Below are 115,343 nucleotides of genomic sequence, written 5' to 3'. Positions count from 1 at the left end.
TAAATGGGTTCAATTCGGCCTTTACCGTTACCTTCATTTTCGATGAGTTCTCATCTACAGGCAGCACCTGTACCCATACGTTGAAGGGAACGGGACTCTGAACCGTTTCGAACTTTACGCACTTAGGCTCTTCGCGATCGCAGATACGCAGTTTCAGTTCGCCTACAGGAGCCACATTAAGGCTCACGGTGTCGGCATCAAAACTAAATCCCTGTACCTTATCCTCGGGCACACGGTCGCGTACCTTCTCCAGATTGGTCAGATCGCTGATATTGTTGTAAACAGCCTGCTGCGAGTAAGGAACCAGCTTCACGCTGCTCTCAAACTTACTTTCTCCTCCGAATATTCCCATGGTTTACATTAAAGATTAAACATTAAACATTAAAAGATTAAACATTAAGATTAATCCTGTTTCCAGGTATCAGGACTCTTACGCCACTCAGCCAGAACGGCCTTGTCCTCTTCCTTAATATAACCAGTCTTGGCAGCCTCTTCAATCACTGCCTCATAGTTGCTCAGTGTAATCAGCTTCACGCCAGCCTCGGCAAAAGCCTTCTCAGCTACAGGGAATCCATAGGTAAACGATGCTACCATACCAATCACCTCAACGCCATAGTCGCGCAGTGCCTGAACAGCCTTCAGACTGCTACCGCCAGTAGAAATCAAATCCTCTACTACAACCACCTTGGCACCTTTCTTAATCTCGCCTTCTACCTGGTTGCCCATACCATGATCTTTTGGCTTTGGACGAACATAGCTGTATGGCAAGCCCAGCTCCTCGGCTACGAGTGCACCCTGTGCAATGGCACCTGTGGCCACACCTGCAACAGCCTCAGCTTCAGGGAAGTTCTCCTGAATAGCATGACAGAGCTCCAGCTTTACAAACGAACGCAGACGTGGGAACGAGAGCGTCTTACGATTATCAGTATAAATAGGTGACTTCCAACCCGAAGCCCATGTAAACGGGTCGTTTGGCTGCAACTTGATGGCCTGAATATCCATCAGTTTCTGGGCAAATTGATTCTTGATTTCCATAACGTTATTCTGTATTTTGGGTGCAAAGATAGTGTAAATCAGGCGAATAACCAAATTATTACCTATCTTTTTGTATAGCCAAGTGCCAGAACACTTATCTTTATGCCACCATTCTGGGCTATTTGCTTAGCACAAGCGGTTACAGTAGCGCCTGTAGTCACCACATCGTCAATCACCAGCAGGTGTTTTACCCCTGCAGGAATCTGGTTCAGCGCAAACATCTGTTCCACATTCTCAGCACGGCTCCATCTGCTTTTCTTGGTCTGACTCTCCACAAAATCCACGCGCCGCACCACATCGGTCAAAACAGGCAAACCTGTAATCTCGCTGATACCTTGGGCAATGGCATCGCTCTGGTTATAACCACGCTGGCGCAAACGTTTCTTGGCCAATGGTACAGGTACTATACCATCGATTCCATCGAAGAATCCCGCGCCTTGCATCTCTTTAGCCAACATACGTCCAAGAATCACACCTACCTCGGGGTGATCCTTGTATTTAAGCTGGTAGATCATGTTGGCGGTATCAGAATGGGCTTCGTAGTAAAAATAGGCGGCAGCACGCTCGATAGGAATCAAATGCCAGAAGCTTTTCGCCATCTCATTATCATAGGGATTAAGCCAAAAACCGGTACGTGGCAGATGAAAGTGGCATTTCATGCAAAGTACCTCTTCGGTAGCCGACAGTCGGCGACCGCATATCACACAAGTGCGTGGCGAAATAAAATCCAGTAATCGTCGCCAGAAACTAATCCATTTCATCGTCAATATCCATCTCTTCGTCAACATCCAGGCATTGACGAATGATACCATAGTCGAAGCCACGACTCAAGGCGAAGCGAACCAGTTTCTGATTCAACTCATAATCGTTGGCGGCTTTAATGCTTTTGCGTTTCTGTTTCAACAGTGGCACCAGCACCTTCAGGTACTCCTCATCGTCGATTTCATCGAGCACCCGCTGCTGTATATCATCATCTATACGCTTCATCCAGAGTGCCTGCTGCACCTTGCGGCGGCCCCATTTGTTATAGCGCACCTTATCCTTTACAAAAGCACGGGCATAACGTTCATTATCAATATAGCGCTCTTTGGTAAGACGCTCTACCACACGGTTCTGCGCCTCAGGGTCCATTCCCCAACGCTTCATCTTATCACGCATCTCCTGCTCGCAGTGTTCGGCCTGTGCACAGGCAGCCGCTAACTGCAGGTAAGCCTCTTGTTCTGTTTTCTCCTTTGTCATGCTTTAGTTGCTTTTATAAATCTTGTTTTGCCGTATTGGTCGTCAATCTTCGCAATATCTACAAAGCCCAAAGCCTGCAGATTTTCTACGATGGAATCGGCATAAATGGGATTAATTTCGTAATATAATCGTCCACCCTGCTTTAAGGCCAACTTGGCATAATGCATGATATGACGATAGAACAGTAACGGATCATCGTCGGGCACAAACAGGGCTGTATCCGGTTCGTATTTCAGCACATTTTCCTCCATTTCATCGGCTTCCTTCCGACAGATATAAGGTGGATTACTAACGATTACATCCCACCTGTCGGCCCCTGTCTCTAAAGCCAAGGCATCACGTTTCTCAAACTTCACATCAGCCCCAAGCGCCTGGGCATTATGCCGAGCAATGGCCAATGCCTCGTCAGAGATATCCCAAGCTGTAACTTTAGAGTCGGGAATATCCAATGCCAATGTAATAGCAATACAGCCGCTACCGGTACCAACATCCAATACAGAGCAGCCCTTTAACTTCCCTTTATCTTCTGCTAACTGCCCTTTAAATTCCTCTCCGATTAAATGGCATAATTCGGCTGTTTCCGGACGAGGAATCAGCACACCAGGAGCCACATAGAACTGGCGATCACAGAAGTCGGCCACACCCAAAACATACTGCACAGGCTCGGCTTTTTCGAGTCTTTGCATGATTTTTTCGAGTTCTGCTTGGTCGTTTGCCGATAATTGTGTAACTTTGCCACAATAAATATCGGCCGTTGACAGACCGAAACGTACATCAAGCACCCAACGGACAAGGGCTTTCGCCTCGCCGGCATCGTAAATCTTGCAGAGTCTTTGGCAAAGTTCTTCGTAATTCATGGTGCAAAAGTACAAAAAAGTAGTGAATAGTGAATAGTGAATAGTAAAAATAGTATGATAGACGACAAAAAATTCATGCAACGCTGCATTCAGCTGGCAAAAAACGGACAGCTGAACGCTAAGCCCAACCCCATGGTGGGCGCAGTTATTGTACATAACGGCCGTATTATTGGCGAGGGTTACCACGTGCGCTGTGGTCTGGCTCATGCCGAGGTAAACGCTTTTGCCTCTGTACGAGCAGAAGACGAGGCCTTATTGCCCGAATCAACCATCTACGTATCGCTTGAGCCCTGCTCACATTATGGTAAGACGCCCCCTTGCGCCGACTTGATTATCGAGAAAGGTGTGCGCCGTGTGGTTGTAGGATGTATCGATGAATTCGCCGAAGTTCAAGGTCGAGGCATCCAGAAACTACGCGATGCAGGCATCGAAGTAGAGGTAGGTGTACTCGAGGATGAATGCAAGGCATTGAACCGTCGTTTTTTCACATTCCATCGCGAAAAACGTCCTTATATCATCTTGAAATGGGCACAGACCGCCAATGGTTTCATCGACGATCATCACCAGCCCGTACAAATCTCAAGCGACTTTACCAAGATGCTTTCGCACAAACTGCGTGCTGAGGAGGATGCTATTCTAGTGGGGCGCGTTACCGATGAGCGCGAACATCCGCAGCTGAATGTACGCGAATGGTACGGACCTGATCCCAAACGTATGGTGATAGACCGTGCTCACCCGCTGAACCTCGAGAGCTTGCATGCTCAGAATATCCAGTCGATTATTGTCGAAGGCGGTACCGAAACGTTACAATCCTTTATCGTGCAAGGTCTTTGGGACGAGCTACGTGTTGAAACCAACACATCGCTGACCGTTAGCGATGGTACGCGTGCACCACAGCTGCCTGCTAGCGCCCAAGTGGTAAGCAGTCACATCTACGGTAAAAATGTGATTGTGGTTTATCAGCGAAAATACAGATAGTTATTTCCTACCAAAATCGGCAGGTACCTCACCCCACTTCTGTGTTTCCCATTTTATGATGGGATTACGGTACTGGTGGGTACGCAACCAGTTCTCGGCTCTTGCAATAATTTGGAAGAGCTGTTCGGTTTGTGGGGTGCGTTCAAGTGTAGTTTTACATTTGCCTTTCGACACCCATAGAATGGCATTATAACTATCCGAATATATGGTTTTATCGTGCCATCCCTTTTGCCAACAAAGTGCCAAGGCATGCACAATAGCCAAGAATTCACCGATATTATTTGTGCCTTTTACAGGACCAAAATGAAAAACCCTTGCGCCTGTAGTCAGATCAATACCCTGATACTCCATCGGTCCAGGGTTTCCGCTACAAGCAGCATCTACTGCAAAAGCGTCTGCCCTTACAGCCTCCCCCAACCCCCTCCAAGTAGAGGGGGCTTTAGGTGAATTCTGTACCTTTTTCTTATCCGATGGTATAATTTCCATAAGTGCTTTCTTAATGTTCCTAAGTACCTCTTGCGTATTTGCGACTACCTCCTCGTTCGTAAAACGAATAACAGTAAAACCGCTTTTCTGCAAATCCTCTGTCCTACTCTTATCCTTTACTATCTGCTTGTCTTCAAGGTGATACTGACCGTCTATTTCTATTACTAACTTCTTATGCAAGCAAACAAAATCTACAATATAATCCTTGATGATATGCTGCCTTCTAAACTTATGCCCATCAATACTTCTTGATTTTAGGATCTCCCACACGATACTTTCAGCCTCTGTAGGATGACTCATGTTGTAATCTGCATAAGCCCTTAGCAAGTCGTAATTGGCATTATCAGCCGTTTCATAAATATAGGTCATCTCACAATATGATTAAGCCCCCTCCCTTTGGAGGGGGATGGGGGAGGCTTTTTACATACGCTCAGGAACTTCGATGCCCAGCAGGCTCATACCGTTCTTGATAATCTTGGCCACATTCTTAGCCAGCATCAAGCGTACGGCCTTCTTCTGCTCATCGGGTTCGTTCAGAATGCTGTAATCGTGATAGAACTGATTGAACACCTTGGTGAGCTCGTAGCAGTAGTTAGCGATACCACTTGGTGAGTAATCCTTACCAGCCTGCTCTACAGCAGCACCAAACTCGTTCATCTTCTGAACCAGCTCTACCTCCTTCTCAGCCAGATCAACCTGAGCATTAGCAGGCTTCAAGCCCTCAGCCTCGGCCTTACGCAGGATCGAACGGATACGAGCGTAGGTGTACTGGATGAAAGGACCGGTATTTCCGTTGAAATCGATACTTTCCTCGGGGTTGAACAGCATGTTCTTACGAGCATCAACCTTCAGGATAAAGTACTTCAGGGCACCCATACCTACCACACGAGCAATCTCACGGCGCTCCTCTTCGGTCATATCGTCGAACTTACCCAGCTCCATCGAGGTCTTGTAGGCATCCTCTACCATCAGTGCCATCAGGTCGTCGGCATCAACAACCGTTCCCTCACGACTCTTCATCTTACCGTTTGGCAGTTCTACCATACCATATGAGAAGTGTGTAAGCTCCTTACCCCACTTGAATCCTAAGCGATCCAACAGGATAGAGAGTACCTGGAAGTGGTAGTTCTGCTCGTTACCTACCACATATATCATCTTATCGATAGGATAATCCTTGAAACGCATCTCGGCTGTACCGATATCCTGAGTCATATAAACCGAAGTACCATCGCTACGCAGCAGCAGCTTCTGGTCGAGCCCCTCGTTAGTCAGGTCGGCCCAAACCGAGTTGTCCTCGTGGCGCTCAAACAGGCCCTTAGCCAAGCCCTCTTCAACCTTAGCCTTACCCTTCAGGTAGGTCTGACTCTCGTAATAGATCTTATCGAACGATACGCCCATCTTCTTGTAGGTCTCGTCGAAACCGGCATATACCCAGTTGTTCATCTTCTCCCACAGAGCGCGTACCTCGGGATCGTTGTTCTCCCACTTAACCAGCATCTCGTGAGCCTCCTTAATCAGTGGAGCCTCCTGCTTAGCCTTCTCCTCGTCCATCCCCTGGGCTACGAGTTCCTTCACCTCCTCGCGGTAGTGCTTATCGAAAGCTACGTAGTAGTCACCAATCAGGTGGTCGCCCTTCTTGCCCGATGTCTCAGGAGTCTCGCCGTTGCCGTACTTCAGCCAAGCCAGCATCGACTTACAGATATGAATACCGCGGTCGTTCACGATATTGGTCTTCACCACCTTGTTACCATTGGCCTCCATAATCTGTGCCAAACTCCAACCCAGCAGGTTGTTACGTACATGGCCCAGGTGCAAAGGCTTGTTGGTGTTAGGCGAAGAGTATTCGATCATAACCAGAGGCGACTCGTCGGTAACCTGCTTCATGCCGAAACGCTCATCCTTATCGATAGCATCGAGCAACTGCAACCAGGCACCATCGCCAACGCTCAGGTTCAAGAAACCTTTTACCACATTAAACTTCTCAACAGCTGCACAGTTAGCAGTCAGGTATTCACCAATCTCCTGTGCTGTCTGCTCCGGACTCTTCTTGGCAGCCTTCACAAAGGGGAATACCACCAGAGTCAAGTTACCCTCAAACTCACTTCTTGTCTTCTGCAACTGCAGCATCTTCTCTGTGGCATCCATGCCATAGAGGGCCTTTACTGCCTCGCCTGCAGCCTTGCTGATTAATGCTTCAATATTCATATCTTTCGAATTTTGGGTGCAAAATTAATAAAAATATATGGAAATTAGATACTTAGTGTACAAAAAGTTACATCTTTGTACAAAAAAACGCACATAGTTTAAAACTTTTTTGTATCTTTGCGCCCGACGAGAGAGAAATAGAATGAGACATAGCCTTAAACATATCACCTTGGTCTTTGCTGTGATGCTGGCCTTGCCAGTAGCGGCAAAGGGTGAAAGATTTGTGTTTACTACCATCTGGACGGCGCAGGCACAGTTTGCCGGCTATTATGCCGCCAAAGAGAAAGGATTTTACGACGAAATGGGCCTGGATGTGGTTATCCAGCACCCTTCGCTCACCAGTTCGGCCTCCAACCGCTTGAAGACCGACCAGTGCGACGCCGCCATGTTTTCGATGATGTCGGCCATGGACTTCATTGCTCAAGGCACACCACTGGTAAACATCTTTCAGGACTCCATGAACAGCAGTAACATTTTAGTTTCGCGCTGGGGTGCTGATCCGTCAAAGATGAAAGGTCAGCGTGTGGGCATCTTCAATTCCGACCCCAACTACCTAACCTTTATAATGAGTAAGAAGGAAGGCATGAATTACGAGTGGGTACGTTTTACCAGCGACATCAACGTGTTCCTGTCGGGTGCCGTAGATGCCACTATGGTAGTGAGTTACAACGAGTTCTGCCAGCTGAAGCAGGCCGGATTTAATCTCCCCGAGAGAAGTTTGTATCGTTTTAGCGATCACGATTATAACATACAGGAAAACGGCGTTTATGTAAAACGCCAGTATTATGACACCCACCGCAGCACCGTGGGTAAGTTTGCAGCCGCCAGTCGCCGTGGCTGGGAGTGGGTAGCCGCCCACCCCGACGAGGCCTTGGAGATTGTTATGAAGTATGTACGCAAGAACGGTATCCACACCAACCGCGTGATGCAGAAGATGATGCTCGAAGAGGTGTTACGCCTGCAGATTGATCGCGAATCGAAACGCCGCGAGTTCCGTGTACGTGCCGATATGGTACGAAAGGCCAGTAAGATGATGTTCGAAGCCGGCATGCTGAAACGCGAAGTAACCTATAAAGAACTGATTGGCCTATGAAAAAGCACCCTTGGATAACAGCTGCCTTTGGTGCAGCACTCGCACTGTTGCTGGCAGCAGTACTCATCTATAGTCGCCAGATTATACAGCAGCAGGCGATGGACGATGCCGTAAAATCGCTACAGCAGGTCATGGAGCGTACCGACCGTCATCTGCATCAGATAGAGGCCGCAGCCGACAGTCTGATTCCCAAGATTGAGCAGCATATCGACCAGCCCGACATGATGTTTGCGTATAGCAGAGAGTTGCTGAAGCAGCACCCCGCCCTGAAAGGCTGCAGCATCTCGTTCGATCCCTATTTCTATAAAGAGAAAGGTCAATATTTCTCGGCTTACTCGTATAAAAAGGGTAACCGCATCGTAACCGAACAGGAGGGTAACGACAACTATCAGTATTTTTATATGGACTGGTACGTTATCCCACGTATGCTGTACCACTCGTACTGGATAGAGCCGTTTGCCGAGAAGAGCACCAGCGGTATTGTGGTTAATGATATTATGACCTCGTACTGCCAGCCCATACAAGGTGGCCCCGATAAAACAGTGGGTATCCTCTCGGCCGATGTGCCACTGAGCTGGCTGGCCGATCAGATAGAAAACTATCAGCCCATGCCCAAATCGTATTGCATGCTGTTAGGTCGTGGCGGCTCCTACATTGTTCATCCCGACAGCACCCGTCTGCTGTACGAAACCATTTTCACCTCTACCATCGAGCATCCCGACACAGCCCTTACCTCATTGGGCCGTGCTATGACCGATGGCGAAACAGGTTACAAGTCACTACGACTGGATGGCGTAGATAGTCATGTATTCTACATGCCGTTCCGCCAAACAGGTTGGAGCATAGCCCTTGTATGCCCCAACGAGGTTATTCTCAGCAACTATCGCCTGTTGCTTTATTTCCTATTGCCACTAATTCTATTATCCATTATGCTCATGTTCATGCCTCTATGGCGCTTGCTGTTCCGCCGACGCCACTTTGCAGCCGTGCTGCTACCCTTGCTTGTACTAACTGCCACCTCGTGCCACAACAACCAGCCGAGTAAACCAACAGCCTCGGACCAAGCCAGCCCCGAAGAAAAAGCCAGCGACAAAATTAGAGAACAGCTGGACGCGTACGAGGGCAACCGCTGGTTCCAAGTACTCGACAGTTTGGAACAGGCAGGCAAGATAGCCACCTGCCAAGCCGATTATTTGAGGGCATCGAAATACGACGAAATGGAGCAGTTCCGTTCTGCTTTGATTTTCTACAACAAGGCCATCGAAGGCGACAAATTATTACACATCGACAATGCACAATACTACGATGCCGTCATGGGATTGAGTACTATCTACCTGAATAACGATAACAATGTAGAGCTTGCCTTGGGAACTGCCACAAAAGGACACGAGACTGCCAGTAAGGATAGTACCCTGATTGGACAAGACCATACAAACCAGTTCATCATGGAAATTGGCATGTGTCAAATGCGATTGGGACGCAACGACGAAGCAGTACAAACCTTTGAGAATGCCCGTCAGGGGGCCGAACAGCTAGCACAACGCTATCCACAAAGTCCCCGTTGCCAAGAAAGTTGCATACTGCTTGCCGCAAATATCATCAATTATTACATGAACATAGGCTGGTTCGATCGCGTAGAACCTTGGCTCAATATGATGGAGTTGGCACTTGAACGCTACGCCGCCACCAATGCACCTACACAAAAATACAGCAATTATCTGGCCACTCTTACTGGCGACAAAGCCATTATGTGGGCCATGACGGGGCATCCTGAAGAAGCCGAAGCCGCCTATCAGAAATTTCTATCCACCGATTATGCCAAATCTTTCCGTGGCGTATACGATCAGGCCTTTTATCTGGAAATGACCGAACAGTGGGAAAAACTGCTTTCTATTGCACTTCGTATAGATTCCGCCGAAATAAAAGAAGGCGTAACGCCTACCATCGACTATTTGATAACAAGCCCATCAACCTTATTTAAAGCGATGCTGAAAACTGGTCGAAAGGAAGAGGCTTTACAAAAAGCTGATCAAATTATCAATTTACTCGATACGGTTAAAGCCATCCAACATCGTAGCGATGCCGAGGAATTAGCTGTGATTTACGAAACCGAGCAGAAAGAGCAGGAGATTGCCGCCCAGCGAGCCTCACTCAACAGTCAGCGCATGCAGGCCATCGTAGTAGTGGTACTGTTGCTGTTGATATTCTTGGGTGTGCTGTTCGAGTTCTATCGCAAACTGCGCCGTGCCCACACGCTGCTTGAGATTAGCTATAACAACCTGGTGATAGCCAACGAACGCGCCGAGGAATCGTCAAAGATGAAGACCAACTTTATTCGTCAGATTTCACACGAGATACGTACGCCACTGAATATCCTGAGTGGTTTTACACAGATTATCACCATGCCCGATATGAAGCTCGACGAGGCTACCCGCACCGATATCAATCATAAGATTGTGGAGAATACCGACCGTATTACCGGTCTGGTTAACAAGATGCTGGAACTGAGCGATGCCAGCAGCCAGGCCGTTATCGACCGCACCGACAATGTGCTGGCCGTACAGATTGCGGCACAGGCCACCGATGCCAGCGAGGTTGCCAATGCCAAGCACCTGAAGTTCGACTTACAGGTTGGCGACGCCGAAGGCGCAGTAACCATCACCACCAACGAGCAGGCTGCTACCCGTGCGCTTACCATGCTGCTTGATAATGCCCGTAAGTTTACCCGTCCGGCCGAGGCTAAGAATGAAAAACAAACTGAACTGCAACAGGTTACGCTTACACTCAAAAAGACTGAGAGCACCATCGAATTCATCGTTGAGGACACAGGTATTGGCGTCCCCATCAATGAAGCTGAACATATTTTTGATGAGTTTGTACAGTTGGATGAGTACTACGAGGGTACAGGTATCGGACTTACCGTAGCACGTTCGTTGGCACGCCGACTGGGTGGCGATGTGGTGCTCGATACCACCTACACCTCAGGTGCCCGCTTTATCATGACGTTGCCTTTGGCCTAACTAAATCAAGCCAAAGTGCTGCAGGGCCTTGCGCACACCCTCATCGTCAACCGATGCAGTAATGTAGTCAGCCTCAGCTTTCAGTTCGTCGATGGCATTACCCATAGCTATGCCCACACCGGCCTTACGCACCATGGTAGTGTCGTTACCGCCATCGCCAAAGGCCATGGTATGGTCGGGATTCAGCCCTAAGTGCTTGGCCATTGTCAACAGTCCCTCGCCCTTATCGGCACCTAATGCGGTTACATCGGTAAATGCCTGATGCCAGCGCCCTGAGGTACAGCCTGGCACGCGTGCCATCAACTCTGCCTCATAATCCTTACTAAAGAAAGGTGTTATCTGCATAATACGCTGCTGTAGCACCTCCTCTACAGGCTTGGCTTTATCCAGATTCTCCACCGCTAAATGCTGACGGAAAATCTCATCCACCTGTCCCTGCGGGTCGAGCACAGCCACATCCTTTTCGCCAACCACTATCACACCATAGTTCTTTTCTATGGCATCATCCACTATCAATCGGGCCTCGTGTGGCGGAATACTCTTACAGGCCACCACCTCATCGCCTACAAAACAGTAAGCGCCATTAGTAGTTACATACCCGTCGATCAGGTGCTCGATAGCACCCAGGTTGGTTATGATAATAGGTGGGCGCCCGGTAGCTATAAACACCTTGTGTCCATTGGCCTTGGCCTGTGTAAGTGCCAGGATGGTAGAAGCGGGAATCTGGTGTGTTTCGAAACTCACCAGCGTACCATCGATATCAAAGAATAATGCGTAACTTGTCTGCATATATGTTTATTTTTTAGGTCCCAGTGCCCGTCGGGTTTGCAACAGCACACTGAGCTGTATCAGGGCGATGCCGATATAGAACGAGAAGTTTATCTCGCGGCCCTCGCCAAAAATCAGGAATGCTAATATAATGGTATAGCAAGGCTCCAGGTTGTACGTCAGGTTTACCGTAAAGGCCGAGAGTCGCTTCAGCGCCTGTATCTGTAGCAGATACATACCAACCGTACAGAACAGCGCATGACAGAGCATCAGCCACAGGTTAGTACCCTCGGGAATAACCACCACAGGCTGGTTGCTGGGGAAGAAAGTCAGATAGATGGGGATGATCATTGATACCAGCACGATACCACCCGACATCTGGTACATCAGCACCGTACGACTGCGCACACCCACGCTTGCCTTTTTATTGCAGATGGCATAGAGCGCACACACGGCACTCGACACCACGCCAATGCCGATACCATAGCGGTAACGGGCATCTAACGAAAAAATGCACAGCACACCCAGCACGGTAATGAGCGAGAACACCAACTCGGTAACCGACAGCTTGCGATGGTATATCAGCGGCTCGAAAAGGGCTGTAAAAAAGCCTACCAACGAGAAACAGATAACACCAATCGACACGTTCGAGGCCTTGATGCTACTGTAAAACAGTATCCAGTGCAAACCTAACAGCGCACCGCAACCGCACAGTTGCAGAAACTTACGCCATCCCACACGTGGCAGTCCAGTAAACACCAGCAGGATAGCACTCGTGAACAGCATACGGTACCACACAATATCAACCTCGTTCAGGGTAATCAGTCGTCCAAACAGGCCCGTAAAGCCTGCCAACAACACACTCAGGTGCAGTTGTATAAATCCACGTTGTGTTTCGTTCATCACTCCCAGCACTCTAATTCTTTTTCTAACTCAGGTAACTGACTGCGGTGGAACATGGGTTCCTTAATGCCTGCACGCTTCTGCTGGCGGTAATCATCAAGCAGCCGGAAAGCGTAACGTCCCAACAGCACAATCGCTATCAGATTACAAGCTGTAAGGAAAGCCATAAAAAAGTCAACGATGTTCCACACCAGTTCAAAGCTGGCCAACGCGCCAAAAATCACCATCACACCAGCCGAACAGATGCGGTAGGTTGTCATCACCTGTGCATTCGACGTAATGAAACGGATATTTGCCTCGCCGTAATAGTAGTTGCCGATGATACTCGAGAAGGCAAACAGGAAGATGGCGATGGCCACAAACACCGGACCAGCCGATCCCACCTCGCTCTGGAGTGCCGACTGCGTGAGTGCGATACCATTCAGCTCTGGCACCTCGTACAGGCCGCTAATCAAAATGATGAACGCCGTACACGAGCAAACCAGCAAGGTATCGGTAAACACGCCCAAGGCCTGAATCAAGCCCTGCTTTACGGGGTGCGATACGGCTGCTGTAGCAGCCACGTTAGGTGCACTACCCTCGCCCGCCTCGTTCGAGAACAAGCCACGCTTCACACCATTCATAATCGTAGCACCAATACCACCACCTGCTATCTGGTGTATGCCAAAGGCATCTTCTACAATCACCTTAAACACATGTGGTATATGCTCTATGTTCATGGCAATAACCACAATGGCCAGAACCACATAGCCGATAGCCATCACAGGCACCAGCACCGCACTTACATGGGCAATACGCTGAATACCGCCAAACACGATAAACAAGCCCAGAACTGCCAATGCAATACCCACCCATACAGGATTCCAGCCAAAGGCCTCCTGCATGGCACCACAAATGGTGTTAGCCTGGATTGAGTTGTTCGACAGTCCGAACTGCAGCGTAATCAGCACCGCAAACGTAATGGCCATCCATCGCTGGTGCAAGCCATGCTGGATATAGTACGCAGGACCGCCGATAAACGAGTCCTTGTGTTTCTGCTTAAACAGCTGGGCCAAGGTAGATTCTACAAAAGCCGTAGCCGATCCGATAAGGGCGATAATCCACATCCAGAACACGGCACCTGGTCCACCGATGGCAATGGCCGAAGCCACACCAGCCAGGTTGCCCGTACCCACACGCGTGGCCACACTCACGGCAAAAGCCTGAAACGAGGAGATATGCTTACGCTTGCCCTCTGTACCTTGATTCTTAACTTGGTCACCTACTGTATCAACAGCCGAATCGGTCAGCAACCTGAGCATCTCGCCCACCATCCGGAACTGCACAAAGCGTGTTTTAATAGTAAACCACACGCCACAGCCTACCAGCGCGGCAATCAGCACATAGCCCCAAACGGCATCATTAATCTGAGTAATCAGTTCGTTCATTTATGTTTAGTTCGTATTGTTTATTGCAAGGGTGTTAGTGGATAAATAATGTTCACTATAAATATGTTAGCTGTCAGTATGATAAGGTTCATCAGCAGTCCTATACGCATAAAATCGCTGAATCGGTAGCCACCAGGACCGTACACCAGCATGTGTGTAGGCGATCCGATAGGTGTGGCAAAGCTACTGCTCACGCTCACCATCAGGGCTATCAGGAATGGGTATGGCTCGTAACCCAACTTCTCGGCAGCCTCGTACATGATGGGGAAGAACATGGCACCGGCAGCAGTGTTTGATATAAACTCGGTGATAAACGTACCCACAAAGCAGATGGCAGTCATCACCACTATCGGGTTGGTACCACACACATCCAGAATACCCATGGCCAGGCGTTCGGCAATACCCGTTTTCTGGATAGCCAGTCCCAGCACCACGCTACCGGCAAACACCATCAATATGTCCCAGTTAATAGCGCGCATGGCCTGGTCGGGCGTACAGCAGTGCAGTATCATCATGGCAGCAGCGGCAATAAAGGCACAGTGCAGCAGTGGCATAATACCCAAGGCCGATACTGTTACCATCGCTATCATAATCAGCGCCGATATCAGTGTTTTGCTACCCACGTTAATCACCTCGTCGCCAACCTGCAAGCCACGCTCCTGGGCCAGCTGCAGAATGTCTTTAATATGTCCGGCGTATGTCAGATGGTCACCTCCCATCACAAACTCGTTCTTGCTCAGCGCTACGGGTACATTATCAAAGTGGCGGATCCTGATCAGTCGGCCGCCCTTCACATCGTATAGGCCAGCATAGTCGAGTGTCTCGCCAATAAACTTGTTGCTCGATGGCACCAGCAGCTCTACGGTATATTCGGCTGTATCCTCAAAATCCGATTCGGGTGCTTTTCTATCGGGCAACAGCTTGCGCATGGCAATAATGCTCAGCACACCTACCAGCAAGCAGAACAAGCCTGGTATCGTAGTTGCCAACACGTTCATCACATGACCCGTCTTATCGGCATACAGTCCACTGATAATCAGGTTTGGCGGTGTACCAATCAGCGTACACACACCACCCATACCCGAGGCATAACTCAGAGGGATAAGCAGCTTTGAGGGCGAGATACCCAACTTTTTCGACCACATTTTCACGATGCCCACAAACATGGCCACCACCGTGGTATTACTCAAGAACGAACTCAGTCCGGCCACTGGCAGCATCAGTCGTATCACAGCCTTACCATAGCTATTGGGTTGTCCTAACAGGTTTTTCACTATCCATTGCAGCACGCCGGTATAGGTAAGACCAGCCACTACCACAAACAATACTCCGATAACCACTACCGACGAAGAACTGAAGCCCGAAAACGCCTCTTTAGCATCGAGCACCCCTGTAACAAGCAGTATGCCTATAGCAGCCAAGAATACCACATCAGCACGCAATTTGGTTAGTAGCAGAGTAGTAAACATACCCAGCACTGTAATAATCGTAATCCAAGCTTGGAGATTGAAACCCCATAACAGTTCTGTTTCCATGATTTATCAGATATGTTTAATATTATGCGGACAAAGGTACGGCTTTTCACCGAAAAGAGCAAGCAAATCTATCTTTTTTTGCTAAATATGGGAAAATAGTTGTATCTTTGCACCCATAAACTTACTTAATATGAAGCGATTTCTACCTCATCTTATAGCATTTATAGTGGTGGCCATCTGGGGCGTCACGTTTGTGTGCACTAAACTGTTGTTGCTGGGCGGACTAACTGCAGCCCAGATATTTATTCTGCGTTTTATCATCGCTTACTTGCTGTTGTTAGGCTATAGCCTGTCAAAGGGTATCCACTGGCTCAGCAACAGTTGGCGCGACGAGCTCAACATGATGGCTTTGGGTGTATTTGGCGGATCGCTCTACTTCCTCACCGAGAATAGCGCCATGAACTACACCACAACCACCAACACCAGCATCATCGTGAGTCTGTGCCCCCTGTTTGCATCAGCCATCATCGGTGCTTTCTATAAAACCGAGCGCCTTAATCGCTGGCAAACCTTTGGCACTGTTATGGCGGCATTGGGTGTTATCATGGTGGTGATGAACGGTCATTTTGTGCTCCACCTCTCGCCTTTGGGCGATGCGTTGGCCTTTGGTGCCTGCATGTGCTGGGCGTTCTACAGTCTGCTGATTATCCCCGTTAGCAAGCGTTACCCCACGGTGTTCATTACCCGCAAGGTATTCTTTTACGGTCTGCTGTCCATGATACCCTATATCATCCTGCATCCCGACCTCAACATCCAGCTGGTCATCAACAAGCCCACGCTGTTAGCCAACCTGCTATTCTTAGGTTGTGTAGCCTCCATGCTCTGCTACGTGGCATGGAACTGGGTACTTAAGCGTTTGGGGGCCGTGGTTGCCACCAACTACGTGTATCTCAATCCCGTTACCACCATCGTGTTTGCCTGGATGGTTCTTAACGAGCAGATTACCGTATGGTTCATCATCGGTACTGTACTCATTCTGTACGGCATGTACCTGGTAAACACCAAGCGTCCCAAGTTATCGGCTTAGTATCTGCTCGGCGTGCTCCTTGGTTTTCACCTGCTTGCCGGCAAATATCTGCTCAATCACACCCTCCTCGTTGATAATAAAGGTGGTACGTATGGTGCCCTCGGTTTTCTTACCGTACATCACCTTCTCGCCCCAGGCACCCATTGCCTGTAGCAGTTCCTTGTCCACATCCGCAATCAACGGGAAAGGCAGTTCGTGCTTCTCCTTAAACTTCACGTGCGATGCTGCCGAGTCCTTACTCACGCCCACCACCTCGTAGCCAGCCCCTTGCAGTTCGTTGTAATGGTCGCGCAAACTACAAGCCTCAGCCGTACACCCGCTGGTGTTATCCTTTGGATAAAAGTACAACACCAACTTACGTCCACGATAATCACTCAGTCGGATATCCCGTCCCTGTTCGTCCTTGCCCAGAATCTCTGGCGCCTTATCACCAATATTCATACGCATTATAGTTTTATGTTCTCAATCAATATTTCTTTTGCTCTATTGTATTATAACCCAATAAATAGGCATATAGGGCCGACGGCATGAACGTCAAGTTACAATTCTCCATATTTTTAATTCCATACTTTGTACGAGAAGAGACTATTGCCGACACCAGATGATTCTTATCCATAAATGAAAGTAAGGATTTTAGTTCACTTGGCACATCGAAATAACGGTCAGACCATTTCATCTCAACAGCCCATATTGGCTTTTGGCGTAGTCGGTCAAGTCCCACCATATCCACCTCACCATTTTCTCGTCCCATCTTCCAATTTGCATAAAAAACTTCCTCATCATCCCGTTGAATACGCTGGGCAAAAAGAGCAGTCTCTACCATACTTCCCAAAGTCTTATCTGTCTCCGTCAATGGCGAGAAAAGGGCACATCGTAAAGACGGATTTGTAAGATATATCTTAAACTGGGTTATTCGCTGCATCCGCTTTGCATTAGCATCAACACGATGAATTACCTTAATAAGGAATGCACTTTCCAAATAACTGATATACTTGCGGATAATATCTTTACGGATGCCAGACTCCTGAGACATCTCTTCATAAGAAAATTCACAACCAGAGCGATAGGCGATATGGATAAACAAGCGATATAATTCTTGTGTATCATTGATACCATAAAGGCTAGGAAGGTCTTTAAGCATCACCTTATCAACAATATCACGTCGCATATAACGTCCTGGGTCTTGCTGAATTTCTTTCGAGAAAACAACCTCAGGATAGCCACCATAATTAATATAGCGTATGAAATGCTCATTCAATTGTGATATATCTATGGTGTCAAAAGCATTAAACACTTGCTGGTTCCACTCTATCTTTTTAGGAACTATCAGTCGATCAAGCTCCTGGAGATGGATATACTCGTTAAAAGTAAGTGGAGGTAATGCAAAGTCATGGAAACGCCCGGCGCCACTCTCGGTACTCTTCATCTTCAGTGCAGCAGCAGCCGAACCAGATACAATAAACCGAGTTGAACGATAGGTATCAACTAATGATTTTAAATGTAGTTCCCAATCCTTCAAATACTGAACCTCATCGTAGAACACATACAAACCTTGATCTGTTGGTTGTTTCGCAAGAGATTTCTTTGCGATATTCAACAGCATTTCAAGCGACATTCCATTATATATAGGTGTATCTATAGAAAGGTAGATAATGCTTTGTGGATTAACACCATCATTTATCAAGCGTTCTACTGTATGATAAATCATAATGGTCTTACCTACTCGTCTTGGTCCCATCAGAACTATGCCACGTCTGACATCAACATCCTTAACAACTTTGTAGAAGGAATCGAGGTATAGACGGCTTTTCATTTGGTGAATATCATCGGGAATTTTCCCAGATGTCCACCAAGGATTATCCATTCTCATCCTTTCAATAACTTGCCTTTCTAACTCTTCAATTTCTATTTTCATAATTATAACACCTTTTTCAATGGCAAATATACATAGAATAAGTGATATTTGCAAGCAAAAGCATAGAAAACATGTCTTAATTTAACATTTTTGTTGAAATAAGACGTTTTTACCGTGCTTATTTTGACAATTTGGTAAAAATAAGCACTAAATATCAAAAATCAAGTCTTATTTTAGCGAGATACAGCAAAGTGCCCGTGCAACTCGGTATAAAGATTATCATTTTTTTGATTATCATTTTTTTGATAAAAAGCTTTGTTTGTATTTGATAATTGCTTATCTTTGCAGCCGAAAAGGTAATTATAAAGGATAATAGAGTATGAAAAATCCGTTTGTAACCAAAGGATATGCAGGGCCCGAATACTTCTGCGACAGAGTACAAGAGACTGTGGATTTGGTAAAGTTGCTTACCAATGACAACAACATGGCCTTGATATCTCCTCGGCGACTAGGCAAAACAGATTTGATCCATCATTGTTTTGCACAGCCTGAAATTAAGGAAAAGTACTATACGTTTATCATCGATATATATGCCACAAGCTCTTTAGCCGACTTTGTAAGTCTTCTAGGACAGGCTATACTCGATGAATTAAAACCACGCGGCAGGAAGACTTGGGAGAAATTTGTTGGCACCCTTAAGTCCATACAGCAGCAGATTTCTTTCGATATGAATGGCAATCCTGTATGGGGAGTTGGCTTGGGTGCATATACTAATCCTGCAATTACTCTCGACGAGATATTCGTCTATCTTAAAACGGCCGACAAGCCTTGTTTGGTTGCTATCGATGAATTTCAGAAGATAACAGAGTATCCAGACGGTCAAAATGTAGAAGCTGCACTGAGAACACATATCCAAAGATGCCCAAATGCTACATTTTTGTTTGCAGGTTCCAAGCGACATCTTATGGGTGAGATTTTCCTGTCGCCGTCACGTCCGTTCTATCAGTCGGTCATTACAATGGGGCTTTCTCCTATTCCCATCGAAAAGTATAAAGAGTTTGCCTGCGCTCAATTCGAGAAATGTGGAAAGTCAATCCAGCCTGATGTAGTAGACATCGTTTATCAGCGATTTGATGGAATAACATCTTATCTGCAGCGTCTGATGAACGTGCTATTTCTAAATACCGCACAAGGCGAAACGTGTAGTAAAGATATGATCGACGTTGCTATCAACTACATCTTGGATCTGTATACAGAGTATTACGACACGCTGTTGGCCCAGATGTCAGAGAAGCAGCGCAACGTGTTTTTAGCCATAGCCTGCGAGCGAAGAGTGAAGAGCGTATCGGGTGGTGCTTTTGTGCGGAAATACCATTTGCAATCGCCAAGTTCTGTTATGTCTGCATTAAGAGGCCTTCTCGACAAAGATCTCATTACCCAGGAAAATGGTGAGTATTTTGTTTACGACCTGTTCTTCCAATTGTGGATAGAGAGAAAATAATCTTTGCAGCAGGAAGTAACAACGACTGACTTATGGAACAGATATTCAGCAATAACAGCATTGACCTTCAGGTGCTGCGTGAGTTTTGCGAGGGCGAAGGTGAACTTGTGGAATATCGCAAGGGTGATCAGTTGGAGCGCGAGGGCGACGCATCGCGTTGGTTTGGTTATGTAACAGAGGGGTGCTTTAAGTATGTGAACCATGGTATCAGCGATGACAAGGAACACATCACATGGTTCTCGTTTGCGGGCGAGTTTGTAACCGACTATCCTACGTTCCTTTATGGTCGTCCGTCGCAGACTACCATCGTGGCAATGATGCCCAGTCGCGTGCTCAGGGTTACAGGCCAGCAACTGGAGCAGTTTTTCGACCAGAGCAAGGATACGAATAACTTTGCCCACAGAAAAGGGGCGATAAGTGGCTGCACGAATTGAATTTTGAATGATTAATTTGACCTTAACCCTTTTAATTCGTATTAATTATAGAGTAATAAAGAATGACTCAAACAGAGCGCGATATCATTATCCGCTGTCAACAAGGAGACAAGCAAGCCTTCCGTTGGATAGTGAAGATGCATCAGCAGATGGTATTCTCGCTGGCGCTGAAGATGTTGTGCGACGAAGAAGAGGCTAAGGACATGGTGCAAGATACATTTATTAGAGTGTGGCAAAGCATCAGAGACTACGACCCGCAGCGAACTTTTACAACTTGGCTCTATACTATTGCTTCTCGGTTATGTTTGGATAGGTTGAAGCGTAAAAACCGTATATTATCTGTGCAAGAAGACGAGCTAGTTCTAAAAAACTATGCATCTGACACAGATAGCCAACGAATCTTGGAGAATAGCGAATGGATATCTATAGTAAGGCTGATGGCCGATAAACTTAGCGCTAAACAAAAGCTGGTTTTCACGCTTTGCCAATTAGAAGGTCTATCGTCAGAAGAAACTCAAGAAATAACAGGATTCGATGCCCGTCAGGTAAAGAGTAATCTTTATGCTGCTCGCCAAACAATACGCAAAAGATTAATTGAATTAGGTTATGAGTAATATTAACGATATATTCGAAAGGCTGAAAGGTCAGAAGCCTGTAATCAGCAACCCTGATGAACTGACAGACCTCATCATGGATAGTCTGCCAGACATCAACGAAGCCACTGAGTCAAAAGGAGCTCGAGTGGTCAAGATGCGCTGGTGGATGGCTGCAGCAGCAAGCCTTATTATTATAATAGGTGTAGGAACAATTTGGATGTTTGATAATGAGCAGCCAAAGCTACAAAAACTTACTGCGCAACATTCGGTTGTTGCACCAACTCCTAAAGTTGTTGCGGATTTAAAATCCACAACGAAAGAATACGGGGAATCGAAATCGCCCGCAACGAAGACATCTGGTGACTTAAAAACATCCGTAAATACTAAGGTGAAAACAGAAGAAGACAAAACGGAGAAACAATCCCACACTGCAGTGATCTCCAACCTTCATTATGCAGTCTATACTCCAGAGGAAGACTCTGCATACCAGGCCCCAAGCCGTATAGACGAGTTTATAGCAAAGTTAGCCGAATATAATAAGGTGAAAGCTGTAGCTATCGATTGCAAGTCTGACAAAGGTGACAGCACTATCGTCAGTACGGCTTACGTCTTCGAAGACACCAAGGAACTCGACCTTTTCGGTCGACTACTACAAGTAGCCTGTTGGTACGACACCAACACACCAGGTTTTCTGCTAAACTTTTCACGTCAGCAGTTCTTTTTCAGTCTGAAAGACCTGCGCAAAAGAGAAAAGTATCTTTGGATAGCTGAGCGCATCAATGATCAGCACATACTGCTTTTCTGCGTCCGTTCACAGATTGATACCAACATCTCATCGACCTGCATCCAAGATTATCGTGAGCAATTGACTAATAGAAACATTCATACATTATTCTAAAAACAATAAAGTTATGAAACGAATATTTCTCCTAACTATTCTCGCAATCACCAACCTCACTGCAATAGCGCAAACAAGAGGAATGAAAGTACTAGCAAAAAGCATGGGTGTATATATGCCACGGCCAGATATCCTAACGGATAAAAAAACTCATAAGACCTTTGCTGTATGGCATAACACTAACAATGCATGGATTAAGGATTTTTGTGAGACAAAAAATGTAGCAATAGAAAAAGAATACAACAAATTGTTTCCTAACGCAGTAAGCGACATGCCATATATGCCTATGAGCTGGATGCTAACAGAAGAGAACAATGAGACTGTACTTCATTGCTATTTTCAAATGCCAGCCGACGAAGTGTCAAACCTTTGGCTTGCATCGGAAGAGACGTGCATTGTTGACAATGCTACAGGTAAGCAATACCGCATCCGTCGTACTGAGCCAGACACTTTCCGTAAGCACTTCAGTGTTAAAGCGCCAAAGGGTTCAGTTCTTGATCTAAAGGTGTATTTCCCCCCATTACCAGAAACAACGAAAAGTGTTACTATGTTCGGCATCCCTAACTGGAATCTGGTTGGTTGGCATCAAGAGCTTAACAAGCCTTTGAATATTCATGTCTCATGGTCCCCTATTAAATGCGACACAGTTCCCAAATTCCATAGTCCACGTATTCTCCAAGAACATCTATGCGAGGACAAACCTTACGACATGCAGAATTGGAATACTTGGAAGGTACTAACAGATGTACATCTCATCAAACCGCAGAAAGACGAAACATTGGCTATCTGGCTGACCCCAGAGACCACATATGTAGCCATTGCCTATGAACAGAATTGGACAAGAGAATACTTCACTTTTAGTAGTGGCCTTATCCTGCTTGACGAGACTGGACATCAATACAAACTCCGTAAAGTTCAAGGTGTTCCATTAAATGAATTATTCTTTATGGAGGGCAACGCTGGCGACTACATTGCTTTCCTGATGGAATTCGAACCTGTGCCCCTGAACATGGAAACCATCACATATATTGAACCTGACATCGAACCTTTCAATGCATGGGGAGCCAATAACAAAGGAACTGTTCTACACAACCTAAGTATTCAACAACTCCGCCAGAACCAAAGTCTCTTCGAGTATCTTCCTCGAGTAGTTGTAGAATAACGTCAAGGACGTTTATTTAGTTAGATAAATTCTTTGGTGCAGCATCCGTCGGGATGACGCATGCTGCTTATAAAAACAAAAGTTAAACCCAAATAAAAACAATTATGAACAAGAAAACTTTTTTTACAATGATGCTTGCCCTTGTTACAATGACAGGGCTGGCACAGACAAAGACAGCAACTGTCACTGGTTATTCACCCGCTCTGAAAGATGGCACGTTGGTGCTGGCCGGAACAGGCACTATCGGAAATGTTGTAGATACCGTCCAAGCCGGACGGTTCGCCTTCACTCTACCCGTAGAGGAACTCACCGAAAGCTTTCTCGGTTTAATGGGTGAAGGTTGTCCCAATTTTAATTTAACCCTCTTCCTGCGTCCCGGTGTGACTGTGAAATTGACGGGCACAGATTGTTTCTACCCTTTATGGAATGTGGAAAGCCCTTTGCCCGAACAGCAGACTCAGAGCCGTATAACAGAGCATTGCCGCGACGTGGTAACGGAATTAATGCAAATGGATCTGGCTCAAAAGCCTTGGGCAGAGAGAGAAGTCGTTGAAATGAAATGGATGAAGCAACAGATGGATATCCTGCCGTCATTGCCTGTGGATGCTGCTACAATCCGTGCGCTATGGGGCATATCTATGACGGCTAAGAATACCAAAGACTTCCCGTACATGGAACAGTTGAAGAACTTGGAAAAGACAATAGCTGCCAGAGCGCCTAAAGGGTTTGAAGAGACGCTGGCAGAGATTCACAACTATGTCTATCCACCACGACTCTTGCAGGTGGGTGATGAAGCTGTTGATGCCGAACTCCTTGATATGCAAGGACAGAAACACCATTTGTTTGAAGCCTTTTCCAATGGCAAATATGTATTGCTCGATTTCTGGGGTATCGGCTGCGGTCCTTGTATGATGTCTGAGCCTGAGATGAAAGAGTTCTATGAGAAAATGAAGGATAAGATAGAGATCATCGGTATCAATCAGAACAAACTCACAGAGTGGCAGAAGCATGAATTCAGCAAGCGTATTATCTGGAGGAACTGGAACAATGCCTCGAAGGATATCAGCAGCAGATATTGTGATATAGGCGCCATTCCTTATTATGTAATGATCTCGCCCGACAAGCGCATCCTTTGGAAGAGTATGGGTTATGGCCCAGGATGGTTTATGGGTATGGCTGATGCCTTCAACGGCCTCAAACAGGACAACAGCGCCAACCTCTCGCTGGTTATCCAGAAAGTTAATGCCAATACCAGCGGCACTACTGTTAGTTTCCGCTATTATGGTCATAAAGACTATTGGTTCCGCATCGTAAAGGAATCCTATCTTGAAGCTAATGGTAAGAAATATAAGCTGACGGCAGCCGATGGCATCAAACTCGATGAGGACAACTTTACCAAGGTGAAAGCCTCAGAAGCCACAGACGAATTTCTTGGCAACATTTGCTACACAGACTTCACACTAACATTCGAGCCGTTCGACACCATCCCCACCACCTTCGACTTCATAGAGGGTGATGTTCAGGGTGCCTTCGTCATCCGCAATGTTTCAGTAAAGTAACCAATCATGGCCAAGAAAGCTATTATTACAATGATGCTTGCCCTCGTCGCTATGACGGGGCAGGCTCAGACAAAGACAGCAACTGTCACTGGTTATTCACCCGCTCTGAAAGATGGCACATTGGTTATTGGTGGTGCTGGCACTTCATGGGAAATTGTAGACAGTGTTAGGGCTGGACATTTCAGCCTGACTATTCCTGTAGAAGGTCTCACTGTGGGCGGTATGGCTTGTATTGACGATGGTTGCCTCAATTACTCTTTAAACCTGATGCTGAAGCCTGGAGTGACAGTGACAGTATCGGGCACAGATTGCCTCTTTCCTCTATGGAAAGTAGAAAGCCCGATTCCTGAGCAGCAGACGTTAAACCGTATAAGAGACTATAGTCGTGAAACCATCGTAGATTTTTTCAAAATAGAACAGAACAGAGATATGGCAAAGTTCGACTCTATCAACTTGGTGTTAATGAAGCAAGAGCTTGACATTCTTTCCTCATTACCTGTGGATGTTGCCTCAATCAGCAAACTGAGTAACATAGCCAGGATGCTGAAAAACATGAAAGACTTTCCATACATGGAGCAATTGAAGAATCTTGAGAAGACTTTTGCTGCTCGCGCGCCGAAAGGATTTGAAGCTCAGCTGGCAGAGATACACACCTATATTTATCCCCCAAAAGTCCTACAGTTGGGCGATGAAGCCGTTGATGCAGAGCTCTTCGATATGCAGGGAAAAAAACATCATTTGTTTGATGCCTTCGCCGATGGGCGCTATGTATTGCTAGATTTCTGGGGAATCGGATGTGGCCCGTGCAGAATGTCTGAACCAGAGATGAGAGAGGTCTATGAGAGAATGAAAGGAAAGCTTGAAATCATTGGTATTAATGAGGATGATGTTTCTAATTGGAAAAATAGCGATTTCAGCAAGAGCATTATTTGGAAGAACTGGAACGACGGCATGAGGGGAAGCAGCGTCAACAGTATATATTGCGATATGGGAGCCATACCTTATTATGTGTTGATCACGCCTGATAAACGCATCGTCTGGAAAGCCATGGGTTATAATCCGGGATGGTTCTTAGGTATAGCCGACGTAGTAAACGGACTCAGAATCAAGCAGGACAACAGTGCCAATTACCATTTCAGCGTCCGCCAGATAAATACCAACGCCAACGGCACCACCATCAAGTTTCGCTATTATGGTCATAAAGACTATTGGTTCCGTATAGCCAAAGACTCCTATCTTGAGGCTAATGGTAAGAAGTATAAGCTGACGGCAGCCGATGGCATCAAACTCGACGAGGACAACTTTACCAAGGTGAAAGCCTCAGAAGCCACAGACGAATTTCTTGGCAACACTTGCTACACAGACTTCACACTAACATTCGAGCCGTTCGACACCACCCCCGCCACCTTCGACTTCATAGAGGGTGATGTTCAGGGTGCCTTCGTCATCCGCAATGTTTCAGTAAAGTAACCAATCATGGCCAAGAAAGCTATTATTACAATGATGCTTGCCCTCGTCGCTATGACGGGGCAGGCGCAAATCAGATGCCACGTCGAAGGTACATTGGAGACCGATGCATGGGGCGATGAAGTCATCATCTGCGAGGCCGGGACAGATCTGCGCGTGGTGGATAATCCGAGTTTTCACGTGAAAGCCAAAGAGGGACGTTTCTCCTATGATATTGAAATAGACTTCCCTAAGCTCTACAACATATTCTTTCTGAAGCAATACAAGATGGGACGGTTATTGATGGGCAAGTTCATCGCAGAGAATTGCAAAGTGAATGTTACTATGTATGAAAACAAAGAGCCATATATTGTTGTCAATGGTGAGGATAGTTGCAAGCATCCCATTCTTTGGACACTTTATGATGTGCTTAATGCTATTCAAGTGCTCAAACATTCAGAAGTCTATGTGGATTTCGATAAATCTCAGTATGAACGATATCTAACGCTTTATCACGATACACTCATCAACTGTTATACTGTCCATCCCGTTCACGACCAGATTGCTACTGCAGAAGCAGCCTATCTCTTGCAACCAGGCAAACCATACATCGACTACAATGTGCGCAATACCGATGGCAAACTCATCCCTATTTCCACACTTATCCAAGGCAAAGTCGTCCTAATAGATTTATGGGCGTCGTGGTGTGGCCCATGTCGTCGACATAGTATCGCGATGATCCCAATATATGAACGATACAAGGATAAGGGCTTCAGTGTAGTTGCAATTGCCCGTGAGCGTAATCGTCAAGCGATGGAAATTGCAGCGAAGAAAGACGGCTACCCTTGGACAAGCCTGTTGGAACTTAACGACGAAAATCAGGTGTGGCGTAAGAACGGAGCCGACAATGCTGGTGGTGCTATGTTTCTCATCGACCGCGACGGCACCATCCTCTCCACCTCCACCGATACCGCGGAACTGGAGCCGCTTATTAAGAAAGCACTAAACATTGAGTAAAACATGAACAAATAATTGTGAAATCAACATAGTGTAGAACCCTCAAACAAAGAAAAGTGTCATGAGTCCATAAAATAGTCACAAAAAATTTGGGCGTTTCAAAGAATTGGATTATCTTTGCGCCCAAGAGCATTGCAGCTTCTTGATTATCTTTCTCGAACCGCTAATTCATTTAAGATTTATCTGCGAAGATGCTGCCAGCTCACGTCCCATACGGAGACGTGGGCATTGGTTGTATCAGCATACGCAGATAGGTTTTAGCGGACCTGAGAAAGATATGTTGAGAAATCCAATTAACCCACGTTATCCGTTTCTTTCTTTTAGCATTGTAGAACAAGAAAATTAATGGCATGGATTTAAGTGAAGTAAAAATACTTAGATTAATAAACCGTCTGCTTGAGAGACTGCATCAGGCAGACGGAGAAAAGAATAGCAGTCACATTACTTTAAACTATATCGCCCCTGGGGCGCAGTACGTCAATCATATCGATACGCAGGTATTCGATTCGGCAAAACTACAGAAACCACCACAGGATAACCACATCAATCAGAATACAACTAAACTACCTGATTGCCTTGCTACCAAGGAGGCGATGCTGCTGTGGAAAAGTGCGATGGACAAAGGATGGGTAGATGAAAACTATCAACCCAGACTGTCGCGTACCTTGTCGGCTTTGCTGGCTTACGAGATGGCCGAGCGACTTGGTATCAAGGATAAATGGAAAACTTTTGAGAAGCTTTGGCATCGAAACAATATGCATAGCGATTATAACACTGCGCTATCACAACACCAATCACTCAAATTCAATGAAAAATTAAAAACGTTGTAAACGTTAGCAATAAGTCCTGGTGCATGCAAGCATCAGGACATTTTTTTACTACCTCCGGAGGTACCCCAGTAGGTAGTTGGCATTTGTTTTTTAATTATCTTTGCCACCGATTAAATATTACGTTTTACCTATAACATAACTATTATGGAGGAAGAAACCAAAGACCAAAAACCCCACTCAGCGCAAGGGGAAACTCAGCACAAAAAGAATTGGCGCGAAGTACGTGCCACCGAGGAGGATATCCAAAAATTCCTGATGGACACGCTCTACCTGCGGCATAATGTGATAACGGGTAAGGACGAGTTCCGCGTACCAGAAATAAGCGAGTGCGCAGCCATGGGGATTAAATACCCCACGGGCAAAACACCGCTGGACGAATGGCGATCGCCCGATAGGTGGTACGAGATAGAGGACAGGTTGGTGAACTCGCTGTGCAGTATGCTGTCGAAACAAAAGGATGTGAATGCCAAGAAAATATGGCAGGTTATCGACTCTGATTTTGTACCGCTGTATAATCCGCTCAGAGAGTACTTGAACCGCTTGCCACCATGGGACAAGACCACCAACCCCATCCTCTCGTTGGCGATGGACGTAAACGTAAAGGGTGGCCCCGACGAGCAACTGCTGTTTTATGCCTGTTTGCGCAAATGGCTGGTAGGCATGGTAGCGGGGTGGCTGGAGGATAAAGTGGTAAACGAGGAGATACTGGTGCTGATAGGCGAACAGGGAATATACAAAACCCGCTGGTTCGAACATCTGCTGCCACCCCAGCTGAATGCCTATTTCCAATCCACTAGCACTTTTGGAAAGATGGATAAGGACGAGATTTTGAGTCTGTCGCAGTTCGGACTGATTTGTCTGGATGAGATAGATGATTTGAAACCTGCAGCGATGAGTAGGCTGAAATGGGCTGTGACCACCAAGGCCACCGACGCCCGCAAGCCGTATGCGCATAATTCGCAGCGACGTATCCACATAGCCAGTTACTGTGGCACCAGCAACAACCTGCAATTTATCGACGACGACACCGGCACACGCCGCTGGTTACCGTTCGAGGTGGAGAGCATCCGGTCGCCTTACGAGTATTGTACCCATCACGAAGAGATCTTTGCCCAGGCCTATGCTCTGTATCTGCAGGGGTTCCACTACTGGTTCGAAGGCAAGGAAACGGATATCGTGCAGCTTCATAACCAGCGGTTCGAGGTACCCAAGCCCGAACAAGACCTGGTAGCCAAGTTCTACCGTGTACCTGCAAAGGGTGAGGCATGCGAATTTGTGAGTTCCACGGAGATTATGCAGACCATTGGCGGTTTGTTGATAAACCGCTTGACGCCCAACAAACTGGGGCGTGCCATGAAGGCCATGGGCTTTGTAAGTGTGCGCTCGCGTGGTCAGCGTGGCTATAACGTGGTGGCTTATAAGGGGGCTGACATGGATCTGAACAAGAGTCTGATGGCCAGTGAAGCCAAGCCCGAGGATGAGGTATCGGTGATAGACAACAAAGCCATATTTGACGCATTTGACACATTGTTTTAGGAAATCCTCATGCGTACCGCGCACGCACCTACACGGTACGCACGTAACTTTTACAAATTAATCTGTCAAAAGCGTCAAATACATTAAACATTAAAGATTAAAGATTAAACATTATTTTTTCTCTAAGTACTTTTCAAATGCAAAGTAGTTAGCGTGCAAAAAAACATTAGGTACTTTTCAAAAAAAACAAAATAGAAAGCTTATGAAAACAATGACAAGAAAACAGCTGGCTGAGCATGCCGGTGTAACGACTCAGACACTCAAGAACTGGATGGGACCGCATCTGGACTACTTGCATTCCATCGGTATGCCAACCGGAAAGGGTGCCCTGCCACCAAATGTAGTGAAATACATCGTAGAAACTTTTGACATCGACAAGTAAGCAAAAGAATCGCTACGAATCACCAAGAATCCCAAAACGTCCCTCAGAAATGTGGTATCTTTGCCATGTCAATAAGACAATCTTTAATGTTTAATTTTTAATGTTTAATCTTTAATGTTTTATGTAGCTTATGGCAATTAAAGTAAAAGCAGTAGAGCGAGAGCTCAAGGTAGGCAAGGATGCAGGCAAGTATCGCTTTATGATGCAGGCCGAGATCTACAACACGTTGTCGGCACAGAAGGTGATTAGCGAAGCCTCTGTTCGCAGTGGTATCGCCGAGGGTGCACTGAGTGCGGCATGGGATGCCATCGGACAGGTGGTAAAGGTTTGGGCCACCGAGGGACACTCCATCGCCATCCCAGGTCTGGGACGTATGCGATTCGGTGTAAGGGCCACCACGGTGGATGACGTGAACAAGGTAAGTACAGGACTGATTACCACCCGACGTGTGATTTTCTCACCATCGGTTGAGATCAAGGATGAGCTGAAGGATACGGCCATCAACATTACCTGTTACGACCGTGAGGGTAAGATTGTAAAGCGTGTTACCAGTACCGATCCTGGCAATATCGAGGATCCTGATTCGCCAACCGATCAGCCTTCGACTGGTGGTAATGATAACCCAGGCAATGGTGGTAACACCGGCGGTGGCAATACCGGTGGTGGCGGTAACTCAAGTCACGAGCCAATTGGTGATTAATCTGTAAAAAAATAAAAGCGTATGGTAAAAGTAAATTGGAATAGAGTAGCTAAGGTATTGCGCTTTGTAGCAACAGTGATTACAACAGTTCTGGGAACTATTGCTGTACAGTCATGCGGTCGATAACCCTGATAGTGCTGCATTGTTCGGCAGTGGAACCAGACCAGACTTCATCGGTAGCCCAGATAGATACCTGGCATCGTGATAGAGGCTTTAAGTTTGGCGTAGGCTATCACTACGTGGTCCGTCGTAACGGAGAGATTGAGGCTGGACGACCGGAATGGCTGGTGGGTGCCCACTGCGTGAACCATAACAAGTACTCCATCGGGGTGTGCTACGAAGGAGGACTGAATGCCCGGGGACAACCCGCTGATACCCGCACAGCTGCTCAGAAGGCGTCGTTACGCAAACTGCTGGAAATACTTCACCGCCGCTATCCGCGTGCATCGATCGTAGGTCATCACGATCTGAACCCACAGAAGGCTTGCCCATGCATTGATAACGTAGCCAAAGAGTATGCCGACTTGCAGCCCAAATGAGTTTTTAGGCACGGATTCTATTCTAGAGTCCGTGCTTTATGATCTCTATTAACAATATTTAGGTAACAGTTTGGCTGCGTGATGAAGAATTATTTGTACATTTGCGACATCATATCTATAAGTAGAACAATAAGTATAATCTATTAACAACATTATTTATCATGAACACAAAGGTATTTATGCATGCTATCGTGGCAACAGCCATGTTGGCTACAGCTACTACTTTTACCGCTTGCCTTAATTCGCACGCCGATAACGGAGCAGCGGCCAAGGTAGAGAGCGTAGAGCTGATTCGTACAAGTCAGAGTTGGGACGGTGTAGAGTTGCCCGACTATTTCCAGGGGCGCCCCGAACTGGTGGCCGTAAAGTACGTGTTCCCTCCAGGACAGAAGTTGGGATGGCACCATCACGTAGCTATGAACTACGGTGTACTGACACAGGGCGAGCTGACCATTATCGGACAGGATGGCAAGACCAAGGTGGTACACGAGGGCGAGGCCGTAGTTGAGATGGTAGGCACCATACACCATGGCGAAAACCGCGGCACCAAGCCGGTGATACTATACATGTTCTATCTGTCGCAGAAAGACCTGCCGCTGGCCGTACAGCACCCCGATATCCCATTGGAGTAGCCCTACCCTACAGCACAAAAAAAGAGCGCCACAGAGCAAAAACTGCGGCGCTCTTATATTTTCCTTGTCTGGGATGTATCAGCCAATATATGCTAATATCACATTGGCTGCCTCTTCCTCGGTTTTACCATCCATTCTGATAACCAGATCGTAGTTACGGGTGTCGTAACGCGAAGTATGGGCATTGTTCTTCATATACTCCTCGCGGGTTTCATCCACCATCTTAATAACTTTCTTGGCCTCTTTCTCGGTAAGTCCCTGCTTAGCCATCACGCGCTTAAGACGATGATCCATAGAAGCCTGAATGAGAACGCTCAGATGGTTGGGATTCTCGTTCATAGCAAAGAAGGCCGAACGACCGGCGATGACACACGACTCCTCGCTGGCAATGTTTTGCAAGATTTCTCTTTCTGCCTTCAGGACAGCCTCGGAGGTCACATACCTGTTATTATCCTCGTCGTAATACTCAGAAGAATTGGCAGCTCCTTCTCCCAGAACCAACACACGCTTAATCTCTTCCCACCAGCTACGGTTCTTGCCTTTCAGTTCCTCAATCTGACGATGTGAAAGGTCGAACTTCTCTTCCAAAGCCTTAGAAAGCATCTTGTCGTAATAGGGCACGCCCAGTTTCTCAGCTAAAACACGACCGACGGTACGACCACCGCTACCCAACTCGCGATTAATGGTGATGACAAATCTTTCGTTTTTTTTCATTATACCTAAGTTTTTAGTTATTCCATAATAATAAAAAGAGGTAATGGGGACATCATTGTAGTCCCCACTACCTATAAAGAGTTATTAATCGGCCATCTTAGCCTTGATCATCTCGCGGTTCAGGCGAGCGATGTTAGCGATGGTCTCGTTCTTAGGACAAACAGCCTCGCAAGCGCGGGTGTTAGTACAGTTACCGAAACCAAGCTCGTCCATCTTGGCAATCATGTTCTTAACACGACGGGCAGCCTCTACGCGACCCTGTGGAAGCAGAGCAAGCTGAGATACCTTAGATGATACGAACAGCATGGCAGAACCATTCTTACAAGCTGCTACGCAAGCGCCACAGCCAATGCAAGATGCGCAGTCCATAGCCTCATCAGCATCCTCCTTAGGAATCAGGATAGCGTTGGCATCCTGAGCCTGACCGGTACGGATAGTGGTGTAACCGCCAGCCTGGATAATCTTATCGAAGGCATTACGATCAACCATACAGTCCTTAATTACGGGGAAGGCAGCTGAGCGCCAAGGCTCTACAGTAATGACGTCACCATCGTTGAAACGACGCATGTAGAGCTGACAGGTGGTAGCACCACGCTCGGTAAGACCGTGAGGTGTACCGTTGATGTAGAGCGAGCACATACCGCAGATACCCTCGCGGCAGTCGTGATCGAATACGAAGGGCTCCTTGCCTTCGTTGATGAGCTCCTCGTTCAGGATGTCGAGCATCTCGAGGAACGAGGTATCATCGGGAATATCGTGCATCTCGTGGGTGTCGAAATGTCCCTGGTCCTTGGGGCCGTTCTGGCGCCAGAACTTGATTGTGAATGAAATATTTCTTGCCATAGTGTTTAATTCTTATAGTTACGTGTCTGTACCTTGATTGCCTCGTACTCCAGTGGCTCCTTAATGAGCTCAGGCTCGTTGCCCTTGCCTTTGTACTCCCAGCAGCCTACATAGAAGTAGTTCTCATCGTCGCGCTTAGCCTCACCTTCCTCGGTCTGATACTCCTCGCGGAAGTGACCACCGCAAGACTCGTTACGAGAGAGAGCGTCGAAAGCTACGAGCTGACCCATTGTGAAGAAGTCACGCAGGTGGATAGCCTTGTCGAGCTCGATGTTCAAGCCTTCCTTAGATCCTGGAACGAAGAGGTTGGTATCAAACTCCTTCTCGAGTTCGTGCATCTTCTTCAGACCTTCCTTCAGACCCTCAGCAGTACGGCCCATACCTACATACTCCCACATGATGTGACCCAGCTCCTTGTGGATAGAATCAACACTGCGCTTACCCTTGATGTTCATCAGGCGGTCGATCTCGGCATTTACAGCCTTCTCAGCCTCTTCGAACTCAGGACGATCGGTAGAGATCTTACCCCAGATAGACTGGTCGGCCAGATAGTTCTGGATAGTGTAAGGCAGAACGAAGTAACCATCGGCCAGACCCTGCATCAGAGCTGAAGCACCCAGACGGTTAGCACCGTGGTCAGAGAAGTTACACTCACCAATAGCGAACAGACCAGGAATAGAAGTCTGCAGCTCGTAGTCAACCCAGATACCACCCATGGTGTAGTGGATAGCAGGATAAATCATCATTGGCTTGTAGTACTTAACGCCGTTGATCTCGTTAGCTACATCGCCAGGGAATACGTCGGTAATCTCCTCGTACATCTCGAACAGGTTACCATAGCGCTGCATGATAACATCAAGACCCAGACGGTTGATTGACTCAGAGAAGTCGAGGAACACAGCCAAACCGGTGTTGTTTACACCGAAGCCCTTATCGCAACGCTCCTTAGCTGCACGGCTGGCAACGTCGCGTGGTACGAGGTTACCGAATGCAGGATAACGGCGCTCCAGATAGTAGTCGCGATCCTCCTCAGGAATCTCCCAACCCTGCTTGGTTCCTGCCTGAAGTGCCTTAGCATCCTCGAGCTTCTTTGGAACCCAGATACGACCATCGTTACGCAGCGACTCTGACATCAGAGTAAGCTTTGACTGCTTGTCGCCGTGAACGGGGATACATGTTGGGTGAATCTGAACGTATGATGGGTTTGCAAAGTAAGCACCCTTGCGGTAGCACTGAACAGCAGCGGTACAGTTACAACCCATAGCGTTGGTAGAGAGGAAGTAAGTGTTACCGTAACCACCAGTAGCGATAACTACAGCATTAGCTGAGAAACGCTCCAGCTTACCAGTAACCAGGTTCTTGGCGATGATACCGCGAGCGCGGCCATCAACAATAACTACATCCTCCATCTCGTAACGGGTGTAGAGCTTAACCTTACCAGCGTTAACCTGGCAGCTCAGTGAGCTGTAAGCACCAAGCAGCAGCTGCTGACCGGTCTGACCCTTAGCGTAGAATGTACGGCTTACCTGAGCACCACCGAACGAACGGTTAGCCAGCATACCACCGTACTCACGAGCGAAAGGTACACCCTGAGCTACACACTGGTCGATAATATTGTTAGAAACCTCGGCCAGACGATATACGTTAGCCTCGCGGGCACGATAGTCGCCACCCTTTACTGTATCATAGAACAAACGGTAGATAGAGTCACCATCGTTCTGGTAGCACTTAGCGGCGTTGATACCACCCTGAGCTGCGATAGAGTGAGCACGACGTGGAGAATCCTGAATACACAGGTTGATAACGTTGAAGCCCATCTCGCCAAGTGAAGCAGCTGCAGAAGCACCAGCCAAACCGGTACCTACTACGATAACATCGAGCTTCAGCTTATTCTTTGGATTAACCAAACGCTGGTGAGCCTTATATTCCTTCCATTTCTCAGGCACTGGTCCTGCGGGAATCTTTGAATCAATTACTTTTGCCATAATCTTTCGTAAAGTTTAAAAATTAAAAGATTAAAAAATTAAATTAGCAGCAGCCAAGGCTAGGAGCGCAACCAAATGCGAAAGCCAGAACTACTACCAGGAACATAAGCATGAGCACGGTAACGTAAATGTTGCCAATGCACATCCAGCGCTTGAGCCAGATCTTACCGCTAACACCCAGAGTCTGCATAGCACTCCAGAAACCGTGTGAGAGGTGGAACCAGATAGCTACAAGCCATACGATGTAGATAACTACGAATACAGGATTTGAGAATGTCTCCTTAATCCAACCGAAACCATCTGTTGGGCTGATGGCAGGCATAGCGCCAACGAGCTCGGCAAACATCATGTTGTACCAGAAGTTCCAGAGGTGGATGAGCAAGCCAATGCAGATGATGAGACCCAGAACGAGCATGTTCTTTGAAGCCCACTCTACTTTGCCGGCCTTAACCTCGGTAGCTACCTCGTAGCGGCTCTCGCCGCGAGCGGTACGGTTCTGCGCAGTCAGGATGAATGCGTACACAATGTGAAGCACTGCCAAGGCAGCCAGACCCATGGTTGCTACAACAGCATACCAGTTGGCACCCAGGAATTCGCAAATCATGTTGTAACCCTCTTCCGAGAATAGCGCTACCATGTTCATGCAACCGTGGAAGGTGAGGAACAGAATAAGCGCAATACCCGTAACGGACATTACAACTTTTCTACCAATTGATGAATTGAATAACCACATAAGTTGTTGAGTTTTAATGAATTATTGAATGTTATATACTTACTTGTTAGTACGTGCTCTCGTGATTAGGGGACAAAGATAGTCAAAAATAGCGATATATACAAGTGTTTTCGCGAAAAAATACGTATTTTTTGTAATTTGTGCGATTTTCGTGTAGTTTTTAGTATCTTTGCCACGTCTAAAGGGTAAAAGTTATAAAAAACAGATGAGACAATGAACGCATTAGAAAAGCAGTTTGCGCAAACCGCAGCAGAACACAAAAGCACCATCTACACCGTGTGCTACATGTTCTCGCAAGATGCCGACGAGGTGAACGACCTGTTCCAGGAGGTACTAGTGAATCTATGGAAAGGTTTCGAGAGCTTTGAGCATCGCAGTGACATCAAGACGTGGATTTACCGCGTGGCGCTGAACACCTGTATCTCGCTTGACAGAAAGAAGCGCCGCCAGGCCACCGAACGCCTAACCATGGACATCAACCTGTTTGAAGACCGCGACGAGGACACTAAGCAAGTGGACATGCTCCACAAGCGTATCTCCAAGCTCCAGCCATTCGACCGCGCGATTGTCCTGCTCTGGCTCGAAAACCTCAGCTACGAGGAGATCGGACAGATTGTAGGTATCACTACTAAAAACGTCAGCGTACGTCTGTTTAGAATCCGCGAACAGCTGAAAAGCATCAAGGATTAAACATTAAACATGAAACATTAAAGATTAAACATTTACCAAATTATGACAAACGAGAATTTTGATTTAGAGAATATGCGTGAGCAGATGAACACGCTGAAGAATAAGCTGGATAAGCAGACTATTTTGAGCGACCGCTTTATCCGCCAGTCGATGAACAAAACCGCCAGCAACATCAGTCGCAGATATTATTTCATCATGGCCGTCTGCTTGCTGATGATTCCCTATAGCTACTGGGCATTTGTAATGCTAAACAGTTTCTCCATTCCTTTCTGGATTTTCACCTGCATCACCATGCTGGTTAGCTTCGGAGGCACCTTCTATAACAGCAGGAAACTGAGCGATTCGAACCTGATGACCAACAATCTCGTGGATGTCCAGCGCCGTATGGCCAGCGCCAAGAAGTTCGATGCCAACTGGCTCCTCATCGGCATTCCTCTTGCTGTTGTTTTCCTTGGTTGGTTTATGTACGAGTCATATCTGCTTCATCCGAATGCCTTTTTCAACGGGCTCTTCTGGGCAGGATGCATCGGTGGCGTTATTGGAGCTATCTGGGGATTCTCACTCCACATCAAGACCCAACGCCAGTATCAGGAGATCCTCGATCAAATAGAGGATATCACTGCCGAAAACTAAGATAATTGTTCTGAGTCCTGCGACAAATATTCGCTAGGCAGCACACCGAACTCTTTCTTGAAGCACTTGGTAAAATACTTAGGCGTATTGAAACCAACGGCCATGGAGAGTTCGGTCATTTTTATGTTCGGCTTCTGACGGAGAATGCGACAGGCCTCTTTCAGTCGGATGCTGTTGATAAAGGCGGTAACATTCTCGCCTGTCAGGGCACGCAGCTTGTTATAGAGGGTAGATGACGATACGCACATATCGCTGGCAAACTGCTCACGATCGTAGTCGGCATCATCAATATGCTGTTTCACACACTCGATAGCTTTCTGCAGGAACAGCTCGTCGGGCGATGAGTGTTGCTGCTCCTCAACTTCGAGCACCTTACGGGCACCCTCGCGCTCGGCCTTGCCGCCAGGCTTATTGATAAACTGCTTCATCACCATCATCTCGCGGTAGTGTAACAGTTCGCTCACACGCTGCTGCAGACGGGCACGACGGTTTACACGGGCTTTATACCACTCTTTTACGCCATAGGCAGCAGCAAGTAGCAACACCACGTAAATGAGATAAGCCCACCAAGTGCGATACCATGGCGGCAGCACACGCACCACAATAGCGTAAGGCATTTCAACCAGTCGTCCGTAACTATCTACAGCACGCAACTTCAGATGGTAGGTTCCCGAGGGCAGGTTCTGGTAGGTTGCCACACGGTTCTGGGCATCGGTATCGTGCCAATCGTTGTCGTAACCCTCTAAGTAATAGGCATATCGGCACTGTTCCTGATTCTGATAAGTGAGCAATGCAAACTCTACCGAGAACTTACGGGCATCCGATGGAATGGTGATTTTTTGCGTAAAGAAGGGCTGGTCGGCCGATATCCTTTGACGGTGCAGAGAGTCCTGCCAAAGGTAAGGTCTATCGTCAATCATCAGTTCGGTAACCACCAACGATGGCGAGGCCCCCTGCTGCCAGCGTTCTATCTCGGCAGCATCGAACGAGAAGAACCCCTTGGCACTGCCGTAAAAGAGTTCCTTACCATAGCTGAAAGCACCGTTCGACGAGAAGCTGATGGTCTCGATGCCATCCTCCATATTGTAATACGTGGTTGAGCCTTGCTCGTCGGACGAGGCAAAACGTACCAATCCTTTATCGGTTGAAAGCCAGATACGACCGTTACTGTCACCCTGGATAGAGTAGATGCTACCCATGCCAACGTAATAACGGTGGTTTACAGGCTCAAATTTATCGGTTTCATCGTTATATTTAAAGAAATCGCCACTATTAGAAATGGCCCACAACTGATAGTTGGCATCCTCGTACACAGCCGTAGCCTCATCAATAGGATAATTGTCGGCAACAGGAGCGTATTGATGATAGGTAAACGACTTAGGATCGTCAAGCCTTCCCGTGATTCGGATAATACCCTGTCCCTCAGTGGCTATCCACAAGCGATGATGATGGTCTTCGGATATGGATAAAACATGACAATTACTAAAGTCTCGCTTACGCTCGGTCATCTTCAGCAAACGTCCTTTATTCTCGCTAAACGCAAAACCAAGACCATTATTCTGACCCACCAGCACTGCGCCATCAGTTAATGCATGAAAAGCATTTACTTCGCTATCGCCAATAAACGGCGAGTTACTACGCACTAACAGGCGTGCCGGTTCGCCCTCTTTCCAAATCACTACCCCTCGCGAACTGGCCAGCCAGATACTGCCATCAGGACGCTCGATCATATCAGAGATAGTTTGTACGTAGATGCCCTGCTGACCTGTTTCGTTCTCCAGTCCGGGAATGTGGTTATTGTAAAGTACCTGACCGGCCTGGCGGTCGTAAAGGGCCAGTCCGTAAGGCTGCAAACCTAACCAGAAACGGTTACCATCGGTAGTAAACACCTTTTGAATGCGATTTACAGGCAGCTCCAATCCTGCAGGATCCAGATGATAGAAGTGGAAAGGCGATGGTTTGGTGCTCAGGTGTACGATACCGTTGTTACGGGTAAGTGCCCACAGATTGCCCATGCCATCTGTCACCATATCGTAGCAGAAAGTGAGTATCGGATAGTTCTCAACCTCGGCCTCGTTATCCATATCAACTCGGGTCAGTCCCTCAATACAGCAACCCCACACAGCATGGCTGACAGAATCTTCAACCAGTCGGTGAAAGGTACGGAAATCGGCCCTACCCTCGTTCATCTTATGCATGCCTGGCGCCGTCTCGTTTTCGGGATGGTCCAGGCGCACAATACCATGCTCCCAGGTACCAATCCACAAGCGACCGCGACTGTCCATCAACATGGTCTGAGCGGTATTACGCGTACTTAACGGTGGATAGCTCACCATTTTACCGGTTTTCTTGTTCAGGCGCAGCAAACCGCCCTCCCACGTACCTATATACAGATTACCACGGGCATCCTCGGCAAACGAAATCACGCCAGCCGAGAGGTTTATATCGATGAAATCGTCGGTTTTTGCATTGTATCGCGACACGCCAGCATTGGTTCCTGCCCACACCGTACCGCTTTTATCAGTATAAAGGGTATTAACCAGTCGGGCCTGATCGCCACGCAGATGATACGTTTTAAACGAACCGCGACGACGGTCGAAACGAGCCAGGCCATCACGGGTTCCTATCCAAAGACCATCATGCAGGTCTTCGGTCATCGAACGTACATAGTTATTAGGCAGGATGCCAGGGGTATAAGCGTTGTTGCGGTAGGTTTTGAAGCTGTAGCCATCGAACGAGCGCAAGCCCTGATCGGTACCTACCCACATCATGCCATAGTGGTCGAACATAAGCTTTCGTGCCTCCTCGATGCCCTGAACAGGTGTCTGCGACATAATTCTGAGCGACACGGGGCATGCCATGGACATCTGCCCAAGCACAAAAACAGTTATCAGTAAGGATATTACACGCCTCATTAGTTAGTTGCAATTACGGTTGCAAAGATACAAAACTTTTGTGAATCATCAAAGAAAATCGCAAAAATAACAATTTGTTCCCCCTAAATAACGATGTTGGGACGTTGATATAAATCAATTATCGTACCTTTGCACCTGCAAAACCAAACACTAACTTGTAAGAAAATGAAGAAAGTACTGTTCATTGCATCACTATTGCTGGCCTTTGCGGCCCAGACCGATGCCAAAGCCAAGAAAGCGCTCACCGAAAAGGATATGGGTGCCTATCTGTTTACGTATTTCAACGATCCAACCCACTCGCTGTTTATGGCCATCAGCTACGATGGCTACACGTTTACGGCTGTTAACAATGGCGAGCCCATTATTGCCGGCGACTCTATTGCCGACCAGCGAGGCATACGCGACCCTCATATCTACCGTGCTCCCAATGGCAAATTCTACATTGCCATGACCGACCTGCATGTGTTTGGCAAGGAGATGGGATTGCGCGCCACCCAGTGGGAGCGCCCCGACGAGTTTGGCTGGGGTAACAACCGCGGACTGGTGCTGATGGCCAGCGACGACCTGATACACTGGACCCACCACGAGGCACATATAGATAAACTGTTCCCCGAGAAGTTCGGTAAGATTGGTTGTGCCTGGGCACCTCAGACCATCTGGGATCCTGCCGTAGGCAAGCCTATGGTTTACTTTACCATCAGACAACACGCAGGCGGGCGCACGAAACTATACTATAGCTACGCCAACGAGGAGTTTACAACACTTGAGACCGAGCCCCAGCTGCTGTTTGAGTATCCCGACGATAAGATTCAGGTTCTGGATGCCGATATCTGTCCCATGCCCGACGGTCGCTACTTTATGAGCTATGTGGCCCAGGAGAATCCTGGCGGCATCAAGTACATGATTAGCGACAAAATTAACCATTTCAACGATTATCACGCCGAGCAGATCGACGGCGAGAACCGTGGTTGCGAGGCGCCAAACGTATGGAAGCGCATCGGACAGAAGAAATGGGTAGTGATGTACGATATCTACAGCGTGAACCCTCATAACTTCGGATTTGTAGAGACCAGCGACTTCAAGACCTTCAAGCCTCTGGGCCGTTTTAACGAGGGTGTAATGAAGGCAGCCAACTTCTCATCGCCCAAGCACGGTAGCGTGATTCATATCACCAAGGCCGAGGCCAAGCGTATCGAAAACTACTGGAACAACCAGCAGAAGAAAGCCAAGATGATTCGCTCGGGTGAGATCTGGCCCGATGCCAGCGGCCGCCATATCAACGCCCATGGCGGTGGTATCATGAAGTATGGCGACACCTACTACTGGTTTGGCGAGAACAAGTGCGACACCACCTCATCGGCTATGATTGGTGTGCAGTGCTACTCATCGAAAGACCTGATGAACTGGCAGAACCGTGGCGTTGCCCTCTATGTGAGCGACGACCGCCGCAGCGATATTACCCGCGGTTGTGTGCTGGAGCGCCCCAAGGTTATATATAATAAGGTAACCAAGAAATTCTGCATGTGGTTCCACCTGGAGCTGAAAGGCAAGGGCTACAGCGCTGCCCGCTACGGTGTGGCTGTAAGCGACAAACCCGAAGGACCTTATAAGTTTCTGTACTCGCAGCGCGCCAACGCAGGCACCTACCCTGTAGAGTTCGGACAGCAGGAGTTGGCTACACTCGACACCCTGAATGCCGACAATTTCAAGAAATGGTGGACACCCACCTGGATGGAGGCTATCAAGCAGGGCCTGTTCCTGAAGCGCGACTTCGGCGCAGGTCAGATGGCTCGCGATATGACACTTTATGTAGATGACGATGGCAAAGCCTATCACATCTTCTCATCGGAGGATAACCTGACGCTGCACATTGCCGAGCTGACTGGCGACTACCTGCACCACTCAGGCAAATATACCCGCGTGGCACCTGGCGGTCAGAACGAGGCACCTGCCATCTTCAAGAAGGATGGTACCTACTGGATGATAACCTCGGGCTGCACCGGTTGGGCTCCAAACGAGGCACGTATGTTCTCGGCACCCAGCATCTGGGGACCTTGGACTCAGCATCCCACACCTTGTGTAGGCCCGAAGGCCGAAATCACCTTCGAAGGACAGTCGACTTATATCCTGCCCTACGGCAAAGGTTTTATCTTTATGGCCGACATCTGGCGACCCAAGCATCCAAGTGATGCCCGTTACATCTGGTTGCCTATCGAATTTGAGAACGGGAAACCCGTTATCAGGTGGCGTGATGCGTGGAATCTTAGTGAATTAGGGGAAAATTAACGATTTGTTCCCCTAAATTCACGCATTTTAACCCTTGATTTACATCAACCTTCGTATCTTTGCACCCAGAATTCGACCCCCGAAACCAAGGAATTTCTCCAATTATTAACAATTATAATAAAACTTAAAACAGTAACAAATGAAGTATGCTAAATTAACTCTTCCATCCAAGAAGCTATGCTTCGTGATGGCGTTGGCAGCCGGATTGGTAACATTCCCATTGCCAACAATGGCAGAACAGACTGTTCAGAACATCCTGCAGACTGGTGTTGTGAAAGGTCAAGTAACTGACAAGAACGGTGATCCCGTAATCGGCGCTACCGTAAAAGTCAAAAATGCTCAAGCAGGCACCGTCACCGATTATGACGGAAACTTTGTACTTAACGTACATAATCCAGGTACGTTGGTAATTACTTACATTGGCTATTTAACAAAGGAAGTAACCTTTAACCTTGGCCAGACACTGAACATTACTATCGAAGAAGATGCAACAGCACTCGACGAAGTAGTTGTAGTAGGTTATGGTGTTCAGAAGAAATCTGACGTAACCGGCTCTGTAACCTCTATTAACAAGGATCGCCTGAGCAAGTTGCCTGTAACCAACGTACTGCAGGCCGTACAGGGTGCTGCTGCCGGTGTAACCATCACACAGGGTTCTTCTATTCCAGGAGATGCTCCATCTGCATTGGTACGTGGACGTAACTCAATCAACGCAGGTACAGGTCCATACATCGTTGTTGATGGTATTCCCATCTCGAAGAGTGGCGGTTCGCTCAATGATATCAACCCTGGAGATATCGAGTCAATGGAAATCCTGAAAGATGCTTCAGCTACAGCCATCTATGGAACCAATGGTGCCAATGGTGTTATCCTGATTACCACTAAGCATGGTAAGGATGGCAGACCCAGAGTAAGCTATAACGGCTATCTTGGTTTTGAGGACTTCGCTAACAAGCTGAAGTTTGGTGATGGTAAGCAAATCACCCAGAGATATAAGGATTATGTGTCTCAAAACACAGGTGCAACAATGTACAACGAGTTTGTAAAGAACCAGCGCGAGGCAGACAACCAGGCAGCAGGCCATGAAACAGACTGGCTTGATTTGGTATCTCAGACTGGTATCATTCAGGATCACAACGTTGCAATTAATGGTGGTGCAGAGAAGGTGAAATATTTCATCTCAGGCGATTTTATGAGTCAGAAGGGTATTTTGAAAGGCTTTAACTACAAGCGCTACTCACTCCGTATGAACATAGACGCTGACGTTACCGACTATCTGAAGATCGGAACCAACAGTTACATCGTTTCTCATAACCGTGACGGCGGTCGTGTAAACTTCCTGATGGCAGAGGCAATGTCGCCTTATGGTCAGGTTTACGACGAGGCCGGCAATTACGAGATTTATCCTATGTACTCTGAGACGCTGTTCTTCAACCCTATGCGTGATGTTAATCAGGATCATGAGCGTCGCCAGTGGAACATCAACCTGAATGGCTATGCCGACCTGAACTTTGGCAACATTTGGAAGCCACTTGCAGGGCTCAACTATAAGTTCAATTTCGGCTACTCTTATGTACCCAAGCGCGAGAACTATTATAATGGTGCTGAACAGAACGATCCTAATGGTTATGGCTACATTTTTAATGCAGAAACTCAGAGCCGTACTATTGAGAACATTCTTACTTACGCTAAAGATATCCAGAAGCATCACTTCGACATCACACTGCTGTATGCTTCTTCACGCAAGAAGTATCATGACAACACTGCAACTGGTGCTAAATTCATCAACGATGAGCTTTCATGGCACAACCTTGGTGGTGGTGGTACACAGACTGCAAAGTCATATACCGACCTCTACAAGACTGTTTCACAGATGGGACGTCTGAACTATTCATACGACAGTCGCTACCTCTTCACCTTCACTGTTCGTCGCGACGGTTCTTCGGTATTCGGTGACGATAATAAGTATGGTGTATTCCCATCAGTAGCCTTGGGTTGGAACATTGCCAACGAGAAGTTTATGGAGAAGACACAGAGCTGGCTGAACAACCTGAAGTTGCGCCTCTCTTACGGTAAGGCTGGTAATGAGGCTATCGGCGTGTACGAAACACTTGCCAAGATGTCGAACAACGCCCTGACCATGGACGGACAGTCGGCCACAGCTCTAAACCCAAGCAGCCGCATGGGTAACAGCGGACTGGGATGGGAGACCACCAAGACCTTCAACGTTGGTATCGACTTCGGATTCCTGAACAACCGCATCAACGGTAACATTGATTTCTACACATCTTCTACCACCGACCTGCTATTGCAGCGCAACCTGCCAAAGATTTCGGGCTACTCTAACGTATATATGAACATGGGTAAGACTGCCAATAAGGGTATTGAGGTTACTATCAACTCTAAAAATATCGTAACCAAAGACTTCACATGGGGCACCTCTCTTGTATGGTCGTGGAACAAAAACGAAATCAAGGACCTCTATGGCGACAAACAGGATGACTTAGGTAACCGCTGGTTCATTGGTGAGCCTATTGGTGTTATCTATGACTACGTGATGGAAGGCATCTGGCAGCAGGACGAAATCGACCGTGGCGATCATTTGAAGCACGATCCACAAGCTCAGGCTGGTGACGTGAAACTGGCTGACCTCGATGGAGATGGCAAAATTACACCAGAAGGCGATAAGAAGATTCAGGGACAGACCACTCCAAAGTGGATTGGCGGTTTAACTAACACCTTCACCTACAAGAACCTCTCATTGAGCATTTTCATTCAGACCGTTCAGGGGTTGAAACGCGAGAACTCTCTTCTCAGAACAGCAGGTGACGAGATGGGACGCCGTAACACTCCTACAGACTTGGGCTACTGGACCGTTGAGAACCGTAGCAATGAGTTCCGTTCTCTTAGCAACACTTCTAACCGCTGGGGCTACGGCTATCCACGGAATGCCAGCTTCACACGTGTTAAAGACGTTACTCTGAGCTACGTATTCCCCAAGCAAATCACCAATACACTCGGTATTGAAGGTCTGACCATCTATGCAAGCGGACGCAACCTATTCACATTCACCGACTGGGTAGGATGGGATCCAGAATCAGACATCCAGCCTCGTGGATGGGGTGGTTATGAGAACAACTATCCTATGACCAAGAGCTATGTATTCGGTCTTAATGTCACATTCTAAAAACTTATACAATTATGAAACTAAGAAACATTATATATTCAGCGCTGGCTGTCAGCACAATGGCTCTTACCTCTTGCAGCGACAGCTATTTGGATGAGAAAATGTACTCCAATTATGGTACGGATGTATCCGACGTCCAAGCAAAAGTCATCGGTTTGCACTACAAATATGCCGCTCTTTGGGGCATGTCAAGCCGCCAGGGATTCACAGGTTGCTGGCAAGATGGTACTGATGTCGGAGCTCCTGGTGATACCGAGGGAGTTGAGGTGCCTTTCTACCAGTATGGTTCTCTGAATGCAGAGAATGGTGGCGTCAGCTTCCTTTGGCAGAATCTTTATAGTATTATCAATAGTGCAAACATCATCATCAATACAGAGGGTGTTGATCCCGCAGGTAAAGGCGAGGCCGAGTTCTTCCGTGCCTATGCTTATAACCTACTTGTTACGTTGTGGGGCCCCGTTCCCCTGCTCACTGAGAGTAAGGCTGAACCTCGCACAAATTTCACTCGTAACGCCGTATCAGAAATCGATGCTGTCATTACAGCCGACCTGAACGATGCTATCGCCAATCTGCCAGAAGTAGGAAAGACCGTTACTCAGAACCGCATTAACAAGGACTGTGCACGCATTTTGGCTGGTGAAGCATTCAACCGCATGGGTAAGTATGCTGAGGCAGAGGCTGCTGTCACTGCTACCATAAATAGTGGTAACTACAAGCTCATCTCAGAACGTTACGGCAAGTTCTTATCTGAAGCTGGTGATTTCTATCATGACATGTTCCGTTGGGGCAACCAGCGCCGTTCACAGGGAAACACAGAGGGAATCTGGGTGTTCCAGATGGAGTACAATCGCGATGTAACAGGTGGAACTATCGACAGCCCACAACAGCGTCGTAACTGGGTAGCCGGCTTCCACAATATCAATGGTATGCAGAATGCAGACTCTATTGGTGGACGTGGTAATGGTCGTCTTCGCCTTAGCAACTATGTCAAGTATGGTATCTACAAGAAAGGTGATATCCGTAACTCAAACTTCAACATCCGTCGCCAGATGTATTACAACCGTCCTGGTTTCAGTGCCGATATCTACGTTGATCCTAACAACTTCCGTGTTGACAACCCAACACCAGAGCAAATTTCAAACTTGAAGTTGAAGCAGATTCACGTTCAGACAGGCGATCGTGCTTATTGGCGCGCTCAGGATACACTAAACATCATGTATCCACATACTACCAAATGGGGTGGTTATGACGAGGCCGACGACTTTGGTTATGCTCTCGTAAAAGACTGGCCAATCATGCGTCTGGCAGATGCTTATCTTCTCCGTGCTGAAGCCCGCGTCATGCAGAATAACAAGGCTGGTGCTGCCGAGGATATCAATGTTCTGCGTGATCGTGCCTTCAAGACCTATCGTGCAGAAACAGGCGATGCCAAAGTTGGTGCTGTAAGTGCCGACGAAATGACTCTTGATTTCGTTCTTGATGAGCGTATCCGCGAGTTAGTTGGCGAGGAGAACCGTCGTTACACCCTGTGCCGCACAGGAAAATTGGCTGAACGTGTAAAGATGATTATGGACAAGTGGGCAGAAGGTGCCGACAATAAGAAGATTACCGGTTTCGATGCTTCTAAGCACACCCTGCTGCCTATTCCTCTGTCAGAGATTCAGCTGAACAAGGATGCTGACCTGCAGCAGAATCCTGGCTACTAAGCCGACAAAAGATTGTTCATACATATTAAGGTAATTTGTTAGTATTTCTAAGGTGGAGGGGCGGCCTATAACACATTGGGCTGCCCCTTTTAAAACAAACCAAACAACAAACTCTATGAGAAAACTATTATTATTGGCATGTTTGCTGAGCGCCATGATGGTTCAGGCCAAGCGATGGACTACCGACGAAGTAAAGGACATGATACGCTTGGTTAACACCTACTGGCAGACCAACAATCCGGCCGAGGTGCGCTCATTCTGGGACAACGCCGCCTACCATACAGGTAATATGGAGGTGCACAAGTTGCTGCAGGATGAGCAGATGCTGAACTACAGCATTCGCTGGGCGGAACACAACCAGTGGAAAGGTGCCACCGAACCCAACCCCGCCAACTGGAAATACAAGAACTACGGTGAGGGACAGGACTATGTACTGTTTGGCGACTGGCAGATCTGCTTCCAAACGTACATCGACCTTTACAACCTGGCCCCTGACGAGAAGAAAGTGGCTCGTGCCAAGGAAGTGCTGAGTTACGAGGCTGACTCGAAAGCCAACGACTACTGGTGGTGGGCCGATGCACTCTACATGGTGATGCCCGCACTCACTAAGATGTACAAACTGACTGGCGACACCAAGTATCTGCGCAAACTCTACGAAAACATCTGCTACAGCGATAGTATCATGCTCGACAAGGAGACCGGACTGTACTTCCGCGATGGCAAATACATCTACCCAAAGCACAAAACCGCCAAGGGCAAGAAAGACTTCTGGGCACGTGGCGATGGTTGGGTGCTGGCCGGACTGGCCAAGGTGTTACAGGATATGCCCGAGACTTACGTCCGTCAGCCGTTCTTTGTAGAGAAGTACGTGAACCTGGCACGCGGCGTGAAGAAGTTGCAGCAGCCACAGGGCCACTGGACCCGCTCGATGATGGACCCAGAGCAGGCGCCTGGCTACGAAACCAGCGGTACAGCCTTCTTCTGCTACGGCCTGTTGTGGGGCGTTAATCACGGTTATCTGTCGAAGAAGGAGTTTGCACCTACCATCGATAAGGCGTGGAACTATCTCACCACCATCGCCCTGCAGAAGGACGGTAAGGTGGGTTATGTACAGCCAATCGGCGAGCGCGCTATTCCCGGACAAACAGTAGATGCCAACTCGCAGGCCAACTTTGGTGTTGGTGCCTTCCTGCTGGCCGCATGTGAATACGTGAAATACATTGGCCGATGAATCTGTTATTAACAATAGCACTCGGTATAGCCAACCTGTTACCGCAGGCTGAGGATGCCTTCTGGCGCGACTCCATCCCTCAGGAGATGAAACAAAGCTATACCGTATATGGCGAACAGTATCTGGGCAAAGCGTGGACGGCTTTGCCCTGGACTGTTTTTGCCGAGAACAAGATAACCGGTAACCGCGTAAACTACGAGGGAATCTGTTTTGAGAAGCGCCGCCATCTGGCAGCCCTCGTCATGGCCGAGATTGTAGAGGGTAAAGGCCGGTTTATGAACGATATCATCGATGGAATCGGTAGTTTTTGCGAAGAAACCTGGTGGGGCATACCCGCCCACTACGGCAAGCGTATCCCCCTGCAGGACATACAGGAGGTTGACTTGTTTAATGCCGAAACAGCCAGTCTGATTGTATGGACACGCTATATGCTGGAGAAGCAGTTGGATGCTTTCTCGCCCGACATCTGCCAGCGCATAGATCGGGAGATAGAGCAGCGCATTCTGAAACCTGCCGTAGCCAACAACTACTGGTGGAAGACGGCTGGTATGAACTGGAACCCGTGGATATGCAGCAACTGGCTGACCTGTGTGCTGATTTGTGAACACGACGAGGCCCGCAAAGCCGAAGCTATCGCACAGATAGAGAAAGCCACTCAGGCTTTTATCGATGCCTATCCCGAAGATGGCGGTTGCGATGAGGGTCCTGGCTATTGGGACCGTGCCGCAGCCTCGATGTTCGAGGTACTGAGATTGCTGCCCGAAGCCTCACACTTTGACGCGCAAGCCGATAAAATCAAGAAAATGGCTGCTTACAGCTATAAGACCTATATCGGGCATGATTACTGTGTGAACTTTGCCGATGCACACGAGAACAAGGCTGTGCAACAGGTAAACATCGTGTATCCATTCGGTCATTGGCTGAACGATAAAACCATGCGCGAGTTTGGCGCTTATTTAGGACGAACCAAGCAAGTGCTGACCCAGCCTGCCAAGCTTTACGATAAGAGCGGCAACTTCCCAACACTGGGTCGCGAACTGTTCTTCTTACGAAATATTCGCGATTTCATCGCAGAAAAGCCCCAGGAGCCACTCATTAAGGATGCGTGGCTACCTAACCTACAGATTATGACAGCGCACCGTGGCAACCTTTATACGGCCTTTAAGGGCGGTCATAACGGAGAGAGTCACAATCACAACGACGTGGGTTCGTTCTTAGTATATGTTGATGGCGAACCGCTGCTGATTGATCCGGGTGTGGGCGAATATACCGCCAAGACCTTCAGCAACAGTCGCTACGAGATATGGACCATGCAGTCTGGTTATCACAATCTACCGCAAATCAATGGTATCGATCAGAAAGACGGTAAATCTTATTCTGCTAAGGTAATAAGTCATAAGGACGGACTACTGACGCTTGAACTTGCTGGCGCCTACCCCACTGAAGCCTCGGTGAAATCATGGAAACGTACTGTTTTGGCCACAAAATCTGGGATTACTGTGACCGAAGACTTCGAACTAACCGAAAGTAAAGCCCCCACCCGTCTGATGCTGCTGACCACCCGTAACGATGCGCTGAAACACATCAGTTACAACGCTAAACAGTTGGAAGCAACCATCGAGGACATCAGCAACCAGCTCGACCCACTGCTACAAGGTGTATGGGGACCAAAGATGTACCGCGTGGTGCTGACGGTGAAATCAACAAAGACTAAGCAACAAATTAAATATACGATCAGATGAATGGACTACTATTTACTATAGTTTTGCTGGTAGCATTGGCCACAGGGGCCAATGCCCAGCAAACAACCCTTGCTGTAACTAACCCTACCGACCACCAACGTCAGGAGGTAGTAGAAGCCGACTTACAGACGGTATCTAACCGATTAGGCTTAAACGCAGGCGAGACATTCGTGATTAAGAACGGCTTCGGCCAGGAGCAGGCTTACCAGCTATCGCACGATGGCAAGCTACTGATGTATGTGTCAGTTCAGCCCCACAGCAAAGCTGTATTCACCATCGAGAAAGGACAGCCAGCTGCGATGAAATCGTATGTTTATGGAAGATTGTTCCCCGAACGTGCCGACGATATGACCTGGGAGAACGATCTGGGCATCTATCGCATGTACGGTCCAGCCCTGCAGCGTAGCGGTGAGAAATCGTTCGGTACCGACGTATGGACCAAAAGCACCCCGGAACTGGTTTTAGAGAAACGTTATAAGATGCACCTGTGGGGTGTGGGACAACGCGACTCGCTGAAAAGAGCTGGAAAGTCCAAGGAGGCCAACGAAATCTACCTGGCCACATCGTTCCACCACGACCATGGTGAGGGAATGGATGTTTACTCTGTTGGTCCGAGTTTAGGATGCGGCGCACCTGCACTGATGAAGAATGGCGAACTGGTATATCCTTATTGCTTTAAGGACTACAAGATATTGGACAACGGTCCGCTGCGTTTCACCGTAGAGCTGACCTATCATTCCAATAACGATGGCGCAACAGAGCACCGACTGGTGAGTCTGGATCGCGGTTCGCATTACAACAAGATAACCGTATGGTACGATGGTATGAAACAGAAAACCGGCTGGGCTACAGGTGTGGTGCTGAATGGCGAGGGTGAGTTAGCGCTTGGCAAAGACTATGTGCTGTATGCCGACCCCACCGATAACCCAAAAGTAAACCAGTCGCAGATTTACGTGGGTACCTTGTTCCCTAACGGTGTGGATGAAACCACCCGACTTAACGGCAGCAAGAGCCACGCCTTGGGCATTGTGCGCCATTATAATGGCAAGCCCTATACCTATTATTTCGGCTCAGCCTGGAGCAGCAACGACGTGAAGACGATGGCCGAGTGGCAGCTTTTGGCCGACAACTATCTGAACAATATCAAGAATCCACTAATAACAGACATCAAATGAAACGAACAACAACCTTGTTGGTATTAGCCCTGATGCTAGTAATACCAACGCAAGCCAAAAAGACAAAAACGCCAGAACAAACCGACCGTCAGTACTGGTGCTCGTTAGCCTACAAGATGGCCCAGCCCGTATTGGAGAATATGGCCAAGGGCGAGCTGCAGAAGAACATGAAGACAGAGTTCTCGCCCTCGTTTGATAACCGCGACCGTTCGGTAGTGTATATGGAAACCTTCGGACGCCTGATGGCTGGTGTAGCCCCTTGGCTTGCACTACCCGACGACAATACCGCTGAGAGCCAGCAGCGCCACCAACTGCGCGAGTGGGCATTGGCCTCGTATAAGAACGCTGTTGATCCTGCTTCGCCCGACTATCTGTGCTGGGGTAAGGCCGGACAGAACCTGGTAGATGCCGCTTATATCGCCGAATCGTTCCTGCGCGCCTGGGACACCCTGTGGCAGCCGCTCGACGAGGTAACCAAGCAGCGTTACATCAAGGAGTTTCAGGCCTTAAGAAAGATCGACCCTCCCTATACCAACTGGTTCCTGTTCTCATCAACCATCGAGAGCTTGCTGGCTAAGGCTGGTGCACAGTACGACGAGTTTCGTGTGAACACCACCTGCCGTAAGGTTGAAGAGTGGTACGTAGGCGATGGCTGGTATGCCGATGGCCCCGTGTTTGCTTTCGACTACTACAGCAGCTACGTGTTCCACGCTATGTATCTGGAAACCCTACAGGCAATGGTAGATGCAAAAGCCAATACCCGTATCGACTATCAGAAGTACTACGATCGCGCCCTGAAGCGTGCACAGAAGTACGCTATCATCCTGGAGCGATTCATATCGCCAGAGGGTACTTTCCCCGTAATTGGCCGCTCTATCCCCTATCGTACAGCCGCTATGCAGACGTTGGCTTTGATAGCCTGGTATCAGAAGCTGCCTAAGGAACTGAGCAACGGACAGGTTCGCGCTGCCCTTACCAAGGTGCATCACCGTATGTTCGACTATCAGCAGAATTTTAACGATGCCGGTTATCTTACTATCGGTTTCTGCGGTTCACAGCCTGAGGTTGCCGACTGGTACACCAACAACGGTTCGCTTTATCTCACCAGCTTGAGCTTGATGCCACTTGGTTTGCCAGCCGATCATCCTTTCTGGACCGATGCTGCTGAGCCTTGGACACAGGTAAAAGCCTGGAACGGACAGAAGTTCCCTAAGGATCACCGCTGGGGTGATGATATCCGCACGCACGATAAGTGGTAATAATTCCCACACGCGGGAATAAAAAATGATACACGGGCCGTCCAGATTTGGGCGGCCCGTGCTAATAGAGAAAAACGGTTATCTAACTAATTAATTTCTGTAAGCAGGGTTCTGATAAGCAGTCTTCTCCTCCTCGGTCATCTCCATACCATCGAGCTGTCCCTGTGGGATAGGACGGATATAGTAACCAGCAGGAATATCACGCTTAACTGTCTGCAGATCCTTATCGGTGTAACCAGCACCTGCGATGCGGTATGTACCGGCACGCTCACCCCACTTCTGTGTACGAACGAGGTCGAACCAACGGTATCCCTCACCCCAGAACTCACGGCTACGCTCGTCGAGGATAAAGTCGATAGTGATAGTAGCAGGAGTAGCAGCTACCATTTCAGCGCTCTTATCTACAGATACAGCCTTGTCGTCGTTCTGGCTATAGGTCTGCTTACCGGCACGGGCACGGAGCACGTTAACCAATTTCTTAGCCTCCTCGTTCTTGCCGAGTTTAACAGCAGCCTCAGCACCAAGCAGGTAGAGCTCAGAGAACTTAGCAACGTTCCAAGGACGTGGGCTACCACCATTAACCTTTGAACCCAGACCACCATCGTTATCAGTACGATAGATACCAATCTTCCAGTTGATGGGGTACTTCTTACGGCTGATGTGGTTAACAGCAACTACGAAGTCAGGACGACCTGCCATCTCACCGAAACCGAGCTTACCATCGGCACCAGTGTAGTTAATCTTGCTGTCCTCGCTCTCAGGAACCCAGCTGAAGTAAACCTCGTTTGGATATACCTTCTCGCCATTAGCACCGATTACGTAAGGCTCAGTGTTACCACTCTTCTGCCAGTTGGTGTGATAGCGCAGGGTGAAGGTTGCATCGTAACGAGAGTCGATAGCCTTAACAGCATCTTCCCAAACACCACCTTCCATGAAGTTGTCGGCGATAGGAGCCATACGGGTCCAAGGACGACCGAGGGCCTGAACAGCCTCACGCTGGATGGGGTTGATAGTGTTACCCGAAGCAGCCTTGGCAATCATCTCGGTGTAGTTCCAGGTTTCCATCCAGTAAGCGAAGTTCTCAGGAGAACCGCCGCTACCCCATCCGTAGCCAGCACCACCGTTGCCATACTTCTCGTCCTCATCATGATCAGCGTAGAGCATGATCTCAGAGTTGCGGTCGTTGGTAGCCACGTTTACATCATAGAATGTAGGCTGCAGAGCGTATGGGCCAGGATTGTTGATGGCTGCCATAGCGGTATCGTAAGCCTTCTGGAAGTAGCTGTTAGCCTGGCTGGCATCACGGCTGCACTCTGGGAAGGTAGGAATGTTGTTAGGATTCTCCAACCACCAAGCGTAGGTAAGATAAGCCTTTGAGAGATACAGACGAGCCAGGTTCTTGGTAGCAGTACCTGTGAGACGTGGGTTCTCAGGAAGCTCGTTAACAGCCTTCTCGAGGTCAGCGAAGATAGCAGCATAAACCTCAGGAACAGTATTACGTACAGAGGTACGAACGGTAGAAGTGTTGAACTTCAGTTCGCCAGCACCCAGATCGAGGGGCACACCACCGTAGGTCTGCACCAGGATGAAGTAGTCGAATGCACGGAAGAAGTGAGCCTCGGCGAGCAGAGCTGGATCGATACCAGCCTCAGCACCATTCTCGATAATACCGCTGGCGGTATTGATGTTTGCAAACAGGGTACCCCATGCGCCACCAGCAACGGTGCTTGAAGGAGTAACAGAACCTACACCTGAGAGGTCGGCATCCTTAAAGTTACCATCGGCACTCTGTGCGTATGTGTACTCATCGGTACCTGTCTCGAGGGTGTTCAGGTAGTAACCGTTGCCATAGAAATAGCGCAGGTGAGCGTAGAGCGATGTCAGACCGCCCTCAATACCCGCCTTCGTATTGAAGAAGGTTGGGTCGAACTGGCTACGGGGCTGCTCATCGAGCACGTTATTGCAGGATGTCATGGTTGTAGAAAGACCACAGCATACGAGACCCGCAGCAAGAATATATTTGATACTTTTAGTTTTCATAACTCTTAATTCTTTAATGATTCATTAGAATGTTACGTTAAGACCGAAGATGAAGTTGCGGGTAGCAGGTGTGTTATAACCTACGATAGGCATTCTGTGACTACCGAATGAGTAACCTACAGCCGTATTCTCGTTTGACCAAGAGTTGGTCTCTGGATCAAGTCCGCTCTCGTTGTTGTATGGCGAGAAGAGAACGAATGGGTTCTGAACGGTAGCGTACAGGCGCAGACGGCTGATACCAAGATCCTTAACAGCCTGCAGCTTGTCGAAGTTGTAACCCAGAGTGATAGTGCGGAACTTCAGGTAACCAGCATTGAAGTAACCCAGTGTAGAACCGTACTTGGGGTTATCACTACTCATGATACCACCTGGTTTTGGATACTTAGCACCAGTGTTGTTCTCAGTCCAGTAGTCAACGTCGAGGTTGTTACGACGACCAGAGAGCATATTCAGGTAACCGTTAGAAGAGTGGATGGCAGAAATCAACTTACCACCAATCTGGAACGAACCGATAACGGTCAGGTCGAAGTTCTTGTAACCAATAGTAGTATTGAAACCACCAACGAGATCGGGCTCCATGCTCATGATCTGACGGTCGTCAGGACCAATCTGGCGTGTAGGCAGTCCGTTGGCATCATAGTCGCCAGTGTATTTAACCTTAATCATACCAGCGTTACCACCTGGCTCCAGGATGTTCATTGCAGCCTCTTCGCCCTTCTGCCACAGACCTACATATTCATAGTCGTAGATAACATCGATAGGATGTCCAACGAACCAGAGGTTACCCTCGTCTTTACCATCAGGATCATTTGTAGCCAGCTTGGTCAGCTTGTTACGGTTCTGGTAGAAGTTGATACCAGCCTCCCAGTTCCAACCATTCTTGTTGTCGATGATGATACCGTTCAGAGAGAACTCCCAACCCTTATTCTCGGTGTTACCGATGTTACCAGTATAGCTGCTTACACCTGATGTATCAGGCAGCTTAACGTTCAGCAGGATATCGTTGGTTTTCTGAGTATAGTACTCGAACGATCCAGACAGACGACCATTGAAGAATGAGAAGTCGAGACCGAAGTTCCAAGTCTTAGAGTACTCCCATCCCAGCTCTGGGTTAGGCAGAGAGTTTACATAGTAACCTGACTTATAAGTAGAACCGAAGTTGTAGTTACGTGTAGCCAGTCCACCAAGAGTAGAGTAAGGATTAATACTCTGGTTAGAAGTCTCACCATAACCTACGCGAAGCTTCAGGTTGTCGATCCACTTGAGGTTCTCCATGAAGTTTTCACGAGCGATGTTCCAACCGGCACTTACTGCAGGATATGTGTGCCACTGATGACCCTTAGCCAGACGTGAAGAAGCATCTGAACGGAGGGCGGCTGAAATCATATACTTATTATCATAAGAATACATCACACGTCCCATCCAAGAAACGAGACCGCTCTGCCAGTAGTTATAACCAGTGAGGTTAGACTGACCTGTAGCCTTGTCGAGTGCATAGTACTGGAAGTAGTCGGCAGGAATCTCCTGAGCCGAAGCACCAGTCTGCTCGTAAGTAGTCTGCTCGGCAGAGTACATAGCAACAACGTTCAGGTTGTGCTTCTCGGCGAATGTGCGGTCGTAGGTCAGCAGGTTCTCAACAGCCCAGTTACGTGTCTGGTTCTCGTAGATAGAACCGCTGTTAACAGCATTGGCATCCTTGTTGTTGATACCAGTACCTGTGAAGCTACCGCTCTTAGAGCTGCGGAAGTTCAGACCTACGTTAATACGATAGGTAAGACCCTCGATCCAAGGGCACTTCAACTCAGCGAACAGCGTGTTGTAAGTACCGATACCCTTGTTCTCGCTCATCCAAACATCCTTGTCACGCTCAACAGTCTCCTTAGTAACCACAATCTGGTCGTCGGCAGGCAGAGCATTGTAACGCTTCAGGTTACCGTTCTCATCGTATGGGCTTGACAGAGGAGATGAACCCAGTACAGCGTACATATTGTTCACACCCTGAGTTTTGCGATAGCTGTTGTTGGTGCTCAAGCCGAAACGGAACCACTTACCAATCTTCTGGTCGAAGTTACCACGAACAGAGATACGGTCGTAACCCTCGGTAGGAACAACCGACTCGTCCTTATAGTAACCAGCACCGAAGCTGAAGCTACCACCATTGGTACCACCAGAAACACTCAGGTCGTGGTTGTGGCTGATACCAGTCTGATAGTACAGATCCTGCCAGTCGGTGTTAGTGCTTTCGCTCTCGTCGAGTGAGTTCTGGTAGATACCAGCATACTGACGCATCTTAGAGAACGTAGGTCCGTCCATCATAGGATACTTGTGGAATACTTTCTTGAAGCTTACATATCCATTATATGTAACCTTAGCAGGTGCTCCCTGTGTACCCTTAACGGTTGTGATGATGATAACACCGTTAGCACCACGCGAACCGTAGATAGCGGTAGCAGAAGCATCCTTCAGGATATCCATCGACTTAATATCGGTTGGGTTGATATCCGACAGCTGACCCATGAATGGAATACCATCGAGCACAATCAGAGGGTCGTTACTTGCAGTCAGTGAGCGCTGACCACGAATACGAATCTGCATCTCAGCACCTGGCTTAGAAGATGTCTGTGTCATCAAAACACCAGCTACACGACCCTGCAGAGCCTGAGCGGCGTTAGTAGCTGCAACCTGGTTAAGTTTCTCACCACCAATGTTTGCAACAGAACCGGTAACGGCCTCACGACGCTGGGTACCGTAACCGATAACAACAACCTCGTTTACAACGTGGCCGTCTTCCTTAAGATTGATTTTTAAGTTATCGCCGGCCTTAACCTCCTGCGATACGTAGCCTACATATGATACAACGATTGTTGCACCTGGCTTTACATTAAGAGTGAAGAAGCCGTTGAAATCGGTAACGGTACCATTATTAGTACCCTTCTCCATAACCGTGGCACCAATCAGCGGACCCTGAGAGTCAGCTACATAACCGGTTGCCTGCTTCGTTTGCTGTACGGAAGCTACTGCTGCGGTAGCTGCCGAAGCCTGCTGTACAGGAGCCATGCCTAAAAAGCACAATCCTGCAACTAAGGCTGTTTTCTTTGCTTTGAAACTCATACGTTTGGTTTGTTAGTTAAAATTTAATTAATTGAATAAAAGAAAAAAATCTGCCGCAAAGATAGGCAGATTCTTTTTTAGAGGCTTTAACGTATGTTGCGTTTCGTTTCACTTTTGTCTCAACCGGGGTTTTTTAGCCCTTTTTGCTCAATATATTCGGTTGGAGACACTCCAAATTGCTTGCGGAACACCGTCGAAAAGTGTGCTAAGTTACTAAATCCAACTGAATATGCAACCTGCGTAACATTGATTTTTTGCTCCTCGAGCAATCGTACGGCTTGCTCCAAACGGATGTTTCTGATAAACTCGCTGACGGGGATACCGGTGAGTTCCTTCATTTTTCGATGCAACTGGGCGCGACTGATACCAACACCCTTGGCCAGCATCTCAACACTAAAGTCGTTATCATCCAAATGTTCGTTCACCTCTTTCAGCACACGTTCCATCAGCAGCTCGTCGTTACCCTTAATAGGTTTCTCCTCAATCTTATCCTTGGGCTGTTGCAAACCCGAGTATTTACCCTTCAGTCGCAGGTTGGTGCTAATCAGGTTGTTGATCACCATGTGCAACTCGTCCATATCAAACGGTTTGGCCAGGAAGGCGTCGGCACCTTTCTCCAAGCCCTCCAGACGGTTGGCCACAGCAGCCTTCGAGGTAAGCATCACTACTGGGATATGATTCAGGTTCATATTGGTCTTAATCATTCGCAGCAGCGTAAAGCCGTCCATCTCGGGCATCATCACATCGCTCACCACCAGGTCGAACTGCTTCTCGGATTCAGAAAGCAGCAGGCGCAGGGCCTCACGACCGCTGGTTACGGGGGTAATATGATAGTAGCAGCCCAGCTCCTGAGCGATATAGCGACCTATCTCCTCATCGTCGTCAACAATCAGTACCTGATAGCTATACTGCGAGCGCTGGCGTGTTGTCTTCTCTTTCTCCTCAACCTTCAGCAGCTCTTCTTCCTTCAGATGTTCGCAGCCCAAAGGCAGGTGAACGGTGAACACACTTCCCTGCTCATCGCTGCGATTAGCCGCATCGATGGTACCGTGATGCATCTCAACCACCATCTTACACAGGTTCAGGCCGATACCTGTACCCTCGATATGCATGCTGCGCGAGCTGGCACCCTGATAGAAACGGTCGAAGAGCTTGCGTGGGTCGCCCTTGATGCCCATACCGTTATCAACCACCTGCAGGATAGCTGTCTGCGTATCGGTATCCTGGGATACACACACCTCAATCTCACCACCATCGTAGGTGTACTTGAAGGCGTTCGAGAGCAGATTGTCGACCACCTTATCTATGGCCTTACGATCGAACCACACACTGAGTTTATCGAGCGTAGGCGCATAACGGAAGTTGATATGACGCTCGTTGGCAGTATATTCGTACGACTTGAGCAGGTTGCCCACATATTGTACCATATCGGTTTCCTGGCATTGCAGCTTCATCTGCTGGCGGTCCATCTTACGGATATCAAGTATCTGGTTCACCAGATTCTGCACGCGCTGGGCGTTATGCTCGATGGTCTTCAGCTCGTTGGTTACCTCTGGGTCGAAGTCGCGCTTCAGCAATTTGTGCAGCGGACTCATGATGAGCGTCAGCGGCGAGCGGATATCGTGGGTGGCGTTGATGAGGAACTTCATCTTATCCTCGTCCAACTCCTGGCGACGACGACGAACATAGCCCCAAACCAAGGTGCCAAGTGTCAGCAGTCCTATACATATATATATAATGTACGCCCACGAGGATCTGTACCAAGGTGCATGCACAATAATGTGGTAGATCTCGGTATCAGAATAAATACCGTTGTCGTAGGCTCTCACCTCGAGGATATACGAACCGGGCTGCAGGTGGGTAAACGATACCACGTTACGACCTACTTCGGTTTGTCCCCACTCGCGGTTGCCGTTCAATCGGTACTCGTAAATCACGTTCTCGGCATTGGCAAAGTTGAGCGACGAGAACTCCAACGCAAAGGTGTTGTCGATGAAATCGAGCTCGATGCGCTTGGTGCTGGGACGTGCTACACCGCCTACATAGATGCCTGTAAGCAGCACTTTGCCTATTTCGGAATTCTTTATCTGCAGGTCGGCAGGATTAAACGAGGTGATACCATCGCTGAAGCCGAACCAGATGCGACCATCGTGGGTGCGCATAGCTGTACCGCTGACATACTCGCGACTGGCCAGACCATTGCCGTAAAGATAGCTCACAAACTGCTGGTCGGCATGTTTGTACTGCCAAAGTCCCATGGTAGTACTAATCCACAAGTCGCCAGCCTGATCCTGAATAATACCGTTCACCACCTTGTTGCTCAGCACTTCGGCATCGGGGAACGGTTTGGCTTTTTTCTCCTTTTCATCGTAATAATACAAGCCCGAATAGGTACCGAACAATATCTTGTGATCGCGCGTTTCGCATACCGACTCGATGGTGCTATAGTCGAGCAGCACCTCCCAGCCGTTAGAACGGAAACTGTCTTCGCTCGGGTCGTAGCAGTTGATACCCGAAGCCGAACAAATCCAGAGCTTACCACGACTGTCAAACAGCAGTTCTCTGATCCAGTCGTTATGCAGTCGGCCTTTCGGTCCGTCGCCATCGTACATACTGAAATGGCGCAATTCATCGGTATTGGTATCGTACGAGAAGAAGCCCAACGAGTAAACCGAGAAGAAGAGTTTGCCCTTTCCATCGTCGGTAATCGAGTTAACAAAACCACTCTTGAACGATGATTTGAGCTGGTATTGCCCTGTAAGTGGGTTGTAGGCATAAAGTCCAGCGTTGGTACCAAGCCAATAACGGCCCAATCCATCGCGGTATATCACATACGTACCATCGGGCGAGGCTGGATGAGCCACCAAGCGACCCGCAGCATCAAATCCGAATACACCGTTATTCTGTACAGCACACCAGGTCATACCGTTGTCGCCAGCACAGATAGAGCTGAGCGAACCACCTGTACTGAGGTGCTGATCGATGAATTTCCACGAGCGGAAGGGCGACTGGTGCTGGGGAATAAGCAGCAGACCGCGACTCTGACAACCAATCCACAAGTTCTCCTGATTATCCTCGAACAGCGCCCAGATAGTAGCTGTGTTCAAATCCAACGAGGCATTCTGGAACTCATAGCGGCGCATACGTCGCTCGCCACGTGGCACCCACCACAGACCATCGCCCATGGTGCCGATATACAGGTTGCCAGCCTTGTCGCACTTGGCGGTACGCAACACCAAGTCCTTACCACGCATCTCGCCTGGGTCGATATAATCGGATGTCAGCTGTCCGTTGCGATAGTAAAGCAGTCCGTGATTGCACACTATCAGCACACCGCCCTCGTAACCTACAAAACCGGTTACCATACCGTAAGGCGACAGCAGCTCCTCGATCTTACCTTTGGGCGAACGGCGGATAATGGAATTACCATGACCCGATTTCCAGAAATAGCCCTTTTGATCGATAAAAATATAACTAAAATAGTTGTTATCGGCCTTGGCGTAGCCCTCAACACGCTGCGAATTGTTGGTACGGGTATCTACGCGATACAATCCGTAACCGGCAGTACCAATCAGCAGGTGGTTGGCATCTTCCTGAATGATGGCATTGATACGAGGTGTGCTGGTGGCACCTTTCATCTCAACCGAGATAAACTGGTTGGTAACAGGATCGAAGCGGTCGAGACCCAACTGGGTACCCACCCAGAGGGTGCCGTTCACATCCTCGAACAGATACGATATCACATTGCTGCTCACAGTATTGGGGTTACCTTTCTCGTGCAGATAGTTGGTAAAACGGTAACCATCGTATTTGTTCAAACCATACTCGGTACCAATCCAGATGTAGCCGTCCTTATCCTGGCATATCTGGGTTATCTGGTTACTCGACAGTTTCTCTGACGTGTAGAAGTGCGATTGACCAGAACTTAGTAGGGTAAATGTTGATAGTAATGTAAGTAGTAGAAAACGGAACATTGTTTTTAAATTGAGGTTTACAAGTTATAAATAGAAGATGCTTTCGGGCCCCATGTTAAATAGCAGGTCTAACACCGACAGATTGGGCAGGAACCCATGTTTCTGAGCGTACACCTGATAATAGGGCTTAGGCGAGAAATCGGCATCGGGTGCCGGATGTTTAGGGTTGATGGCTGAACGGTAGTCAGTCAGATCTATTGGTTCGGGGATGAACTCAGTTGTTCGGGCCACTTGGGGCTGAATATCGATGAGTTCGCACATTTTCTGGCTGATGGCCTCGTTAAAATCTACCAGATAGTCCCATCGCTGCTCAAAAAACGGGCGGATGTCGTCCTGGTAATACTCAAAGAAAGGCGATTCGCCATAAGCGCTCTGCAGGGCCATCCAGTGCAGATGGCGCCAGTTGCCATGATCGCTGATGCGGATATCCTTGATAAGAGGCGATGTGCCACGTTCAACGGGCACGGTAAGGGCTTGCACACCATTGGTGGTGGCTATCAGGCAGCGGTTGCGATAGGTCTGCTTCAGGAAACTCTCCCACTGTTCAATCAGCACAGTGTCAGCCCGATGCAGCTTCTGATACCACTGCACCGGGCCGAAATAGGTTGTACTGAGCAAAACCTGCATGGTTCTACCTTATTTAATATTATCTACGATGTTACCGATACGGCTCCAGCGAATGCCGCCAAATCCGTTGCGGTCGGGATCGCTACTCCACCAGATGAAGATAGGCTTACCCACAATATGATCCTCGGGCACAAATCCCCAGTAACGAGAGTCGGCCGAATTATGACGGTTATCACCCATCATCCAGTAGTAATCCAGCTTAAAGGTGTACTCGTTGGCCTGCTTGCCATTAATAAAAATCTTGCCATCGCGAACCTGCAGGTCGTTACCTTCGTAGGCACGGATACAACGCTCGTACATGGGCAGATTATCCAGCGAGAGATTGATGGTGGCACCCTTCTTGGGAATCCAGATAGGACCGTAGTTATCGCGGGTCCAGTGGTAGTTGCCGTTCTGTGGATACAGGCTCCATGTTTCGCGGTCGTAGTGGAAGCTGATGCCGTCGATCAGGTCGCCGCATTGTTTCATCTCGTTCACCACGCGATTGGTAAGTGGCATGTAACCATTATTATTCAGCGATACCAGTTCCTCCTGGGTAATGCCCCACTTCTCCATCTCCTCGTCGGTAAAATGGCGCTTCAGGCGCAGTTCGTAGGTGTACTGCACGTTGTCGGGCTCCTTATTGGCCTTGCCGTCCAGATATACCACGTGGTCCTTAATCTGCAAAGTTTGTCCGGGCAATCCCACACAACGCTTTACATAGTTCTCACGACGGTCGGTTGGACGGGTAGCAATCTCGCCAAACTCCTGTGGGTGGTCGGCGATAATCTTCTTGCCTGTCTCATAGATATCGGCGTACAGCTTCAGTCGCTGCTCGGCTGAAAGGTTATCGGGGTTGGGCATGTTGGGATAGTTGCCAACACCGTAGCCGTAGCACAGGTTGTAATATTCGGTCTGATACTGCAGGGCGGTACAGATGGTATCGCCGGCAGGATAGTTGAACACTACGATATCGTTCAGCTGCACGTTACCCAAGCCTTTTACACGACGATACTCCCAGTGTGGCCACTCAATGTAGCTCTTGCACTCTACCACAGGCAGGGTGTGCTGGGTAAGAGGCATCGTGAGTGGTGTCTGAGGAATACGTGGACCGTAGCTTACCTTCGACACAAACAGGTAATCGCCAGTCAACAGCGACTTTTCCAAAGAACTTGATGGAATCACGTAGTTCTGGAAGAAGAACTGATTGATGAAGTAAACGGCCACCAGCGCAAACACCAGGGCATCGATCCACGACATTACAAACTTAACGGGCTTTTCGGCCTCTTTCCACCACTGCCACTTGATTTTCTTGGTAATGTACACGTCAAAGATAAATGGTATTACCAGCAGTCCCCACCAACTGCCAACCCAATACAGGAAGAGCAGATACAGCACCAGCACGCCAATAAACTTGACCCACTGTACTTTGGGGTCGAATTCTTTCTTTTTTACCATTATCGCTAAGGCTTAGAATTTAAACATGTCGCTGATGGTGAGCAATCCCTGATGCTGACTTGTGTACTCGGCTGCCAGCACGGCTCCCAGGGCAAAACCCTTACGACTGTGGGCATCGTGAGTAATGGTAATCAGGTCGGCATCGCTATCATAGCGGATAGTGTGGATACCAGGCACCTCGCCTCTGCGGATATGATCTACACGCAGGTACTTCTTGTCGGTAGTATCCTCTTTCCAAGCTTCCTTGCGGTCGATATTGTCAACAATCTCCTCGGCCAATGTGATGGCAGTTCCGCTGGGATGGTCGAGCTTGTGCACATGATGTGTCTCCTCCATCTCCACATCGTACTGTGGGAACTGGTTCATAATCTTGGCCAGATAGCGGTTTACGGCAGAGAAAATGGCCACGCCGATTGAGAAGTTCGACGCCCAGAAGAGTGTTTTACCCTCCTGGCTGCAAGCCTTGCGCACCTCGTCGCCATGCTCGGTCATCCATCCGGTTGAACCACTAACAACTTTTACGCCCTTAGCCCACGCCTTAAGATAGTTGCCATAGGCAGCCTGTGGGGCAGTAAACTCGATGGCCACATCGGCCGATGCGAACTCAGGCGAATCGAAATCCTGCTGATTATCGATGTCGATAATACTTACAATCTCATGACCACGGTCGAGGGCTATCTGTTCAATCATCTTACCCATCTTGCCGTAGCCGATTAAAGCTATTTTCATAATTAATTCGAATTAAAACGCCGCAAAGATACTACTTTTTAGTCAACAAACACCCATTTTCAACAGAAAATAACTAAAAAATTTGCTGATATTAAAATAATGTAATACTTTTGCACCCTCAAAGGGAGTATAGAATTCTATTTCAGGAGATGAGAAAATCTATTTTTGACTTACTAGAACGTAAGGGAAAGCAGCCAGTCAGCATGCTGACGGCTTATGATTATCATACAGCTTGCACAATTGATGAAGCTGGAATCGACATGATTTTGGTTGGCGATTCGCTCGGCAACGTGATGCTGGGTTATGAGAATACACTTGCAGTAACAGTTGATGACATGATTCATCACGGTGCAGCCGTGTGCCGTGGTGCCAAACAGGCTTTTGTAGTTATCGATATGCCGTTTATGTCGTATCAGGTATCAATCGAAGATGCTGTACGCAATGCCGGACGCATCATGAAAGAAACTAACTGTCAGGCAGTTAAGCTTGAGGGCGGTGTGGAATATGCCGACCGTATCAAGGCTATCGTACAGGCAGGCATCCCTGTGGTGGCACATATCGGACTCACACCACAATCTGTTAATGCCATGGGTGGCTACAAGGTTCAGGGCAAATCGCTCGAACAGGCCAAGAAGCTTCTGGCTGATGCTAAAGCTGTAGAAGAGGCTGGTGCATTTGCCATCACATTGGAGTGTGTGCCTGCAGAATTGGCTAAGCTCGTTACCTCACAGACCAAGGCATTGACCATTGGTATCGGAGCTGGTAATGGCTGCGACGGCCAGGTGTTGGTTTATCAGGATATGCTGGGCTATAACAATGGCTTCATACCTAAGTTCGTGAAGAAATATGCCGACTTGCACAGTGTGATGCTTGAGGCTTTTAAACAATATAAACAAGAGTGTGAAGAGCGTACCTTCCCAGCAGCAGGACATACCTATGCCATCAGCGAAGAGGTGATGCAGGCGCTTTTTGAAACGGAGTTAGAAGAAGTAAGAAGATAAGAGAATATGAAAGTTGTTAAGACAGTAAAGGAGGTAAGAGAGATTGTAGCCGGTTGGCGTAAAGAGGGCCTGACCGTAGGACTGGTGCCTACGATGGGATTCCTGCACGAGGGTCATCAGAGCCTCATCCGCAAGTCGGCCAGTCAGAACGACCGCACGGTGGTTTCGGTTTTCGTTAACCCCATCCAGTTCGGTCCTAACGAGGATCTGGAGGCTTATCCACGCGATTTGAACCGCGATATGGAGAAGGTTGAAGAGGCTGGTGGCAACCTGATTTTCAACCCCGAGCCCGCCGAGATGTATCCTGGCCACTTTACATCGTTTATCGATACCACCGAGACTACCGAGCTGCTTTGTGGTGCCGTTCGCCCCGTTCACTTCCGTGGTGTGTGCACCGTAGTAGGTAAGCTCTTTAATATTGTTTGTCCCGATCGTGCTTACTTCGGACAGAAGGATGCCCAGCAGCTGGCTACCGTTAAGCGCTTTGTGCGCGATCTTAACTTCCCCGTGGAGATTGTGCCCTGCCCCATCGTTCGCGAGGACGACGGACTGGCAAAATCGAGCCGTAACACTTATCTGAATGCCGACGAGCGCCAGGCAGCGCTGATTCTTTCAAAGAGTCTGAAGTTAGGAAAACAGGCTATCGAGGCTGGCGAGCGCGATGCACAGAAGGTGATCGACATCATCCGCCAGAACCTGGAGACCGAGCCTATGGCCCGTATCGACTATGTTGAGGTGGTTGACTTTGAGAATATCCAGCGCACAGCGCGTATCGAAGGCGAGGTGCTGGTGGCTATCGCCGTTTATATCGGCAAGACCCGACTGATTGATAATTTCATCGTAAATATTTAAGATAGGTATGGATATAACGCTGCTGAAGGCAAAGATACATCGTGCTGTGGTTACCCAGGCCGATCTGGATTACGTGGGCAGTATCACTATCGACTCTGATTTGCTGCGTGAGAGCGGCATTCTGGAGTACGAAAAAGTAGAGATTGCCGATATCAATAACGGCAGTCGCTTTGCCACCTATGCCATTGCTGGCGAGGCTGGATCGGGCATTATCTGCCTGAACGGTGCCGCTGCCAAGTGCGTGAACGTAGGCGACAAGGTGATTATCATGGCCTATGCCACGATGACGCCTGAGGAGGCTCGCGAACATAAGCCTACTGTGCTGTTTGTAGATGAGCACAACAAGGTGGTTCGCAAGGCCAACTACGAGAAGCACGGACTGCTGGTTGAACAGTAAAAACGTAAAATATATGCTGACGGGAAAGACGATTGTGCTGGGCGTTACGGGCGGTATTGCTGCCTACAAGAGCGCCAACCTGGCTTCGATGCTCATTAAGCTGCATGCCGATGTGCATGTGATTATGACGCAGAACGCCACCAAGTTTATTACGCCCATGACGTTCGAAACGCTTACCAACAATAAGTGCATTGTTGATACCTTCGACCGCAACTTCTCGTTCGATGTCAAGCATGTATCGCTGGCCAAGCGCGGCGATCTGTTTATTGTGGCTCCCTGTACAGCAAATGTCATCGGCAAACTGGCTCACGGCATCTGCGACGATATGCTTACCACCACCATGCTGGCCACTCGCGCTCCCAAACTGATTGCGCCCGCCATGAATACCGGCATGTGGGAGAACCCCATTCTGCAGGACAATCTTACCAAGCTGAAAGGATATGGCTATCATATCATCGATCCTATCATAGGCCGACTGGCTTGTGGCGATACGGGCACAGGCAAGATGCAGGCAGAAGAGGTAATCGTAGAGCATATCCTATCGTTTATGGCCAAGGAAAAGGACCTTGCAGGCAAGCGCTATCTCATTACCGCAGGCCCTACACAAGAGGCTATCGACCCCGTGCGCTATATCACCAACCACTCATCGGGCAAAATGGGCTACGCCATCGCTAAAATGGCCCGTTTACGTGGTGCTCAGGTCACACTGGTGTCGGGTCCCGTTAACATCAAGCCTTTCTGTGGCGTAGATGTGGTGCCTGTTAAGAGCGCAGCCGATATGTTCGAGGCTGTTACCAGCCGTAGCGCTGAGGCCGATGTGGTGATTATGTGCAGCGCGGTGGCCGACTACACACCCGCCGTTTATGCCGACCAGAAGGTGAAAAAGCACGACGGCGACCTACAGATTGAACTCAAACGAACACAAGATATTCTTGGTTGGCTGGGCGAACACAAGCCCGCCAACCAGACTTTGGTGGGATTCTCGATGGAAACAGAGAATCTGATTGAAAACTCGCGCGCCAAACTCCTGAAGAAGCATGCCCAGCTGATTTGCGCCAACTCGATTGCTGGCGGCAACACAGGCTTTGCTGTTGATACCAACAAGGTAACACTCATCAGCAGCCAGGAGGTAAAAGAGCTGCCACTCTGCTCGAAGGAGGAAACAGCCGACCTGATTATCGACCATATCCAAACCCTTGCGTAACGTATGCATATACTCATAGATATCGGCAATTCTACCGTGGTAGTTGCTTTGGCTGATGGCCAAGGTAACATCGCCGACACGTGGCGTTTCAAGACCAAGAAAGAAGAAACGGCCAGTTTTTATCGCTATGAACTGCGCCAAGGCTTGCGCAAATACGGTGTAGAGGTAGCTGATATCCAGCAGATTACCATCTCGTCGGTAGTTCCCGAGGTGAACGATGATATGGCCCAGGCCATTACCGACCTGACGGGCTTGCAGCCCCACTTCTTCTCGATTGCCGATGCCCAGGGCATTATCTCGATAGATGTGGAATCGCCCGCCCAGTTGGGTAAAGACCGATTGGCCGACGCCATCGGTGCTGCCTGCTGCTATGGTGTGCCCGCCATCGTCATCGACTTTGGTACAGCCACCACCATCGGCGTTATCGACGAAAACCGAGTGTTCCGCGGTGGAATCATCATCCCTGGCGTTAAAACCTCGATGAACGCTCTCAGCGCCCGCGCCTCGCAGCTGCCCGCCATCACCATCGAGAAGCCTCAGCATCTGATTGGTCGCAACACCCTCGAGTGCATGCAGAGCGGCATCGTTAACGGCACAGCAGCCATGATTGATGGTCTTATCGACCAACTGCTGCCCACCCTAAACGGCGAACCCCACATCATCGCCACCGGCGGCATGTCGCGCACCATCGCTCAGCATTGCCACCACCAAATCACCATCGACCCCTACCTCCTCTTCAAAGGCCTCTTCCAGGCCAAATAACTTAAATCTTGTTATTATTCTAACTTTTAAGATAGAACCTTCCCCTGACATCTACAAAGATAATACTTTTTTTAATTAAATCATAATTAACAAAAAAAATATTTGGAACTTTCAAATATTCTCCTTATATTTGCAGTCAAATAAATAATCGTTTATGGACACAACCGCATTAAATCCGACCCAGATGCATTTGTTGAAGATGTTTGCATTCAACAACAGCGAAGAGTATGCCCGTGAGGTTCAGGAAGTATTGACCCGTCATTTCCAGAACCGTCTCAATGCCGAGGCTGATCGCTTGTGGGATGAGGGCATCTTGGATCAAGACAAGTTAGACGAAATCCGCAAAATGGATCTTCATTCTAAATGAACTGATGGCAAGACTCGTTATTGATACAAATAGTCTCTTACAATGCATTTCCCGTCGTAGCAGATATCACGATTTGTGGGTTTCTCTGCTTGATGGGCGTAATATTTTGTGTGTAACAACTGAGATTCTTGAGGAATATACAGAGATACTGCAGAGGTTTACGAGTCCAGAGTTTACTGAAGCTGCCCTAGGAGTGATTACAAACAATCCATATACACAGTTTGTGACACCTTACTTTCATTTTAAGTTGATTATTTCCGACCCTGATGACGATAAGTTTGTAGATTGTGCCATTGCTGCCAATGCAAAGTTTGTCGTAACTGATGACGGCCATTTTGATGTGCTTAAGCAAATAGATTTCCCCAAGGTCGAAATAATCGGTCTGGATGATATGATTTGCAATTTATAAAAATGGGCTAGTCGGACCATTGTGGCGCGTAGCATCGCCCGCCGCTTGGCGACGAGGCCGATGAGAGTTACCGCAAATCAAAGGATAATCGCCTGCCACAGAACCATCCCCTGACATCGGAAGAAAAATTGCAAAATATTTGGAGTGTATTAATTAAATTCTTATCTTTGCACCGTTCAGTCCTGGTAGTCCCTGAAGTTTTTCAAACTATCAGGTGTTTTTTTGCTCAAAATTTCACCCTGCCCGTTTTTACAACATACTCAGTACAACGCCAAGTTGCGGGTATACTAAAAATGCCCCGCGTCGTCGCGACGAAGGGCACTTGAACTTAAAATTACGATAACGTTCTTATTATGTAATAAGTATCCGCATGAATATAAAAAACAGGAACTACCAGTTTCTGATACTGAAACTGATAGTTTCCTACTTTGGGACCAAACAGATTATAATATGGCTGATGATGACATGTGGATAGTTTCTCGAAAAGCGAAACCTGGCTTCAAATATATTTACACAATTAAATTCGGAGGCGATGAGGATCCCTTACCCCGATTTTGTTCCCTAGTTAGGGAAAATTTGCTACCTCACTAGGGATATATTTTTTCTATTAATACCCGCAAAATGCGGGCGCGCGCGAGCATCATAATACGATTAAAAATATTTTACCTTTTGATGATTATAGCCCTTATATGGATAGTACGGAAGTATTTGTGCGATAATCGTAAAGTATCTGTTAGATTGCCGTAATGCAGAGTAGAAACGTGGAAACAGGGAAAACGGGAATCGGGGTGGTTTTAGTTAGCAACGAGGAAAGCTAATAATTAGATAAATGATACGATTATCATTTTTATTATTTATATACCTATCTATAGCTTATGCTCGCTGCCAAACCATACCTACTCCACGTTTCCCTGTTTCCCTGTTTCTCGATATATTTTTTGTGCAAAATCAGATTAATTCGGCAGAATGTTGTATCTTTGCACAAAAATTACAAAAAACAAGATGAGTAACATAACACCTAAGCAACTCTTTGAACGCATTAAGAAGAATGCCTTTAAGGATATCGACCTTGCACCAGTAACCAAGCTGCAAGGCAATGAGCTACGTATATTTACGCTAGAACAACTGGAGCGACTGAGGGGTTGGCTGCCCAATGCCAATGCTGCACTGTGGCTGGGCGACCAGTTCTGGACGGCCGACCGTAATCTGACAATGATTACCGACCCACACCCCTGGTTGGCAGATGAGTGGGAGATGAAGGAACGCGAACAGCTACCCGACCTGAGCGACGATGAATACACAATAGCCTGCTGGATAAAAGAGCTGGCCCTGCTGTCGCACGATTTGTACTGTCACGAGCCGTTTGATGTGGAGCAACTTGGCGACGGGCTGCAAGGACGATTCGCACAAACCGATTTGTACAAGGACAGCTTCAGATACGACAACAAGGCGCTGGTGGAGTGGATAAAAAACACACCCTATCGCCACATTGCAGCTATGGTGTGCTACACGATGGCCGACCAAGAGATGGACTGGGCAGTGCAGAACAATCAGGCCGTGCAGGACTACTATGCGATGGAGTGCTGGCGCGATTTTGGCGACTGGGGCAAGCTGGAGGATTGCGAGGATTTTATTAGTCGCAGTCTTACGGCCATGCAGCAGATAGAGGAACACTACGCTAAAGGCCACGCCGAAGGGTTGAACGATGAGGAGATACGTGTGCTTGATATCATGTTCGGCTTTGCACCACACAACTACTGTGCCGACGATTATCCTGCTGTTCGCGACATCTGTGCTGCTGCTCAGAAGCATCTGCCCCAAACACCTTATATTAAGAGCGAGCAAGGCCTGCGCGCCTACGGCAAGGCTGTGTATGCCGACTTGGAGAAGATATTTGCCAAGCACGATATGACCTGGGACCCAAGCGATGCTACCGACCTGACGATGGGCTATCTGGATGCATGGGTTTACGACAAATACTATAACGGATAAAGGGGGCAATCAGCATGCAGACAAGTAGATTATCGGTCGATGCGAAGAATCGTGTCGATGAAATACAAGCGAGGGCTGATGCCATATTCGACTACGAATGGCTATTCCAACTATTGTGGGATGAATTCAGAAAGAATACAGCCAAACAGCGCCTAAATGAGTTTTGCGACGACCTGCAACAGGAAAAAGAACGCCGCTTTCTTTGGACCTTTGTAGAGAGTCATCGCTCGTCGCTTAGCGAAATAAAGGATATATACAAAGGCTTGTTCGAGGATGACGATTTCGGAATCCTACTCTACGAAGAACGCACGAAACTGATAGATGAGTTTGCCTCAATGCACTTATCTACCAGATGGAGCCACATTTATCGCCCTCAGGACAAAAACAAGCCCAACGATTCTTGGAAAAGGTTTGTGCAGAATCTGAATTTCGATGATGAACGCGAGGTTAAAAAGATAGAACGTTTCATGTATCTTTTGGACAAGATATGCCTGATTACCGACCTGCTTACCAGCCGCGATACCGACTCTTTGGGCGAGATAAGTCTTGTGAACTATCGCAGGGCACGCCTGAACTTGAAAGCGCCACAAACCAACGAGCCACCTAGAGAAACGCTGATTAAGGCTATCAAACAATGCGAGGAACAATTTAAGTTTCAAACTGCCTGGGCTGTTGTGCGCGTACTTTGTACCGAGGACTTCGGTTCGAACATGAACAAATCGGAGTTTGAGCGCTATGCACAGGATTTGCTGAAAGACCCGCAACTCGCGGATTTCAAGCAGGGTTGCCCCAATGGCACCATTCAGAGCGCCGAAACGGGTAAGAATGGTTCTGGAAAATTCTTTCTGCTACATTCTTCACTGTGGCCCATTAACGACGGATATACATGGGCTATCGACTTGATGGCAAAACTAAGGCAGGCCATTAAAATTATTGAAATAGAACAGAAAGCCGAAGAGCAAAAGCGGCTATACAAGCTGTCGGAGAAAGGATTTTAGGTCCTTTGTCTTAGAAATCTCAGACAATAGTCTAAGAATTTGGTAGCACAAATAGAGATAGTCTCAGAATTCTGAGACTATTTTTTTGTGATTCTCAGACAGAAGGGGGCCGTTTTTCAGATGTTGTAATTTTGCACCCGAGTTCGGGACAATCCCGGCTTGCGGCAAGCCCCCGTAGTGGCCCCGCTCATGTATCACTAAAAATTTAAAAGTTATGTTACAGACAACAACAAACAATTTCGCAACCTGTTCGAACGGACTCTACGAGCCCATGACAGAAATGACCGCCGAATGGTTCGACGGCACAACCAAGTGCGCAAGCACAAGTGAGTTAATCAACGCTTATCGCAGCACCAAGTCGGCCAAGAAGAAGAGCCAGCTGCCCGTGTGCTGCTTCCAGGCAAGTTTCGGCCTTTCTATTAATAAGGTAGGTGTAGAGGCCACCTGGCGCGAGAGCACAGCATCGCATCTTACTGGTCTGGCAGTAATCGATCTGGACCATGTGGAGAATCCTCTGGAGATCGTAGATTGTATTCTTGGTCGCGAGGACTTTAGTGAGCTGGGCATCCTGCTCATCTACATCACACCTTCAGGCCAGGGAATCAAGATTGTATTCATCGCACGTCCTGAGTGGGGAAACCTGATGGACAATCAGTACGAAATGGCCCAGTTGCTGGGCGTGCTCGCCGTTGTCGACTCTGGTTGCAAGGACGCTGCTCGAGCCTCGTTCGTGCCTAAATTTGACGATGTGAAGTTCCTCGACGAGAGCCTCTTTACCTACAGCAATCCTGCCTACGACGAGCAGTACGGCGATCTGTATCGCAAGAAGCCTGCCAAGAGCGGTCCTACACAGAAGAAGTGGAAAGACTATGAGAAAGAACTTCGTGCCAAGAAGAAGGCCGAGAAGGCCGCAAAAGAATCAAAGGCCGTTGATGCTATTCTGGACCGCGTGTTTGGCAAGAGCGATGAGTCCAAAAATGGACCTATCGCGCCCGTTGAATCAACCGAACCTGCTTATCACGGCGTGCCTTACGCTAAGATTGCCACCGCTTTGGTTAACGAACTGGGCGAGCCCCAGACAGGCGATCGCCACAAGACGATGATGCAGATGGGCAACATGCTCAGCGTCATCTGCGACAACAATCCCCAGCTGCTCACTACCATCATGCAGGGTCTGCCTTTCGTTCAGAGCCTCATCAATGAGCGTGGACTGCAGGAGGTAGAGCGTGCGATGAGTTACATCACAGAGAACTCTACCTACATCTATCCCTCGAAAGAGCTGAAAAAGGCCATGAAAACTGCTGGTGTAAAGGAACCTGAGAGGGGTTCGAACGACGATCTGGCCCAGTTGCCTCTGGCCGAATGGGCTGATAAGATCGAGGCTTTGATGCCCTACTACCCTTGTCTGCGTGAGATTTGTGTGGGATTGCCTCGCGAGGTATGGCCTGCAGCCGTATTTGTTGGCGCTGCCTTCTTTGGCACACTGATGACCCGTTGCACCTACCGATATTGGTTCAAACCCAACGAGAAGAAGCGCCTTAACTATTGCGTTTTGATTATTGGCGATCCCGCCAGCGGTAAGTCGTTCGCTGTACGTCTCGACAAATTAATCCTGGCACCCATCAAGAATCAGTCGAGCAAGGCATCGGATGCAGTAAATAAGTACAAGCGCGAGACGATGGCTCGTAGCACATCCACCAAAGCCCAGGACCAGGATGCGCTGCAGAAGCCTACAGAGATAGACCGCTATATGATTCCTCGCACCGCTAACGGCGTGTTTATCGAGAATATGGTAAACGCCAAGGAGATTGTGAACGGCGAAGAAATGAACCTGCACATGGTAACCTTCGACTCTGAGCTTACCAACTCAACCAAAATGCAGAAAAGCGGTAGCTGGATTGACAAGACGGCCATGGAGCTGAAAGCCTTCCACAACGAGGAAGATGGCCAGAAATATGCCAACGAGAAGTCGTACAGCGGTTTCTTCAATGTGTACTGGAATTTTGTATACACAGGCACACCCGATTCGCTTGACGACAAGGTGAATGCACGCACCTTTGGTAGCGGACTGGCCACACGACTGGCCACCATACCTATGCCCGAACCCACATTCGATCTGGAGTCGCTGATGGTTCAGGCCAACGACTGCACTGAGGCCGACATTACCATTAGCGAATGGGCCGAAAAACTCAACAGTCGCTATGGCGAGCTACCCCTCGACAAGCTGTCGCAGTGCACCTACGACTGGACTGCAAATCGCATGAAGATAGCTGAGTTTAACAACAAGGACAAGGCCGATCTGATGCTCATCAAGCGCGTGGGCTACTACGGCATGAACATCCCTGCACCCTTCATCGACATGCGCCACTGGAACGAGCGCGAGCAAAACGGCACCTACGAGGTTGATGACATCGACGTAAGCTTCTGTCAGTTGATATTGGATATTCAGTATCGCTGCCAGCATCACTTCTATGGCAGTCTGGCCTACAACTACTACGACAATCAGGCACGCGACAAGGCCGCAAACTACACCTGTCACACATCGCGTTTCGCCCAGTGTTTCAAGATGTTGCCCGATAAATTCTCACGCCAGCAGTTTGCCAAGACCTTCGACATCGCTAATCCCGACTCATGTGGCAAGCAAATCGACGGCCTTATCAAAGAAGGCGCCATCGTACGCCTAAAGCGCGACAGCTATGAAAAGAAAGTAGTAAATCTCTAAATCCCGCCAATCGAGAAACAGGGAAACAGGGAAACGTGGAATCAGGCCACGTTTCCCTACACGATCAGCAGGCATCTGCCCTCTGATCAGAAATCAAGTCGGTAGAAGATGTTTGGGAATGCGATACCGCCATCGTCTATGCGGACATCGCGAGTTCCCAGGTCGAAGCGCTGGTACTGTGGCACCTTGGCGCCCAGAACATTCAGACCCTCGAAAGCGATGGTGTGGCTCACCTTACGCTTGTTGATCTTATAGCTGATGGTGAGATCCACTACGCCTGTTGGATCGAAGCGCTTGGTGAATTCCTCGCCTTCCTTGTAGATAGGATCATCATCAATGATACCCATGTTCACACGGGCACGCATCTGATCTACGTCGACAGGTGTGTAGCGCAGACCACCCTGGATGCTGTACTTGGCACTCACGTTCAGCACGTTCTTACCAATCATCCACTCCTTACCGCCCAGGATCTTGAACATGAAACCACGGTCGTACAGCTGGTTGCGCCATACCTTATCCTGTCCGCGATACTCTGCCTTATAGAGCGAGAAGTTGGTCTGTCCGAAGAATCCATGCGACATGTAGTGCTCCAAGGTGATGTCACCGCCATAGTTGCGGGTATTGCCCTTGTTCACCAGTGGCTCGTCGGTATAGTTGTAGTAACGGTTTGTCACACAATAGGTGCTGCCGTTGATGCCCACTGGCGTGTCGAATCCATACTCGTAGAAGGCATTCACGCGCAGTGTCAGGTTGCTGTTGAACTTATGCATGTAGGTGGCATGCAGGTGGTGTGCCTTGGTCAGTCCCAGGTCCTTGTTGACCAGACGGTCGTTGCCGTCGCGATAGAAGTAAGCGTCGAGCTTCTCAATCATTGAGTGCAGACCGTAACCCATCGAGAAACTGTTCTTCTCGTTTGGTTCCCACTTGAAGCTCACGCGTGGCTCAATCGAGAGGTCTTTCGAGAGCAGGAAGTAGTTGCCAGAGATACCTGCTGACAGACTGAACTTGTCGCTCAGGTTAAAGATGTTATGCCAGAACAGGTTGGCCAGTCCGGTGTTGTCCTTCATCTTGGTATATTCAGTCATGGGGTTCACCGTATCGTAGAGCTTGTCGTGCGAGCGGTAGTAGAGGTTGAAGAAACGATGCGAGTATTCACCACCGAACTGTGTGAGCCACTTGCTGGTGACCTGCTTCGAGAGCTCTGTGTTGAATACCAGTCGGTCTTCGTTCATCTGCTGCTGGCTGTAGGGGTACATCTTACTCTTTGGGTTGTTGGGATCCTCGTATGCCAATGGCTGCTTGATGGTACCATTTTCAGTGCGTGCAAACCCATAGTAATGCATGTTGCTCTTCAGGTGCTGCATATTGTAGGCCACAGTGGTGCGCCAGGTCCACTTGTTGTTGAAGTGGATTTTGTGAGATGCACCTGCCAGAATCTGCGTCAGTTTGCTGTCATTATTCGAAGCGTCGTAAACCGAATGCGCATCTTCAATCTTCAATGGGTCGTCGTGGTTAGTATCAAACAGACCTAAACCGAAAATAGAGAAGGTACCAGCACGCTTGGTGGGGAAGTTCAGCTTGACTGAGAAATCTTGGAAGCCCAAGTGCGAACCCTCAGTGTCAACCAGTCCCAGTTTATCTACCAGTGATGTGAAACCATATCGGTAGTTGATGATGTAGCTGCTGTTGTTCTTGCGAGAGATAGGACCCTCGAGCGTCAACTCCTCTGATACGGTACCAATCTGCAGGATGTTCTCGTGCTTGGAGTTGTTTCCCGAGCGCATCTTCACGTCGAACACACCACTCAGGGCGTTGTTGTAGTTGGCGTTGAAGGTCGAAGTAAAGAAGTCGCTGTTGGCAATCACGTTCGAGTTCATACCGCTCACCAGTCCGTAACCGGCATTCCACATATCGTTAAAGTGGTTGGGTGTAAACACCTCAACGCCCTCAATGCGGTACTGCATGCGCTCAGGTGCATTACCATGAATCGAGAGTCCGCTACCACCAGCATCACCCGATACGCCGGCAAACGACATCACCAGTCGGGCAGGGTCGTTATAACCGCCTGCAAATCGGCTGGCCTCTTCCATCGAGAGCATCACACCACCGGTGAGTACCGACGGGTTAACGGTGGCCTCCTTGTTTACACGGGGCTTAACCACCACCTCCTTCAGCTCGGTGCTGTTCTCGCGCAGGGCAATCTCCAGCACTACCTCCTTGGGTCCCGAAATCAGGATTTCCTTCATCACACTGGGCTCGTAACCAATATAGTTGGTCTCGATGGTGAAACGTCCGCCCTTGCTTATCTTGATGGTAAAGTTACCATCCATGTCGGCAACAGCAGCCGCATTCTCTAATTCTGCAATTTTTACCGTAGCACCAATCAGCGCTTCGCCCGTAACAGCATCTTTTACAGTTCCACGCAGGGTTTCGGCCTGCACGCTCATAGTTCCGCAAAGTAAAATAGCGGTCGACAAGAGGTTAATAATCGTTGTTTTGCTCATAAAAATAATTGTTTTAGATATTATAAATTCTGAAATTCATCTCACGATGTACGCTGCAAATATACAACTATTTTTTATATAATGCAAAAAATAATGAAAAAAAATTAGGAGTTGCCTGATAGCAAAAATAAGGGAAACTAATGGTTGCGACTAGGGAAACTGGCAGTTCCTTGCGGGGGAACTACCGTTACAGATGGTTGATGATTTGCTGCAGATCCTCGAGATATTGGGCGGCATGCCCCCCATCCATCTGGGCATGATGGAACTGCATGGAGATGGGAAGCCACACCTTGAACCAACTTTTGCGATAGCGACCCCAAGCCAGGAAGGGGTTATTGAAAACACCCGAGTACTGGTTGACGATGCTGTCGAGCTGGGTGGCCGTCATAGCCGAGGTGCCGATAATCATCGCCTCCTCATCAAAGGTGCTCTCGCAGGTGTCGATGGCCGTCTGCGTCATCCGATCGTAATCGGCTGCAAACTGATTAAAATCATCGCTATAGGGCACATCGCACGAACAGATATCACCCTTTTTGTGGTTCACAATCACGTTGATGGCCAGGCGGTCGTACTTATACAGCTTGCCATTCTCGGGCAACAGGTAGAACTCTGGTCTATCTGCGGCAGCACGCCCCATGCACCAGCACAGCAGCGTGTTAAACTTTACGCCCCTGCGCTTACACACCTTATACAAACGCGTTACATCGAACGTTTTGGTAAATGTAACCATAGGCACAGGCGACTTCATCCATAGTCCGAAAGCCTTAGCCCTGCTGGTATCCTGCGGATTAACTTCTTGTTTCATCTATTTTTATCTATATACATCTTCTTTCTTAAGCTCAACCACCTTGCCGTAGCGCTCAAGGGCTTTCATATCGGTAAGTTTCTTGTCGCCGATAATCATCCACACGCGGTTGTTGTTGCCTGCAATGTGCTGCTGGTGGAACTGGATGATGTCCTGAGCTGTGATACCAGGCAGCAGTCGGGCTTTGGCGGCATTGGGGTCGACAGTATTGCCCAGCATGTGCTGATTGGCCACGAAAGCAGGCATGTTGCGGAAGGTGGGATAGCTATTCTGTATGTCGTTGAGCACACTTTGGCGGGCGGCATCCAGATTATTCTCCTTCATCGGCATCTGGCGCAGCAGCGAATCCACGGTAGCAAGGGCTTCCATCGTCTTGTCGGCCTGGGTTCCAGTGGCTGTGATATAGCCCAGAACGGCATCAGGATGCTGAGCAAGACTGGTGGTATAGGCACGGCCGCCAGTGCTGTAGGCCAGCGAACGGAACTCGCGTACATTCTGGAAGAGAACCGACGACATGCTGCCACCGAAATACTCGCCAAAGAGCGATAGTTTAGCACGATCGTCGGCTGTTGATAGCGGACTGATGGCATCGAAACTTATCACATAGTTCTGGCGCGATTTGGGTACGTTGTAGAAGTAAACCATTGGCTCGGTGTACTGCTGCAATGGGCGGAAGGTATCGGCCTCCTTGCGTGTACAGTTGCTCAATGGCAACGCCTGCTGCGCTGCTGCAGCCACCTCGGAGATAGTCTTGGTGCCACAATACAACAGTTCGCAATCATACTGCTGCACCTCGCGGAACAAACTGAGCAGGTCTTCGTTCTTAAGTGCCTTTATCTCACTCTTACTCAGCTGGTTAAGATAAGTTGACTTGCTGCCATACATCACATATTCGCGCATGGGGGCGAGCACATCGTCCTTCTGTTTACCAAAGCTCTTGCGGTCAACCTTATCCTCGTCCTTAGCGTCGCTCAGCGCCTCGTCGTCGCCCTTGGCCGATTGCAGGAAGTGGGCCAGCAAGCGGAGTGCTGGTTCGAACTGCTTATCTGGACCTGTAAGGCTGAACACAAATGTATGGCTACCAGCATTTATTTCCATCGTGGTGTTTATCTTCTGCCAAGCCAGCTCCAACTGTTGTTTCTTGAGCGAATCGGTGCCTAGCGACGAGAGATAAGAGCCGAGTACGCTGAGTGCTGGTGTGTGCAGCTTACCATCCTTGAAACGCAGGTTAAACGTAAAGATGTCGTTGATAGGATTCTGCTTATAATATAAGGTGGCGTGATCGCTTAGCTGTTTGGTATCTACAGCCGTCTGCAAGTCAACGGTACGTATTTCGGTCTGTATTACAGGTATCTGTTCCAGCTGGCGGGCAAAGTCCGACTTGGCATCAGTATTCTTTGGCTGAATGGGCTTATAGCCAGGCTGTTTTAGCGTTTCCTTCTTAGGTGTACCATACTTCTTTACCAGCGTTATGTAGTTGGTGCCGTAGTACTTCTTGGCGGCGGCTACCACATCGGCCTTGGTAAGGCGCTTAATTCTTTCGATTTTATCGAGCGCATCCTGCCAGGTCTTGCCTTTCGAGAACAGATCGACCAGCAACTCAGAACGGCTGCTGATGGTTTCCAGACTCTTCTCAGCACTCATCACCTCCTCTTGTTTCAGGGCCTCAAGCTGACTGTCGCTAAAGTTGCCATTAATCACCTGCTGAATCTGCTCCATCACGCGTCCTTCGGCGGTTTTCATCTTTCCAAACAGCTTGGGGATGATGAGCACGGCTGTACCTGCGGCATCGTCGAACCCCACATTCAGGGCGAATGATGCCATCACCTTATGCTCGTTCATCAGCGAGTCGAGCAAACCAGCTTTGCCATTAGAAAGCAGTCCGTTGGCCAGTTCCAGAGCATTAGCATCGGGCTCGTAATCGGTAGCGCCTTTGAATACCAATGCCTCAGCACCAATAAGCGGTATGGGGAGTGTAACCTCCTGTCGTTCACCAGCCTGAATCTCTGGCATCGGACTATAACCGCGCTGTGGCACAGGGCCCGTCTGCACACGACCAAACGTCTTTTCAAGCAGAGCGGTCAAGTCGTCGCTGGGCGTAATGTCGCCACAGAGAATCAGACCCATATTCGAGGCCACATAGTATTTCTTGTAGAATTCGGCCATATCCGACAGGCGTGGGTTTTTCAGATTCTCAGTAGAACCAATGATGGGATAGCCATAAGGCTGAGTCTTGAATACAGCACCCATCACTTTATCCATTGCATCGCCCATTCCATCGGCCGAACGGTTCTTTTCTTCGTACACATTCTCCAATTCGCCCTGGAATCCGCGATATACGGGGGTAATCAGTCGCTCAGAGTTTAACCAGCACCACTGCTCGATGAAATGGGGCAGAAACTCGTTGTGATAGAAAGTCATATCGTAGCCAGTGCCCGCATTCAGACTGCTACCGCCATACTTTGATATCAGACGGTTGAACTCGTTAGGAATCACATAATCGGCAGCTTTCAGGCTCAGCTGGTTAATGTGCTGCTGAATCTGCTTTCGCACGTCCTCATCCTTGGTCTGCGATAACAGGTCGTACTGGGCAGAAATGCTATCCAGCAGAGGTTTTTCGGCTGTGTAATCGATGGTACCCAAGCGGTCGGTACCCTTAAACATAATGTGCTCAAAGTAGTGGGCAATACCGGTATTAGGACAATCCTTGGCGCCAGCCCTAACCACAACGGCACCAAACACCTTGGGCTGCGAGTGGTCTTCGTTAACCCAAACGGTCATGCCATTACTAAGTTTAAACTCCTTTACATCGAGTTGTGCCGTTGCTGTAAGTGCAACCACGCAAGCGAAAATGGATAATGCAGTTCTTTTCATACGTCCTAATAGTTAAAATTTGGGTGCAAAAATAGTCTTTTTTGTTGAGTAAAAAGAATTATTACTACAAAAGTTAATATTTTTTTGTACCTTTGCAGCCATTATGAAGATAGTTTTTATAGGATCGGGAAATTTGGCAACGCAGCTGGGACTGGCCTTGAGCAAGGCTGGGCAGCAGATAGTACAGGTGTTTAGCAAGACAGCAGAGCATGCCGGCGAGCTGGCAGCTAAGCTGGGATGTGCCTACACCACCAACATCGATGAAATCAGCGAAAATGCCGATATCTACATCATCTCGGTAAAGGACGATGCCATCGCCACACTGGCCGAAAAGGTGGGCCGCAAGGCGCAGAACGCCATCATACTGCACACAGCGGGCAGCATAGCGATGGGGGTGCTGCAGCCATACGCACAGCACTACGGGGTGCTGTACCCGATGCAGACATTCTCGAAGAACAAACCCGTGGATTTTAAGCCGATACCTTGTTTTATCGAGGCTTCGGACGATGCCACGCTATCCGCTATCCGCACGCTGGCCGAGAGCGTATCGCAGAATGTGGTGCCAGCCACATCGGCACAGCGCAAAAAACTGCACCTGGCAGCCGTGCTGGCCTGCAACTTTACCAACCATTGCTACCGACTGGCCGAAAAGGTGCTTGAAGAGGAGCAGATGGATTTTAAGCTATTCCTGCCGCTTATCGATGAAACGGCACGAAAAGTAGCAACGCTGAGCCCGAAACAGGCACAGACGGGCCCGATGATGCGCTGGGATACGGGCGTGATGCAGATGCAGATGGAGCTGCTGAGCGACGAACGCACCCGACAGATTTACAAGCTGATGGCCGAGAGCATTCACGAGGATGCTACAAAATAAGATGGTAGGTGCCACCAGCCATCGCTTTTACCACACCTTTCATTTCGAGTTGGAAAAGCAGCGCCGTAACCTGACTGATAGACAGGTTGGCATGCACACTCAATACATTTATCTGGAGATCGTTGGTTTGCTGCAGCAGACTGACGATTTTCTGTTCTTCGGCCGATAGTTCGGGGAACAACTGGCGCTCGATACCTCCTGCCAAAGCCTGCTGGCGGATAATATCATCCTGCCAACCCATAGCCTCAACAAAGTCGGATGCGCTGGTAATCAACTCGGCAGCCTTATCGCGGATAATATGGTTGCAACCCTCGGAGTAAGGTCGGCCCACATTGCCTGGGAACGCAAATACGGGGCGATTGTAGCTCTGTGCTATCTCGGCTGTTATCAGACTGCCACCTTTTGCAGCACTCTCAATCACAATGGTAGCATCGGCACAACCTGCCACAATGCGGTTGCGACGCACAAAGTTCACCTTATCAGCATTGGTCTGGGTCATAAACTCCGTCAGCAGTCCGCCATGGGTGGTCATCTCGGCAGCTGTGTCGCGATGGTGATAGGGGTAAATCTGATCTAATCCGTGAGCCAGCACACCCAAGGTCTGATAGCCGTTCTCGAGGGCATTGCGATGGGCGCAGATATCTACACCATAAGCCAAACCGCTCACAATCAGCACATTGTGGCACATCTCGTGCAGCTCGCTGATAAACCTGTGCGTGATATCCTGCCCGTAAGTGGTGATGTGGCGCGTACCTACGATACTGATGATTTTCTGCTGGTTCAGGTCGGCATTACCCTTATAGTACAGCACCAGCGGCGCATCGGGGCACTCCAGCATGCGCTGGGGGTAGTCGTCGTCGAGTGGCGTAATGGCGCGTATCTGGTGCTCCTCCATGTACTTCAACTCGTATTCGGCCCGTTTCATCGCGTCGCCCCAGTCCTTCAGGGCGGCAACCAGGCGTGGCGAGCAATCAGGTATCAGGTCGGCCACCTTGTGGCGGTGTTCGTATAGTTTCTGGGCGCTACCAACGGTTTTGTACATCTCTAACGCCAGCTGGAAGTTAAAGTTAGTAAGGCGTGTAAGCGCCATTGCATAAAATATTTCCTGGTTCATAGGTGTTTATTTGCGTTTTAAGTATTCGTAACCAAAGCGACAACGCAGACAGTCCTTCTTGTCGCAATACTCCTTTTTAAGCTGTATGAGCGCCTGCGAGTCGCCAGCCGACTTAACAGGCAGTCCCACCTGCTGCCACATACGGATAATGTGGTTGTTCTCGGCCTTGAGCTGCTCGAGAAACTCGAAAGCCCTATCGCAAAGCACCTCTTTCGACTGATGGCGGCCATAGGCAAACAGCATGGGGATGGCGGTATTAATCATCAACAGATTGATGGAGCCAACCGACAGATGTTTGGCGTTCTTAGCGCTCTCGGAGCCAAAGGTGTAATGGGTTTCCCAATAAGGCGTAACCTGCGAGCTGAGCACGTGTTTGAGTTCATCGAGGGTTTCGCACTCTATCAGCTGACTCAGGCCAGCCTTCTGCTGATAATACAGGTTGGCCAACTGCGCCAAGCGGATGTGAGGGAAGTTCTGCGGGCGCAGGCGAAGGAACCGCCACAGACGGAAATCAATCGGTTTCATCGAGAATTTATGCGCCAGATACTGGTACTCGTTGCGCAAGCGGGCAAAGTAGCCATCGTTGAGCGCCTCTTTCTGGTAGCACTCGGGCACAGCATCCAGCTCCAGCAATCCTGCCTGACCGAAGAAGACGGCCTCGATCTGAAACAAATCGTCGCGATGGTGCGCCACAGCACTCAGGGGCACATTCTGCGCCCATTGTTCGAACACATCGCCATTAATGCCAAAGCCGTAGTTGCGGGCCAACGTGGTAAAATAGCCATCCTCCCACGAGCCGTTGCAACGCTCTACACGGCGGCGGATATCGGACGTTTTGCGCTCCAGGCGCTCAACCTGCAGGGCAGCCATCCACGAGTGAATAGTGAGCGAGGGCAAATCGGGTATCACCTTATAACAGGCCGGATACTCCTCGGTTTGGCGCAATTCATCGTAATGTGCCTGCACATGCGGCGGTACATCCAGCTGCAGCTGAGGTACATACTGACCGTTGCTCTTCATCACTTCGGTATCCAGTTCTCTGGCTACATGCAGTATCACATTGTCGTAATCGCGGTTCTTGTCGTGCCCATGTACGTACCAGTCGCTCGACTTGTCGTGAATCTCAACATTGCCCGCCCACATAGTGCCATTTATGCGAATCTTAGCATTCACGAAATCGGGCCCGGCATCGCTGTTGTGCTTGCCCGGATCGATCACCTCAACCAGCATACCATCGCTTGTGAGCAGCTCTTTCAGCGGAAAAAGCTTCAGTTTCCAAGTATAATGGAGTAATTGTTCCATATGGTTTATTTAGCTATAAGTAAAAATTTGTGCACAAAAATACATGATTATTTGCAATCTGCCAAATAATATCAGAAAAAATGCGTAACTTTGCACCCGAAATGAAGATAGGCGATATAGAATTTGGACAAAATCCGGTGTTTTTGGCACCGATGGAGGATGTGACTGATATTGGTTTCAGACTGCTTTGCAAGCGGTTTGGAGCTGCGATGGTATATACAGAGTTTGTAAGCGCCGAAGCGCTGATACGCGATGTAAAATCTACTATCTCGAAGCTCACCATCAGCGATACCGAGCGCCCCGTAGGCATACAGATCTACGGTCGCGACGTAGAGGCGATGGTTGAAGCGGCCAAAATCGTGGAACAAGCCGGTCCGGATCTGATCGACATTAACTTCGGTTGCCCTGTAAAAAAGGTGGCAGGCAAGGGTGCTGGCGCAGGCATGCTGCAGAACATACCAAAGATGCTGGAGATTACCAGCAAGGTGGTAGATGCCGTAAAGCTGCCCGTAACGGTGAAAACACGCCTTGGCTGGAACCACGAGCAGCTGATTATCACCGAGTTGGCCGAACAGCTGCAGGATTGCGGCATTAAAGCGCTGACCATTCACGGCCGCACACGCAGTCAGATGTACACAGGCGAGGCCGACTGGACGCTGATTGGCGAGGTGAAGCGCAACCCACGCATACATATTCCTATTATAGGTAACGGCGATATTCACAATCTTGACGAGGCCGACGAGGCATTCAAGACCTACGGCGTAGATGCCATCATGATTGGTCGCGCCACGTTCGGCTGTCCTTGGATTTTCAGTCGCGAGGAACTCGACTTCAACCAGAAGCTGGACATCCTTGAGGAGCTGCTGCGTATCAACGTGGAGCGTATAGACGAGAAACGAGGTATCCTCCATACCAGAAGACACCTCGCTGCTACACCTATATTTAAAGGAATTCCCGATTTCCGACAGACCCGTATCGCCATGCTGAGAGCCGAGAAGATGGACGAGCTCTTGCAGATACTGGAGGATACACGAAAGCTGTTGGGCTAATCCTTTTAATTTACTTTCTTAGAACCACCCCATGAGCGAACGCAGATAGGCTGTGAGTTCGCCAGCCATCTTTTCGTCCTGATACACATTGGGATGCCAATCGTTGCCATACCACTCGTTGCCCGAAATTGGCGCCATATCAAAGCGGTAAACCTCGTTATCGCCAGCCTTCTTGGCTTCGGCAGTCACCTCGTCGAGCAACTGCTTCACCTGCTGCAACTCATTGTTATACAGCATCGAACCCGACAGGAACACAATCTTAGCCTTGGGGTTATGAAGGCGCACCATCTGCAGCAACTTCTTGTAGTTCTGCTTCAGCAGCTTCAGGTCGTAGTTGTTGGTCGAAGTATCGTTGGTACCCAGATTGATGCAGATCACATCAGGCTGATAACGGCCGAAATCCCATTTTTCGCGCAAGAAAGTAGCCTCGTGGCGCAGTTCCGGCTTCCAGGCATAGCCCACATACTCGTACTGCACCAGCATGTTCGACTCGGGGTTGCCCGTCTTGGGACCGTCGTAGTTGCGATAGGCACCGATACCGCTGCGAGCCACCACCCAGTGCTGCGCATTCAGATTGCGCGCTGTGATCGAGGCGTACGAGTAATAATGGTTCTCGGTAGCATAATCAAAATGCTCCTCTTTCTTCAATCCCTCGTTACCATAGCCACAGGTAATCGAATTGCCGATGAATTCTATCTTTCTTGAGGGAAAAGCAGGCGCATCAACCAGTTTTTTGCCTTTATCGAGCACAAAACCCCAGAACTCGGGGAAAAACTCGTAACCCTCGATGGCATACATCAGTTTAACCGTGTGCACACCATCTGCCAGCGCTGTAGCCAAGGTCACCAGCGAATCGCGCTCACCACGAAAAGCCACCTTGAAAGGCTCGGCCTTGTCAATCTGAGCCACAAAATAACCACTCTGCGGCTTGGCCAGCATGCGCAAAGAGGTGCCCTCGAAGGCTGCCACTATCTGCACACCAGGAAAGTTGAACGCAGGGCGCTCGGGGTTAGTAAAGCTGATACGTCCGGCATACTGAATGTGGGCATCAGTAGGTTTGATTACTTCGCCTTGGATAGGCATGGTTTTAATGGCCATCAGCTGTTGGCACAACATAGCTGCGAAAGCTATCAAAAACAATTTTTTCATATAATTTTTAAGTTTTGGTGGCAAAGTTACGAAATCTTTTTGTATCTTTGCCCCAATTAAACCATAAAATTTTAAATTATGCAAGCAGTAGGAGTATTTTTCGGCGTTATCGTCGCCCTCGCAGTTATCATCATCGGTTACTTTATTTCAACCCAGCGCAGCCTGGTAAGTCTCGATGAAATGTGCAAAAATGCCCTGAGCCAGATTGAGGTTCAGCTTAATTCGCGTTTCGATGCAGTAATAGCTTTGGCTAAAACGGCAGCACAGTATGCCAAGCACGAGAGCGAAACAATTATCCAGACCATTGAAGCCCGCGGAGGTCACACATCGGCCGCCACACCAGCAGGCATCAACGCCCAGTCGGATCTGTTAGGTCAGATGATGAGCCGCCTGAACGTAGTGGTTGAGCAGTATCCAGAACTGAAAGCCAGCGAGCTTTACCAGAATGCACAGGCAGGACAGACCGAGTACGAGGAGAACGTACGCATGTCGCGTATGGTTTACAACGATACCGCTACCAAGATGAACCGTATGGTTCGCCAGTGGCCATCAAGCATCGTTGCACAGATGCTGCATTTCGATGTAAAAGACTATCTGAAGGTTGACAACGAGAAGAAAAAGGACTATCCCGATCTCGATGAAGCCTTTAAAAAATAAAGCGCGAAAAGTGAAAAATTATAAATAGCCACAGATTATTTTGTAGTCTGTGGCTTTTTTCGTAATTTTGCACACGAAATATGATGGACGAAGATTTCGATATTCGTGAAGAACGCTTCTCTCAAGGCGAGAAAGACTTTGAGAACGCTTTACGACCGCTGAGCTTTAGTGACTTTAGCGGTCAGAAAAAGGTTGTAGAGAATTTAGAGGTGTTTGTAGAGGCCGCCAAATATCGTGGCGAGCCACTGGATCACACACTCCTGCACGGTCCTCCAGGACTGGGTAAGACAACCTTATCGAATATCATTGCCAACGAGCTGGGTGTAGGTTTCAAGATTACCAGCGGACCTGTGCTCGATAAACCAGGCGACCTGGCTGGCATTCTGACTTCGCTCGAAAAGAACGACGTGCTTTTTATCGACGAAATCCACCGTCTCTCGCCTGTAGTCGAGGAATATCTCTACAGCGCTATGGAGGATTATCGCATCGACATCATGATTGATAAAGGTCCGTCGGCACGTAGCATCCAGATTGACTTGAACCCGTTTACGCTGGTGGGCGCCACCACCCGTAGCGGACTGCTTACAGCACCTTTGCGTGCCCGTTTCGGTATCAACATGCACCTGGAGTACTACGAGCCCGAAACGCTGCAGGCCATCATAGAGCGCTCGGCAAACATCCTGGGTGTGCCCATTACCGAAGATGCTGCCCTGGAGATTGCAGGCCGTTCGCGTGGAACGCCACGTATCGCCAACGCCCTGTTGCGCCGTGTGCGCGACTTTGCCCAGGTGAAAGGCAACGGTACCATCGACACCAAGATTACCCGCGTGGCACTCACAGCCCTGAACATCGACAAGTACGGTCTCGATGAAATCGACAATAAGATTCTGCTTACCATCATCGATAAGTTCCGTGGCGGTCCTGTGGGCATCACCACCATCGCTACAGCTATCGGCGAGGATGCAGGCACCGTAGAGGAGGTATACGAGCCGTTCCTCATCATGGAGGGCTTTATCAAGCGAACCCCTCGCGGGCGTATGGTTACCGAGCTGGCTTACAAGCACTTCGGTCGCAACCCTTATGGCGGAAACATTATGCAACCCAATCTGTTTGACTGATATGAGAACAGGAATATTTGTGGGGAGTTTCAACCCCTTTACAATTGGTCACGATTCTATCGTGCGACGTGCATTGCCACTCTTCGACCGATTGGTAATCGGCGTAGTTGGCGATAATGTTCACAAGCCCGATATGCCCAAAGCCGAGGAGCGTATGCAGGCTATCAAAGAGCTCTATGCCGATGATCCACGCATAGAAGTGAAACCCTATCACGGCTTAGCGATGGACTTTGCCAAAGCCGAAAACGCCCAATTCATCGTAAAAGGTGTGCGCACGGCGAGCGACTTTGAGTACGAGCAATGGCAGGCCGATTTTAATCGCCGCTTGGGTGGTATCGAGACGATTCTGCTTTATACTGAGCCTGAACTGGCCAGTGTATCATCGAGTGCTGTACGCGAGCTGCAGCATTTTGGCGTAGATGTAAGTGCTTATATACCGAAAAAACATTAACTATGATTATATACGAAGCAGAGGGAGTGAAATTCCCTAACATCAAGAAGCGAGAGACTACTAGCTGGATTCGCCAGGTGGCAGCCAGTTATGGTAAGAAAGTCGGTGAAATCGGCTATTTGTTCGTGAACGATGAGAAGATTCTCGAAGTGAACAATCAGTTCTTGGGTCACGACTACTACACGGATATCATCACCTTCGACTACTGCGAGGGTAAAACCATCAGCGGTGATATCTACATCTCTGTCGACACGGTGTTTACCAATGCCGACAAGTTCGGTCGCCCCTACGACGAGGAGCTGCACCGTGTAATCATTCACGGCATTCTGCACCTGTGCGGCATTAACGACAAGGGTCCCGGCGAGCGCGAAATCATGGAAGCCGCTGAGGATAAGGCACTTGCCTTGCTGAAAGAAGAAGAATAAGTTTTAAGGAAAGATATGAAGAGATTGATGATGACTGTGAGCTGCTGCTCACTGATGGTTGTCGCCCTCACGCTGATGAGCTGGAAGGCCGACGACACGATGACTAAGGAAAACGGGATGACAGTAATCAACACCACTACACTGGGCAAGGACGTACAGGGCTTTCTGGGCGCTACACCGCTAAAGATATACATCCAGAAAAACAAGGTGGTAAAGATTGAGGCAATGAAAAACCAGGAAACACCCAAGTATTTCCTGAAGGTGAAGAAGCACCTGCTGGACAAGTGGAACGGCGTAAAGGTTAAGGATGCCAAGAAGATGAAGGTTGATGCCGTAACAGGTGCCACCTACTCATCGAAAGCTGTTATCGAAAACGTACAGTTAGGATTGGATTACTATTCTAAGCACTAATCACGGTGCAAAAGCCTATGGATATAGCCATTTATACACTCACTTCGGAGCTGCACGACGAGGCGGCTGTAGGAGCAGTTACTCAGGAGTTTCTGGGTAGCTTAGGGATTGAATACACGCTGAAAGGCAACGATTATAGCGATTACGGCACTCACACGCTGTCGGTCATTTATGTGCGCACAGGCGGTACCGAGGGTATTTTCAAGCGCTTGCTGCCCCAGTTGCGTCAGCAGTCACAGGCACCTTTCTATCTGCTCACATCGGGTAAAAGCAACTCGCTGGCGGCATCGATGGAGATTCTCTCGTATCTGCAGCAGAACTACCTGCAGGGCGAGATTATTCACGGAAGTGCCGATTACATCGCACGCCGACTGCAGACCTTACAGAAGGTGCAGGAAGCAAAACGCCAGCTGAACGGTGCCCGCTTGGGCATTATCGGCGAACCTTCCGACTGGCTGATTTCGAGCGTAGCCGATCCAAAAGCCGTAAAAACCAAGTTAGGTATCGAGTTGGTAGAAGTGCCCATTTCGGAACTGTTAGAGGGTATCGACAAGGTAACCGAAGGCGAGATGCCAGATCGTATCTACCAGGCTCTGAAAACTATTGTAAACAAGCACAATCTACAAGGCTTTACGCTGCGTTGTTTCGACTTGCTCACAGCCGTACATAATACAGGTTGCTGGGCACTGGCCAAGCTGAATGCCGAGGGTATTGTGGCCGGTTGCGAAGGCGATGTGCCAGCCATGTTATCGATGGCTATCACCAATGCCTTGCTGGGCGTATCAGGTTTCCAGGCTAATCCATCGCAGATTAACCCCGAAACAGGCGAGATGCTGTTTGCGCATTGCACCATACCATTGAATATGGTAGAGCGCTACGAACTGGATACGCATTTTGAGTCGGGAATAGGCGTTGGAATCAGAGGTTTCATGAAGGAAGGACCTGTTACAGTATTCAAGGTATCAGGCAATCTGAAGCGCAGTTTCATGGCCGAGGGCGAACTGGTAAGAAATCAGGCAAAACCCGACCTCTGTCGCACGCAGCAGATAATACAACTGGCTGATAATGAGCAGACTGCCTACTTCCTGACCCACCCCATTGGTAATCACCACATTATCACACCAGGAAAGAACCGCAAGCTGTTCGAAGACTTTATCGCATCATTATAAACAATGAACGAGGCCACGCTCGCATTTATCCGTAGTCATGCTAACGACGACGTACGGCAACTGGCACTTCAAGGCAAGAAGAACCCTGAAGTGGACATGACGTACGCACTCGACCAGATAGCAGGCCGGCAGAAAGCGCGCGTAAAAATACCATCATGGGCGGCTAACGACGGCATTGTGTATCCGCCTCACCTGTCGATGGAGCAATGCTCGAGCGAAGCCACAGCCCGCTATAAAGCCCAGATAGCCGGCAAAGGCAAAAGAATAGTAGATTTAACCGCTGGTTTTGGCGTTGATATGGCATTTATGTCGGTCAACTTTACCGAAGCGGTGCACGTAGAGCAACAGGCGGCATTATGCGCCATTTCATCGGCTAACTACGTGTGTTTAGGCTTACAGCATATCAACGTGGTTTGCAACGACGGTGTGGCGTATCTGCACAAGATGGAGCATGCCGACCTGATATTTATCGACCCAGCCCGACGCAACGAGCATGGCGGGCGCACCTACGGCATTGCCGACTGCACCCCAAACGTGCTGGAACTTATCGATGAAATGCTTGAAAAAGCCGATTGCGTGATAATAAAACTATCACCCATGCTCGATTGGCAGAAAGCCGTTTTGGACATCGGAAATGTAAGCGAAGTTCATATCGTTTCGGTGACCAACGAGTGCAAAGAGCTGCTCTTGGTAGTAGATCGAAAAGTCCAGAATCTAAAGGTGTTCTGCGTAAACGACGGACAGGTATTCAGTTACACATCGAACGATGAAATCCGCAATTTTTATCAGCAGCCATCCAATCCCCGATATCTGTACGAACCCAACGCATCGGTGATGAAAGCCGGATGCTTCCAACTCATAGCCCAACGTTTCGGCATCAGTCAGCCCGATAAAAACAGTCATTTGTTCCTATCGGAGCAGATAATCCCCGATTTCCCAGGGCGCGGATTTGTGATTGAACGCACCTGTACGATGAACAAACGGGAACTGAAAACAGGCTTGGCAGGCATCGCTCAAGCCAATATCGCCGTGAGGAACTTCCCGTTATCAGTAGCCGACCTGAGAAAGCGACTGAAGCTGAAAGACGGAGGCGAGGTATATATTTTTGCCACCACAAGCGCCGAGAAAGGCCATCTGCTGCTGGTTTGCCGAAAAATATCATAATATTTTTTGTTATTTGCCACTTTTTTCTTATCTTTGCATCGTTTTTAAGCTTAACGAACAAAGAGAGAATATGTCAGCAGTAGAAATTAGAAAAGTCACGGATAAGAAAAGTCTTAAAGCCTTTATCGACTTCCACTACGACTTGTATAAGGGCAATCAATACGATGCGCCCAACTTGTTCAGCGACGATATGCATACCTTGAGCAAAGACAAGAATGCCGCCTTCGAGTTTTGCGAAGCCGAATATTTCCTGGCTTACAAGGATGGTAAGGTAGCTGGACGCATAGCCGCTATCATCAATCATCGTGCCAACGATGCCTGGAACCGTCAGAGCGTGCGCTTTGGATGGGTAGATTTCATCGACGATTTGGAGGTGAGCAAGGCCTTGTTCGACGCCGCTGAGAAATGGGGCCGCGAGAAAGGCATGACCGAAATGGTTGGTCCGTTAGGCTTTACCGATATGGACCCCGAAGGCATGCTCATCGAAGGCTTCGACCAGATGGGCACCATGGCCACTATCTACAACTACCCCTACTACCCCAAACATTTGGAACAGTTAGGCGGTTGGGAGAAAGACAACGACTACGTGGAGTTCAAACTCATCGTACCTAAAGAAGGTATCCCCGATAAATTCAAGAAGATTGCCGAGCTGGTGATGAAGCGTTATAATCTGCACCCAGCACACCCCAAGCGCAGTCAGGTGTTTGGTAAAGAGCAGATTGGTCGCAAGGTTCTCGAAGTGGTCAACAAAACCTTCGGGCACCTGTATGGCTACTCACAAATGACTGAGGCTCAGATAGATGAATACCTGAAGATGTATTTCCCCATGCTCGATATGAACCTGGTTTGCTTGATTGAAGACTGGAACACACCCAACCACGACATTGTTGGTGTGGGCATCTCGATCACCTCGATGACCCGCGCGCTGCAGAAGTGCCGCCGAGGTCGTCTGTGGCCTTTCGGATGGTGGCATTGTCTGAGAGCACTCAAGTTCCACAAGGCCGAGTGTGTAGATCTGATGCTGGTAGGAATCCTGCCCGAATATCAGCAGAAGGGTGCCAACGCCCTGCTGTTCTACGACCTCATCCCACGCTACCAGAAATACGGCTTCAAGTGGGGTGAAACCAACGTTGAAATGGAGACAAATGAGAAAGTGCAGAGCCAGTGGCAGTATCTGGAGCACACTCAACATAAACGCAGAAGATGTTTCAAAAAGAATCTATGAACGAAGATAACAACCTGATTAATCCCGAAACCGTCAATTACGACGAAGGTAATATCCAGACCCTTACCGGTTTGGAGCACATCCGCTTGCGCCCTGGTATGTATATCGGCCGATTAGGCGACGGATCATCAGCAGAAGACGGTATCTACGTGCTGCTGAAAGAAGTGTTTGATAACTCTATCGACGAATTCAAGATGAAAGCCGGCGATAGAATCGAAGTAAACGTAGAGGATAACTTGCGCATCTCAGTACGCGACTATGGTCGAGGCATCCCACAGGGCAAGCTGATCGAGTCGGTAAGCATCCTGAACACCAGCGGTAAGTTCGACTCTAAGGCTTTCAAGAAGTCAATCGGACTGAATGGTGTGGGTGTGAAAGCGGTTAACGCGCTGAGCAGCCACTTCGAAGTGCACAGCTATCGCGAAGGCAAAGTGCGCAAAGCCGTTTTTGAATGCGGCAAACTGATAAGCGACGTTACAGAACCCTCTCAGGACGAGAACGGTACATACATCTACTTTGAACCCGATGCCACGAAGTTTGTGAACTACAAGTTCCACGATGAAATCGTAGAAAACATGCTTCGCAACTACACGTATCTGAACATCGGACTAACCATCATGTACAATGGTCGCCGCATTCTGTCGCGTCACGGACTTGAGGATCTGCTGAAAGACCGTATGACCAGCGATGCACTCTACCCGATTGTTCACCTGCAGGGCGAGGATATCGAGATAGCCTTTACCCATGCCAACCAGTATGGCGAGGAGTATTACTCGTTTGTAAACGGACAGCATACCACCCAGGGCGGAACACATCAGAGCGCCTTTAAGGAGCATATTGCCCGTACTATCAAGGAGTTCTACGGCAAATACGAATACGGCGATATCCGCACAGGTATCGTTGCTGCCATCGCCATCAATGTAGAGGAACCGCTGTTCGAGAGTCAGACTAAGATCAAGCTGGGTTCGCTCACCATGGCTCCTGAGGGCGGTGTGAGCATCAACAAATATGTAGGCGACTTTATCAAGACCGAAGTTGACAACTATCTGCATATCCATCAGGATGTGGCTGAAGTGCTTGAGAATAAAATTAAAGAGAGCGAGCGCGACCGCAAGGCAATGGCTGGTGTAACAAAACTGGCCCGCGAACGTGCCAAGAAAGCCAATCTGCACAACCGCAAACTGCGCGATTGCCGTATCCACTTCAGTGATGTGAAGAACGACCGCAAGGAAGAGTCGTGTATCTTTATCACCGAGGGTGATTCGGCCAGCGGAAGCATCACCAAGAGCCGCGATGTAAACACCCAGGCCGTATTCTCATTGCGTGGTAAACCCCTGAACTGCTTTGGATTAACCAAGAAGGTAGTTTACGAGAACGAAGAATTCAATCTGTTACAAGCCGCTCTCGACATCGAAGAGAGTCTGGACACACTGAGATATAATAAGGTTATTGTGGCCACCGATGCCGATGTGGACGGTATGCATATCCGCCTGCTCATCATCACCTTCTTCCTGCAGTTCTTCCCCGAACTCATCAAGAAAGGCCACGTTTACGTGCTGCAAACCCCATTGTTCCGCGTTCGTAACCGTAGAACAAAGATCAAAAACAAGAAGACCATCGCCGAAGCGGATGCTAAATCTGACAAAAAAAGCGATTTCATCACACGTTACTGCTATAGCGACGAAGAGCGACAGAAGGCCATCGAGGAGTTAGGACCCGATCCAGAAATCACCCGATTCAAAGGTCTAGGTGAGATTTCGCCCGATGAATTCGCAGGTTTTATCGGTCCCGACATGCGTCTGGAGCAGGTAACGCTGCACAAAACCGACCAAGTAGCTAAGTTGCTGGAGTACTACATGGGTAAGAACACTATGGAGCGCCAGAACTTTATTATCGATAATCTGGTGGTTGAGGAAGACCGCCCTGAAGAAGACATTTATGAATAAGACATTTGCCTCTTTGCTGCTGTGTATGGCATCAATGAATGCCCACGCGCAGTTCCGTATCAACAACAGTGATGACTCGCCTCTACGCAAGCTGCAGTTTGCCGAGATAGCCATCAGCAACCTCTATGTAGATAGTGTAGACGAGAAAAAACTGGTTGAAGACGGTATCAGAGGCATGCTAGATAAGCTGGACCCCCACTCTTCGTATCTAACGCCCAAGGAGGTAAAAGATGCCAACGAGCCACTTGCAGGCAATTTTGAGGGTATCGGCGTACAGTTTAACCTTATCGAGGACACACTGCTGGTTATTCAGCCCGTCACAAACGGTCCTTCAGAAAAGGTTGGCATCATCGCTGGCGACAGAATCATATCGGTAAACGATTCGGCTATCGCTGGCGTAAAAATGTCGAAAGAGGAGATTATGAAACGCCTGCGTGGTCCTAAGGGCACGAAAGTAAAACTGGGCGTTATCCGCCAAGGCATCAAAGACCGTCTTACATTTACCGTTACACGCGATAAAATCCCCGTAAAATCGGTAGATGCCGTATATATGATCCGTCCCCAGATAGGCTATATACGTATTGGCAATTTCGGCGCTACAACCCATCAGGAGTTCTTAGCGGGACTGAAAACGCTGCGCGACCAAGGTATGCAGTATCTCATTCTGGATTTACAGGAGAATGGCGGCGGCTATCTGAAGGCTGCGGTGGATATTGCTAACGAATTTCTTCAGAAAAACGATCTGATAGTGTACACCGAGGGCAGAAAGGTGCCCAGAACCGAATATAAGGCCGATGGAAGCGGCGTTTTTCGTCAGGGTAAGGTAATTGTACTCGTTGACAGTTATACGGCGTCAGCGGCCGAAATTGTAACCGGAGCGATACAGGATCAGGACCGCGGTATTGTGGTTGGTCGCCGTACGTTCGGTAAAGGCCTTGTTCAGCGCCCACTCGATTTGCCCGACGGCTCTATGATTCGTCTCACCATCGCCCACTACTACACCCCATCAGGTCGCTGTATTCAGAAGCCTTACACCAAAGGCGAGAACCGCGACTATGCGATGGATGTGATTAACCGACTGAAAAGCGGCGAGCTGACGAATGCCGACAGTATCCACTTTGCCGACTCGCTGAAGTATCAGACATTACGCGAGCATCGTACCGTTTACGGCGGTGGAGGTATCATGCCCGACGAATACTGCCCGCTGGATACCACCATCTATACCAAGTTCCATCGCGAGTTGGCAGCTAAAAGCATCATCTTGCAGCAGAACCTGCGCTATGTGGATAATCATCGCAAGCAGCTGAAGAAGGCCTGGCCATCGTTCGCTGAGTTCAAAGAAAAGTATGAAGTACCACAGGATTTGGTAGACACCATTCTAAAGAATGGTGAGAAACAGAATATCAAACCCAAAGATCAGGCAGAACTCGAAAAGACACTGCCCTATTTGCGCCTACAACTCAAGGCCCTGATAGCACGCGATATTTGGGATATGAGTGAGTATTTCTCTGTATTCAACGAAGAAAACGCGATGGTAAAGCGTGCACTTGAGGTAATTGCTAAGCAGGCGTTTACAACCATCGATGTAGATAAATTCCAAAAGACACTCGAGAACTGCGCCAACGACTGCGTGCTGGTAGACGTACGCACACCTGAGGAATTTAACGCAGAACACCTGAAAGGCGCAATCAATATCGACGTGAAAGATAGTCTGAATTTCATGAAAAAAGCAACAGACATGCTGCCAAAGGAAAAGACCATCATGGTATATTGCCGCACAGGTCATCGTAGCAGCATGGCTGCAGGAAAACTAGCAGCCGAGGGTTACAAGGTACTGAACCTTAAAGGCGGCATAACGGCATGGAAAGAAGCCGAGAAAGAGACAGTAAAATAAGAATATGATATTAAAGTACGATGTAATTGTTATCGGAGGCGGTCACGCGGGATGCGAGGCCGCTTGTGCTTCGGCCAACATGGGTGCGAAGACCTGTCTGGTAACGATGGATATGAACAAGATTGCACAAATGTCGTGCAATCCAGCTATAGGCGGCATTGCTAAAGGTCAGATAGTCAGAGAGATAGACGCTTTAGGAGGTCAGATGGGATTGGTTACTGACGCCACTTCTATCCAGTTCCGCATGCTGAACGTTGGTAAGGGTCCAGCCGTTTGGAGCCCTCGCGCTCAATGCGATCGCGGCAAGTTTATCTGGGAATGGCGCCGTACAATCGATGAAACCGATAATCTGGATGTGTGGCAGGATCAGGCCGACGAATTGCTTACAGAGCCCATTTCAGGCTCTGAGAGCGGCGATATCCGTGCCGTTGGAGTACGTACCATCTGGGGCACAGAAATCTACGCCAAGAGCATTGTAATCACCGCAGGAACGTTTCTGAATGGTTTGATGCATATCGGCAGAAAGATGGTACCCGGCGGACGTATAGCCGAACCTGCTGTACCCCATTTCACCGAGAGTATCACCCGTCACGGCGTAACAGCAGCCCGCATGAAAACCGGTACGCCTGTACGTATAGATAAACGTTCGGTTCATTTCGAGGACCTGGAAGTACAGCCTGGCGAAACACGCCCCTATCAGTTCAGCTATATGAATAAAGGTGGCGCATTAAAGCAGTTACCATGCTGGACAGTAAATACCAACGCCGAAGTTCACGAGATTCTGAAGAGCGGATTGGCGGATTCACCGCTATATAACGGTCAGATTCAATCGATAGGACCGCGTTATTGTCCCTCGATCGAAACGAAGCTGGTTACTTTCCCCGACCGCGATAAGCATCCATTATTCCTGGAGCCAGAGGGCGAGGATACCAACGAGATGTATCTAAATGGTTTTTCGTCGTCACTTCCGATGGATGTTCAGATAGAGGCACTGAAAAAGATGCCAGCCTTCAGAGACGTAAAGGTATATCGCCCAGGTTACGCCATCGAATACGATTTCTTCGATCCTACCCAACTGAATCATTCGTTGGAATCGAAGATAATAGATGGATTATTCATGGCCGGACAGGTTAACGGAACAACCGGTTACGAAGAAGCTGGCGGACAAGGAACCTTGGCGGGTATCAACGCAGCACTTAAAGCAGGTTGCGCTGGTAGCGATACTGCCAACAAGCAGTTTGTATTGCATCGCGACGAGGCTTATATTGGCGTATTAATCGATGATTTGGTAACAAAAGGCGTCGACGAGCCTTACCGCATGTTTACCTCAAGAGCCGAATATCGTATTCTGCTGCGCCAGGACGATGCCGATGCGCGACTCACAGAAAAGGCTTATGAATTAGGTATCGTAAAAAAAGACCGCTACGATTGGTGGCTTCAGAAAAAGCAAGCTATCGAAGAAATCGAAGCTTTCTGTCAGAACTTCGCCATCAAACCTCGTCTGATCAACTCAGCCCTCGAGGCTCTTGGCACTACCCCACTACAGTTTGGCTGCAAACTGTCAGATTTGGTTAACCGTCCGCAGTTGAACCTCAAGAATCTCTCAGAAGTGATTCCATCGCTCAAAGAAGCACTTGATCGCCCATCCAATCGAAAAGAAGAGATAGCCGAAGCTGCAGAGATTCGTATGAAATATAAAGGTTATATCGAACGCGAACGATTGGTGGCCGACAAGATGCACCGTTTGGAGAATATACGAATAAAAGGTCGCTTTAACTACGAAGAACTGCAAGGTCTTTCTACCGAATGCCGACAGAAGCTGCAGAAAATTCAGCCCGAGACATTAGCACAGGCCAGTCGCATCCCAGGTGTATCGCCCAGCGACATTAATGTACTGTTGGTACTGATGGGTAGATAATGTTCCACGTGAAACAAAGGAATAGAACAAACAAGCATAACTCACTGATTATGAACAACAAAACATTGATTGACAATCTGCGTTGCATACCAGATTTCCCAAAGAAGGGCATCAACTTCAGAGATGTTACTACACTCTACAAGAATGCCGAGTGCATGAAGATTATGATGGATGAATTGGTGGAGCTTTACAAAGATAAAGGCATCACCAAGATTGTTGGTATCGAAAGTCGCGGTTTCATCCTTGGTGCTGCCCTCGCAGCCAGATTAGGTTGCGGTTTCGTGATGGCAAGAAAACCAGGAAAGCTGCCCGCTACAGTTATCAAAGAATCATTCTCTAAGGAATATGGTGTAGATACCATCGAGATGCACATCGATTCTATCGAGCCCGACGATGTGGTTCTGATTCACGATGATCTGTTAGCAACAGGCGGAACCGCCAAGGCTGCTTACAAACTTGTACAGCACTTCCACCCCAAGAAGGTATTCATCAATTTTATAATTGAAATTACAGACGAGGGATTACATGGTAGAGACGAGTTTAAAGGCATTGACCTGACAACGTTACTCACTATCTAATAATTGTTCCACGTGAAACACAGTCCCGCGAAACACCTTTAAACACTAAGGATTCGCGGGACTGCTAAATTAAAAAGGTACACAAAACAAAACGCGCAAACAAAGATGACGAAGGAAGAAAACGAAAAGCGATTAGAATATCTGAAGGGTATCGTACGTAGGTTGCCAGACAAACCTGGCAGCTATCAGTTTTACGACGAGGAGCGCACCATCATCTACGTAGGAAAGGCGAAAAGTTTAAAAAACAGAGTATCGAGTTACTTTCATACCGAAGTAGACAGATTCAAAACAAAAGTACTCGTCAGCAAGATATTCGATATCAGCTACACCGTAGTAAATACCGAAGAGGATGCCCTACTCTTAGAAAATTCGCTCATAAAGAAATACAATCCTCGCTATAACGTATTACTGAAGGACGGTAAAACCTACCCTTCTATCGTCATCACCAACGAATTCTTCCCACGCATCTTTAAAACACGTACCATCAACAAACATTGGGGATCTTATTACGGACCTTACGCCAAAGTAAGCGCTATGTACGATGTGCTGAATCTGATAAAAGAGCTGTATCAGCCACGTACATGCCGCCAGCCCATCACAAAAGAGGGCGTTGAAAGCGGAAGATATCGCGTTTGTTTAGACTATCACATCAAGAAATGTAAAGGCCCCTGCGTAGGCAAACAGACCTACGAGGATTATCAAAAGAACATCGCTCAAGCACGTGAGATCCTGAAAGGAAATACTCGAGAGGTATTGAGGGATTTAAAAGACGAGATGCTCCGACTCTCAGAAGAACTGAGATTCGAGGAGGCCGAAGAAGTAAAACGTAAGTATCTGGCACTCGACGGCTTTGTTAGCAAGAGTCAGGTAGTTAGTCAAACCATCGATAAAGTGGACGTATTTACGATTACATCCGACGAAAAGATGGCATTCATCAACTATATTCACGTATCAAACGGCAGCATCAACCAGAGTTTTACAATCGAATATAAAAAGAAACTGAACGAGACCGACGAAGAACTACTGCAGTTAGGTATCGTAGAAATCAGAGAACGATTTAAGAGCGATTCTAAAGAAATCATCGTGCAAAAAGAAGTAGATGTAGAGCTAGAAGGCGTGAAGTTTACCATACCCAAATTGGGCGATAAAAAGATGCTGTTAGACCTCTCTATGATGAACTGTAAGGAGTATAAATTCGACCGCTTAAAGCAGGCCGAAAAACTGAATCCCGAACAAAAACAAACACGACTGATGAAAGAACTGCAGGACAAGTTGCATCTGCCCTCACTACCCTACCAGATTGAATGCTTCGACAACTCAAACATTTCGGGTACCGATGCCGTTGCTGCTTGCATTGTTTTCAAGAAAATGAAGCCTTCGAAAAGCGATTATAAGCGCTATAACATCAAGACAGTAGTTGGTCCAGATGATTATGCATCAATGAAAGAGGTAGTGCATCGTCGATATTCGCGATTGATTGAAGAAGAGCAGCCCCTACCCGACCTGATTATAGCCGATGGTGGTAAAGGACAAATGGAGGTAATCCGCGAGGTAATTCAGGACGAACTGAACCTGGATATACCTATCGCCGGACTAGCTAAAGACGATCGTCACCGCACCAACGAACTGCTGTACGGATTCCCTCCAATGAAGATTGCCCTAAAGGTAGAATCTGAACTCTTTCATGTACTCACGCAGATACAGGATGAGGTTCACCGCTTTGCTATCACTTTCCATCGAGACAAGCGTTCTAAGCGCGCTTTACACTCAGAGTTGGATGATATCAAAGGAATCGGACCAAAAACGCGTGACGAGCTTCTAAATGCCCTTAAATCGGTTAAAAAGATACGCGAGGCCGAACTACCTACCCTATCCGAGATAATCGGCCCAGCCAAGGCACAAATTATCTACCAGCATTTTCACAAAGAGGAAATATAGCGTTCGGCAAGGGCAAACAATACATTAGCAATACCCAAACAGCACGTTTATAAAACTGAACTTTGTGACTGTGATTTTGTGACATTAAGCATCATACAAAATGCAGAAATTAGAGAATGGGGAAATAAAAGTATTATGATAAATAGTAATATATAATATATTATAATTATATATAATTATAAAACTATAGTTTTACCCATTCTTTGCTAATGGCACCCCCTTAATGTCACAAAGTCAAAAGTCACAAAGTAGAAATTGAACAAAATAAAATTTGGATAATTCAGCTATTTATCGTATCTTTGCGGCAAAATAAAGAAAAGTAATGAGAGCAGTTATACAACGCGTTACCCACGCCAGCGTTACCATCGAGGGCAAAGTAAATGGACAGATAGACCAGGGCTACCTGATTCTGTTGGGCATTTGCGATGAAGACTCAATGGAAGATGTGGATTGGCTGGTAAAAAAGATAGCCAATCTGCGCGTGTTTGGCGATGAGAACGATGTAATGAACCGTTCGATACTCGATATTGACGGCAACTGTCTGGTAGTCAGCCAGTTCACACTGTACGCAAGCTACAAAAAGGGCAATCGCCCTTCATGGTTCCGTGCAGGCTCTCACGAACACTCCATCCCACTCTACCAGGCCTTCTGCACACAGCTGTCAGAGGCCATCGGCAAGCAGGTTGCCACAGGCGAATTCGGCGCCGATATGAAAGTAGAACTGCTTAACGACGGTCCTGTAACCATCTGCATGGACACAAAAAACAAGGAATAATAGATGAAGAGATATCTGAAAGAACTAGAACTGGCGAGTGCCCTACTCCTGATTATCGGCGTAGTACTTTCGATGGTAAAAAACTACGCCATCGGAGCCTGGCCATGCGGCGTGGGATTGCTGATGTTCCTAGCAGTATTTCTCTATAAAGCCTTCCACTGGAAGGAATACGAGCGCGAAAACAAGCAGTATATCGTAATTCTGCTCATCTGCATCTTCTTACTAATCATTCAAATGGTAATGGCAAAATGACGATAAAAGAAGCACAAGAGGCGGTTGACCGCTGGATAAAAGAATATGGCGTACGCTACTTTTCGGAACTGACAAATATGGCTGTTTTGACTGAAGAAGTAGGCGAACTGGCCCGTGTGATGGCCCGCAAGTACGGCGATCAGAGCTTTAAAGAAGGCGAGAAAGATAATCTGGGCGAAGAGATGGCCGATATCCTTTGGGTACTGCTCTGTCTGGCCAATCAGACAGGCGTAGATCTGACTGAAGAGTTGCAGAAATCCATCGAGAAAAAGACCCAGCGCGATTCGCTTCGCCACATACACAACGAGAAATTAAAAGCATAACAGTTTTAACAATATAACAACAAGCAATTATGGCAGAACACAAGCACGAGCACGAGCATCATCACCACTTTGAGATGCCTCAGAAGAGCCGCATGGAAGAGGCTCTGAGTAAGTACAACCTCGACATTACCGACGAGGAAGTGAAAGAAGCAGTGAAGACAATCATTGCCGAGAAAGTAGCCGAGAACGATACCCTTGAGGTAAAGAAATTCCTGATGGGTAGCGTGGAACTCACCACTCTGAAAACTACCGATAGCGACGAGAGCGTACTGGCCTTTACCGAGCGCGTAAACCAGTTCGAAGAGCAGTACCCTAACCTACCCCACGTAGCCACCATCTGCGTGTATCCACGCTTTGCAAAAGTGGTTTCTGAGACACTTGAGATCGAAGGTGTTGAGGTAGCTTGCGTATCTGGCTCGTTCCCCTCATCACAGGCTCTTATCGAGGTTAAAACCATCGAGACCGGTCTGGCTGTTAAGGATGGCGCTACCGAAATTGATATGGTACTGAGCGTAGGTGCATTCCTTTCAGGCGATTACGAGACCTGTATCGACGAGATACAGCAGATAAAAGAGGCGTGTGGCGATGCCAAACTGAAGGTTATCCTGGAGACTGGTTGCCTGAAGACTGCACAGAACATCAAGACCGCATCAATACTGGCTATGTACGCCGGCGCCGACTATATCAAAACCTCAACAGGCAAGCTGGAACCCGCTGCAACACCAGAGGCTGCCTACGTGATGTGCCAGGCTATTAAGGAGTACTACGACCAGACAGGCATTATGATTGGTTTTAAGCCCGCTGGAGGCCTTAACAGCGTGATGGACGCATTGATATACTACACCATCGTAAAAGAGGTCCTGGGCGAGAAATGGCTTACCAACCAGATGTTCCGCATGGGTACATCACGCCTGGCCAACCTGCTGTTGAGCGAGGTGATTGGCGAAGAGGTAAAATTCTTCTAATTAGTGATAGACTCAGTCCTTCTTACGGAGGACTGCAGTCCTTTAACCAAAGTACTCCAGTCCTTTAATACTAGGACTGGAGTACTTTCGTATAAGAACTGAGGGCATACCACCCTATTTATTTCGCTGAATAACGTAATCGAGATAAGCCTTAAACGAATCCTGAAGCTCAGGTTTCACACATTCATCGATAAAAGTACGAGCCTCGCGGGCAAACTCTTCCATCTTTTTTTCGGCATATTTAATACCACCATACTGCTTAGCAAACTCGATAAGAACAGCAATTTCATCCTTATTAATAGTACCTGCCTTTACCTTCTTAGCCAGCGTTAACATAGCAGAAGAAGAATAGTGTGTAAGCGAATAGATAATAGGTAAAGTAAGCTTACCCTCCAACATATCATTACCAGTTGGCTTACCAATTTCGGCAGAATCGTAATAATCAAAAATATCGTCGCGAATCTGGAATATCATACCCACATTATGTCCGAATTTTGCAGCTTTTTCGATCATCTCTTCGGATGCACCAACAGAGATGGCGCCAAGGATACAACACGACTCGAACAATACAGCCGTTTTCTGGTCAATTACCTGATAATAAACATCTTCCGAGATTTCCTGATTCGAAATATTCGACAACTGAAGCACCTCGCCTGCGGCTAACTTACGGCCGAGCTCGGCCAGATGTTGTACGATTCTATGATTATCAGAAAGCGCCACACGCAACAGAGCGGTAGAAAGGATATAATCGCCCACTAGCACAGCCACCTTATTATTATAAGCTGCGTTTACTGAAGGCTGACCGCGACGCTCAGAACTCTCATCCACCACATCGTCGTGAACCAAACTGGCTGTATGCAGCAACTCTAATCCAAGGGCAGCGTTCTGTGTAACATCCGATATCTCACCAAGGTTTCTGGCCGTAAGGAAAACCAGCATGGGGCGCATACGCTTCCCTCCCCTTTCGCGGATATGCTTCAGTATCTGCTCAAGCATACCCTCACCATGAGTCAAACTCTGTTTAAACAACTCAACAAAGTTGTTCATATCACCATCGATTGGCTTTCTAATAGTCGATAAATAATCCATCATTATCAGAATTTTGGCACAAAAATAACAAATAATTCCGTTATTAAAAAATAATTTGGTAATTTTGAGGCGAAAATTAAGAAAGTTATGCAGAAATTGTTCCTTTTAGACGCTTACGCGCTCATTTATCGCAGCTATTATGCGTTTATCAAAAACCCGCGAATCAACTCGAAGGGCCTGAATACGAGTGCTATCATGGGATTCCTGAACACGCTGAACGAGGTGCTCACCAAAGAGAAACCAACCCATATCGGCGTAGCATTCGACCCCCATGGTCCTACGTTCCGCAGCGAGGCTTTCCCTGCCTATAAAGCCCAGCGCGAAGAAACACCCGAAGATATCCGAAAGGCAGTTCCTATCATTAAAGATCTGCTTAAAGCATACCGCATACCCATCCTGCAAGTAGATGGCTTCGAAGCCGATGATGTAATTGGTACTTTGGCCGAAAAAGCCGGTTCCATCGGTGTTGAAACCTATATGCTGACACCTGATAAGGACTACGGACAGCTGGTACGCGACAATGTATTCATTTACCGTCCGCGTCATGGAGGCGGTTATGAAACAATGGGACCAAAGGAGGTTTGCGAGAAATATAACATCCCCTCGCCTATGGCAGTAATTGACTTATTGGCGTTGATGGGCGACTCGGCCGATAACTTCCCGGGCTGTCCTGGTGTTGGCGAGAAAACTGCCGCTAAACTCATCGACGAGTTCGGAAGCATCGAACAGTTGTTGGCACGTTCGTCAGAAATAAAAGGTAAGCTCCGCGAAAAAGTTGAGCAGCATGTTGAGGACATCAAGATGAGTTACTTCCTAGCAACCATCAAAACCGATGTGCCCATCGAGCTCGATATGGAAAATTTGAAACTCGTGGAGCCAAACGAGGACGAATTGAGTAAATTGCTCACAGAACTGGAGATGAAGAGCTTCGCAGACAGAGTTCTTAAAAAAAGCCAAAAACCGCAAAAAGTCGTAAATCAGCAACTCGATCTCTTTGCAGAATTTGCGACCGACGGGCAAGCTGTGAACGAAAACACGAGTTTTGAGACGCTAAAAACTACGCCTCACAACTACAAACTCGTTGAAAATCAGGAGGATTTGAAGAAACTTTGTGATTATTTCTTGACAAACAAAATTCTCAGTCTAGACACGGAGACCACTTCAACCAGCGCTATCGACGCAGAATTGGTAGGTTTAAGCTTCGCCGTAAAGGAATTCGAGGCATTTTACGTGCCCATTCCAGCCAATCGTGAAGAAGCGTTGCAAATTGTTAATATCTTTAAACCCGCATACGAGAACCCCGAAATTTTAAAAATTGGTCAAAATTTGAAGTACGACCTCGAAGTGCTCAGAAATTACGACATCGAACTGAAAGGAAAAATGTGGGACACGATGATAGCCCACTATCTCATCCAGCCCGAACTGCATCATAACATGGACTACATGGCTGAGATCTATCTGAACTATCAAACCATCCACATCGAAGAACTCATCGGCCCAAAAGGTAAGAACCAGAAATCGATGCGCTCTCTCCTACCCTCACAGGTTTACGAGTATGCCGCCGAGGATGCTGATATCACACTCCGACTGAAGAACAAACTGGAACCAGAGTTGAAGAAGGCCAAGTGCGAAGACCTATTCTATAATATAGAGATGCCACTAATGCCTGTACTGGCAGAAATGGAGTTGAATGGTGTTTGTTTGGATACTGATTCGCTGGCCGAAACGTCAAAACAATTCACCAACCGCATGAACGAAATCGAAGCTCGTATCTACGAGCTGGCAGGCGAACAGTTTAACATCGCATCGCCAAAGCAAGTTGGTGAGATACTCTTCGACAAACTTAAGATAGTAGAGAAGGCCAAGAAAACTAAAACAGGACAGTATGTTACCTCGGAAGAAGTTTTGCAGCAGCTGCGAAATAAGCATGAGATAGTTGCAGACATATTGGAACACAGAGGGTTAAAGAAGCTGATAGGCACCTATATCGATGCCCTACCTAAGCTTATTAACCCCAAAACCGGTCATATCCACACCTCGTTTAATCAAACGATTACCGCTACCGGTCGCTTGTCATCGTCCGATCCCAACCTGCAGAATATCCCCATTCGTGGTGAGGATGGCAAGGAAATCCGAAAGGCATTCATTCCAGAACCAGGTTGTCTGTTCTTTTCAGCCGACTATAGTCAGATTGAGCTGCGCGTTATGGCTCATCTCTCGCAGGACGCAGAGATGATAAAAGTGTTTAGCGAGGGTAAGGATTTGCATGCCGCCACAGCTGCCAACATCTACAAAAAGCCTATCGAAGAGGTTACACGCGACGAGCGAACCAAATCGAAACGCGCCAACTTCGGTATCATCTACGGTATCACCGTATTTGGACTTGCTGAGCGTCTGGACATCCCTCGCGACGAAGCTAAGATGCTGATAGACGGCTACTTCGACACCTTCCCACAGGTACACGATTATATGGAAAAATCTAAAGAAGTGGCTCGCGAGAAGGGTTACGTTACTACCCTATTCGGTCGTCGCCGCTATCTGCCAGATATTAACAGCCACAATGCTACCGTTCGCGGCTTTGCTGAGCGAAATGCCATCAACGCCCCAATTCAGGGCACTGCTGCTGATATTATCAAGGTGGCTATGATTCGCATCTACAAGCGCTTTAAGGCCGAAGGAATACGCTCTAAAATGATTCTGCAGGTACACGACGAATTAAACTTCTCGGTGTACCCAGATGAGAAGGAAAAAGTAGAGGGCATCGTGCTCCAAGAGATGCAGAATGCCCTGAACTTAAGCGTACCCCTGGTGGCCGATTCCGGCTTTGGCAAGAACTGGCTTGAGGCGCACTAGTTAGTAATTAAACGATGATCCGCCAAGGAACTCGCGAAGCAGCGACGTTGGTGGAATCTGAGTCTCAGGAATGGGACGGATATAGCGAAGGAACTTCAGCAGGCGATAAGCCTCTGCATGTTCCTTCGAATTTTCTGGAACCTGCTCTAACAGCGGCTCAGCCTGACTCTTAATCACAGCCAGTTCGAACAGCATAGCGGTGTTAAACATCGCATCGGCATTCTCCTGGAAGGGGAAAATCCACTTGTTCTCCCCTGCCCTAACGCTTGGCCACCTGCGAATACTCTCCTGAGCACTCACACCACGATACTTGTAGTCGCGGATAATACGGCGCAGCAGGCGGTTATCGGTAGTTGGGATATAGTTGTGATTATCGAGCAGAATAGTAGTAAGGGCCGAAGCATAGACACGGAAAATCTGATCGTTGGGAATCTCCGAAGTCAACTCTGGATTCAAGGCATGGATACCTTCTACTACCAGCACTTCGTTACCTTTCAACTGCAGTTTCTTACCACTCCACTCGCTCTTTCCCTTCTGGAAGTTATAGCGAGGCAACTCTACCTCCTCGCCTCTGAACAATGCCGAAAGCTGCTCGTTAAGCAACGGCAGATTCAAGGCATGCAGGTGCTCAAAATCGTAATCGCCCTTATCATCTTTTGGCGTTTGCTCGCGGTCGAGGAAATAATCATCCAGCGATATACCAACGGGATGGATACCATTTACGGCCAACTGCACGCTAAGACGCTTACAGGTAGTAGTTTTACCCGATGACGAAGGACCAGCTATCAGCACCAGTTTAACGCCCTTACGCTGGGCAATCTCGTCGGCAATATTAGCAATCTTCTTTTCCTGCAGCGCCTCGCTAATCTGTATGAGCTCCGACGAATGGCCATTCATGATAGTCTCGTTCAGGTCGCCGATGGTTCGCAAACCTAAGATATCCTGCCACTGATGGTGCTCCTTAAAGATGCCGAACATCTTATCCTGATGCAACATCTCGCCCAACTCGTTAGGATGCTCGCGCGATGGCAAACGCAACAGCAAACCATCAAAATACTTCTCAAGTCCAAACAAGTAAAGCTGCTTGGTGTTCGTGAGCAGAGCACCGTAGTAATAATCTATGTAACCATCTATCTCATAATAAGTTGTGTACAGTCTGCCTGTAGACTTCAACAGTTTTACCTTCGAACGGTTATGCAGAATGTCGAACATCCTGATAGCCTCTTCGGTAGTGGTTTCGTAACGATGTATGGGTAAGGCGGCATCGATGATTTCCTGCATACGGCGACGGATGGCACCCACATCATCCAGCGAGATTGGACGACCAATTGACAGGTTTACAAAATAGCCATTTGATACAGGGATATCAATAGACACCTTACAGGGCGTAAACAAATCGTGCACAGCCTTGCAAAGCACAAAGAACAAACTGCGAGTATAAGCACGCGAACCACTCGACGAACAGATGTCGAGAAACTCAACCTGTTTCTGCTTGTACAAGCGGTAGTGCATACCCTCTACCTTATTATTTACGTGTGCCGAGATGGGACCGTGCTCGATCTCAACACCCGACAAAGCATATACATCTTCGATAGTAGATCCTACAGGAACCTCTACATCTTTATCGTTATTTACAATATGTATTTTTACTAACTTCTCCATAAGCCTTAAATTGAGTTTTTAATTATTTTGTCTGCAAAGATAACATTTTTCTGAAATCTTAACTTACATTTCAGAGTTTTTTTTTATCTTTGTCCCCGAATTACTAAATATAGATACGATTTTTATGTCAATCTGGATTATTTTCAAACTCCTGGGATCGCTTGCGCTATTGATGTTCGGTATGAAGTCGATGAGTGAAGCATTGCAGAAGATGGCGGGTCCACAATTACGCCATGTGTTAGGTGCGATGACAACCAATCGCTTTACCGGCATGCTTACAGGTATGCTTGTTACAGCTTCAGTACAGTCATCAACAGCCACCACTGTGATGACTGTTTCGTTTGTTAATGCGGGCTTGTTAACCTTGGCACAAGCAATTTCGGTTATCATGGGTGCCAACATCGGAACCACCCTTACCGCCTGGATTATGTCGGCCGGTATGTCGTTCGATATTACCAGCGCTGTTTATCCAGCATTCTTCCTGGGCATCATACTGATTTATCAGAAAAGATACCGCTATATCGGCGATTTCCTGTTCGGACTATCGTTCCTGCTGATGGGACTGGGTACTCTGAGAATGACAGGCACAGAAATGCATTTGGGCGAAAATCAGGCCCTACTCGACTTCTTTGCGTCGTTCGATCCAGATTCGTTCTTCACCACGCTGATATTCCTGTTCTTAGGCGGCGTACTTACCTTCTGCGTACAGTCGTCGGCAGCAGTTATGGCCATCACCATGATTCTCTGTTCTAGCGGCGCTCTACCTATCTATCAGGGTATTGCATTGGTTATGGGTGAAAATATCGGAACCACCATTACCTCAAACCTCGCTGCCCTATCGGCCAATACTCAGGCCCGTAGAGCTGCCCTCGCCCACATGTTCTTCAACGTGTTCGGTGTGGTTTGGATTCTGTTTGTGTTCCGTCCGTTCATCGACGCCGTTTGCGGCATGGTGGGCTACGATGTAAACATGACTAAAGATGCCGTTACAACAAGCGTATTCCTGGCCAACGCCGCCAAACTAAGCTTTGTGCTGGCAGCCTTCCATACCTGCTTTAACGTGGCTAACACCTTTATTCTTATTTGGTTTATCCCACAGATTGAGCGCTTTGTATGCTGGGTTATCAAGCCTAAGAAGGTTGACGAGGAAGAGGACTTCCGCTTGCACTTTATTACTGCCGGCTTCATGAAAACACCAGAGCTTTCGGTGCTCGAGGCACAGAAGGAAATCCAGTCGTTCTCGGATCGTATGCAGCGTATGTTCAATATGGTTCGCGAACTGCTCACCCTCTCGTCAAGCTCAAGCAGTAAGAAGGATAATCGCGACTCTGAGTTTAACAAGCTCTACACCCGCATTGAGAAATACGAAGGCATCAGCGATAATATGGAGATTGAGATTGCCAACTATCTTAACTCCGTGAGCGATGCTCACCTATCAGACGACTCAAAGGCCAAGATTCGTGCTATGTTACGCGAAATCAGCGAGTTAGAGAGTATTGGAGATGCCTGTTTCAACATGGCTCGTACCATTTCGAGAAAGTACAACGGCAAACAGGATCACTTTAACGAGAAGCAGTACGACCACATCCATCAGATGATGGAGCTCACCGATCAGTCGCTCTCACAGATGAACCGACTGATGATGGGCCGCAAGGAGTCGTTCGATGTAAACCGCACTTTCAATATCGAGCACGAAATCAATAACTTCCGCGACCAGCTCAAGTCGCAGAACATCAACGATGTTAACAACCGCGAGTACACTTACGCCGTTGGTACCATTTATATGGACCTGATTAACGAGTGTGAGAAGCTGGGCGACTATGTAGTTAACGTAGTTGAGGCAAGAATGGGTCTTAGATAAACAACAATCCGATAACGATTGGTTTTAAAGGCAGAAACTGTCAGTTCCTCAGGCGGGAACTGGCAGTTTCTTTATGAGAAAACCATCCTTTCCAACTGGTAAAACATAAAAATATACCATAAAAGTATGGCTTTTATAGAAAATATCATTACCTTTGCAACCAATTATCAAGGGGTGCCTACGAGTGTAGGCTGAGATGATACCCTCTAACCTGATCTGGATTATGCCAGCGTAGGGATGGATAGCAGACAACAAACACCCCCTTAACATTATTAATTATTGGTACTATTGTAGTATGAAAAGATTTGTTTTAGGAATGGCTGCATTAGTGTGTGCAGCAGGCGCAAACGCACAGCGTAAAGCAGCCCTCTACGATTCTACACAGGTAGAAGCGCTGAACGAAATTGTAGTAAAAGGTGTCAGGACACAGAAAAATGCACCATTTGCAGTAGCAAACATCAAGAAAAAGGAGCTTAACGCTTTCTCGAACACAGGAAAAGAATTGCCTTTCCTCTTTTCGCAGACTCCGGGTGTACTGGCTTGGAGCGAGAACGGACTGGGCACAGGTACAACTTATATGCGCATTCGCGGTGCAGGCGATTCGCGCATCAACGTAACACTGGATGGGGTACCCCTGAATTCGCCTGAAGATCAGTGTGTTTTCTGGGCCAACATGAACTCTTACGGTTCGCTGTTAGGTAGTGTACAGATTCAGCGCGGTGTAGGCACATCAACCAACGGTGATGGCGCCTTTGGCGGAACTGTAGCACTCGCTTCAGCCATTCCAAATCAGAAGGCTGGGGGAGAAGTGTCAGTATCATACGGCTCATTCAACACATTCAATGTAGGTGGAAAGTTCTCAACAGGTTTACTGTGGAATCATCTGATTTTTGATGGTGCCTATCACGAGACCAATACTGATGGATTTATCCATGGAACCAGCGGACGCAGCGGTTCTTACTATGGCGGACTCACCTGGATTGGCGACAAGTTCCAGATTCGTTATAAGAACATCGGAAACTTTGAAAAAACCGGTCAGGCTTGGAACGGCGTAACAGCAGGCGACAACGATATGAGTCTGATGGACGGAACTTACGGTATCAACACTGGCATCAAAACCTACAAGGATATGTGGAATGCAGGTCTGGGCAAATACAATTCGCTTTACGAATACCTGACTGGTTACGATAAAGATGCCAACGGCAACTATCCCACAGCGCGCTATCAGCTGAACGACGGCAGCTATTGGAACAAAACCACCGATAACTTCTGGCAGAACCACAACATCCTTTCAGCAGCCTACGATATCAACGACAACTGGAGCATTTCAGGTTCGCTGCACTACACTTACGGCTACGGCTATTATAACGAGTTCCGTCCTCAAAACAAGCTGAAGAAGTTTGGCATGACCTACAGCGGCGTTAAAAAGACCGACTTCGTGCGCCAGAAAGGACTGAGCCAGAACACTTACGGCTTTATCTGGAATGCAAACTACAAGAACGATGCATGGGATGTTATCGGCGGCATGTCGCTCCAGGAGTTCGATGGCAATCACTTTGGATATGTTACCTATATTGCCAACGATGATGTACGAAAGAAATACATGTCTAATGGCGACTACAAATACTACGATTCTGATGCCACCAAGTTTGATGGTAGCGCCTTTGTAAAGGCTGCTTACCACATCAACGAGCAGTGGGATATCTTCGGCGACCTGCAGTATCGCTACGTACAGTACGAAAGTAACGGTATTAACGATAAGTTCTACGAAGAGGGCAGCAGCTATTACAACCAGCGCCTCGATATCGATCAGAAGTATCGTTTCCTGAACCCCAAGGCCGGTTTCTCTTGGAATCTGAACAATCACCGCGTTTACGGATCGGTAGCACTTAGCCACCGCGAACCAGAACGTAATAACTTTACAGATAATGGCGCAAAGCCATTCCCTAAGGCCGAAAGCCTGTTAGATTACGAGTTGGGTTACACCTTTAACAACGACATCTTCCGCTTTGGTGTAAACCTTTATTACATGGACTACACCAACCAGTTTGTACAGACTGGCGAGAAGAGTGATATTGGCGAGGATCTTACCACAAACATCAAAGACTCATACCGTATGGGCGTAGAAATCCAGGGTGGGGTAGATGTTACCTCTTGGCTCAGCATTGAGGGTAATGCTTCACTCAGCAAGAATAAAATCAAAGACTTCGACGAGGTGGCCAGCGTTAACTGGGAAGAGTCGTTCCGCACTATCCACTACGACAACTCTACACTTGCTTTCTCTCCCTCAACCATCCTGAACGGTTTTGTAAACCTGCATTGGAATGGTTTGCAGGCTGTATGGCACACCAATTTTGTAAGCCGTCAGTACCTGGATAATACAGAGAACGCTGATCGTTCGCTGCCTTGCTACTCAGCTTCTGATGCCAACATCAGCTACACCTGGAAGCCCAACAAGGGCATCAAGGAGTGCATCTTCGATCTGAATTTCAACAACATCTTCAATCGTCGCTATGCCGCCAATGGCTGGGTATATTCAAGCATCGTTGAAGAATACGGTCATCCCAACGAGAACCGCTACTATCAGATTGGATTCATTCCTATGGCAGGCTTTACAATGATGGGTAATGTAACACTCCGATTCTAATGGCAGAATTTATTTCAGCACACTGGCTCGACATCACTACCACGTTACTCGGACTGCTCTATATCCTGTTCGAGTATCGCGCCAGCGTATGGCTTTGGTTTGTAGGATTTCTGATGCAGGCCTTAGGCATTGTGCTATACTATCAAAAAGGACTCTATGCCGATTGCGGCATGGAGTTCTATTATCTTTCGATGACCGTTTACGGCTATTGGAAATGGGTACACGGTTCGGCCGAGAAGAAAGAGCTGCCTATCACGCGATTCCCACGCCGACTGATAATCCCTTGGTTGGCTGTTATTCTGGCCATCTGGGGCATTATTTATTGGCTGCTGATCACCTTTACCAACAGTAACGTTCCAGCAGCCGACAGTTTTACTACAGCCCTCAGCATTGTTGGTATCTGGGCCTTGGCTCATAAATACCTGGAACAATGGTTCATCTGGATTGCTGTCGACGTTGTAACCTGTGTTCTTTACTTCTATAAGGACATTCCTTTCAAAGCCGGTCTTTATGCACTTTATGTAGTTATTGCCATTTTTGGCTACAAAAAATGGAAACGAATGACAGATAATCGCCCTATTTGAGCGGTTTTTTGCAATATAATTTGGCTATCTGCCACGTTTTTCGTACTTTTGCAGCGAATTATAACATATTCAAATGCTTATGCAGACGAAAAGTCATTTATCGCGATTAATTCATGACCAGGCCAAGAAGTATGGCGACCGTGAGGTTTTAATCTACAAGGACTTTGGCGGGTCAGTGTGGAAATCATATTCGTGGAATCAGTTCTCGGATATGGTCAAGAAAGTATCTAATGCCTTACTCAATCTGGGTGTAAAGGTACAGGAAAATCTGGGAATCTTCTCTCAGAACTCTGTACAGTATCTGTTCTGCGACTTTGGAGCATGGGGAGTACGCGCCGTAACCATCCCATTCTATGCTACCAGTTCAGAGCAGCAGATCCAGTTTA

94 protein-coding genes and 1 riboswitch (2 of these 95 cut by a window edge) are annotated in these 115,343 nt (G+C 48.2%); of the genes, 62 read left to right on the top strand and 32 right to left on the bottom strand.

Translation table 11 applies throughout. The features are described 5' to 3' along the window. The 5 genes from T499_RS0108755 to prmC all read right to left on the bottom strand — a co-directional run. Positions 1-352: the 5' portion of an SRPBCC family protein gene (locus tag T499_RS0108755; protein ID WP_033150676.1), read on the bottom strand. Its footprint begins 80 nt before the window's first position; 352 of the gene's 432 nt are visible here — the first part of the coding sequence; it begins with the start codon at positions 350-352; the stop codon falls past the left edge of the window. A 50-nt stretch (positions 353-402) separates the two neighbouring features. After that, positions 403-1,035, bottom strand: a complete 633-nt coding sequence (gene pyrE / locus T499_RS0108750; protein WP_033150675.1) for an orotate phosphoribosyltransferase — start codon at positions 1,033-1,035, stop codon at positions 403-405. A 62-nt stretch (positions 1,036-1,097) separates the two neighbouring features. Beyond that, positions 1,098-1,796, bottom strand: coding sequence for a ComF family protein (locus T499_RS0108745; protein ID WP_033150674.1), 699 nt, complete (start codon positions 1,794-1,796; stop codon positions 1,098-1,100). After that, complete coding sequence (locus tag T499_RS0108740; RefSeq protein WP_033150673.1) at positions 1,783-2,274, bottom strand: regulatory protein RecX; 492 nt, start codon at positions 2,272-2,274, stop codon at positions 1,783-1,785. Before T499_RS0108740 ends, T499_RS0108745 begins: the two co-directional genes overlap by 14 nt. Then, positions 2,271-3,131 (bottom strand): peptide chain release factor N(5)-glutamine methyltransferase, encoded by an 861-nt coding sequence (prmC, locus tag T499_RS0108735; protein WP_033150672.1) that lies wholly within the window; start codon positions 3,129-3,131, stop codon positions 2,271-2,273. The genes T499_RS0108740 and prmC overlap by 4 nt, the downstream gene beginning before the upstream one ends. A gap of 54 nt (positions 3,132-3,185) precedes the next feature. On the opposite strand from prmC, the gene ribD reads away from it, so the two are divergent. After that, complete coding sequence (ribD, locus tag T499_RS0108730) at positions 3,186-4,109, top strand: bifunctional diaminohydroxyphosphoribosylaminopyrimidine deaminase/5-amino-6-(5-phosphoribosylamino)uracil reductase RibD (RefSeq protein ID WP_052173576.1); 924 nt, start codon at positions 3,186-3,188, stop codon at positions 4,107-4,109. On the opposite strand, the gene T499_RS14470 is transcribed toward ribD, so the two are convergent. Together T499_RS14470 and argS are read right to left on the bottom strand one after the other, a co-directional pair. Next, a complete protein-coding gene (locus T499_RS14470) occupies positions 4,110-4,964 on the bottom strand; it encodes a DUF559 domain-containing protein (protein ID WP_013064769.1) in 855 nt (284 codons plus the stop codon). Positions 4,965-5,015: 51 nt separating this feature from the next. Then, entirely contained in the window at positions 5,016-6,800 is a 1,785-nt protein-coding gene (gene argS, locus T499_RS0108720) for an arginine--tRNA ligase (RefSeq protein ID WP_013065554.1), read from the bottom strand. Positions 6,801-6,942: 142 nt separating this feature from the next. On the opposite strand from argS, the gene T499_RS0108715 reads away from it, so the two are divergent. Together T499_RS0108715 and T499_RS0108710 are read left to right on the top strand one after the other, a co-directional pair. Then, positions 6,943-7,893 carry an ABC transporter substrate-binding protein gene (locus T499_RS0108715; RefSeq protein WP_033150670.1) on the top strand — a complete coding sequence of 317 codons (951 nt, stop codon included), beginning with the start codon at positions 6,943-6,945 and terminating at the stop codon, positions 7,891-7,893. Next, on the top strand, positions 7,890-10,913 hold the full coding sequence (locus T499_RS0108710) for an ATP-binding protein (protein ID WP_033150669.1): 3,024 nt from the start codon (positions 7,890-7,892) through the stop codon (positions 10,911-10,913). The genes T499_RS0108715 and T499_RS0108710 overlap by 4 nt, the downstream gene beginning before the upstream one ends. On the opposite strand, the gene T499_RS0108705 is transcribed toward T499_RS0108710, so the two are convergent. The 4 genes from T499_RS0108705 to T499_RS0108690 are packed head-to-tail and all read right to left on the bottom strand — an operon-like array spanning position 10,914 to position 15,546. Next, on the bottom strand, positions 10,914-11,702 hold the full coding sequence (locus T499_RS0108705; RefSeq protein ID WP_033150668.1) for a Cof-type HAD-IIB family hydrolase: 789 nt from the start codon (positions 11,700-11,702) through the stop codon (positions 10,914-10,916). 6 nt (positions 11,703-11,708) lie between these two features. Next, positions 11,709-12,584 carry a DMT family transporter gene (locus T499_RS0108700; protein ID WP_033150667.1) on the bottom strand — a complete coding sequence of 292 codons (876 nt, stop codon included), beginning with the start codon at positions 12,582-12,584 and terminating at the stop codon, positions 11,709-11,711. Further along, the gene (locus T499_RS0108695; protein ID WP_033150666.1) at positions 12,584-14,011 is read right to left on the bottom strand and encodes an alanine/glycine:cation symporter family protein; all 1,428 of its coding nucleotides are present in this window, start codon (positions 14,009-14,011) and stop codon (positions 12,584-12,586) included. Before T499_RS0108695 ends, T499_RS0108700 begins: the two co-directional genes overlap by 1 nt. 20 nt (positions 14,012-14,031) lie before the next feature. Beyond that, positions 14,032-15,546 (bottom strand): SLC13 family permease, encoded by a 1,515-nt coding sequence (locus T499_RS0108690; RefSeq protein ID WP_033150665.1) that lies wholly within the window; start codon positions 15,544-15,546, stop codon positions 14,032-14,034. A gap of 130 nt (positions 15,547-15,676) precedes the next feature. Between T499_RS0108690 and T499_RS0108685 the strand changes: the two genes are divergently transcribed. After that, complete coding sequence (locus T499_RS0108685; RefSeq protein ID WP_052173574.1) at positions 15,677-16,573, top strand: DMT family transporter; 897 nt, start codon at positions 15,677-15,679, stop codon at positions 16,571-16,573. Here T499_RS0108685 and bcp read toward each other — a convergent pair. Together bcp and T499_RS0108675 are read right to left on the bottom strand one after the other, a co-directional pair. Further along, on the bottom strand, positions 16,562-17,014 hold the full coding sequence (gene bcp, locus T499_RS0108680) for a thioredoxin-dependent thiol peroxidase (protein WP_028902714.1): 453 nt from the start codon (positions 17,012-17,014) through the stop codon (positions 16,562-16,564). The two genes, T499_RS0108685 and bcp, sit on opposite strands and share 12 nt — an antisense overlap. Positions 17,015-17,039: 25 nt before the next feature. After that, positions 17,040-18,488, bottom strand: coding sequence for an ATP-binding protein (locus tag T499_RS0108675; RefSeq protein WP_033150663.1), 1,449 nt, complete (start codon positions 18,486-18,488; stop codon positions 17,040-17,042). A gap of 319 nt (positions 18,489-18,807) precedes the next feature. Between T499_RS0108675 and T499_RS0108670 the strand changes: the two genes are divergently transcribed. From T499_RS0108670 to T499_RS0108610, 15 genes are all read left to right on the top strand, one after another. Continuing rightward, positions 18,808-19,929: an AAA family ATPase gene (locus tag T499_RS0108670; RefSeq protein WP_013064367.1), complete on the top strand. Its 1,122-nt coding sequence runs from the start codon at positions 18,808-18,810 to the stop codon at positions 19,927-19,929. Between the two features lie 32 nt (positions 19,930-19,961). Beyond that, on the top strand, positions 19,962-20,363 hold the full coding sequence (locus T499_RS14205) for a Crp/Fnr family transcriptional regulator (protein WP_052173572.1): 402 nt from the start codon (positions 19,962-19,964) through the stop codon (positions 20,361-20,363). A gap of 62 nt (positions 20,364-20,425) precedes the next feature. Then, entirely contained in the window at positions 20,426-20,977 is a 552-nt protein-coding gene (locus tag T499_RS0108660) for an RNA polymerase sigma factor (protein ID WP_033150662.1), read from the top strand. Beyond that, positions 20,970-21,857 carry a hypothetical protein gene (locus tag T499_RS0108655; protein ID WP_033150661.1) on the top strand — a complete coding sequence of 296 codons (888 nt, stop codon included), beginning with the start codon at positions 20,970-20,972 and terminating at the stop codon, positions 21,855-21,857. Before T499_RS0108660 ends, T499_RS0108655 begins: the two co-directional genes overlap by 8 nt. Before the next feature lie 13 nt (positions 21,858-21,870). Beyond that, positions 21,871-23,019 (top strand): hypothetical protein, encoded by a 1,149-nt coding sequence (locus T499_RS0108650; RefSeq protein WP_033150660.1) that lies wholly within the window; start codon positions 21,871-21,873, stop codon positions 23,017-23,019. A gap of 104 nt (positions 23,020-23,123) precedes the next feature. Continuing rightward, positions 23,124-24,578, top strand: coding sequence for a TlpA family protein disulfide reductase (locus T499_RS0108645; protein ID WP_084163038.1), 1,455 nt, complete (start codon positions 23,124-23,126; stop codon positions 24,576-24,578). A 462-nt stretch (positions 24,579-25,040) separates the two neighbouring features. Next, complete coding sequence (locus T499_RS0108640; RefSeq protein ID WP_198021277.1) at positions 25,041-26,048, top strand: TlpA family protein disulfide reductase; 1,008 nt, start codon at positions 25,041-25,043, stop codon at positions 26,046-26,048. A 6-nt stretch (positions 26,049-26,054) separates the two neighbouring features. Continuing rightward, the gene (locus T499_RS14200; RefSeq protein WP_052173570.1) at positions 26,055-27,041 is read left to right on the top strand and encodes a TlpA disulfide reductase family protein; all 987 of its coding nucleotides are present in this window, start codon (positions 26,055-26,057) and stop codon (positions 27,039-27,041) included. Positions 27,042-27,391: 350 nt separating this feature from the next. Then, positions 27,392-27,871: a hypothetical protein gene (locus T499_RS0108630; RefSeq protein ID WP_033150657.1), complete on the top strand. Its 480-nt coding sequence runs from the start codon at positions 27,392-27,394 to the stop codon at positions 27,869-27,871. Between the two features lie 144 nt (positions 27,872-28,015). Continuing rightward, a complete protein-coding gene (locus T499_RS0108625) occupies positions 28,016-29,407 on the top strand; it encodes a VapE domain-containing protein (RefSeq protein ID WP_052173568.1) in 1,392 nt (463 codons plus the stop codon). A 202-nt stretch (positions 29,408-29,609) separates the two neighbouring features. Then, positions 29,610-29,789, top strand: a complete 180-nt coding sequence (locus T499_RS14675; protein WP_157054571.1) for a helix-turn-helix domain-containing protein — start codon at positions 29,610-29,612, stop codon at positions 29,787-29,789. Positions 29,790-29,919: 130 nt separating this feature from the next. Next, the gene (locus T499_RS0108620; protein WP_033150656.1) at positions 29,920-30,489 is read left to right on the top strand and encodes an HU family DNA-binding protein; all 570 of its coding nucleotides are present in this window, start codon (positions 29,920-29,922) and stop codon (positions 30,487-30,489) included. A 21-nt stretch (positions 30,490-30,510) separates the two neighbouring features. Next, entirely contained in the window at positions 30,511-30,615 is a 105-nt protein-coding gene (locus T499_RS15150) for a DUF6486 family protein (RefSeq protein ID WP_224082987.1), read from the top strand. Further along, positions 30,603-31,028 (top strand): N-acetylmuramoyl-L-alanine amidase, encoded by a 426-nt coding sequence (locus tag T499_RS0108615; RefSeq protein WP_033150655.1) that lies wholly within the window; start codon positions 30,603-30,605, stop codon positions 31,026-31,028. Before T499_RS15150 ends, T499_RS0108615 begins: the two co-directional genes overlap by 13 nt. Positions 31,029-31,189: 161 nt before the next feature. Next, the gene (locus tag T499_RS0108610) at positions 31,190-31,660 is read left to right on the top strand and encodes a cupin domain-containing protein (protein ID WP_013065190.1); all 471 of its coding nucleotides are present in this window, start codon (positions 31,190-31,192) and stop codon (positions 31,658-31,660) included. 78 nt (positions 31,661-31,738) lie between these two features. On the opposite strand, the gene T499_RS0108605 is transcribed toward T499_RS0108610, so the two are convergent. The 4 genes from T499_RS0108605 to T499_RS0108590 form a co-directional block, all read right to left on the bottom strand. Continuing rightward, positions 31,739-32,374 carry a cytidylate kinase-like family protein gene (locus tag T499_RS0108605; protein ID WP_033150654.1) on the bottom strand — a complete coding sequence of 212 codons (636 nt, stop codon included), beginning with the start codon at positions 32,372-32,374 and terminating at the stop codon, positions 31,739-31,741. 84 nt (positions 32,375-32,458) lie between these two features. After that, positions 32,459-33,217, bottom strand: coding sequence for a succinate dehydrogenase/fumarate reductase iron-sulfur subunit (locus tag T499_RS0108600; protein ID WP_028906516.1), 759 nt, complete (start codon positions 33,215-33,217; stop codon positions 32,459-32,461). A 5-nt stretch (positions 33,218-33,222) separates the two neighbouring features. Next, positions 33,223-35,202, bottom strand: a complete 1,980-nt coding sequence (locus T499_RS0108595; RefSeq protein ID WP_033150653.1) for a fumarate reductase/succinate dehydrogenase flavoprotein subunit — start codon at positions 35,200-35,202, stop codon at positions 33,223-33,225. A 43-nt stretch (positions 35,203-35,245) separates the two neighbouring features. Then, the gene (locus T499_RS0108590) at positions 35,246-35,935 is read right to left on the bottom strand and encodes a succinate dehydrogenase/fumarate reductase cytochrome b subunit (RefSeq protein ID WP_013063578.1); all 690 of its coding nucleotides are present in this window, start codon (positions 35,933-35,935) and stop codon (positions 35,246-35,248) included. Between the two features lie 213 nt (positions 35,936-36,148). Here T499_RS0108590 and T499_RS0108585 point away from each other — a divergent pair, with 213 nt between their 5' ends. Together T499_RS0108585 and T499_RS0108580 are read left to right on the top strand one after the other, a co-directional pair. Next, positions 36,149-36,625, top strand: a complete 477-nt coding sequence (locus T499_RS0108585) for an RNA polymerase sigma factor (RefSeq protein ID WP_013065549.1) — start codon at positions 36,149-36,151, stop codon at positions 36,623-36,625. Between the two features lie 42 nt (positions 36,626-36,667). Beyond that, positions 36,668-37,258, top strand: a complete 591-nt coding sequence (locus tag T499_RS0108580; RefSeq protein ID WP_033150652.1) for a hypothetical protein — start codon at positions 36,668-36,670, stop codon at positions 37,256-37,258. On the opposite strand, the gene T499_RS0108575 is transcribed toward T499_RS0108580, so the two are convergent. After that, entirely contained in the window at positions 37,255-40,173 is a 2,919-nt protein-coding gene (locus T499_RS0108575; protein WP_084163036.1) for a two-component regulator propeller domain-containing protein, read from the bottom strand. The two genes, T499_RS0108580 and T499_RS0108575, sit on opposite strands and share 4 nt — an antisense overlap. A gap of 1,119 nt (positions 40,174-41,292) precedes the next feature. On the opposite strand from T499_RS0108575, the gene T499_RS15015 reads away from it, so the two are divergent. From T499_RS15015 to T499_RS0108540, 7 genes are all read left to right on the top strand, one after another. Then, complete coding sequence (locus tag T499_RS15015) at positions 41,293-42,459, top strand: glycoside hydrolase family 43 protein (protein WP_369793391.1); 1,167 nt, start codon at positions 41,293-41,295, stop codon at positions 42,457-42,459. 139 nt (positions 42,460-42,598) lie between these two features. Continuing rightward, positions 42,599-45,646, top strand: a complete 3,048-nt coding sequence (locus T499_RS0108565) for a SusC/RagA family TonB-linked outer membrane protein (RefSeq protein ID WP_033150649.1) — start codon at positions 42,599-42,601, stop codon at positions 45,644-45,646. A gap of 14 nt (positions 45,647-45,660) precedes the next feature. Further along, entirely contained in the window at positions 45,661-47,352 is a 1,692-nt protein-coding gene (locus tag T499_RS0108560; RefSeq protein ID WP_033150648.1) for a RagB/SusD family nutrient uptake outer membrane protein, read from the top strand. Positions 47,353-47,467: 115 nt separating this feature from the next. Then, positions 47,468-48,583: a glycoside hydrolase family 88/105 protein gene (locus T499_RS0108555; protein ID WP_033150647.1), complete on the top strand. Its 1,116-nt coding sequence runs from the start codon at positions 47,468-47,470 to the stop codon at positions 48,581-48,583. After that, positions 48,580-50,325: a heparinase II/III domain-containing protein gene (locus tag T499_RS0108550; RefSeq protein WP_033150646.1), complete on the top strand. Its 1,746-nt coding sequence runs from the start codon at positions 48,580-48,582 to the stop codon at positions 50,323-50,325. The genes T499_RS0108555 and T499_RS0108550 overlap by 4 nt, the downstream gene beginning before the upstream one ends. Beyond that, positions 50,322-51,500, top strand: coding sequence for a DUF4861 family protein (locus T499_RS0108545; RefSeq protein WP_033150645.1), 1,179 nt, complete (start codon positions 50,322-50,324; stop codon positions 51,498-51,500). The genes T499_RS0108550 and T499_RS0108545 overlap by 4 nt, the downstream gene beginning before the upstream one ends. Then, positions 51,497-52,759, top strand: coding sequence for a DUF2264 domain-containing protein (locus T499_RS0108540; RefSeq protein ID WP_033150644.1), 1,263 nt, complete (start codon positions 51,497-51,499; stop codon positions 52,757-52,759). The genes T499_RS0108545 and T499_RS0108540 overlap by 4 nt, the downstream gene beginning before the upstream one ends. A gap of 90 nt (positions 52,760-52,849) precedes the next feature. On the opposite strand, the gene T499_RS0108535 is transcribed toward T499_RS0108540, so the two are convergent. The 6 genes from T499_RS0108535 to dapB form a co-directional block, all read right to left on the bottom strand. Beyond that, positions 52,850-54,799: a RagB/SusD family nutrient uptake outer membrane protein gene (locus T499_RS0108535; RefSeq protein ID WP_033150643.1), complete on the bottom strand. Its 1,950-nt coding sequence runs from the start codon at positions 54,797-54,799 to the stop codon at positions 52,850-52,852. A gap of 24 nt (positions 54,800-54,823) precedes the next feature. After that, the gene (locus tag T499_RS0108530; protein ID WP_369793390.1) at positions 54,824-57,856 is read right to left on the bottom strand and encodes a SusC/RagA family TonB-linked outer membrane protein; all 3,033 of its coding nucleotides are present in this window, start codon (positions 57,854-57,856) and stop codon (positions 54,824-54,826) included. Positions 57,857-58,029: 173 nt separating this feature from the next. Next, positions 58,030-61,884, bottom strand: a complete 3,855-nt coding sequence (locus T499_RS0108525) for a hybrid sensor histidine kinase/response regulator transcription factor (protein ID WP_033150641.1) — start codon at positions 61,882-61,884, stop codon at positions 58,030-58,032. Positions 61,885-61,908: 24 nt separating this feature from the next. Then, complete coding sequence (locus T499_RS0108520) at positions 61,909-62,511, bottom strand: WbqC family protein (protein ID WP_033150640.1); 603 nt, start codon at positions 62,509-62,511, stop codon at positions 61,909-61,911. 9 nt (positions 62,512-62,520) lie between these two features. Beyond that, a complete protein-coding gene (gene lepB, locus T499_RS0108515; RefSeq protein ID WP_033150639.1) occupies positions 62,521-63,948 on the bottom strand; it encodes a signal peptidase I in 1,428 nt (475 codons plus the stop codon). A 12-nt stretch (positions 63,949-63,960) separates the two neighbouring features. Next, on the bottom strand, positions 63,961-64,677 hold the full coding sequence (dapB, locus tag T499_RS0108510) for a 4-hydroxy-tetrahydrodipicolinate reductase (protein ID WP_033150638.1): 717 nt from the start codon (positions 64,675-64,677) through the stop codon (positions 63,961-63,963). A gap of 149 nt (positions 64,678-64,826) precedes the next feature. Between dapB and panB the strand changes: the two genes are divergently transcribed. From panB to T499_RS0108460, 10 genes are all read left to right on the top strand, one after another. Further along, positions 64,827-65,678 carry a 3-methyl-2-oxobutanoate hydroxymethyltransferase gene (gene panB / locus T499_RS0108505; RefSeq protein ID WP_033150637.1) on the top strand — a complete coding sequence of 284 codons (852 nt, stop codon included), beginning with the start codon at positions 64,827-64,829 and terminating at the stop codon, positions 65,676-65,678. Positions 65,679-65,684: 6 nt separating this feature from the next. Further along, complete coding sequence (gene panC, locus T499_RS0108500) at positions 65,685-66,530, top strand: pantoate--beta-alanine ligase (RefSeq protein ID WP_033150636.1); 846 nt, start codon at positions 65,685-65,687, stop codon at positions 66,528-66,530. Between the two features lie 7 nt (positions 66,531-66,537). After that, on the top strand, positions 66,538-66,927 hold the full coding sequence (gene panD, locus T499_RS0108495) for an aspartate 1-decarboxylase (protein WP_033150635.1): 390 nt from the start codon (positions 66,538-66,540) through the stop codon (positions 66,925-66,927). Positions 66,928-66,940: 13 nt separating this feature from the next. Next, positions 66,941-68,131, top strand: a complete 1,191-nt coding sequence (gene coaBC / locus T499_RS0108490) for a bifunctional phosphopantothenoylcysteine decarboxylase/phosphopantothenate--cysteine ligase CoaBC (RefSeq protein WP_033150795.1) — start codon at positions 66,941-66,943, stop codon at positions 68,129-68,131. Positions 68,132-68,134: 3 nt separating this feature from the next. Next, positions 68,135-68,893, top strand: coding sequence for a type III pantothenate kinase (locus T499_RS0108485; RefSeq protein WP_033150634.1), 759 nt, complete (start codon positions 68,135-68,137; stop codon positions 68,891-68,893). 184 nt (positions 68,894-69,077) lie between these two features. Beyond that, positions 69,078-69,260 carry a hypothetical protein gene (locus tag T499_RS0108480; protein ID WP_369793384.1) on the top strand — a complete coding sequence of 61 codons (183 nt, stop codon included), beginning with the start codon at positions 69,078-69,080 and terminating at the stop codon, positions 69,258-69,260. A gap of 4 nt (positions 69,261-69,264) precedes the next feature. After that, complete coding sequence (locus T499_RS0108475) at positions 69,265-69,669, top strand: putative toxin-antitoxin system toxin component, PIN family (RefSeq protein WP_033150632.1); 405 nt, start codon at positions 69,265-69,267, stop codon at positions 69,667-69,669. Between the two features lie 1,002 nt (positions 69,670-70,671). Then, positions 70,672-71,661 (top strand): hypothetical protein, encoded by a 990-nt coding sequence (locus tag T499_RS0108470; protein WP_033150631.1) that lies wholly within the window; start codon positions 70,672-70,674, stop codon positions 71,659-71,661. A gap of 14 nt (positions 71,662-71,675) precedes the next feature. Continuing rightward, on the top strand, positions 71,676-72,659 hold the full coding sequence (locus tag T499_RS0108465) for a hypothetical protein (RefSeq protein WP_033150630.1): 984 nt from the start codon (positions 71,676-71,678) through the stop codon (positions 72,657-72,659). Between the two features lie 214 nt (positions 72,660-72,873). Then, positions 72,874-75,381: a BT4734/BF3469 family protein gene (locus T499_RS0108460; RefSeq protein WP_084163034.1), complete on the top strand. Its 2,508-nt coding sequence runs from the start codon at positions 72,874-72,876 to the stop codon at positions 75,379-75,381. An 86-nt stretch (positions 75,382-75,467) separates the two neighbouring features. On the opposite strand, the gene T499_RS0108455 is transcribed toward T499_RS0108460, so the two are convergent. From T499_RS0108455 to T499_RS0108445, 3 genes are all read right to left on the bottom strand, one after another. After that, positions 75,468-77,885, bottom strand: coding sequence for a TonB-dependent receptor (locus tag T499_RS0108455; protein ID WP_084163032.1), 2,418 nt, complete (start codon positions 77,883-77,885; stop codon positions 75,468-75,470). Positions 77,886-78,072: 187 nt separating this feature from the next. Next, a complete protein-coding gene (locus T499_RS0108450; RefSeq protein ID WP_033150627.1) occupies positions 78,073-78,690 on the bottom strand; it encodes a CatA-like O-acetyltransferase, family 2 in 618 nt (205 codons plus the stop codon). 6 nt (positions 78,691-78,696) lie between these two features. Continuing rightward, positions 78,697-81,564 carry a M16 family metallopeptidase gene (locus T499_RS0108445; RefSeq protein ID WP_052173567.1) on the bottom strand — a complete coding sequence of 956 codons (2,868 nt, stop codon included), beginning with the start codon at positions 81,562-81,564 and terminating at the stop codon, positions 78,697-78,699. 103 nt (positions 81,565-81,667) lie between these two features. Here T499_RS0108445 and T499_RS0108440 point away from each other — a divergent pair, with 103 nt between their 5' ends. Next, on the top strand, positions 81,668-82,438 hold the full coding sequence (locus T499_RS0108440) for a Rossmann-like and DUF2520 domain-containing protein (RefSeq protein ID WP_033150626.1): 771 nt from the start codon (positions 81,668-81,670) through the stop codon (positions 82,436-82,438). Here T499_RS0108440 and dprA read toward each other — a convergent pair. Further along, positions 82,428-83,552, bottom strand: coding sequence for a DNA-processing protein DprA (dprA, locus tag T499_RS0108435; RefSeq protein WP_033150625.1), 1,125 nt, complete (start codon positions 83,550-83,552; stop codon positions 82,428-82,430). The genes T499_RS0108440 and dprA overlap by 11 nt on opposite strands. A 6-nt stretch (positions 83,553-83,558) precedes the next feature. After that, entirely contained in the window at positions 83,559-84,854 is a 1,296-nt protein-coding gene (locus T499_RS0108430) for a DUF2851 family protein (protein WP_033150624.1), read from the bottom strand. A 101-nt stretch (positions 84,855-84,955) separates the two neighbouring features. Here T499_RS0108430 and dusB point away from each other — a divergent pair, with 101 nt between their 5' ends. Next, a complete protein-coding gene (gene dusB, locus T499_RS0108425; protein WP_033150793.1) occupies positions 84,956-85,903 on the top strand; it encodes a tRNA dihydrouridine synthase DusB in 948 nt (315 codons plus the stop codon). An 18-nt stretch (positions 85,904-85,921) separates the two neighbouring features. On the opposite strand, the gene T499_RS0108420 is transcribed toward dusB, so the two are convergent. Then, the gene (locus T499_RS0108420; protein ID WP_033150623.1) at positions 85,922-87,052 is read right to left on the bottom strand and encodes an SGNH/GDSL hydrolase family protein; all 1,131 of its coding nucleotides are present in this window, start codon (positions 87,050-87,052) and stop codon (positions 85,922-85,924) included. A gap of 78 nt (positions 87,053-87,130) precedes the next feature. On the opposite strand from T499_RS0108420, the gene T499_RS0108415 reads away from it, so the two are divergent. The 17 genes from T499_RS0108415 (at position 87,131) to deoC (ending at position 104,261) form a co-directional block, all read left to right on the top strand. After that, positions 87,131-87,709 (top strand): LemA family protein, encoded by a 579-nt coding sequence (locus tag T499_RS0108415; RefSeq protein WP_033150622.1) that lies wholly within the window; start codon positions 87,131-87,133, stop codon positions 87,707-87,709. A gap of 83 nt (positions 87,710-87,792) precedes the next feature. Further along, positions 87,793-88,827, top strand: a complete 1,035-nt coding sequence (gene ruvB / locus T499_RS0108410; protein ID WP_033150792.1) for a Holliday junction branch migration DNA helicase RuvB — start codon at positions 87,793-87,795, stop codon at positions 88,825-88,827. A gap of 1 nt (position 88,828) precedes the next feature. Continuing rightward, on the top strand, positions 88,829-89,278 hold the full coding sequence (coaD, locus tag T499_RS0108405) for a pantetheine-phosphate adenylyltransferase (protein WP_013063844.1): 450 nt from the start codon (positions 88,829-88,831) through the stop codon (positions 89,276-89,278). A gap of 2 nt (positions 89,279-89,280) precedes the next feature. Beyond that, positions 89,281-89,703 (top strand): rRNA maturation RNase YbeY, encoded by a 423-nt coding sequence (gene ybeY, locus T499_RS0108400; protein WP_013063024.1) that lies wholly within the window; start codon positions 89,281-89,283, stop codon positions 89,701-89,703. A 15-nt stretch (positions 89,704-89,718) separates the two neighbouring features. After that, positions 89,719-90,114, top strand: a complete 396-nt coding sequence (locus T499_RS0108395; RefSeq protein ID WP_033150621.1) for an FMN-binding protein — start codon at positions 89,719-89,721, stop codon at positions 90,112-90,114. Positions 90,115-90,131: 17 nt separating this feature from the next. Next, on the top strand, positions 90,132-91,283 hold the full coding sequence (locus tag T499_RS0108390; RefSeq protein ID WP_033150620.1) for a hypothetical protein: 1,152 nt from the start codon (positions 90,132-90,134) through the stop codon (positions 91,281-91,283). A 3-nt stretch (positions 91,284-91,286) separates the two neighbouring features. Beyond that, positions 91,287-92,447 (top strand): class I SAM-dependent methyltransferase, encoded by a 1,161-nt coding sequence (locus T499_RS0108385; protein WP_033150619.1) that lies wholly within the window; start codon positions 91,287-91,289, stop codon positions 92,445-92,447. Positions 92,448-92,517: 70 nt separating this feature from the next. Then, positions 92,518-93,672 carry a hypothetical protein gene (locus T499_RS0108380; protein WP_033150618.1) on the top strand — a complete coding sequence of 385 codons (1,155 nt, stop codon included), beginning with the start codon at positions 92,518-92,520 and terminating at the stop codon, positions 93,670-93,672. A gap of 98 nt (positions 93,673-93,770) precedes the next feature. Next, positions 93,771-95,618, top strand: a complete 1,848-nt coding sequence (locus T499_RS0108375; protein WP_369793389.1) for a DNA topoisomerase IV subunit B — start codon at positions 93,771-93,773, stop codon at positions 95,616-95,618. Then, a complete protein-coding gene (locus tag T499_RS0108370) occupies positions 95,611-97,512 on the top strand; it encodes a S41 family peptidase (protein ID WP_033150791.1) in 1,902 nt (633 codons plus the stop codon). Before T499_RS0108375 ends, T499_RS0108370 begins: the two co-directional genes overlap by 8 nt. A gap of 4 nt (positions 97,513-97,516) precedes the next feature. Further along, positions 97,517-99,430 carry a tRNA uridine-5-carboxymethylaminomethyl(34) synthesis enzyme MnmG gene (mnmG, locus tag T499_RS0108365; protein ID WP_033150616.1) on the top strand — a complete coding sequence of 638 codons (1,914 nt, stop codon included), beginning with the start codon at positions 97,517-97,519 and terminating at the stop codon, positions 99,428-99,430. 50 nt (positions 99,431-99,480) lie between these two features. Next, positions 99,481-100,008, top strand: coding sequence for an adenine phosphoribosyltransferase (locus T499_RS0108360; RefSeq protein WP_013063527.1), 528 nt, complete (start codon positions 99,481-99,483; stop codon positions 100,006-100,008). A gap of 105 nt (positions 100,009-100,113) precedes the next feature. Next, positions 100,114-101,946, top strand: coding sequence for an excinuclease ABC subunit UvrC (gene uvrC / locus T499_RS0108355; RefSeq protein WP_033150615.1), 1,833 nt, complete (start codon positions 100,114-100,116; stop codon positions 101,944-101,946). Positions 101,947-102,268: 322 nt separating this feature from the next. Continuing rightward, positions 102,269-102,721 carry a D-aminoacyl-tRNA deacylase gene (dtd, locus tag T499_RS0108350; RefSeq protein ID WP_033150614.1) on the top strand — a complete coding sequence of 151 codons (453 nt, stop codon included), beginning with the start codon at positions 102,269-102,271 and terminating at the stop codon, positions 102,719-102,721. A gap of 3 nt (positions 102,722-102,724) precedes the next feature. Further along, on the top strand, positions 102,725-102,973 hold the full coding sequence (locus T499_RS0108345) for a DUF4181 domain-containing protein (RefSeq protein ID WP_033150613.1): 249 nt from the start codon (positions 102,725-102,727) through the stop codon (positions 102,971-102,973). Next, positions 102,970-103,296: a nucleotide pyrophosphohydrolase gene (locus tag T499_RS0108340; protein ID WP_013063304.1), complete on the top strand. Its 327-nt coding sequence runs from the start codon at positions 102,970-102,972 to the stop codon at positions 103,294-103,296. Before T499_RS0108345 ends, T499_RS0108340 begins: the two co-directional genes overlap by 4 nt. A 29-nt stretch (positions 103,297-103,325) precedes the next feature. Beyond that, positions 103,326-104,261 (top strand): deoxyribose-phosphate aldolase, encoded by a 936-nt coding sequence (deoC, locus tag T499_RS0108335; protein ID WP_033150612.1) that lies wholly within the window; start codon positions 103,326-103,328, stop codon positions 104,259-104,261. 114 nt (positions 104,262-104,375) lie between these two features. Here the strand turns inward: deoC and T499_RS0108330 are convergent, their stop codons facing one another. After that, on the bottom strand, positions 104,376-105,350 hold the full coding sequence (locus T499_RS0108330; RefSeq protein ID WP_033150611.1) for a polyprenyl synthetase family protein: 975 nt from the start codon (positions 105,348-105,350) through the stop codon (positions 104,376-104,378). A gap of 87 nt (positions 105,351-105,437) precedes the next feature. Here T499_RS0108330 and polA point away from each other — a divergent pair, with 87 nt between their 5' ends. Then, positions 105,438-108,203, top strand: a complete 2,766-nt coding sequence (gene polA / locus T499_RS0108325; protein WP_033150610.1) for a DNA polymerase I — start codon at positions 105,438-105,440, stop codon at positions 108,201-108,203. On the opposite strand, the gene T499_RS0108320 is transcribed toward polA, so the two are convergent. After that, the gene (locus tag T499_RS0108320; RefSeq protein ID WP_033150609.1) at positions 108,204-109,865 is read right to left on the bottom strand and encodes a nucleoside kinase; all 1,662 of its coding nucleotides are present in this window, start codon (positions 109,863-109,865) and stop codon (positions 108,204-108,206) included. A 124-nt stretch (positions 109,866-109,989) separates the two neighbouring features. Between T499_RS0108320 and T499_RS0108315 the strand changes: the two genes are divergently transcribed. The 4 genes from T499_RS0108315 to T499_RS0108295 form a co-directional block, all read left to right on the top strand. Beyond that, positions 109,990-111,726 (top strand): Na/Pi cotransporter family protein, encoded by a 1,737-nt coding sequence (locus tag T499_RS0108315; RefSeq protein ID WP_013065023.1) that lies wholly within the window; start codon positions 109,990-109,992, stop codon positions 111,724-111,726. 160 nt (positions 111,727-111,886) lie between these two features. Beyond that, a riboswitch (TPP riboswitch) is annotated at positions 111,887-111,982 on the top strand. A gap of 39 nt (positions 111,983-112,021) precedes the next feature. Further along, a complete protein-coding gene (locus tag T499_RS0108305) occupies positions 112,022-114,373 on the top strand; it encodes a TonB-dependent receptor (RefSeq protein WP_033150607.1) in 2,352 nt (783 codons plus the stop codon). Beyond that, positions 114,373-114,957 (top strand): nicotinamide riboside transporter PnuC, encoded by a 585-nt coding sequence (pnuC, locus tag T499_RS0108300; protein WP_033150606.1) that lies wholly within the window; start codon positions 114,373-114,375, stop codon positions 114,955-114,957. Before T499_RS0108305 ends, pnuC begins: the two co-directional genes overlap by 1 nt. A 79-nt stretch (positions 114,958-115,036) precedes the next feature. Next, positions 115,037-115,343: the beginning of an AMP-dependent synthetase/ligase gene (locus T499_RS0108295; RefSeq protein ID WP_033150790.1), read on the top strand. It continues 1,502 nt past the right edge of the window; the window shows 307 of its 1,809 coding nt (coding positions 1-307); it begins with the start codon at positions 115,037-115,039; the stop codon falls past the right edge of the window.

Origin of the sequence: Prevotella sp. RM4, assembly GCF_000701965.1 — a bacterium.
GTDB lineage: Bacteria > Bacteroidota > Bacteroidia > Bacteroidales > Bacteroidaceae > Prevotella > Prevotella ruminicola.
The sequence above is the reverse complement of the archived record's forward strand: the minus strand, read 5'-3'. Positions and strand labels throughout refer to the sequence as shown.

Excerpts from the sequence above, each read along its gene's own strand:
- pyrE (WP_033150675.1), bottom strand. The coding sequence starts at position 1,035 with ATGGAAATCAAGAATCAATTTGCCCAGAAACTGATGGATATTCAGGCC.
- T499_RS0108745 (WP_033150674.1), bottom strand. The coding sequence starts at position 1,796 with ATGAAATGGATTAGTTTCTGGCGACGATTACTGGATTTTATTTCGCCA.
- T499_RS0108740 (WP_033150673.1), bottom strand. The coding sequence starts at position 2,274 with ATGACAAAGGAGAAAACAGAACAAGAGGCTTACCTGCAGTTAGCGGCT.
- prmC (WP_033150672.1), bottom strand. The coding sequence starts at position 3,131 with ATGAATTACGAAGAACTTTGCCAAAGACTCTGCAAGATTTACGATGCC.
- ribD (WP_052173576.1), top strand. The coding sequence starts at position 3,186 with ATGATAGACGACAAAAAATTCATGCAACGCTGCATTCAGCTGGCAAAA.
- T499_RS14470 (WP_013064769.1), bottom strand. The coding sequence starts at position 4,964 with ATGACCTATATTTATGAAACGGCTGATAATGCCAATTACGACTTGCTA.
- argS (WP_013065554.1), bottom strand. The coding sequence starts at position 6,800 with ATGAATATTGAAGCATTAATCAGCAAGGCTGCAGGCGAGGCAGTAAAG.
- T499_RS0108715 (WP_033150670.1), top strand. The coding sequence starts at position 6,943 with ATGAGACATAGCCTTAAACATATCACCTTGGTCTTTGCTGTGATGCTG.
- T499_RS0108710 (WP_033150669.1), top strand. The coding sequence starts at position 7,890 with ATGAAAAAGCACCCTTGGATAACAGCTGCCTTTGGTGCAGCACTCGCA.
- T499_RS0108705 (WP_033150668.1), bottom strand. The coding sequence starts at position 11,702 with ATGCAGACAAGTTACGCATTATTCTTTGATATCGATGGTACGCTGGTG.
- T499_RS0108700 (WP_033150667.1), bottom strand. The coding sequence starts at position 12,584 with ATGAACGAAACACAACGTGGATTTATACAACTGCACCTGAGTGTGTTG.
- T499_RS0108695 (WP_033150666.1), bottom strand. The coding sequence starts at position 14,011 with ATGAACGAACTGATTACTCAGATTAATGATGCCGTTTGGGGCTATGTG.
- T499_RS0108690 (WP_033150665.1), bottom strand. The coding sequence starts at position 15,546 with ATGGAAACAGAACTGTTATGGGGTTTCAATCTCCAAGCTTGGATTACG.
- T499_RS0108685 (WP_052173574.1), top strand. The coding sequence starts at position 15,677 with ATGAAGCGATTTCTACCTCATCTTATAGCATTTATAGTGGTGGCCATC.
- bcp (WP_028902714.1), bottom strand. The coding sequence starts at position 17,014 with ATGAATATTGGTGATAAGGCGCCAGAGATTCTGGGCAAGGACGAACAG.
- T499_RS0108675 (WP_033150663.1), bottom strand. The coding sequence starts at position 18,488 with ATGAAAATAGAAATTGAAGAGTTAGAAAGGCAAGTTATTGAAAGGATG.
- T499_RS0108670 (WP_013064367.1), top strand. The coding sequence starts at position 18,808 with ATGAAAAATCCGTTTGTAACCAAAGGATATGCAGGGCCCGAATACTTC.
- T499_RS14205 (WP_052173572.1), top strand. The coding sequence starts at position 19,962 with ATGGAACAGATATTCAGCAATAACAGCATTGACCTTCAGGTGCTGCGT.
- T499_RS0108660 (WP_033150662.1), top strand. The coding sequence starts at position 20,426 with ATGACTCAAACAGAGCGCGATATCATTATCCGCTGTCAACAAGGAGAC.
- T499_RS0108655 (WP_033150661.1), top strand. The coding sequence starts at position 20,970 with ATGAGTAATATTAACGATATATTCGAAAGGCTGAAAGGTCAGAAGCCT.
- T499_RS0108650 (WP_033150660.1), top strand. The coding sequence starts at position 21,871 with ATGAAACGAATATTTCTCCTAACTATTCTCGCAATCACCAACCTCACT.
- T499_RS0108645 (WP_084163038.1), top strand. The coding sequence starts at position 23,124 with ATGAACAAGAAAACTTTTTTTACAATGATGCTTGCCCTTGTTACAATG.
- T499_RS0108640 (WP_198021277.1), top strand. The coding sequence starts at position 25,041 with ATGAAGCAAGAGCTTGACATTCTTTCCTCATTACCTGTGGATGTTGCC.
- T499_RS14200 (WP_052173570.1), top strand. The coding sequence starts at position 26,055 with ATGGCCAAGAAAGCTATTATTACAATGATGCTTGCCCTCGTCGCTATG.
- T499_RS0108630 (WP_033150657.1), top strand. The coding sequence starts at position 27,392 with ATGGATTTAAGTGAAGTAAAAATACTTAGATTAATAAACCGTCTGCTT.
- T499_RS0108625 (WP_052173568.1), top strand. The coding sequence starts at position 28,016 with ATGGAGGAAGAAACCAAAGACCAAAAACCCCACTCAGCGCAAGGGGAA.
- T499_RS14675 (WP_157054571.1), top strand. The coding sequence starts at position 29,610 with ATGAAAACAATGACAAGAAAACAGCTGGCTGAGCATGCCGGTGTAACG.
- T499_RS0108620 (WP_033150656.1), top strand. The coding sequence starts at position 29,920 with ATGGCAATTAAAGTAAAAGCAGTAGAGCGAGAGCTCAAGGTAGGCAAG.
- T499_RS15150 (WP_224082987.1), top strand. The coding sequence starts at position 30,511 with ATGGTAAAAGTAAATTGGAATAGAGTAGCTAAGGTATTGCGCTTTGTA.
- T499_RS0108615 (WP_033150655.1), top strand. The coding sequence starts at position 30,603 with ATGCGGTCGATAACCCTGATAGTGCTGCATTGTTCGGCAGTGGAACCA.
- T499_RS0108610 (WP_013065190.1), top strand. The coding sequence starts at position 31,190 with ATGAACACAAAGGTATTTATGCATGCTATCGTGGCAACAGCCATGTTG.
- T499_RS0108605 (WP_033150654.1), bottom strand. The coding sequence starts at position 32,374 with ATGAAAAAAAACGAAAGATTTGTCATCACCATTAATCGCGAGTTGGGT.
- T499_RS0108600 (WP_028906516.1), bottom strand. The coding sequence starts at position 33,217 with ATGGCAAGAAATATTTCATTCACAATCAAGTTCTGGCGCCAGAACGGC.
- T499_RS0108595 (WP_033150653.1), bottom strand. The coding sequence starts at position 35,202 with ATGGCAAAAGTAATTGATTCAAAGATTCCCGCAGGACCAGTGCCTGAG.
- T499_RS0108590 (WP_013063578.1), bottom strand. The coding sequence starts at position 35,935 with ATGTGGTTATTCAATTCATCAATTGGTAGAAAAGTTGTAATGTCCGTT.
- T499_RS0108585 (WP_013065549.1), top strand. The coding sequence starts at position 36,149 with ATGAACGCATTAGAAAAGCAGTTTGCGCAAACCGCAGCAGAACACAAA.
- T499_RS0108580 (WP_033150652.1), top strand. The coding sequence starts at position 36,668 with ATGACAAACGAGAATTTTGATTTAGAGAATATGCGTGAGCAGATGAAC.
- T499_RS0108575 (WP_084163036.1), bottom strand. The coding sequence starts at position 40,173 with ATGAGGCGTGTAATATCCTTACTGATAACTGTTTTTGTGCTTGGGCAG.
- T499_RS15015 (WP_369793391.1), top strand. The coding sequence starts at position 41,293 with ATGAAGGCAGCCAACTTCTCATCGCCCAAGCACGGTAGCGTGATTCAT.
- T499_RS0108565 (WP_033150649.1), top strand. The coding sequence starts at position 42,599 with ATGAAGTATGCTAAATTAACTCTTCCATCCAAGAAGCTATGCTTCGTG.
- T499_RS0108560 (WP_033150648.1), top strand. The coding sequence starts at position 45,661 with ATGAAACTAAGAAACATTATATATTCAGCGCTGGCTGTCAGCACAATG.
- T499_RS0108555 (WP_033150647.1), top strand. The coding sequence starts at position 47,468 with ATGAGAAAACTATTATTATTGGCATGTTTGCTGAGCGCCATGATGGTT.
- T499_RS0108550 (WP_033150646.1), top strand. The coding sequence starts at position 48,580 with ATGAATCTGTTATTAACAATAGCACTCGGTATAGCCAACCTGTTACCG.
- T499_RS0108545 (WP_033150645.1), top strand. The coding sequence starts at position 50,322 with ATGAATGGACTACTATTTACTATAGTTTTGCTGGTAGCATTGGCCACA.
- T499_RS0108540 (WP_033150644.1), top strand. The coding sequence starts at position 51,497 with ATGAAACGAACAACAACCTTGTTGGTATTAGCCCTGATGCTAGTAATA.
- T499_RS0108535 (WP_033150643.1), bottom strand. The coding sequence starts at position 54,799 with ATGAAAACTAAAAGTATCAAATATATTCTTGCTGCGGGTCTCGTATGC.
- T499_RS0108530 (WP_369793390.1), bottom strand. The coding sequence starts at position 57,856 with ATGGCTCCTGTACAGCAGGCTTCGGCAGCTACCGCAGCAGTAGCTTCC.
- T499_RS0108525 (WP_033150641.1), bottom strand. The coding sequence starts at position 61,884 with ATGTTCCGTTTTCTACTACTTACATTACTATCAACATTTACCCTACTA.
- T499_RS0108520 (WP_033150640.1), bottom strand. The coding sequence starts at position 62,511 with ATGCAGGTTTTGCTCAGTACAACCTATTTCGGCCCGGTGCAGTGGTAT.
- lepB (WP_033150639.1), bottom strand. The coding sequence starts at position 63,948 with ATGGTAAAAAAGAAAGAATTCGACCCCAAAGTACAGTGGGTCAAGTTT.
- dapB (WP_033150638.1), bottom strand. The coding sequence starts at position 64,677 with ATGAAAATAGCTTTAATCGGCTACGGCAAGATGGGTAAGATGATTGAA.
- panB (WP_033150637.1), top strand. The coding sequence starts at position 64,827 with ATGAGAAAATCTATTTTTGACTTACTAGAACGTAAGGGAAAGCAGCCA.
- panC (WP_033150636.1), top strand. The coding sequence starts at position 65,685 with ATGAAAGTTGTTAAGACAGTAAAGGAGGTAAGAGAGATTGTAGCCGGT.
- panD (WP_033150635.1), top strand. The coding sequence starts at position 66,538 with ATGGATATAACGCTGCTGAAGGCAAAGATACATCGTGCTGTGGTTACC.
- coaBC (WP_033150795.1), top strand. The coding sequence starts at position 66,941 with ATGCTGACGGGAAAGACGATTGTGCTGGGCGTTACGGGCGGTATTGCT.
- T499_RS0108485 (WP_033150634.1), top strand. The coding sequence starts at position 68,135 with ATGCATATACTCATAGATATCGGCAATTCTACCGTGGTAGTTGCTTTG.
- T499_RS0108480 (WP_369793384.1), top strand. The coding sequence starts at position 69,078 with ATGCATTTGTTGAAGATGTTTGCATTCAACAACAGCGAAGAGTATGCC.
- T499_RS0108475 (WP_033150632.1), top strand. The coding sequence starts at position 69,265 with ATGGCAAGACTCGTTATTGATACAAATAGTCTCTTACAATGCATTTCC.
- T499_RS0108470 (WP_033150631.1), top strand. The coding sequence starts at position 70,672 with ATGAGTAACATAACACCTAAGCAACTCTTTGAACGCATTAAGAAGAAT.
- T499_RS0108465 (WP_033150630.1), top strand. The coding sequence starts at position 71,676 with ATGCAGACAAGTAGATTATCGGTCGATGCGAAGAATCGTGTCGATGAA.
- T499_RS0108460 (WP_084163034.1), top strand. The coding sequence starts at position 72,874 with ATGTTACAGACAACAACAAACAATTTCGCAACCTGTTCGAACGGACTC.
- T499_RS0108455 (WP_084163032.1), bottom strand. The coding sequence starts at position 77,885 with ATGAGCAAAACAACGATTATTAACCTCTTGTCGACCGCTATTTTACTT.
- T499_RS0108450 (WP_033150627.1), bottom strand. The coding sequence starts at position 78,690 with ATGAAACAAGAAGTTAATCCGCAGGATACCAGCAGGGCTAAGGCTTTC.
- T499_RS0108445 (WP_052173567.1), bottom strand. The coding sequence starts at position 81,564 with ATGAAAAGAACTGCATTATCCATTTTCGCTTGCGTGGTTGCACTTACA.
- T499_RS0108440 (WP_033150626.1), top strand. The coding sequence starts at position 81,668 with ATGAAGATAGTTTTTATAGGATCGGGAAATTTGGCAACGCAGCTGGGA.
- dprA (WP_033150625.1), bottom strand. The coding sequence starts at position 83,552 with ATGAACCAGGAAATATTTTATGCAATGGCGCTTACACGCCTTACTAAC.
- T499_RS0108430 (WP_033150624.1), bottom strand. The coding sequence starts at position 84,854 with ATGGAACAATTACTCCATTATACTTGGAAACTGAAGCTTTTTCCGCTG.
- dusB (WP_033150793.1), top strand. The coding sequence starts at position 84,956 with ATGAAGATAGGCGATATAGAATTTGGACAAAATCCGGTGTTTTTGGCA.
- T499_RS0108420 (WP_033150623.1), bottom strand. The coding sequence starts at position 87,052 with ATGAAAAAATTGTTTTTGATAGCTTTCGCAGCTATGTTGTGCCAACAG.
- T499_RS0108415 (WP_033150622.1), top strand. The coding sequence starts at position 87,131 with ATGCAAGCAGTAGGAGTATTTTTCGGCGTTATCGTCGCCCTCGCAGTT.
- ruvB (WP_033150792.1), top strand. The coding sequence starts at position 87,793 with ATGGACGAAGATTTCGATATTCGTGAAGAACGCTTCTCTCAAGGCGAG.
- coaD (WP_013063844.1), top strand. The coding sequence starts at position 88,829 with ATGAGAACAGGAATATTTGTGGGGAGTTTCAACCCCTTTACAATTGGT.
- ybeY (WP_013063024.1), top strand. The coding sequence starts at position 89,281 with ATGATTATATACGAAGCAGAGGGAGTGAAATTCCCTAACATCAAGAAG.
- T499_RS0108395 (WP_033150621.1), top strand. The coding sequence starts at position 89,719 with ATGAAGAGATTGATGATGACTGTGAGCTGCTGCTCACTGATGGTTGTC.
- T499_RS0108390 (WP_033150620.1), top strand. The coding sequence starts at position 90,132 with ATGGATATAGCCATTTATACACTCACTTCGGAGCTGCACGACGAGGCG.
- T499_RS0108385 (WP_033150619.1), top strand. The coding sequence starts at position 91,287 with ATGAACGAGGCCACGCTCGCATTTATCCGTAGTCATGCTAACGACGAC.
- T499_RS0108380 (WP_033150618.1), top strand. The coding sequence starts at position 92,518 with ATGTCAGCAGTAGAAATTAGAAAAGTCACGGATAAGAAAAGTCTTAAA.
- T499_RS0108375 (WP_369793389.1), top strand. The coding sequence starts at position 93,771 with ATGTATATCGGCCGATTAGGCGACGGATCATCAGCAGAAGACGGTATC.
- T499_RS0108370 (WP_033150791.1), top strand. The coding sequence starts at position 95,611 with ATGAATAAGACATTTGCCTCTTTGCTGCTGTGTATGGCATCAATGAAT.
- mnmG (WP_033150616.1), top strand. The coding sequence starts at position 97,517 with ATGATATTAAAGTACGATGTAATTGTTATCGGAGGCGGTCACGCGGGA.
- T499_RS0108360 (WP_013063527.1), top strand. The coding sequence starts at position 99,481 with ATGAACAACAAAACATTGATTGACAATCTGCGTTGCATACCAGATTTC.
- uvrC (WP_033150615.1), top strand. The coding sequence starts at position 100,114 with ATGACGAAGGAAGAAAACGAAAAGCGATTAGAATATCTGAAGGGTATC.
- dtd (WP_033150614.1), top strand. The coding sequence starts at position 102,269 with ATGAGAGCAGTTATACAACGCGTTACCCACGCCAGCGTTACCATCGAG.
- T499_RS0108345 (WP_033150613.1), top strand. The coding sequence starts at position 102,725 with ATGAAGAGATATCTGAAAGAACTAGAACTGGCGAGTGCCCTACTCCTG.
- T499_RS0108340 (WP_013063304.1), top strand. The coding sequence starts at position 102,970 with ATGACGATAAAAGAAGCACAAGAGGCGGTTGACCGCTGGATAAAAGAA.
- deoC (WP_033150612.1), top strand. The coding sequence starts at position 103,326 with ATGGCAGAACACAAGCACGAGCACGAGCATCATCACCACTTTGAGATG.
- T499_RS0108330 (WP_033150611.1), bottom strand. The coding sequence starts at position 105,350 with ATGGATTATTTATCGACTATTAGAAAGCCAATCGATGGTGATATGAAC.
- polA (WP_033150610.1), top strand. The coding sequence starts at position 105,438 with ATGCAGAAATTGTTCCTTTTAGACGCTTACGCGCTCATTTATCGCAGC.
- T499_RS0108320 (WP_033150609.1), bottom strand. The coding sequence starts at position 109,865 with ATGGAGAAGTTAGTAAAAATACATATTGTAAATAACGATAAAGATGTA.
- T499_RS0108315 (WP_013065023.1), top strand. The coding sequence starts at position 109,990 with ATGTCAATCTGGATTATTTTCAAACTCCTGGGATCGCTTGCGCTATTG.
- T499_RS0108305 (WP_033150607.1), top strand. The coding sequence starts at position 112,022 with ATGAAAAGATTTGTTTTAGGAATGGCTGCATTAGTGTGTGCAGCAGGC.
- pnuC (WP_033150606.1), top strand. The coding sequence starts at position 114,373 with ATGGCAGAATTTATTTCAGCACACTGGCTCGACATCACTACCACGTTA.